Source organism: Cutibacterium acnes, assembly GCF_003030305.1.
Taxonomy (GTDB): Bacteria; Actinomycetota; Actinomycetes; order Propionibacteriales; family Propionibacteriaceae; genus Cutibacterium; species Cutibacterium acnes.
On sequence record NZ_CP023676.1, the window covers coordinates 2,124,215 to 2,237,840 of the forward strand.

Annotated in this window: 112 protein-coding genes, 1 tRNA gene, 7 pseudogenes and 1 riboswitch (2 of these 121 cut by a window edge); of the genes and pseudogenes, 51 read left to right on the plus strand and 69 right to left on the minus strand. The window is 61.5% G+C overall.

Going from position 1 to position 113,626, the window contains the following annotated elements; genetic code table 11:
- The 4 genes from CPA42_RS10635 to CPA42_RS10650 all read right to left on the minus strand — a co-directional run.
- On the minus strand, positions 1-652 hold the 5' portion of the coding sequence (locus CPA42_RS10635; protein WP_002516222.1) for a dihydrodipicolinate synthase family protein. It extends 320 nt beyond the left edge of the window; 652 of the gene's 972 nt are visible here — the first part of the coding sequence; the start codon lies at positions 650-652; its stop codon lies beyond the left edge, outside the window.
- Positions 649-1,551: a DUF4862 family protein gene (locus CPA42_RS10640; protein ID WP_002516203.1), complete on the minus strand. Its 903-nt coding sequence runs from the start codon at positions 1,549-1,551 to the stop codon at positions 649-651. The genes CPA42_RS10635 and CPA42_RS10640 overlap by 4 nt, the downstream gene beginning before the upstream one ends.
- A gap of 24 nt (positions 1,552-1,575) precedes the next feature.
- Positions 1,576-3,180 (minus strand): MFS transporter, encoded by a 1,605-nt coding sequence (locus CPA42_RS10645; RefSeq protein ID WP_002516296.1) that lies wholly within the window; start codon positions 3,178-3,180, stop codon positions 1,576-1,578.
- A gap of 127 nt (positions 3,181-3,307) precedes the next feature.
- Positions 3,308-3,835 (minus strand): DUF3151 family protein, encoded by a 528-nt coding sequence (locus CPA42_RS10650; protein WP_002516361.1) that lies wholly within the window; start codon positions 3,833-3,835, stop codon positions 3,308-3,310.
- Positions 3,836-4,232: 397 nt separating this feature from the next.
- On the opposite strand from CPA42_RS10650, the gene typA reads away from it, so the two are divergent.
- Entirely contained in the window at positions 4,233-6,095 is a 1,863-nt protein-coding gene (typA, locus tag CPA42_RS10655; RefSeq protein WP_002516314.1) for a translational GTPase TypA, read from the plus strand.
- Between the two features lie 357 nt (positions 6,096-6,452).
- Positions 6,453-6,806, plus strand: a complete 354-nt coding sequence (locus CPA42_RS10665; RefSeq protein ID WP_002519467.1) for a L,D-transpeptidase — start codon at positions 6,453-6,455, stop codon at positions 6,804-6,806.
- Between the two features lie 156 nt (positions 6,807-6,962).
- Here the strand turns inward: CPA42_RS10665 and CPA42_RS10675 are convergent, their stop codons facing one another.
- From CPA42_RS10675 to CPA42_RS10695, 5 genes are all read right to left on the minus strand, one after another.
- On the minus strand, positions 6,963-7,325 hold the full coding sequence (locus tag CPA42_RS10675) for a biotin/lipoyl-containing protein (RefSeq protein WP_002516357.1): 363 nt from the start codon (positions 7,323-7,325) through the stop codon (positions 6,963-6,965).
- Between the two features lie 15 nt (positions 7,326-7,340).
- Positions 7,341-7,583: a hypothetical protein gene (locus tag CPA42_RS10680; protein WP_002516246.1), complete on the minus strand. Its 243-nt coding sequence runs from the start codon at positions 7,581-7,583 to the stop codon at positions 7,341-7,343.
- 26 nt (positions 7,584-7,609) lie between these two features.
- A complete protein-coding gene (locus CPA42_RS10685; protein WP_002516292.1) occupies positions 7,610-9,184 on the minus strand; it encodes an acyl-CoA carboxylase subunit beta in 1,575 nt (524 codons plus the stop codon).
- 15 nt (positions 9,185-9,199) lie between these two features.
- Positions 9,200-10,693 carry a methylmalonyl-CoA carboxytransferase subunit 5S gene (locus CPA42_RS10690; protein WP_002514451.1) on the minus strand — a complete coding sequence of 498 codons (1,494 nt, stop codon included), beginning with the start codon at positions 10,691-10,693 and terminating at the stop codon, positions 9,200-9,202.
- A 320-nt stretch (positions 10,694-11,013) separates the two neighbouring features.
- Complete coding sequence (locus CPA42_RS10695) at positions 11,014-12,372, minus strand: PAS domain-containing protein (protein ID WP_002516271.1); 1,359 nt, start codon at positions 12,370-12,372, stop codon at positions 11,014-11,016.
- 426 nt (positions 12,373-12,798) lie between these two features.
- Here CPA42_RS10695 and CPA42_RS10705 point away from each other — a divergent pair, with 426 nt between their 5' ends.
- A complete protein-coding gene (locus tag CPA42_RS10705) occupies positions 12,799-13,125 on the plus strand; it encodes a hypothetical protein (RefSeq protein ID WP_002519468.1) in 327 nt (108 codons plus the stop codon).
- A 59-nt stretch (positions 13,126-13,184) separates the two neighbouring features.
- On the opposite strand, the gene fbaA is transcribed toward CPA42_RS10705, so the two are convergent.
- The 3 genes from fbaA to CPA42_RS10720 form a co-directional block, all read right to left on the minus strand.
- The gene (gene fbaA / locus CPA42_RS10710; protein ID WP_002516196.1) at positions 13,185-14,210 is read right to left on the minus strand and encodes a class II fructose-bisphosphate aldolase; all 1,026 of its coding nucleotides are present in this window, start codon (positions 14,208-14,210) and stop codon (positions 13,185-13,187) included.
- Positions 14,211-14,320: 110 nt separating this feature from the next.
- Entirely contained in the window at positions 14,321-14,803 is a 483-nt protein-coding gene (locus tag CPA42_RS10715; protein ID WP_002516285.1) for a hypothetical protein, read from the minus strand.
- Between the two features lie 141 nt (positions 14,804-14,944).
- The gene (locus CPA42_RS10720) at positions 14,945-15,535 is read right to left on the minus strand and encodes a TrmH family RNA methyltransferase (RefSeq protein ID WP_002526164.1); all 591 of its coding nucleotides are present in this window, start codon (positions 15,533-15,535) and stop codon (positions 14,945-14,947) included.
- Positions 15,536-15,648: 113 nt separating this feature from the next.
- Between CPA42_RS10720 and CPA42_RS10725 the strand changes: the two genes are divergently transcribed.
- Positions 15,649-16,377, plus strand: a complete 729-nt coding sequence (locus CPA42_RS10725) for a DedA family protein (protein WP_002519470.1) — start codon at positions 15,649-15,651, stop codon at positions 16,375-16,377.
- Between the two features lie 37 nt (positions 16,378-16,414).
- Here CPA42_RS10725 and CPA42_RS10730 read toward each other — a convergent pair whose 3' ends face one another.
- The 3 genes from CPA42_RS10730 to CPA42_RS10740 all read right to left on the minus strand — a co-directional run bounded on the left by CPA42_RS10730 (position 16,415) and on the right by CPA42_RS10740 (position 18,921).
- Entirely contained in the window at positions 16,415-16,900 is a 486-nt protein-coding gene (locus CPA42_RS10730; RefSeq protein ID WP_002519471.1) for a hypothetical protein, read from the minus strand.
- A 162-nt stretch (positions 16,901-17,062) separates the two neighbouring features.
- Positions 17,063-17,866 carry a spermidine synthase gene (locus CPA42_RS10735; RefSeq protein ID WP_002519472.1) on the minus strand — a complete coding sequence of 268 codons (804 nt, stop codon included), beginning with the start codon at positions 17,864-17,866 and terminating at the stop codon, positions 17,063-17,065.
- Positions 17,863-18,921 (minus strand): glycine betaine ABC transporter substrate-binding protein, encoded by a 1,059-nt coding sequence (locus tag CPA42_RS10740; RefSeq protein ID WP_002519473.1) that lies wholly within the window; start codon positions 18,919-18,921, stop codon positions 17,863-17,865. The genes CPA42_RS10735 and CPA42_RS10740 overlap by 4 nt, the downstream gene beginning before the upstream one ends.
- 98 nt (positions 18,922-19,019) lie before the next feature.
- Here CPA42_RS10740 and CPA42_RS10745 point away from each other — a divergent pair, with 98 nt between their 5' ends.
- Positions 19,020-19,397: a YchJ family protein gene (locus tag CPA42_RS10745; RefSeq protein WP_002516315.1), complete on the plus strand. Its 378-nt coding sequence runs from the start codon at positions 19,020-19,022 to the stop codon at positions 19,395-19,397.
- A gap of 185 nt (positions 19,398-19,582) precedes the next feature.
- Here CPA42_RS10745 and CPA42_RS10750 read toward each other — a convergent pair whose 3' ends face one another.
- Positions 19,583-21,166 carry an MFS transporter gene (locus tag CPA42_RS10750; RefSeq protein ID WP_002519475.1) on the minus strand — a complete coding sequence of 528 codons (1,584 nt, stop codon included), beginning with the start codon at positions 21,164-21,166 and terminating at the stop codon, positions 19,583-19,585.
- 78 nt (positions 21,167-21,244) lie between these two features.
- Positions 21,245-23,818 carry an ATP-dependent chaperone ClpB gene (clpB, locus tag CPA42_RS10755; protein WP_002516349.1) on the minus strand — a complete coding sequence of 858 codons (2,574 nt, stop codon included), beginning with the start codon at positions 23,816-23,818 and terminating at the stop codon, positions 21,245-21,247.
- Between the two features lie 289 nt (positions 23,819-24,107).
- On the opposite strand from clpB, the gene brnQ reads away from it, so the two are divergent.
- On the plus strand, positions 24,108-25,466 hold the full coding sequence (brnQ, locus tag CPA42_RS10765) for a branched-chain amino acid transport system II carrier protein (protein WP_002516201.1): 1,359 nt from the start codon (positions 24,108-24,110) through the stop codon (positions 25,464-25,466).
- Positions 25,467-25,472: 6 nt separating this feature from the next.
- On the opposite strand, the gene CPA42_RS10770 is transcribed toward brnQ, so the two are convergent.
- From CPA42_RS10770 to CPA42_RS10785, 4 genes are all read right to left on the minus strand, one after another.
- Positions 25,473-26,219: an HAD-IIB family hydrolase gene (locus CPA42_RS10770; protein ID WP_002516323.1), complete on the minus strand. Its 747-nt coding sequence runs from the start codon at positions 26,217-26,219 to the stop codon at positions 25,473-25,475.
- An 81-nt stretch (positions 26,220-26,300) separates the two neighbouring features.
- On the minus strand, positions 26,301-27,245 hold the full coding sequence (locus CPA42_RS10775; protein ID WP_002516319.1) for a fructose bisphosphate aldolase: 945 nt from the start codon (positions 27,243-27,245) through the stop codon (positions 26,301-26,303).
- Between the two features lie 29 nt (positions 27,246-27,274).
- Complete coding sequence (locus CPA42_RS10780; RefSeq protein ID WP_002516174.1) at positions 27,275-27,844, minus strand: flavin reductase; 570 nt, start codon at positions 27,842-27,844, stop codon at positions 27,275-27,277.
- A complete protein-coding gene (locus tag CPA42_RS10785) occupies positions 27,841-29,028 on the minus strand; it encodes an Nramp family divalent metal transporter (RefSeq protein ID WP_002519476.1) in 1,188 nt (395 codons plus the stop codon). Before CPA42_RS10785 ends, CPA42_RS10780 begins: the two co-directional genes overlap by 4 nt.
- A gap of 236 nt (positions 29,029-29,264) precedes the next feature.
- On the opposite strand from CPA42_RS10785, the pseudogene CPA42_RS10790 reads away from it, so the two are divergent.
- The 4 genes and pseudogenes from CPA42_RS10790 to CPA42_RS10805 all read left to right on the plus strand — a co-directional run bounded on the left by CPA42_RS10790 (position 29,265) and on the right by CPA42_RS10805 (position 34,469).
- A pseudogene (locus CPA42_RS10790) lies at positions 29,265-30,465 on the plus strand (sensor histidine kinase).
- A gap of 30 nt (positions 30,466-30,495) precedes the next feature.
- A complete protein-coding gene (locus CPA42_RS10795; protein WP_002516256.1) occupies positions 30,496-31,170 on the plus strand; it encodes a response regulator transcription factor in 675 nt (224 codons plus the stop codon).
- Positions 31,171-31,314: 144 nt separating this feature from the next.
- Positions 31,315-32,049: an ABC transporter ATP-binding protein gene (locus CPA42_RS10800; protein WP_002516354.1), complete on the plus strand. Its 735-nt coding sequence runs from the start codon at positions 31,315-31,317 to the stop codon at positions 32,047-32,049.
- Positions 32,046-34,469, plus strand: coding sequence for an ABC transporter permease (locus CPA42_RS10805; protein WP_002516281.1), 2,424 nt, complete (start codon positions 32,046-32,048; stop codon positions 34,467-34,469). Before CPA42_RS10800 ends, CPA42_RS10805 begins: the two co-directional genes overlap by 4 nt.
- A gap of 35 nt (positions 34,470-34,504) precedes the next feature.
- On the opposite strand, the gene CPA42_RS10810 is transcribed toward CPA42_RS10805, so the two are convergent.
- Positions 34,505-34,885 carry an NUDIX hydrolase gene (locus tag CPA42_RS10810; protein ID WP_002519479.1) on the minus strand — a complete coding sequence of 127 codons (381 nt, stop codon included), beginning with the start codon at positions 34,883-34,885 and terminating at the stop codon, positions 34,505-34,507.
- A gap of 155 nt (positions 34,886-35,040) precedes the next feature.
- Here CPA42_RS10810 and CPA42_RS10815 point away from each other — a divergent pair, with 155 nt between their 5' ends.
- Positions 35,041-36,399 carry an amino acid permease gene (locus CPA42_RS10815; RefSeq protein ID WP_002516284.1) on the plus strand — a complete coding sequence of 453 codons (1,359 nt, stop codon included), beginning with the start codon at positions 35,041-35,043 and terminating at the stop codon, positions 36,397-36,399.
- A 42-nt stretch (positions 36,400-36,441) separates the two neighbouring features.
- On the opposite strand, the gene CPA42_RS10820 is transcribed toward CPA42_RS10815, so the two are convergent.
- The 9 genes from CPA42_RS10820 to CPA42_RS10860 all read right to left on the minus strand — a co-directional run bounded on the left by CPA42_RS10820 (position 36,442) and on the right by CPA42_RS10860 (position 46,295).
- Complete coding sequence (locus CPA42_RS10820; protein ID WP_002516194.1) at positions 36,442-38,019, minus strand: aspartate:alanine exchanger family transporter; 1,578 nt, start codon at positions 38,017-38,019, stop codon at positions 36,442-36,444.
- A gap of 199 nt (positions 38,020-38,218) precedes the next feature.
- Complete coding sequence (locus tag CPA42_RS10825) at positions 38,219-39,262, minus strand: zinc-binding dehydrogenase (protein ID WP_002516239.1); 1,044 nt, start codon at positions 39,260-39,262, stop codon at positions 38,219-38,221.
- A 103-nt stretch (positions 39,263-39,365) separates the two neighbouring features.
- On the minus strand, positions 39,366-40,274 hold the full coding sequence (locus tag CPA42_RS10830; RefSeq protein ID WP_002516231.1) for an SGNH/GDSL hydrolase family protein: 909 nt from the start codon (positions 40,272-40,274) through the stop codon (positions 39,366-39,368).
- 103 nt (positions 40,275-40,377) lie between these two features.
- Entirely contained in the window at positions 40,378-40,839 is a 462-nt protein-coding gene (locus tag CPA42_RS10835) for a heat shock protein transcriptional repressor HspR (RefSeq protein WP_002514480.1), read from the minus strand.
- Between the two features lies 1 nt (position 40,840).
- Entirely contained in the window at positions 40,841-41,983 is a 1,143-nt protein-coding gene (gene dnaJ, locus CPA42_RS10840; protein ID WP_002516350.1) for a molecular chaperone DnaJ, read from the minus strand.
- Positions 41,984-42,056: 73 nt separating this feature from the next.
- Positions 42,057-42,722 carry a nucleotide exchange factor GrpE gene (gene grpE, locus CPA42_RS10845; protein WP_002516191.1) on the minus strand — a complete coding sequence of 222 codons (666 nt, stop codon included), beginning with the start codon at positions 42,720-42,722 and terminating at the stop codon, positions 42,057-42,059.
- A gap of 84 nt (positions 42,723-42,806) precedes the next feature.
- Entirely contained in the window at positions 42,807-44,660 is a 1,854-nt protein-coding gene (gene dnaK, locus CPA42_RS10850) for a molecular chaperone DnaK (RefSeq protein ID WP_002514483.1), read from the minus strand.
- 259 nt (positions 44,661-44,919) lie between these two features.
- Entirely contained in the window at positions 44,920-45,153 is a 234-nt protein-coding gene (locus CPA42_RS10855; protein WP_002514484.1) for a hypothetical protein, read from the minus strand.
- Positions 45,150-46,295, minus strand: a complete 1,146-nt coding sequence (locus CPA42_RS10860; protein WP_002514485.1) for an inorganic phosphate transporter — start codon at positions 46,293-46,295, stop codon at positions 45,150-45,152. Before CPA42_RS10860 ends, CPA42_RS10855 begins: the two co-directional genes overlap by 4 nt.
- A gap of 423 nt (positions 46,296-46,718) precedes the next feature.
- Here CPA42_RS10860 and CPA42_RS10865 point away from each other — a divergent pair, with 423 nt between their 5' ends.
- Positions 46,719-47,450, plus strand: a complete 732-nt coding sequence (locus CPA42_RS10865) for a response regulator transcription factor (protein ID WP_002516358.1) — start codon at positions 46,719-46,721, stop codon at positions 47,448-47,450.
- 200 nt (positions 47,451-47,650) lie between these two features.
- On the plus strand, positions 47,651-47,833 hold the full coding sequence (locus CPA42_RS13635; RefSeq protein WP_002519483.1) for a hypothetical protein: 183 nt from the start codon (positions 47,651-47,653) through the stop codon (positions 47,831-47,833).
- Between the two features lie 124 nt (positions 47,834-47,957).
- Here CPA42_RS13635 and CPA42_RS10875 read toward each other — a convergent pair whose 3' ends face one another.
- Positions 47,958-48,167 (minus strand): hypothetical protein, encoded by a 210-nt coding sequence (locus tag CPA42_RS10875; protein WP_002519484.1) that lies wholly within the window; start codon positions 48,165-48,167, stop codon positions 47,958-47,960.
- Positions 48,168-48,189: 22 nt separating this feature from the next.
- Here CPA42_RS10875 and deoC point away from each other — a divergent pair, with 22 nt between their 5' ends.
- The gene (gene deoC / locus CPA42_RS10880; protein ID WP_002516188.1) at positions 48,190-48,864 is read left to right on the plus strand and encodes a deoxyribose-phosphate aldolase; all 675 of its coding nucleotides are present in this window, start codon (positions 48,190-48,192) and stop codon (positions 48,862-48,864) included.
- Positions 48,865-48,887: 23 nt separating this feature from the next.
- Here the strand turns inward: deoC and CPA42_RS10885 are convergent, their stop codons facing one another.
- The 4 genes from CPA42_RS10885 to CPA42_RS10900 all read right to left on the minus strand — a co-directional run bounded on the left by CPA42_RS10885 (position 48,888) and on the right by CPA42_RS10900 (position 54,985).
- Positions 48,888-49,616, minus strand: coding sequence for a ThuA domain-containing protein (locus CPA42_RS10885; RefSeq protein ID WP_002516291.1), 729 nt, complete (start codon positions 49,614-49,616; stop codon positions 48,888-48,890).
- A 146-nt stretch (positions 49,617-49,762) separates the two neighbouring features.
- Entirely contained in the window at positions 49,763-50,938 is a 1,176-nt protein-coding gene (locus CPA42_RS10890; RefSeq protein WP_002516272.1) for an FHA domain-containing protein, read from the minus strand.
- A 172-nt stretch (positions 50,939-51,110) separates the two neighbouring features.
- Positions 51,111-53,762, minus strand: a complete 2,652-nt coding sequence (ppdK, locus tag CPA42_RS10895) for a pyruvate, phosphate dikinase (protein WP_002516208.1) — start codon at positions 53,760-53,762, stop codon at positions 51,111-51,113.
- Positions 53,763-54,100: 338 nt separating this feature from the next.
- Complete coding sequence (locus CPA42_RS10900) at positions 54,101-54,985, minus strand: pyruvate, water dikinase regulatory protein (protein ID WP_002516217.1); 885 nt, start codon at positions 54,983-54,985, stop codon at positions 54,101-54,103.
- Positions 54,986-55,077: 92 nt separating this feature from the next.
- Here CPA42_RS10900 and CPA42_RS10905 point away from each other — a divergent pair, with 92 nt between their 5' ends.
- The 4 genes from CPA42_RS10905 (at position 55,078) to CPA42_RS10920 (ending at position 59,707) form a co-directional block, all read left to right on the plus strand.
- Positions 55,078-56,166, plus strand: a complete 1,089-nt coding sequence (locus tag CPA42_RS10905; protein ID WP_002519485.1) for a class I SAM-dependent methyltransferase — start codon at positions 55,078-55,080, stop codon at positions 56,164-56,166.
- Between the two features lie 79 nt (positions 56,167-56,245).
- The gene (gene serB / locus CPA42_RS10910; RefSeq protein ID WP_024513517.1) at positions 56,246-57,103 is read left to right on the plus strand and encodes a phosphoserine phosphatase SerB; all 858 of its coding nucleotides are present in this window, start codon (positions 56,246-56,248) and stop codon (positions 57,101-57,103) included.
- Positions 57,104-57,105: 2 nt separating this feature from the next.
- Entirely contained in the window at positions 57,106-57,915 is an 810-nt protein-coding gene (locus tag CPA42_RS10915) for an aldose epimerase family protein (RefSeq protein ID WP_002519486.1), read from the plus strand.
- Between the two features lie 277 nt (positions 57,916-58,192).
- Positions 58,193-59,707 carry an acetyl-CoA hydrolase/transferase family protein gene (locus CPA42_RS10920; RefSeq protein ID WP_002516227.1) on the plus strand — a complete coding sequence of 505 codons (1,515 nt, stop codon included), beginning with the start codon at positions 58,193-58,195 and terminating at the stop codon, positions 59,705-59,707.
- 214 nt (positions 59,708-59,921) lie between these two features.
- On the opposite strand, the gene CPA42_RS12960 is transcribed toward CPA42_RS10920, so the two are convergent.
- Positions 59,922-60,383: an amidase family protein gene (locus tag CPA42_RS12960; RefSeq protein WP_002519488.1), complete on the minus strand. Its 462-nt coding sequence runs from the start codon at positions 60,381-60,383 to the stop codon at positions 59,922-59,924.
- A 92-nt stretch (positions 60,384-60,475) separates the two neighbouring features.
- Positions 60,476-61,327: pseudogene (locus CPA42_RS13295) on the minus strand (amidase); the annotation flags it as partial.
- A 168-nt stretch (positions 61,328-61,495) separates the two neighbouring features.
- On the opposite strand from CPA42_RS13295, the gene CPA42_RS10930 reads away from it, so the two are divergent.
- Both CPA42_RS10930 and CPA42_RS10935 read left to right on the plus strand, forming a co-directional pair.
- Complete coding sequence (locus tag CPA42_RS10930) at positions 61,496-62,107, plus strand: hypothetical protein (RefSeq protein WP_002516359.1); 612 nt, start codon at positions 61,496-61,498, stop codon at positions 62,105-62,107.
- Positions 62,108-62,168: 61 nt separating this feature from the next.
- Positions 62,169-62,242, plus strand: a tRNA-Gly gene (locus CPA42_RS10935).
- 108 nt (positions 62,243-62,350) lie between these two features.
- Here CPA42_RS10935 and CPA42_RS13710 read toward each other — a convergent pair.
- From CPA42_RS13710 to CPA42_RS10955, 4 genes and pseudogenes are all read right to left on the minus strand, one after another.
- Positions 62,351-62,461 (minus strand): annotated as a pseudogene (locus tag CPA42_RS13710) (globin); the annotation flags it as partial.
- An 83-nt stretch (positions 62,462-62,544) separates the two neighbouring features.
- Entirely contained in the window at positions 62,545-62,934 is a 390-nt protein-coding gene (locus CPA42_RS10940) for a type II toxin-antitoxin system VapC family toxin (protein WP_002516267.1), read from the minus strand.
- On the minus strand, positions 62,931-63,158 hold the full coding sequence (locus CPA42_RS10945; RefSeq protein ID WP_002514501.1) for a FitA-like ribbon-helix-helix domain-containing protein: 228 nt from the start codon (positions 63,156-63,158) through the stop codon (positions 62,931-62,933). The genes CPA42_RS10940 and CPA42_RS10945 overlap by 4 nt, the downstream gene beginning before the upstream one ends.
- Before the next feature lie 444 nt (positions 63,159-63,602).
- Positions 63,603-64,673, minus strand: a complete 1,071-nt coding sequence (locus CPA42_RS10955) for a nucleoside hydrolase (protein ID WP_002516308.1) — start codon at positions 64,671-64,673, stop codon at positions 63,603-63,605.
- Between the two features lie 313 nt (positions 64,674-64,986).
- On the opposite strand from CPA42_RS10955, the gene CPA42_RS10960 reads away from it, so the two are divergent.
- Positions 64,987-65,436 (plus strand): hypothetical protein, encoded by a 450-nt coding sequence (locus CPA42_RS10960; RefSeq protein ID WP_002516190.1) that lies wholly within the window; start codon positions 64,987-64,989, stop codon positions 65,434-65,436.
- On the opposite strand, the gene CPA42_RS10965 is transcribed toward CPA42_RS10960, so the two are convergent.
- Positions 65,433-65,576, minus strand: coding sequence for a hypothetical protein (locus CPA42_RS10965; RefSeq protein WP_002519491.1), 144 nt, complete (start codon positions 65,574-65,576; stop codon positions 65,433-65,435). The two genes, CPA42_RS10960 and CPA42_RS10965, sit on opposite strands and share 4 nt — an antisense overlap.
- A gap of 226 nt (positions 65,577-65,802) precedes the next feature.
- On the opposite strand from CPA42_RS10965, the gene CPA42_RS10970 reads away from it, so the two are divergent.
- On the plus strand, positions 65,803-66,279 hold the full coding sequence (locus CPA42_RS10970; RefSeq protein ID WP_002516275.1) for a cupin domain-containing protein: 477 nt from the start codon (positions 65,803-65,805) through the stop codon (positions 66,277-66,279).
- Positions 66,280-66,590: 311 nt separating this feature from the next.
- On the opposite strand, the gene CPA42_RS10980 is transcribed toward CPA42_RS10970, so the two are convergent.
- The 4 genes from CPA42_RS10980 to CPA42_RS10995 are packed head-to-tail and all read right to left on the minus strand — an operon-like array spanning position 66,591 to position 71,027.
- The gene (locus tag CPA42_RS10980) at positions 66,591-67,235 is read right to left on the minus strand and encodes a TetR/AcrR family transcriptional regulator (protein ID WP_002519493.1); all 645 of its coding nucleotides are present in this window, start codon (positions 67,233-67,235) and stop codon (positions 66,591-66,593) included.
- Positions 67,232-69,025 carry an ABC transporter ATP-binding protein gene (locus CPA42_RS10985; RefSeq protein ID WP_002516295.1) on the minus strand — a complete coding sequence of 598 codons (1,794 nt, stop codon included), beginning with the start codon at positions 69,023-69,025 and terminating at the stop codon, positions 67,232-67,234. Before CPA42_RS10985 ends, CPA42_RS10980 begins: the two co-directional genes overlap by 4 nt.
- Complete coding sequence (locus tag CPA42_RS10990) at positions 69,022-70,842, minus strand: ABC transporter ATP-binding protein (RefSeq protein WP_002516232.1); 1,821 nt, start codon at positions 70,840-70,842, stop codon at positions 69,022-69,024. The genes CPA42_RS10985 and CPA42_RS10990 overlap by 4 nt, the downstream gene beginning before the upstream one ends.
- Positions 70,839-71,027, minus strand: a complete 189-nt coding sequence (locus CPA42_RS10995; RefSeq protein WP_002519494.1) for a hypothetical protein — start codon at positions 71,025-71,027, stop codon at positions 70,839-70,841. The genes CPA42_RS10990 and CPA42_RS10995 overlap by 4 nt, the downstream gene beginning before the upstream one ends.
- 309 nt (positions 71,028-71,336) lie before the next feature.
- On the opposite strand from CPA42_RS10995, the gene CPA42_RS11000 reads away from it, so the two are divergent.
- Entirely contained in the window at positions 71,337-72,020 is a 684-nt protein-coding gene (locus CPA42_RS11000) for an EcsC family protein (protein ID WP_002514512.1), read from the plus strand.
- 30 nt (positions 72,021-72,050) lie between these two features.
- Here the strand turns inward: CPA42_RS11000 and CPA42_RS11005 are convergent, their stop codons facing one another.
- The 8 genes from CPA42_RS11005 to pdhA all read right to left on the minus strand — a co-directional run bounded on the left by CPA42_RS11005 (position 72,051) and on the right by pdhA (position 80,313).
- Complete coding sequence (locus tag CPA42_RS11005) at positions 72,051-73,322, minus strand: threonine/serine exporter family protein (RefSeq protein ID WP_002519495.1); 1,272 nt, start codon at positions 73,320-73,322, stop codon at positions 72,051-72,053.
- A gap of 78 nt (positions 73,323-73,400) precedes the next feature.
- Positions 73,401-74,105: a hypothetical protein gene (locus CPA42_RS11010; RefSeq protein ID WP_002514514.1), complete on the minus strand. Its 705-nt coding sequence runs from the start codon at positions 74,103-74,105 to the stop codon at positions 73,401-73,403.
- Positions 74,102-75,454 carry a hypothetical protein gene (locus CPA42_RS11015; protein WP_002519496.1) on the minus strand — a complete coding sequence of 451 codons (1,353 nt, stop codon included), beginning with the start codon at positions 75,452-75,454 and terminating at the stop codon, positions 74,102-74,104. The genes CPA42_RS11010 and CPA42_RS11015 overlap by 4 nt, the downstream gene beginning before the upstream one ends.
- Positions 75,454-76,188, minus strand: a complete 735-nt coding sequence (locus CPA42_RS11020; protein WP_002516364.1) for an ABC transporter ATP-binding protein — start codon at positions 76,186-76,188, stop codon at positions 75,454-75,456. Before CPA42_RS11020 ends, CPA42_RS11015 begins: the two co-directional genes overlap by 1 nt.
- Entirely contained in the window at positions 76,189-76,578 is a 390-nt protein-coding gene (locus CPA42_RS11025; protein WP_002519497.1) for a hypothetical protein, read from the minus strand.
- Between the two features lie 233 nt (positions 76,579-76,811).
- Positions 76,812-78,221, minus strand: coding sequence for a dihydrolipoamide acetyltransferase family protein (locus CPA42_RS11030; protein WP_002519498.1), 1,410 nt, complete (start codon positions 78,219-78,221; stop codon positions 76,812-76,814).
- A gap of 32 nt (positions 78,222-78,253) precedes the next feature.
- Positions 78,254-79,258: an alpha-ketoacid dehydrogenase subunit beta gene (locus tag CPA42_RS11035; RefSeq protein WP_002519499.1), complete on the minus strand. Its 1,005-nt coding sequence runs from the start codon at positions 79,256-79,258 to the stop codon at positions 78,254-78,256.
- Positions 79,258-80,313, minus strand: coding sequence for a pyruvate dehydrogenase (acetyl-transferring) E1 component subunit alpha (gene pdhA, locus CPA42_RS11040; RefSeq protein WP_002519500.1), 1,056 nt, complete (start codon positions 80,311-80,313; stop codon positions 79,258-79,260). The genes CPA42_RS11035 and pdhA overlap by 1 nt, the downstream gene beginning before the upstream one ends.
- Positions 80,314-80,612: 299 nt before the next feature.
- Between pdhA and hemG the strand changes: the two genes are divergently transcribed.
- The 5 genes from hemG to CPA42_RS11070 all read left to right on the plus strand — a co-directional run bounded on the left by hemG (position 80,613) and on the right by CPA42_RS11070 (position 85,624).
- Positions 80,613-81,962: a protoporphyrinogen oxidase gene (hemG, locus tag CPA42_RS11050; protein WP_002519689.1), complete on the plus strand. Its 1,350-nt coding sequence runs from the start codon at positions 80,613-80,615 to the stop codon at positions 81,960-81,962.
- Entirely contained in the window at positions 81,962-83,242 is a 1,281-nt protein-coding gene (locus CPA42_RS11055; RefSeq protein ID WP_002516333.1) for a TIGR04053 family radical SAM/SPASM domain-containing protein, read from the plus strand. The genes hemG and CPA42_RS11055 overlap by 1 nt, the downstream gene beginning before the upstream one ends.
- A 313-nt stretch (positions 83,243-83,555) precedes the next feature.
- A complete protein-coding gene (locus CPA42_RS11060) occupies positions 83,556-84,596 on the plus strand; it encodes a bifunctional metallophosphatase/5'-nucleotidase (protein ID WP_002519504.1) in 1,041 nt (346 codons plus the stop codon).
- 33 nt (positions 84,597-84,629) lie between these two features.
- Complete coding sequence (locus tag CPA42_RS11065; RefSeq protein WP_002516250.1) at positions 84,630-84,965, plus strand: 5'-nucleotidase C-terminal domain-containing protein; 336 nt, start codon at positions 84,630-84,632, stop codon at positions 84,963-84,965.
- The gene (locus tag CPA42_RS11070; RefSeq protein WP_073842109.1) at positions 84,893-85,624 is read left to right on the plus strand and encodes a 5'-nucleotidase C-terminal domain-containing protein; all 732 of its coding nucleotides are present in this window, start codon (positions 84,893-84,895) and stop codon (positions 85,622-85,624) included. The genes CPA42_RS11065 and CPA42_RS11070 overlap by 73 nt, the downstream gene beginning before the upstream one ends.
- Before the next feature lie 213 nt (positions 85,625-85,837).
- Here CPA42_RS11070 and CPA42_RS11075 read toward each other — a convergent pair whose 3' ends face one another.
- Positions 85,838-86,086, minus strand: a complete 249-nt coding sequence (locus CPA42_RS11075) for an ABC transporter ATP-binding protein (protein ID WP_002516278.1) — start codon at positions 86,084-86,086, stop codon at positions 85,838-85,840.
- A 243-nt stretch (positions 86,087-86,329) separates the two neighbouring features.
- Positions 86,330-86,605, minus strand: coding sequence for a 6TM ABC transporter family protein (locus tag CPA42_RS12625; RefSeq protein ID WP_002514526.1), 276 nt, complete (start codon positions 86,603-86,605; stop codon positions 86,330-86,332).
- Here CPA42_RS12625 and CPA42_RS13640 point away from each other — a divergent pair.
- Positions 86,587-86,835: a hypothetical protein gene (locus CPA42_RS13640; RefSeq protein WP_002524180.1), complete on the plus strand. Its 249-nt coding sequence runs from the start codon at positions 86,587-86,589 to the stop codon at positions 86,833-86,835. The two genes, CPA42_RS12625 and CPA42_RS13640, sit on opposite strands and share 19 nt — an antisense overlap.
- A gap of 46 nt (positions 86,836-86,881) precedes the next feature.
- On the opposite strand, the gene CPA42_RS13435 is transcribed toward CPA42_RS13640, so the two are convergent.
- From CPA42_RS13435 to CPA42_RS11100, 3 genes are read right to left on the minus strand one after another with little or no spacing between them, the layout of a single operon-like run.
- Entirely contained in the window at positions 86,882-87,178 is a 297-nt protein-coding gene (locus CPA42_RS13435) for a WCX domain-containing protein (RefSeq protein WP_002514528.1), read from the minus strand.
- Positions 87,175-87,615, minus strand: a complete 441-nt coding sequence (locus CPA42_RS13440; RefSeq protein ID WP_253940544.1) for a WYL domain-containing protein — start codon at positions 87,613-87,615, stop codon at positions 87,175-87,177. The genes CPA42_RS13435 and CPA42_RS13440 overlap by 4 nt, the downstream gene beginning before the upstream one ends.
- Positions 87,531-87,860, minus strand: a complete 330-nt coding sequence (locus tag CPA42_RS11100; protein WP_002525303.1) for an HTH domain-containing protein — start codon at positions 87,858-87,860, stop codon at positions 87,531-87,533. The genes CPA42_RS13440 and CPA42_RS11100 overlap by 85 nt, the downstream gene beginning before the upstream one ends.
- Positions 87,861-87,925: 65 nt before the next feature.
- Between CPA42_RS11100 and CPA42_RS11105 the strand changes: the two genes are divergently transcribed.
- The 3 genes and pseudogenes from CPA42_RS11105 to CPA42_RS11110 form a co-directional block, all read left to right on the plus strand.
- Entirely contained in the window at positions 87,926-88,162 is a 237-nt protein-coding gene (locus CPA42_RS11105) for a VOC family protein (RefSeq protein WP_002519509.1), read from the plus strand.
- On the plus strand, positions 88,131-88,289 hold the full coding sequence (locus CPA42_RS12780; RefSeq protein ID WP_002519510.1) for a VOC family protein: 159 nt from the start codon (positions 88,131-88,133) through the stop codon (positions 88,287-88,289). The genes CPA42_RS11105 and CPA42_RS12780 overlap by 32 nt, the downstream gene beginning before the upstream one ends.
- A gap of 36 nt (positions 88,290-88,325) precedes the next feature.
- Positions 88,326-88,646: pseudogene (locus CPA42_RS11110) on the plus strand (integrase core domain-containing protein); the annotation flags it as partial.
- Between the two features lie 177 nt (positions 88,647-88,823).
- Here the strand turns inward: CPA42_RS11110 and CPA42_RS11120 are convergent.
- Complete coding sequence (locus CPA42_RS11120; RefSeq protein WP_002516320.1) at positions 88,824-89,843, minus strand: esterase/lipase family protein; 1,020 nt, start codon at positions 89,841-89,843, stop codon at positions 88,824-88,826.
- A gap of 593 nt (positions 89,844-90,436) precedes the next feature.
- On the opposite strand from CPA42_RS11120, the gene CPA42_RS11125 reads away from it, so the two are divergent.
- A complete protein-coding gene (locus CPA42_RS11125; RefSeq protein WP_002516234.1) occupies positions 90,437-91,939 on the plus strand; it encodes a cellulase family glycosylhydrolase in 1,503 nt (500 codons plus the stop codon).
- Between the two features lie 367 nt (positions 91,940-92,306).
- On the opposite strand, the gene CPA42_RS11130 is transcribed toward CPA42_RS11125, so the two are convergent.
- Together CPA42_RS11130 and CPA42_RS13715 are read right to left on the minus strand one after the other, a co-directional pair.
- The gene (locus CPA42_RS11130; RefSeq protein ID WP_370530981.1) at positions 92,307-92,675 is read right to left on the minus strand and encodes a hypothetical protein; all 369 of its coding nucleotides are present in this window, start codon (positions 92,673-92,675) and stop codon (positions 92,307-92,309) included.
- Positions 92,649-92,843: pseudogene (locus CPA42_RS13715) on the minus strand (cellulase family glycosylhydrolase); the annotation flags it as partial. The gene CPA42_RS11130 and the pseudogene CPA42_RS13715, both read right to left, overlap by 27 nt.
- A 170-nt stretch (positions 92,844-93,013) precedes the next feature.
- On the opposite strand from CPA42_RS13715, the gene CPA42_RS11135 reads away from it, so the two are divergent.
- The gene (locus CPA42_RS11135) at positions 93,014-93,829 is read left to right on the plus strand and encodes a CAMP factor family pore-forming toxin (RefSeq protein WP_002516212.1); all 816 of its coding nucleotides are present in this window, start codon (positions 93,014-93,016) and stop codon (positions 93,827-93,829) included.
- A 156-nt stretch (positions 93,830-93,985) separates the two neighbouring features.
- On the opposite strand, the gene CPA42_RS11140 is transcribed toward CPA42_RS11135, so the two are convergent.
- Both CPA42_RS11140 and CPA42_RS11145 read right to left on the minus strand, forming a co-directional pair.
- Complete coding sequence (locus CPA42_RS11140; protein WP_002514536.1) at positions 93,986-94,279, minus strand: hypothetical protein; 294 nt, start codon at positions 94,277-94,279, stop codon at positions 93,986-93,988.
- Between the two features lie 36 nt (positions 94,280-94,315).
- Positions 94,316-94,522 (minus strand): hypothetical protein, encoded by a 207-nt coding sequence (locus CPA42_RS11145; protein WP_002519513.1) that lies wholly within the window; start codon positions 94,520-94,522, stop codon positions 94,316-94,318.
- A gap of 13 nt (positions 94,523-94,535) precedes the next feature.
- Between CPA42_RS11145 and CPA42_RS11150 the strand changes: the two genes are divergently transcribed.
- The 5 genes and pseudogenes from CPA42_RS11150 to CPA42_RS13305 all read left to right on the plus strand — a co-directional run bounded on the left by CPA42_RS11150 (position 94,536) and on the right by CPA42_RS13305 (position 99,358).
- The gene (locus tag CPA42_RS11150) at positions 94,536-95,012 is read left to right on the plus strand and encodes a low molecular weight protein-tyrosine-phosphatase (RefSeq protein WP_002514537.1); all 477 of its coding nucleotides are present in this window, start codon (positions 94,536-94,538) and stop codon (positions 95,010-95,012) included.
- A gap of 63 nt (positions 95,013-95,075) precedes the next feature.
- On the plus strand, positions 95,076-96,170 hold the full coding sequence (locus CPA42_RS11155; protein WP_002516199.1) for a cyanophycinase: 1,095 nt from the start codon (positions 95,076-95,078) through the stop codon (positions 96,168-96,170).
- Positions 96,171-96,172: 2 nt separating this feature from the next.
- Positions 96,173-96,865, plus strand: coding sequence for a response regulator transcription factor (locus tag CPA42_RS11160; protein ID WP_269146799.1), 693 nt, complete (start codon positions 96,173-96,175; stop codon positions 96,863-96,865).
- Between the two features lie 50 nt (positions 96,866-96,915).
- On the plus strand, positions 96,916-98,292 hold the full coding sequence (locus CPA42_RS11165) for a sensor histidine kinase (RefSeq protein ID WP_002519694.1): 1,377 nt from the start codon (positions 96,916-96,918) through the stop codon (positions 98,290-98,292).
- Between the two features lie 152 nt (positions 98,293-98,444).
- Positions 98,445-99,358, plus strand: a pseudogene (locus tag CPA42_RS13305) (isoaspartyl peptidase/L-asparaginase family protein).
- A 6-nt stretch (positions 99,359-99,364) separates the two neighbouring features.
- Here the strand turns inward: CPA42_RS13305 and idi are convergent.
- Positions 99,365-99,964 (minus strand): isopentenyl-diphosphate Delta-isomerase, encoded by a 600-nt coding sequence (idi, locus tag CPA42_RS11180; RefSeq protein WP_002516279.1) that lies wholly within the window; start codon positions 99,962-99,964, stop codon positions 99,365-99,367.
- Positions 99,965-100,097: 133 nt separating this feature from the next.
- Here idi and CPA42_RS11185 point away from each other — a divergent pair, with 133 nt between their 5' ends.
- From CPA42_RS11185 to CPA42_RS11220, 7 genes are all read left to right on the plus strand, one after another.
- On the plus strand, positions 100,098-101,291 hold the full coding sequence (locus tag CPA42_RS11185; protein WP_002516302.1) for a MarP family serine protease: 1,194 nt from the start codon (positions 100,098-100,100) through the stop codon (positions 101,289-101,291).
- Between the two features lie 213 nt (positions 101,292-101,504).
- Positions 101,505-101,783 carry a YciI family protein gene (locus tag CPA42_RS11195; protein ID WP_002535539.1) on the plus strand — a complete coding sequence of 93 codons (279 nt, stop codon included), beginning with the start codon at positions 101,505-101,507 and terminating at the stop codon, positions 101,781-101,783.
- A gap of 52 nt (positions 101,784-101,835) precedes the next feature.
- Positions 101,836-102,936 carry an NADH:flavin oxidoreductase/NADH oxidase gene (locus CPA42_RS11200; RefSeq protein ID WP_002516312.1) on the plus strand — a complete coding sequence of 367 codons (1,101 nt, stop codon included), beginning with the start codon at positions 101,836-101,838 and terminating at the stop codon, positions 102,934-102,936.
- Positions 102,937-103,011: 75 nt separating this feature from the next.
- Positions 103,012-103,236: a hypothetical protein gene (locus tag CPA42_RS11205; protein WP_002514547.1), complete on the plus strand. Its 225-nt coding sequence runs from the start codon at positions 103,012-103,014 to the stop codon at positions 103,234-103,236.
- Positions 103,237-103,242: 6 nt separating this feature from the next.
- A complete protein-coding gene (locus tag CPA42_RS11210) occupies positions 103,243-104,475 on the plus strand; it encodes an MFS transporter (RefSeq protein ID WP_002516210.1) in 1,233 nt (410 codons plus the stop codon).
- A 137-nt stretch (positions 104,476-104,612) separates the two neighbouring features.
- A riboswitch (cobalamin riboswitch) is annotated at positions 104,613-104,812 on the plus strand.
- Between the two features lie 112 nt (positions 104,813-104,924).
- A complete protein-coding gene (locus tag CPA42_RS11215; protein ID WP_002516206.1) occupies positions 104,925-107,495 on the plus strand; it encodes a ribonucleoside-diphosphate reductase subunit alpha in 2,571 nt (856 codons plus the stop codon).
- A gap of 34 nt (positions 107,496-107,529) precedes the next feature.
- Positions 107,530-108,516, plus strand: a complete 987-nt coding sequence (locus CPA42_RS11220) for a ribonucleotide-diphosphate reductase subunit beta (protein ID WP_024513519.1) — start codon at positions 107,530-107,532, stop codon at positions 108,514-108,516.
- 187 nt (positions 108,517-108,703) lie between these two features.
- On the opposite strand, the gene CPA42_RS11225 is transcribed toward CPA42_RS11220, so the two are convergent.
- Complete coding sequence (locus CPA42_RS11225; RefSeq protein ID WP_002518199.1) at positions 108,704-108,976, minus strand: hypothetical protein; 273 nt, start codon at positions 108,974-108,976, stop codon at positions 108,704-108,706.
- A 64-nt stretch (positions 108,977-109,040) separates the two neighbouring features.
- On the opposite strand from CPA42_RS11225, the pseudogene CPA42_RS12965 reads away from it, so the two are divergent.
- From CPA42_RS12965 to CPA42_RS11240, 3 genes and pseudogenes are all read left to right on the plus strand, one after another.
- Positions 109,041-109,236, plus strand: a pseudogene (locus tag CPA42_RS12965) (hypothetical protein).
- Between the two features lie 50 nt (positions 109,237-109,286).
- A complete protein-coding gene (ppgK, locus tag CPA42_RS11235) occupies positions 109,287-110,369 on the plus strand; it encodes a polyphosphate--glucose phosphotransferase (protein WP_002516244.1) in 1,083 nt (360 codons plus the stop codon).
- A 173-nt stretch (positions 110,370-110,542) separates the two neighbouring features.
- Positions 110,543-111,154 (plus strand): membrane protein, encoded by a 612-nt coding sequence (locus CPA42_RS11240; protein WP_002516377.1) that lies wholly within the window; start codon positions 110,543-110,545, stop codon positions 111,152-111,154.
- A gap of 50 nt (positions 111,155-111,204) precedes the next feature.
- Here the strand turns inward: CPA42_RS11240 and ykgO are convergent, their stop codons facing one another.
- Together ykgO and CPA42_RS12630 are read right to left on the minus strand one after the other, a co-directional pair.
- Positions 111,205-111,327, minus strand: a complete 123-nt coding sequence (gene ykgO / locus CPA42_RS11245; protein ID WP_002516195.1) for a type B 50S ribosomal protein L36 — start codon at positions 111,325-111,327, stop codon at positions 111,205-111,207.
- 227 nt (positions 111,328-111,554) lie between these two features.
- Positions 111,555-111,668, minus strand: a complete 114-nt coding sequence (locus CPA42_RS12630) for a hypothetical protein (RefSeq protein ID WP_002516207.1) — start codon at positions 111,666-111,668, stop codon at positions 111,555-111,557.
- A gap of 114 nt (positions 111,669-111,782) precedes the next feature.
- On the opposite strand from CPA42_RS12630, the gene CPA42_RS13310 reads away from it, so the two are divergent.
- Entirely contained in the window at positions 111,783-112,016 is a 234-nt protein-coding gene (locus CPA42_RS13310; RefSeq protein WP_002519520.1) for a hypothetical protein, read from the plus strand.
- A 324-nt stretch (positions 112,017-112,340) separates the two neighbouring features.
- A protein-coding gene (locus CPA42_RS11255; protein ID WP_002516326.1) for a hypothetical protein crosses the window boundary here: on the plus strand, positions 112,341-113,626 show its 5' portion. The gene runs 13 nt beyond the window's last position; 1,286 of the gene's 1,299 nt are visible here — the first part of the coding sequence; its start codon is at positions 112,341-112,343; the stop codon falls past the right edge of the window.

Below are 113,626 nucleotides of genomic sequence, written 5' to 3' on the forward strand. Positions count from 1 at the left end.
AGGCCCCGTCGACGACAACCTCGTGGCCGGTGAACAGGGACAGCGGGGAGCCGGCAGCACGGTTTGCCAAGGCGAGACGGCGGAAGGACACGTCGTCAGCCGAGGAGTCCTTGCAGCCTGCGATGACCCCCTCGCGCCCCAACTTCATCATGAGGTCGACGGGCACCTTGACGTGCACACACACCGGGATGTCGTAGACGAACAACGGCAGATCGGTGGCCTCGTGCAAAGCGCGGAAGTGGTTCTCGATCTCGGTCGGCCCGGTGATGGCGTAGAACGGCGCGGTGGCGACAACGGCGTCCACCCCAATCTCCTCGGCCTGACCGATGTGACGGATGACGCGCAAGGTCTCTGTGTCAATGACGCCAGCCAGCAGCGGAACCCGACCGTCGATGATCCGCTTGGCCTCGGACAGGACACGTCCACGCATCTCGTCGTCGAAGAAGGCCACCTCGGACGTGGAACCGAGGACGAACAGACCGTCCACCCCTTGCCCGATGAGGCGGTTGATGAGCTTTTCGTAGGAGGCGACGTCCAGGTCACCGTTGGGGGTTAGTGGGGTGACGACCGGGGGAATGACGCCGTGGAACTTCGTGGTCATGGTGTTGTCCTTCGTGTTGTTCGTGGATGTCGTGTCGTTGATGGGTGTCATGCCGTCGCCATGACGTCATGAATGGAGGTGATCATGGCCAACCGCCGCTCGACGGTGGCATCAGCGGGGGTCTGGATCTTGATGCCTTGGTAGGCCTGAAGGCCTCGGGCCGCATCCAGGAAGGAGCCGACGAGATCCGTAGTCAGGAGGCTGGTGGGTTCGTCGTTTCGCAGCGGAAGGTGAGCGTCTCCCCAGGCCGGGCCATATTGGGTGGCGTCCGGACCAGCACCCGAGAGCATCACCCCGCCGAGCACACCGGCATCAGCCAGCCGGGCGACCTGACGCGCAGGGAGCTCGGGGTCATGGGACTCGACAACGCTGCGGCCCCAGTTGATCGTCAGGTGCACCCTCGTACCGACCACCGCGGTGATCTCGTCGTCCAGACTGAGGAACTCCTTCTCGCCCGGTCCGACGCCACCAGCCGCGTCACAGTGCTCGACGACGATGGCAAGTCCAGCGTCCTCGAAGAGACCGGAGAGCTCAACCAGCGAAGAAGCAAATGCTTTCGCGTCGGCCTTACGACTCGGGGCGGAATGGACCTCGACCCACCTGACGACGGGGTGTCCGACCATCTCGTGCAGGGTTCGCACGTCGTCAACGAGGTTGGTGAACCACTTGAGTGCTCGTTGACGCCCCTGCTCGTCGGAGGACGCCAGACCGAAGTCCGGATCACCGGCCAGCTGACCCATGGTTCCCGGAATGGCCGTCACGACGCAGTGGGCGAACCGGTCGCGCAGTTGATCGGCGAGCCATCGGGGATCGGCGTCGAGGCCGTCCCGGTACGGGATCTCGATACCGTCGACCCAACCGGTCTCGGCCAGGCTCCGGTACAAGCACTCCCGCTCAGCGATGGCCCGTGGCATCGCGGCGTATGCGCCAACGATGGTCGGAGCAGTCATGATACGTCCTCCTTCTCGCTCGCATCACGAGGCGACGATAGTGTCAGGGTTCCGGGAAACAGCAAGCTCTTCATCGACGTGATCCATCCGGTCAGCGGGACGCACGTGGTCGGGGCGCAACAGCTTCTGCATCCGGAGCGGGAAATTGATGGCGATAAGAACGATGATCACCGCGGTGAATACGAAGGACAAGATGAACAGGGTCCATCCGAGGCCCCAGCTGGAGGGCAGCACACCGCCAACACCGGTAGCTGGATCACCTGCCAGGGCAATGCCGAGGACCGGGGCGATAGCCCCACCAAGAGCTCCGACGTTATAAGAGAAACCCAAACCAGCAGCGCGCTTCTCGACCGGAAAGTAGTTCGAAATGAACTTCGGTAGCAGACCAGAGATACCTTGTCCGAACATCTGCTGGACAAAGATGAAAACTCCAAGAAGCACGACCCATATCACCGAGGAATGCACCATGCCTCGGCTGACGAGGAAGACCGGCAGGACGAGGAACTCCGAGATGAGCAGGGAGACCCAATAGGCCTTGCGGGTTCCGAATCTGTCACCGATAAATCCGGCCATGATGCAGCCCGCTGCCGCGCCAAAAGAAGTGGCGGTCACGAGATTGGAAGCGGTGTCGCTCGCCAGGCCCAGGGTTTGGCGATAGTAGGTAGGCAACAGAGCCTGCAAAGGCCAGGAGTAGAGGAAGGCGACAAACACCGTGATCATAACGGCCACACCTGTCGGCCAACGCGGTCCCTCGAACTGGACCATGAAGCTCACCATGACGGCCGCGACAACGACCCACAGCAATGCCAACACGAGCCCCGGGACGCCGCTCTTGAACAGGTAAATGACGATTAGGCATCCGAAAGTTGTGAGGGCCAGAACAATGTTAATGATGCTTCGCTTCGGGTTACGTGCGAAGAGCATGGTGAACATGTCAGTCTTCTTGACAGTCTCGCCGACAGCGGCGCGAGCGGCCTCCTCCTCGCGCATTTTTACAAAGTCGGCGGCCTCAGGAAGGGCACGACGCAGCCACAGGGCCAAGGCGATCGGAATAATGCCAAGCGCGAAGAGTATTCGCCAGGTATGAGGCTCAGCGGAGGTACCACGGGTAAGGTACTCGATGAGGGCATACACCTGAGCCGTCACACCGGCGCCAAGGGAAAATCCGGAAATAAGGAACCCGGAGGCCTTATTCCGCAGACGCACTGGCCAGGACTCAATGACGTAGGTGGCTGAAGAGCCGTACTCACCGGCCATACCCATGCCGATGCAGACACGGGCGACGAAGATAACCCAGAAAGCCGGGGCAATGGCACAGACGACCGATCCACCCGCATAAAGCAGAATTGAGATGACCATAGCCTCCTTGCGGCCGATCCGGTCACCGATAGCTCCCAGCAGCAGTCCGCCGAACCATCGCGCAATAAAAGCAGCGGACACCAAGGTCGCAGTCGCCGCTGGTCCGACGTGAAAGGTCCTGCCGATCTCGGTGAGGACCAGCGTGATCATGACGAAGTCGAATCCGTCCAGCAGATAACCGATCCATGCTGCCCAGAAGGATTTCCACTGCGTGCCAGTCAACTCGTCACGCCATGATTTCCTGGCTGCTATGGCCTCGACGTTGCTCATACGCCCATCTCCATTGATTGGTCGGGTTAACCCGTCGCATTACATTGGACCTTGGATGTCCTATCTCAAGGATGAATCACCAGAATCATGTTGTCAACCTGCCGACGTCTACGTGACGATAACCCCATCACTCCTGATGATCGGACTCCTGCTCATCAGCGAGCTCTTCATCCACGTCGACGTCTACAGCATTATCAGACGGCACATCATCTCCACGCAATGCCTGCCAGGCCTCGTTGCTCAACTCCCGCAAAAGGGTGTCGGCATCGTCGGACTCATCCCCAAATCCAAGCCGCTCGGCCGCCATGGCCAACGCATGGAGGCAACGAAACACACCTTGGTTAGGCAGATAGCCCCAATCCACTGGCCCTTCGCCGTCCCACCCAGCGTCCCGGAGCTGCTCAAGGCCAAGGTCACGACCCGTACGGGCATAGGCGTACGCGGCGACATCAGCGGCATCTGTATCGCTCAACAGCGACCCTTCAGCCAGGAGGGCCCAGCACAGGGATGAGGAAGGGTGCTCCTTGACGACCGTCATGAACTCCCCACGTCCACGCTTAGCAAGTTTGCGAATGGCCGGGTCGGGCGGCAACCGCACGCCGTGATCCTGTCCCTCGATCTCAGTGGTCAGATCGGTGTTTTGCTCCTCAGCCATGATCCCAAGCCTAGGGCGAAATGCGCCGCGGCGCTTATTCGGGCCGCCAATAAAGCCCTACGACAATAAACTTGTTTCAGCCAAGGAGAGGATTATCACCATGTGCCGACCCGTCAGATGTGGCATTTGTGGCAAGACGACTTGGGCCGGATGTGGCGAGCACATCGCCCACGTCAAGGCCCAGGTGCCACCCTCGCAGTGGTGCGATGGAACCCACACGACTGCTGAGAAAACTGCGGCCCAGTCACCACATTCGCGCTCCTGAAGGTGGCGCTGACTCGCTCATTCGTGGCGCAACCCTGCCCTGACCTACACTTCACTGTGGTGTGTTTGCACCCACCAACCACCCGCGGCCCCGTCGCGGTATCTCCATCCTCGATCTGAACCGGAGTTCTGCATGCCCGTACGCAAGGATCTGCGCAACATTGCCATCGTGGCCCACGTTGACCACGGAAAGACCACTTTGGTCGACGCTATGTTGTGGCAGTCGGGAGCCTTCCGCGAGGGTGCCGAAGTCGAGAAACGCGTTATGGACTCGATGGATCTTGAGCGCGAGAAGGGGATCACGATCCTCGCCAAGAACACCGCCGTCAAGCACGTCATGAGTGACGGCGAGGAAATCACCCTCAACATTATCGACACCCCCGGCCACGCCGACTTTGGCGGCGAGGTGGAACGCGGCCTAGAGATGGTCGATGGCGTCATTCTGCTCGTCGACGCCTCCGAGGGGCCACTGCCGCAGACCCGCTTCGTGCTGCGCAAAGCACTAGCCAAGAAGCTGCCTCTCATCTTGGTGCTCAACAAGGTTGACCGTTCCGACGCCCGTATCGACGAGGTTGTCGAAGAAACCTACGACCTCTTCATGGACCTTTCCGACGACGACGATGCCTCCCTGCTTGACGTCCCGGTGGTCTATGCCTCCGCGAAAGCCGGACGCGCATCCCTCAACAAACCCGGGGATGGCGAGTTACCCGATTCCCCCGACCTACAGCCGCTGTTCGATTGCATCCTCGAGAACATCCCAGCCCCCACCTACGACGAGGGCGGGGTGCTACAGGCTCACGTCACCAACCTCGACGCCTCCCCCTATCTTGGCCGTCTAGCCCTGTGCCGTGTCGTCTCCGGTGAACTCACCAAGGGACAGACGGTGGCCTGGTGCAAGCGCGACGGCTCGGTCCAAAACGTCAAGCTCTCCGAACTACTCATGACCGAGGCCCTGGAACGCGTCCCCGCTGAGAAAGCTGGCCCCGGTGACATCGTCGCTATCGCTGGTATCCCCGAGATCACCATCGGCGAGACCCTCTCAGATCCCGAGAACCCGGTCCCTTTGCCGCTCATCCACGTCGATGAACCGTCGATGTCGATGACGATCGGTATCAATACCTCACCGCTGTCAGGTCGGTCCGGTGACAAGCTCACCGCTCGTCTTCTCAAGGCTCGTCTCGATCAAGAACTCATCGGAAACGTGTCGATCAAAGTGGCTGACACCGACCGCCCCGACATGTGGGAAGTGCAAGGCCGCGGCGAATTGCAGCTGGCCGTCCTCGTCGAGCAGATGCGCCGCGAGGGATTCGAACTCACCGTTGGCAAACCGCAGGTCGTCACCAAAACCATTGACGGCAAGCTGCACGAACCTTTCGAGCGCGTCACCATTGATGCCCCAGAAGAGTTCATGGGCCCCGTCACCCAGATGATGGGCCTACGCAAGGGCCAGATGATGCACATGGTCAACCACGGCTCCGGCTGGGTGCGCATGGAGTTCGTCGTCCCAGCCCGTGGCCTTATCGGCTTCCGCACCGAGTTCCTCACCCAGACCCGCGGTCAGGGCATCATGAACCAGATCTTCGAGAACTTCCAGCCCTGGGTAGGCGAATTGCGCACCCGTCAGAGTGGCTCGATGGTCGCCGACCGTCAGGGGGTCGTCACCTCCTACGCCTTGTTCAACTTGCAGGAGCGCGGCACGATGTTCGTCTCGCCGGGCGAGGACACCTACGAGGGCATGGTCGTCGGCGAAAACTCGCGCCCCGACGACATGGACGTCAACCCCACCAAAGAAAAGCACCTCACCAACGTGCGCTCTTCCACCGGCGACGAGTTGGAGCGCCTGATCCCGGCGACGAAGCTCTCGATGGAGCAGCAGCTTGAGTTCTGCCGCGAAGACGAGTGCCTGGAGGTCACCCCAGACGTTGTGCGCATCCGCAAGACCGAACTCAATGCCCACGAGCGGGCCAAAGCCCGCACCCGCGCAAAACATAGCTGATAGACGCCTCAGTGCTGCAGCTCCCCCTAACTAGGGGTGCTGCAGCATCATCGTCATATCACGGCGAAACACCCTGCCACCGCGGGCCCGGGGGGAGAGAGCAGAAACCAGGTCAAAAAATGCGAGCTACCAGGCGTAGCATTTTCATGTCCACGTCCCGAAAGGTTGTGATCAATGCGATCCCCCCGCGCTGCCAGTCTGGCTGCCGCGCTGGTGATGTCACTGTCTGCTGGGGTCGTCGGCGTCGCGAACGCAGAACCAACGGCTTCGCCCGAACCAAGACAGTCTTCGCCCGCTGTCGCTTCTCCAGCCACCCTGCCAATCTCGAATACCGGTGCTCACCTAGACCGTCGCTGCATGAAGGGAACCGTTATCTGCGCCTCCAAGAAGCAGCGCAAGCTCTGGATGGTGCACAACGGGCGCATCCTCATCACCCTTGACGCCCGCTTCGGTCGGGCCAGTGAGCCCACTGCCGAGGGCGTCCATACCATCTACTGGAAAGATAAGAACCACGTCTCCAGTGTCTACGGCTCCCCGATGCCATACTCGATGTTCTTTTACAGGGGCCAGGCCATTCATTACTCTTCGGACTTCTCCCGTCGTGGCTGGAATGGGGCCTCCCATGGCTGCATCAACATCCGCAATATGTCTGGTCTGAAGTGGCTGTGGAACCGCACTCCAACTGGCCGCAAGGTCATCGTATTCAAGTGATGTGACGACGCATGGCCCGGCTCCCATCAGGGAAGCGGACCATCTCGTCTCCTAGGCCACGACCGACAATGTCACAGGGGGGACTCGTAGCCCCTAGACATGGCACCGGCGCCCCACCACCACGGTGAGACGCCGGTGTGTTTCTTGGTTCGAGGATCAGCCCAGAGCCACCAGGCCCTGACCACCCTGGACGGCGTCACCGACAGCCACCAGGATCCCCTTGACGGTTCCGTCCGCCGGGGCATTGATCTCGGTCTCCATCTTCATGGCCTCGAGGGTCAGGAGCACCTGACCGGCCTTGACGGCATCTCCTTCGGCCACCAGGATCTTGGCAACAGTCCCAGCTAGCGGTGCGGGAACCTCGCCCTCACCGGCCTTACCGGCGCCGCCACCGGATGCCTTCATCGGGCCGCCGGCGCCGCCACCAAAGAGGATCGGCGCCATCGGCGCATTGGCGGTCTTATCAACGTCAACGTCAACGTCGTATGCGACGTCATTGACGGTCACCTTGAGCTTCATGTCAGTTTCTCCAGGTCAACGAATCGAATGGTTCTGCTGAGCCCTGCGGCCCTGACGGACCCAGGTCTCACTCGGGGCGAAACGGACGGCCTGAACCTTTCCGTCGTTGCCCAGGTAAGCCGAAACGGCGGCGCAGATGGCGGCGAGCACGTCCTCAGGAACGCCCTTGCTCGTCTTCTTGAGCCGGGAAACCTCGGCTTCCAGCGCCGCGAGTCGCTTGTTCAGCGTCTCGATGACGAGTTCATTGTTCTCACTCATCTTGTCCTCCCATCAGCCTTCTTCGCTCAGCAAGGCATGACGCCGTGCTTCTTGGCCGGACGGGACTGACGCTTAGTGGCGTAGGTCTCCAGAGCGGCGGTGATCTTGCGACGGGTGTCCGCGGGATCGATCACGTCGTCAACCTGTCCACGGGCGGCAGCCACGTAAGGCGTGTTGAAGGCGTTGCGGTACTCCTCGATCTTCGCGGCACGGGTGGCTGCGGGATCCTCAGAGTCCTTGATCTGGCGACGGAAAATGACGTTGGCAGCGCCATCGGCACCCATCACCGCAATCTCCGCGCTCGGCCAGGCATAGACGGCGTCAGCACCCAGGTCACGGTTGCACATGGCCAGGTAGGAGCCGCCGTAAGCCTTACGCAGCACCACGGTGATCTTCGGGACGGTGGCCTCGGAGTAGGCATACAGCATCTTCGCGCCGTGGCGGATGATGCCGCCGTACTCCTGCTGGACACCAGGCAGGAAGCCAGGAACGTCAACCAACTGCACCAACGGAATATTGAACGAGTCGCAGAAGGTAATGAACTCGGCAGCCTTGTCCGAAGCATTGATGTCAAGGCAACCCGACATCACCTTCGGCTGGTTGGCCACGATGCCGACGGTACGACCATTGACCCGGGCAAAGGCGGTGACGATGTTGGTCGCCCAACCGGCCTTGACCTCTAGGTAGTCGCCCCAGTCGACGATCTTGGAGATGACGTCGCGGACGTCGTAGCCCTTCTTACCATCCAGCGGAACGATGTCGCGCAGCTCAGGCTGCGGGGAGACATCGTCATTGGGGTTGGAGATCTGGGCGTCCTCAGTGTTGTTTTGCGGCAGGAAGCTCAGCAACTTCTGCGCGATGAGCACTGCGGCGTCGTCATCTTCGGCCACGAAGTGGATATTGCCCGAGGTGGACATGTGTGCATCCGCACCACCCAGGTCGTCAGCAGTCACCTCCTCACCGGTAACCGACTTGATGACTCCGGGGCCCGTAATGAACATGTGGGCCTTCTTCGTCATGATGATGAAGTCGGTCAGGGCCGGGGAATAGGAGGCGCCGCCGGCGCAGGGGCCAGCAATGATGGCGATCTGCGGCACGACGCCCGACAGCTTGACGTTCGCGTAGAACATCTTGCCGTACCCGGACAGCGAGTCGATGCCTTCTTGAATTCGGGCGCCGCCCGAGTCATAGAAGAACAGAAACGGAGTGCCGGTCAGCAGGGACTGTTCCATCGTCTCGACGACCTTCGTCGACTGGGTCTCGCCAGCCGACCCACCCATGACGGTGAAGTCCTGAGACGCGATGTGGACCGGGCGACCATGGATGGTCGCACGACCGGTGACTACGCCGTCGGCGGGAACTTCGGCCTTGTCCATGCCGAAAAGGGTGGTGCGGTGCTTACGGAACGCACCCACCTCATCGAAGGAATAAGCATCAACGAGGTTGTCGATCCGTTCACGGGCTGTCTGCTTGCCCCTGTCACGCTGCTTTTGCAGGCGATCCTCGCCCCCGCCAAGCTCCACAGCGTGGCGCTCGTCGGCGAGCTGCTCGATCCGGCCGGCCATGGTATCGGCCAGCTTGATTGGTTTCTTCTCAGCCATAGTTGGCGATCATCCTCACGCAGGCTCGACGGTCACCTGGTGGCTGTTGCCACCGACCGTCACGTTGTAGTTGACCGGTCCGGCGATGCCGGCAGCGCCGGTGCCTTCCTTCTCGGCCTTCAGCTGTGCCTCGGTCATCGCGACGCTCTTCGGGCCCTGTGCGCGTTCCTTGAGGAACTTCGGGGCAACTCCCGGGAACAGGGCGTTGGTAAGAACGTCCTCGTCGGAGCCGTCGAAGCCCTCAAGACTCTTGGCCTGCTCGACCAGCTGGTCCCACTCAGGCTCGAGCAGGTCGGCGGGACGGCAGTCGATCGGCTCCTTGCCGGTCTGCTTCTTGGCCATCTCAACGATCTCGGGATTGAGCTCGCCAATGGGCTTGCCGTAGTAGCCAAGCATGAGGTCGGCAAACTCGGCAGTGAGGTTCTTGTACGAACCATTGCCCATCAGGACGTTGAACACCGCCTGGGTTCCCACGATCTGGGAGGACGGGGTGACCAGCGGCGGGTAGCCGGCATCCTTACGAACGCGCGGCACCTCCTTCATGACCTCATCCATGCGGTCTCCAGCACCCTGGGCCTCGAGCTGGGACTCCATGTTGGAGAGCATTCCGCCCGGGATCTGGGACTGGAAGATGTTGGTGTTGACCAGCGTCTTCGACTCGAACTTCTTGTACTTCGGACGCACCTTCTTGAAGTGGTCGCGGATCTTGAGCAGGCGATCCATGTCGAGGCCGGTGGTGTACTCGGTGCCCTCGAGCATCTCGACCAAAGACTCGGTTGGGTTGTGCCCCGGGCCGAGCGACATCGACGAGATAGCGGTGTCGACGACGTCGACACCAGCCTCGATGGCCTTCTGCAGGGTGACCAGGGTGACGCCCGTGGTGGAGTGGCAGTGCAGGTTGATCTGCACGTCCGGATGGTTCTCCTTAATGCCCTTGATGATGTCGTAGGCAGGCTGCGGCTTGAGCAAAGCAGCCATGTCCTTGAAGGCGATCGAGTCGGCACCCATGTCGATGAGACGATCGGCCTGCTTGACGAAGCTCTCTGGGGTGTGAATCGGGGAAGTGGTGTAGCAGATGGTGCCCTGGGCGTGCTTGCCGGTCTTCTTGACGGCTGCCATCGCGTGCTCAAGGTTGCGAGGATCGTTCAGAGCATCGAACACCCGGAACACGTCCATGCCGTTCTCGGCCGACTTCTCGACAAACTTGTCGACGACCTCGTCGTTGTAGTGGCGGTAGCCCAGAAGGTTTTGGCCACGCAGCAGCATCTGCAACCGGGAGTTCGGCAGCAGCTTGCGGAAAGTACGCAGACGCTCCCATGGGTCTTCGTTGAGGAATCGGATGCAAGAATCGAAGGTAGCTCCGCCCCAGCATTCAACGGACCAGAAGCCTGCCGCATCAATGTCGGCACAGGCATCAACCATGTCCTCCATGGCCATGCGAGTGGCAAGCAGGCTCTGATGCGCGTCGCGGAGCACGAGCTCGGTAACGCCAATCTTTCGTGGACTCATGAATCTAATCTTTGCACCTTCCCCGAAGCTTTCACCGACTTGGGGTCAAAGTTCCACACCCTAACAGTGTTCAGCCACGAAGGCGTTCACCTGAGGACACCGAGAAGAGGTACCCGGACGGCGCCACGAGCCTGCCGCCACGGGATCGCCTACGCGGATTCACTGACGCCATTTCCCGTCGGAGCCCGACTCCTTCAAGGCGGCCCGAATCGGCACTTTCGCACCGAACGGGACCGCCGTTTTATCCGAGGAAAAACGCATATGTCGAGAGCGTTGCTGCTGATAGTCCGACCCAACCATGGGCCGGACTCCGGCGTGGTTCAGCGTCCGGCCGCCACCTCGGCCCCGAGACGACGGATCTCAGCCAGCACCGAGACGTCCAATTCCTCGTTCGAGGCGTCTGCGAGTTTGTGCAGCCCAGCAACGACGTCGGTCAGCTCAGCGGCCATCGCCTGGCTGGCGCCGATCTGCTCCTCCACCCGCGGAACGAGATCAGCCACCCCGGCCGATAGCTCCCGTTGGCTGGCCATCTGCTGCCAACTGGTGAGCAGGGCGGTCGGCATAGCCATCAGATCAGCTAGCTCCTGGGTGCAGGACGCGGCGCGATCGGCCAAGTCGCGCACCTCGTCGAGGCGACGGTTCGCCTCCGACATGGCTTCCTCCACAGCCCGAGAAAGGTCATCGATGGCGGGGAGGGCACGTTGCCAACCGTCCACCTCGGCCCACAGCTCGGAAACAAAGCTGCGGGTCGACTCGACCTGGATGTGGGCCACCGCCAGGCCGAAACTCGTGAGATCCGCGCTGGTAGCCATGGCGTCGAGGTCGGCGACTACCCCGTTGACCAGCGGCGCTATCTCGGCGTCCATCCGGCTCCACAGGGTGAGGACAGTCACCAAGGGCCGCAACGACGCCTCAGTAGCTTCACGGGAATCAGTAATGACGTCAGCAGTGCGCTGCGATTCGGTCATCGCCTTACTCAGGGTGCGCGCGGTCCGACCGGCTTTGGACGAGAGGTCGCTTAGCCCGTCGAAGGTCTCCAGCCAGGTCTCGACCAACTGTCGAGCCCGGTTGACCTGGCTCGACAGCTGTCCCAAAGTCGTCTCGTCAACCATGCCACGGCAGGCACGGTGCTGCCGCCGACGTACCGACACCTCCTGAACCAACGCCTTGCGCATGAACGTCCCGTAGTCGGGGTATCCGGCCTGTTCGAGGGCCGTCTTGACGGCATCAAGACCACGGCGGGCTCGTTCAGGAGCACCGCATCCCTGTTCACCGGCAATCCACTCGGCGTCACGACCCGCCTGGTAGACGGTCTCGGCCGCCTGAAGCATCTCGGGCACCTGCGGGGTGACGCGCACCGACAGGTAGCCCTCCCCCAACGGCACGACGGTGGCCAGCACCGTGTAGGTGGCACCATCAGCAGCGAGGTTGTGGACGTAGGCGCAAAAAGGTTCCCCGGTTTTGATTGTCGTCCACATGGCGAGGAATGCCGCACCGGGCATCATCGGGTGACGAATAATGTTATGAGGCGCTCCGATGAGGTCATCCCAGGAGTACCGGGAGATGTCTACGAAAACCGAGTTGGCTTTCTCTATGACCCCTTTGGCATCGGTAGTCGAGAAGAAGATCTCTTCCGGCTCGACGATACGGTTCTCTCCGGTCGGTTCAGGTCGAGACATGGCCCTCCTTGGTCAGTATGTGTATGTGTGGTTCAAGGAAGTCCTCGTCATCTCACCATGTACATAGTCGCCGCCGCCACCGCCCAACGGCCAGAGGATTTCCCCGTCAGGCGCATAGTGGTCTAAACGGAACCTGCGGTCAACTCCAACCCATTAACACGTCGACCGCAACGAATCTCTCCTGCACGATGGCGGTGTCGGCCGCGAGCGCAAGGCCAGCCGCAAGCGATATGGAAGGCGTAGCACCCCTCGACGCTCCCCGGCCCTTCTTCCGCGCCCCCGAGTCACAGGCAAAGAGCGTGAATTCAATAGGGTAGAGCGAAGCACTTGGGACGAACTACATGGGCACTTCACTTGACATGAAACCGATTACCACCAAGGAACAGCAATCAGAACCAAAATGACTATAAAATACCCGTATGCGTCATGCTATCCGCTGCTGTCGGAATTGGCGGCACACTCCTAGTACAGCACCGTGATGACGAACTCCAGGTAAGCACTGTCGGCATGGCGACCTATTTCGCCGAAGCCTGGGGCCACGCCATTTTCAAGGCCTACAACGACGACAAAACCGGACTGAACGAAGGAATCCTTATTTCCGATGGACCCCTTCCTACGCGATCGTCCCGTTCGACCGGAGAACCGATCATGACGGTCGTCATGGTCCCCGTCAACGGAAAATTGCTCGTCGACTGGAACGCCACGGTGCGAGCCAACAATTCCCCGCTCCCACCACTACCATCACACCGATGACGTGAAAAATCCCAGCCAATCCTCACAACAGAACTGGCCGGGATTCTTCACAAAACAACTCAGGCGCTGACCGAAGTACCCTTCGAACCCAGCTGCTCACAAGCCTCAACAATCCGGGCGGCCATACCAGCCCCAGCCTTCTTGCCCCACGAACGCGGGTCGTACATCTTCTTGTTGCCGACCTCACCGTCAATCTTGAGCATGCCGTCGTAGTTCTTGAACATGTGCTCAACAACCGGACGCGAGAACGCGTACTGAGTATCGGTATCGATGTTCATCTTGATAACGCCATAGGACACCGCGTCGGCGATCTCCTGGGCAGTCGATCCCGACCCACCATGGAAGACCAGATCGAACGGCTTCTCCTTGCCGTACTTCTTGCCGCACTCGTCCTGGATCTCCTTGAGGATTCCCGGGCGCAGCTTGACGTAACCCGGCTTGTACGCACCATGGACGTTCCCGAAGGTCAGAGCGGTGGTGTAGCGACCCTTCTCACCCAGGCCCAGCACCTCGAGGGTACGCATGCCGTCAGCAACGGTGGTGTACAACTTCTCGTTGATCTCGCCGGTCACACCGTCTTCCTCGCCACCAACAGCGCCGACCTCGATCTCGAGGATGAGCTTGGCCTTCGCGGTGCGCGACAGTAGCTCCTCGGCAATCTGCAGGTTCTCCTCAACCTCGATGGCCGAGCCGTCCCACATATGAGAGTTGAATAGCGGGTCCTGGCCCTTGTCGACGCGCTCCTGCGAGATGGCAATAAGCGGGTTGACGTACTTATCTAGCTTCTCCTTCTGGCAGTGGTCAGTGTGCAAGGCCACGTTGATCGGATAATTCTTAGCAACGACGTGGGCGTACTCCGCGAGAGCAACCGCACCGGTCACCATGTCCTTCACCGTCTGGCCGGAGGCGTACTCGGCGCCACCGGTGGAGATCTGGACGATGCCGTCGGAACCGGCCTCAGTGAACCCCTGCAGAGCAGCATTGAGGGTCTGGGAGGAGGTCACGTTGATGGCCGGGTACGCGAAGCCCTGTTCCTTCGCGCGGTCAATCATCTCGCCGTAGACCTCAGGTGTTGCGATGGGCATGTTAGGCCTTTCCTATATGAACTCGCGTTGACAAGAGCTATTCTTCCGCAGGCACCCTCCCGATGTCAGTTCCGACACCCGGCACGCTCATAGGTGCTGCGCAGCGCACATTAGTCGGCGATGCCGGCACCATCCTGTTCCACCCGAATGTGACCACCTGAGGCCGTGGAAATCGCCGCATCAATGTCAGCTAGCTGACTATCAAGCCAGGACAGTGGAACCTCCCACTGCCTGCCGTCATCGGCATAGACAACCAGACCGGGACCAGAACCAATCGACGAGCCCCCCACCTTGACCGCAGATACATCATCCCAGCGAACCTCGTCCATAGACGTCGCCACAGGCCCTTCAGACTCGCAGCGCAATGCTCGTCGCAAGAGCAAGCCACGCGAACAGACGATGAGCGCGGGCCCCTCCCCGACGTCGAGAAGATCCTTGCGAGCGGCGTGCAGCCGCAGATTCTGGATGACGAAAAGCACGAGGAATAGCACCACCCATGCCCCGAGCATCCACATCACCGTCGATAACTGGAAGGCGTCGGCCGTCAACGCCCACAACAAACCACCAATGACGACGACAATGAAGGCCTGCACCGCCAGGCGAAATCTCGTCGCATGATGATGAGCAACCCGGGAGGCACTAGGCACTGGATTGAATGCCACAACTAGTCGGAGTGGTTCCTCGGTGGGTTGCGTGCTCATGACACGAGCCTAGAGGGTGACGGTTCTCCCCGATCAGCTAGTGCGTGGCTTTGGACACCACTGCGTCGTCCAGGCGTACATAGCAATCGCGGCAGCCGCACCAGCATTCATGGAACGCGTTGACCCGTACTGGGTGATAGCCACCAACTGCTCGCATCCTTTGACGACCTCGTCGGTCAACCCGGGACCTTCCGATCCAAAGACCAAGCAACAGTCCTGCGGCAGCTGGACCGTCTCCAGTGGCACCGATCCAGGCAGATTATCCACTCCGACGGGAGTGACGCCGTGCTCGTCAAGCCAGTGTAGGAAGGAGGGGACGTCAGAGTGATGGTAAACGTGCAAATACCGGTCAGTCACCATTGCGCCACGTCTATTCCAACGACGCCGCCCCAAGATATGAACGGCCGCGACATTAAAAGCGTTGGCGGTACGCACCACCGACCCGATATTGAAATCGTGTTCCCAGTTCTGAATAGCCACATGCAACGGGGAGCGCTGGGCGTCAAGGTCGGCGACGATGGCCTCCATCGTCCAGTAGCGGTACCGATCAATAACATTGCGTCGATCGCCTGAGGCCAACAGCTCAGGATCGAGTCTCGGGTCATCAGGCCACGGTTTGGGCATCGGCCCAACACCTACGACTGTAGTCCCTAACTGGCTGGGAGTCTGCAGTGAAGGGGCATCAGCGAGTTCATCAGCGGACGAGGCACACACGGACCAAAGATAGTCTTGACCCTATGTCGAGTCTCCTCATGACCCTCCCAGCCCTGCTCACCCCAACCTGGATGGACCCTCAGACCATCATCCAGGGTACCGGTGCTGCTGCTCTGTGGATCGTCGCGCTGATCGCCTTCGCCGAATGCGGCCTTGCGGTGTTCTTCATGCCCGGAGACTCTTTGCTTTTTGCTCTGGGAATGTTTGCCGCCGTGGGCGTTAACTCAACCGTCCCTTTGGTCCATTACGGATCTGTGACGACGACCCTCATCATCGTCAACGTGGTCCTCATCATCTGCGCTATCGCAGGAAATATCTGCGGTTACTGGATCGGCTACCTGGTTGGCCCGAAGCTTTTCCGAGAGCGAGAAGGATTCATGGGTAAGGTGTTCTCCCCCAAACATGTGGACACCACCCATGAGTTCTTCCGCAAGCATGGTTCCGTAGCGCTCATCCTGGCCCGTTTCGTACCGATCGTGCGCACCTTCGTCACCATGATTGCCGGCGTGGGACGGATGACGTTTCAGAAATTCATCACCTATACCGCTATCGGCGGCATACTCTGGGTACTCATCGCTGTCCAGGCTGGTTATTTCCTCGGCCAAATCCCCGTCGTTCGGAACAATTTCGAGGCGGCTCTACTCCTCATCATCGTGGTGTCAGTGCTGCCGATGGGTGTCGAATGGCTCAAGGCCCGACGCAAGGGTCAGGTCAGCCAGCCACAATCAGCTCGGCGGTCCCGCGTCGAGTGAAGGCCGAGCTGAACGTGCCGTAGGTGAGGGAATCGACTCACCTACGACGGGAGTTCGCTTGCCACGGCTGGACCTGCCCCGGCGCTAGCCATCCTTCCTCTGGCGGATTTGCGATCACCTTGTCGCGTTCGGCGACAGCCTTAATCCACGTGTTAACTGGTGCGCTCCAAACGATAACCAACACCACCGCGACGACCATGACCCCGATGACGTCAAACCCTCCTATAAACTCTGCGCCACGAGAAAGCCACCACATCCAACCCAGCGAGAGCACCGTGAAGAGATAGCGGTCGATGGCGTGGCCTCGACCCATCGTCACCATCAAGACGCAACCCGCCAGTGGAATGAGCAGATAACCAGCCCAGCCTCCCGAGTCCATGCCCAAGGCGAACGACGTCAGGATCGGGCCGAGGGCCGATTGGCTCTCGCTACGCCCAGCCACCCACAACTCACAGATGATGAGGGCCCACATGGTCGACAAACCGATCACAATGACCCGTGCCACAACGATCAGTTTGGGCATCCCTGGCAACGACGGCAGATAGCCATACCTGACTGTTCCCTCAGAGGTCGTATGGGTCATGGTGACATCATGTCACTTAGCGACAACCCGAACGAGAACCGTCATCGCCGCGATGTCTCACCAGGTCACTACCCAGGACAACACCGCTGACCAGACGAGCAGTCAGGAGAAGAAGGTCGCTCCGCCAGGCGGCCCCGGCGAGGATTCGGTGTCGCCATCGTGGAAAGGACGAGCATCTGCCAACAGCTTCGCCAGTGCATCACCAGCGATAAACCGGAACGGGACAGCCGCGCCGCTACAGCGTCGAGTCAGGTCCTCCTCGTGCAGCGGTCCGTTCGAGGCGGCCAGGACAATATTTCCGTAGCGACGCCCCTTGAGGGTCGCTGGCTCCGCCGCCATACAGACGTTGGAAAACACTTCTTTAACGGACCTCACGACTCGCTTAGTCCACACAAGGGGTGCGGAGTCAGCTAAGTTCGCTACCCCGATACCGTCGGAGTGCAGGATGCGGGATACATCGGCAAAGAACTCGACAGTGACGAGGTCGCCAGGAACCCGAGCGCCGTCGAAGGCATCGAGGATGACGACGTCGGCGAAATCCTCCCGCATGGCCGCGACCCCCGATCGTCCGTCTACCGGACGCACCTTGATCCCTGAACGCACCGGTAGCGGAGCCTTGAGACGGACCTCAGCCGTCAACTCGGCGTCGGGCTCACAGACGATCTGCGGGCTGGTCGGACGGGTCGCCGCGACATACCGCGCGAGGCACATCCCTGCCCCACCGAGATGGATGACGCGCATCCTCTCCCCCGCTGGACGGTGAACATCGAGATGATCGGCGATGCGTTGCATATAGTCGAACTCCAGACGGGTGGGATCGTCGGGATCGATCCACGACTGATCCGCGTCACCGACGCGCACCATCCACGCTCCCGCCACGTCCGGGTCGGGCAGAAGTCGGCTCATCGAGACCCCAGCCTTCCGGCCAGCCAATCGTGCACCCAGTCCGAATTATCGGCCATCCACCTCGAGATCGCAGTGTCCTCCTGGCCACCACGCTTAGTGGTATCGACCATGAGGTGCTCCAGACTAGACAGGTGGGCGTCGTCGATTGCGAGGTTCCGGATGAGCTGAGCGGCCTTGGGATGGTCCTTCTCAAATCCGGGGCGACCGAAACTGTAAATGAGCTCCGCGTTGGAGATGGCGTTCTTGGGATCATCGAGATCGCGTACCGGGTAAGCATCATAAGCCCAGTGCGGCCGCCAGAGAGTGACCGCGACGTTATTCCCTGCCTTGGTGGCTTTCTGGAGCTGGGCCAGCATCGCCGGCGTCGACGAGGTCTTGAGGGTAATGTTCGACAACCCGTACATCGGCAACGTCTGATGAGCGATGGTCTTCGTCATCTCGGCACCCGGTTCAATGCTGTAAATGACGTTCCCGTAAGCGCTACCAGTTTTCTTGAGATCGGCGATGGAATGTGCCGGTGAGTTTTTATTCACGGCAATAGTGAGTTTCGCATTGTCGTACCAGCACCCGAGATTCTCCAACTTCGGGCCGTACTTGCGGATGTAGCCAGCCTGGGTCACCGGAAGCCAGGAATCAGTGATGATGTCGATGTCACCGCCAGCAGTCGCCTGATACCCGACCCCGGCGTCAAATCCTTTAATGGTGACGGTGTAGCCGTCCTTCTTGAGGACTTGCTTGATGAGACCAGCTGTCGCCCAGGACTCATCCCATCCGTTGAACGCACCGATCGTCAGGGAGGTGTTGGTATCGGGCTTCATTGCGGTGATGTCCTTGGAACGAGCTCCTGGGGTGTAATGGGTCCACTTCTGGTCAGGCGTAGCACCTGCATGGGCCTCGGGGGTCGCCTCAACTCCCGAACGTGATCCGTTGGCCGCCTCGTCACCACTGTTGTAGACCCCGGCTGTCCCGGAACACCCCGCAAGTCCCAACCCGATCAGGCCTGCCAAGAACGCCATGGCTGCCACACCGTGCGACATCATCCATCTCCCATCCATCCAGCGCCCGATGTGGCGCAAGCCTTCAGAATCTCGTCGGAGGGCCGGTGCCGACTGTAGTCCGCGCCGGGCGACACCCAGCCTGGGATGCTTAAACCATGACCTTATTGTGTCCCTGCGGATCAGGACGGAACCTCGACCAGTGCTGCGGACCAATCCTCGACGACCCGCGTCACGCCGAAACCGCCGAAGCACTCATGCGGTCGCGCTACACCGCGAACACCCTGGGACGGTGGAATCACCTGTGGGCAACCTGGCACCCCCGTACCCGTCCCGATGTTGTCGATTCGCAGGGCGTGGAATGGACGGGTTTACAGATCCTTGCCACCAAGGATGGCCAACCGGGCGACATCACGGGAATGGTGGAATTTCGCGCCTCGTACCGGGCCGGGAAGCGCCACAACGTCCTCCATGTGGTGTCCCGTTTCCAGCGTCGCGCAGGCCGGTGGATGTATGTCGACGGGGACGTCGACTAAGCACTTAGTTCTTGCCAGACTCCGCCGCGGCCGAAGAGACGACGCTATCGAGCCATGTGCCGTGCGCACCGGACGTGGCATGACAACCACCGGGCACTGCGCGTTGCGTCTGATGTCTCAGATCCCAACACCGCACAACGGAGTGGGCTTGATAGTGCTGGCCGTCGTAGTCGTCTCCTCCTGGCTCACTCCGCTTGACGGGCGGCGGACTTCTTGGCACGGTCACGGCTGAGCGGATCAGTGATGGCCTCCAGACCCTTGCCCTCGGCGTCAACGCCCATGAACAAAGCGACGAGACCACCGGTAAGCATGATGCCGGCACCGATGAAGTAACCGCCGACAAGGGGGCCGCGCGAGGAACCGTCACCGATGAGGTTACCGAAGATGAATGGAGCGATAGCACCGGCAATCTGGGCGATCGAGAAAAAGTAGCTAATAGCCTGGCCACGAACTTCCAGCGGGAAAATCTCAGACACTGTCAGATAGGCCGAGGAAGCTCCGGCACTAGCAAAAAAGAAAGCGACGCACCAGAAGATAGTGTGGGTGGTCGGCGTCAGGGCGTCACGCTGGAACAGTATCGCACTGATAGCCAGCACTAGAGCAGCTATTCCGTAGGTGGCGAAAATCATCTTACGTCGACCAACAGTGTCGAAGAATCGTCCCAGTAGAATTGGGCCGAGTAGGTTTCCGACCGCGAATGGGATCATATATAAGCCGACGTCAGATTTAGACACTGAATAGAACTGCGACAGCACGATCTCATAGGTGAAAAAGATGGCGTTGTACAGGAAGGACTGGGTCACCATAAGGGTGACACCCAGCACAGTGCGCTTCCAATAGCGACGCAGGAACACCTCGACCAGCTCAGCACCAGACTCCTTAAACTCTACCCAACGCTGGGAGAAGTTGCGGCGACCTTGACGCCTCACCTCGGGTTCCAAGGTGATGGCCTGGTCGTCGCTAACCGGCTCAAGTTCATGCCCCGACTCCCGAACATCCTGCTCGATCCCGGCAACGATCTCTTCGGCCTGCTCACCGTAACCGTGCGTTAGCATCCACCGAGGCGACTCCGGAATGTGCTTACGAATAAGGATGACAACAATGCCGAGAACCGGACCAATAAAGAAGCCAATACGCCAGCCCCAAAACTCCGCGACCTTCGTCGGGTCAAGGAGGTAAATAGTGGCGACCGAACCGAGCATGACGCCAGCCCAGTAGGTGCCATTGACAGACAAGTCCACCCGACCGCGATACTGGGCTGGAATGAGCTCATCGATGGCCGAGTTGATCGCTGAATATTCACCACCAATACCAGATCCAGCAATAAACCGGCACACATAGAGGAACCACGTCGAGAAGGACAAACCTGCAATACCCGAACCAAGAAGGTAAACCAGGAGAGTCAGAGTGAAGAGTTTCTTTCGACCAATACGGTCGGTAAGTTTGCCGAAGAAGAGAGCACCAAGTACTTGGCCAAGCAGGTAGAAGGTTGCTGCCGCGGTAACCTCGGTGGTGGACATGTGCAGCGGTTTTGCAAAGCCATTTGCTGCGACGATCTGCACCTCAATACCGTCGAGGATCCACGCTGTTCCTAGACCGACGATAACCATGGTGTGAAATGTCGACCACGGCAGCCGGTCGATACGGGCCGGTATCAGTGATGTGATCGTTCGCTCAGTGGCTTGGGCGTCTGACACAGCGGTCCTCCTCCATGTGGGGATGGCGTGAGCAGGGTATACCCACACACTCCACCAAATAGTGAGAAACATCACAGCAGGGGCGTTGGTTCAACTGCCCCAACGCCCCTACGAACTGTCACAACGCCGTCACACGGCAAGCGTTCGCCATCAGAGAATCACCAAACCGTCACCGGCCTCGTTGATGTCAAAGGTCGCCGTATCGCCCTCCTGCACTTGCCCAGACAACACCTTGCGAGCCAGCTGATCATCGATGGTGGTCTGCATCAGGCGACGCAGTGGTCGGGCACCGTAGATCGGGTCGAAACCCGCCATGGCCAGCCAGTCCTTACCGGCGTCGGTCACGGCAATGGTGATGCGCCGCTCGGCCAGCCGTGAATTGAGCTTAGCCAGGTTCGTCTCGACGATCCGTCCCAGATCGGCCATCGACAACGGGTCGAACATGACCACATCGTCGAGTCGATTCAGGAACTCGGGTCGAAACGCCTGACGCACCGCCCCCATGACGGCCTCACGCTTAGCATGGTCATCAAGGCTCGCGTCTGACAGGAATTGGCTACCCAGATTGCTCGTCAAGACCAAAATGGTGTTGCGGAAATCCACCGTGCGTCCTTGGCCGTCAGTCAGACGACCGTCGTCGAGCACCTGCAACAAAATGTTAAAGACGTCGGAATGAGCCTTTTCCACCTCGTCGAGCAAGATAACCGAGTAGGGGCGACGCCGCACAGCTTCGGTAAGCTGACCGCCCTCTTCGTAACCGATGTAACCCGGAGGGGCACCGACCAGACGTGAGACGGAGTGCTTCTCCATGTACTCACTCATGTCAATACGCACCAGAGCGGTCTCGTCGTCGAAGAGGAACTCCGCCAGGGACTTGGCCAACTCGGTCTTGCCGACGCCCGTGGGGCCCAGGAAGAGGAACGAGCCAGTCGGACGGTTCGGGTCGCTGATTCCGGCCCGGGAGCGACGCACCGCATCCGAGACGGTCTTGACAGCTCGATCCTGACCAATAAGACGTTCGTGCAGCCGCTCCTCCATATGGAGCAGCTTCTCCTGCTCGCCTTGCATCATCCGCCCCACGGGGATGCCGGTCCACGAGGAAACAACCTCGGCAATGTCGGAGGTACCGACCTCCTCGGACACCATCCGTGGGGTCTCCTCCTCAGCCTTGGCAGCAGCCTCCATCTCCTTCTCAAGGCCGGGAATCTGACCGTAGAGGATCTCGGACGCTCGCCCGAAGTCGCCCTCGCGCTGGTACTTGTCGGCCGCAGTCCGCAACTCGTCAATCCTTGTCTTGAGCTCACCGACCTTGTTGAGACCAGCCTTCTCAGCCTCCCAGCGCGACTCCAGGCCGCGCAGGGTCTCCTCCTTGTCAGCCATGTCAGCGCGCAACCTCGTTAGGCGCTGCTGGCTGGCCGGGTCGTCCTCCTTCTCGACGGCGAAGATCTCCATCTTCATGCGGTCGACTTCACGGCGCAGGGTGTCGATCTCCTCCGGAGAGGAGTCAATCTCCATGCGCAGCCGAGACGCAGCCTCGTCGATAAGGTCAATGGCCTTGTCAGGAAGCTGACGGGCGGTGATGCACCGGTGAGACAAGCTGGCGGCCGCGACAAGGGCTCCGTCAGTAATACGCACCTTGTGGTGGGCCTCGTAGCGCTCTCGCAAGCCGCGCAGGATGGCAATAGTGTCCTCAACCGACGGTTCACCGACAAAGACCTGCTGGAAACGACGCTCCAGAGCTGGGTCCTTCTCAATATGCTCGCGGTACTCGTCGAGGGTAGTGGCACCGATCATTCGCAGCTCGCCACGGGCCAGCATCGGCTTGAGCATATTGCCAGCGTCCATTGCTCCCTCTCCGGAAGCCCCGGCGCCGACGACGGTGTGCAGCTCATCGATAAAGGTAATGATCTGCCCCTCGGCCTCCTTGATCTCGTTGAGGACGGCCTTGAGGCGCTCCTCAAACTCGCCGCGGTATTTAGCCCCGGCAACCATGGAGGACAGATCCAAAGAGACGACGCGACGCCCTTTGAGAGAGTCGGGAACGTCCCCGGCGACGACGCGCTGAGCCAACCCCTCGACGACGGCAGTCTTGCCGACCCCCGGTTCACCGATAAGGACCGGGTTGTTCTTAGTGCGTCGCGCCAACACCTGGACGACGCGGCGAATCTCCTGGTCACGACCAATGACGGGGTCGAGCTTGCCGGCACGGGCGCGCTCGGTGAGATCGACGGAGTACTTGGCGAGAGCCGATTCGCCTCCCTCGGACTCCTCGGAGGTGACACGACGGTCTCCACGACCTTCATTGAAGGCCGCCGCGAGGGAGTCGGGCTTGAGGCCGAGCCCTGCCAGGCCGTTCTGGACGTCGGAGGGAACCGCCGTCAGCGAAATAAGAAGATGCTCGGTAGCGACGAAGGAATCGCCCATGGCCTCGGCACGGTTCTGCGCGTCGGCGATGACTCGGGCGAAGGCCCCGGACAGCTGCGGCTGAGCTATTGAGGCGCCGGTACTTGACGGAAGGGAGCGCATCGCTGCGGTAGCGACGGCGTCGACCTGCTGAGGATCAATCCCCAAGCCAGCTACCAACGGACTGACAGTGTTGTCTGGGATCGTGAACAGTGCGTGAAGAAGATGCGAGGGCTCCACGGATGGGTTCCCGTGGGCCAACGCATGCCGAGTAGCGGCGGTGACCGCGTCACGGCTCATCGTGGTGAGATTGGTGTCCATTACGTGCCTCACTGAAGTTGAGTTGCTATGACTCAAGTATGACTCCTGACGGGACACAATCAAGTGAAGTTGAGCGTATATGACTCAACTAGCCCAAGGGAGTCGCTCCCCTACCACCTCGGAACCACTGTGAGGTCCAGCCGCTCCGCGTCGTCACGGTCAGAATGACTGGAAGAGGACGGCCTCCCGTCCCAATTGTCAGATGACACGAACGACCCTCAGATGAACGCTCGTTCTCACCTATAGGAAAAGCGGAAGCTACCGCCACCACCCTGGCAAGATATTCCCCATGTCCGATCTGCGAACCGTCCCCAAGCACACCGCCCTCCTCATCGGGCTCATGATATTTGGGCTATTTTTCGGCGCCGGAAACCTCATCTTCCCGGTCGAGCTAGGGCGCCTCGCCGGCCACAGCGCCCCCGTAACCGCCGCAGGATTTCTCGTCACCGCAGTCGGGATCCCCATCGTGGCCATCATCTCTTCCGCCGTGTCGGGATGCTCCAGCGTCCACGGCATGACCTCGCGGGTGTCCTCTCAATACGCCACGATCTTCACCTGCCTGCTGTACCTGACCATCGGCCCAGCCTTCGCCATCCCGAGAACGGCGACCGTCTCCTACGAAGTCGGCGTGGCGCCCTTTATCCAAGGCCACGGCCCGGCACTGCCGATCTTCACCATCGTGTTCTTCGCGATGACTCTGGTCGCAGCCCTCAAACCCGGAAAGCTCATGGACTGGGTAGGGCGATATCTGACCCCACTGTTCCTTGCCCTGCTAGCCATCCTCATCGTGGCACCCCTCATCCATCCCATGCCCACCGTCGCGAATCGTCCCCCGCAGCCCCCGTACGATCACCAGCCCTTCATGCACGGCTTCCTCGACGGCTACAACACCATGGACGCGCTGGCGTCCCTCGCCTTCGCCATCGTCATCATTGAAGCAATCAATCAACGCGGCTCGACGGGCCGTCGCGATGTCACCCATATCACAATCCGCGCCGGGCTGGTTGCCACCATCCCGCTGACCCTCGTCTACGTATCCCTGGCATGGCTCGGGCGCACGTCCACCCTCGTCGTCCCTAACGCTGCCAATGGCGGCGTCGTCCTGGCTGGGGTTTCACGCCACTACTACGGCACGGCCGGTCAGGTGTTGATAGCCGCCATCGTGCTGGTAGCCTGCCTCAAAACAGCGATCGGTTTGGTCGTGGCCTGTGCCGAGATCTTTCGTCGCATGTTCCCGGCGGGGCCGTCAGTGCGAAGCTGGGTCGTCATCTTCAGCGTGGCGTCAGCCATCATCGCCAACGCCGGTCTGACGACGATCATCGCCTGGTCGACCCCCGTCCTCATGTTCCTCTACCCGTTGGCAATCACGGCGATCATTTTGGGGCTGCTTGACCCGTGGCTGGGTGCCAGCCGCCTCCCCCACCGCATCATGACCGGATGCGTCGTCCTGGCTGCCCTGCCAGACCTGGTGCGCGCCCTGCCGATCCAAGGGTCAGGAACCCGCGCTATCACCCACGTGGCCGACATGGTCCTACCCTGGGCGTCCGACGGTCTCGGTTGGGGGCTTCCCGCCATTATCGGTCTGGCCGCCGGTTGGGGAGCCAGTCTCATCTTGGGTCGCCCCCGTCGTTGGGGCACGAGTAGCTGAGTGGCTTTACGCTTGCGAGAGCAAGTCTTCGAGCTTGACCAGGGTGTCGTGCCAGTCGTCGACCGCGACGCACGGAATACCCATCGCCTTGACAGGATAGTCGTTGCCGTGTTCGTCAAGACGATCACCGTAAAACAGCACATCCGCCTTGGATAGGCCCGTCATCTCAAGCAACTTGGCTATACCGAAGGACTTGTCTCGACCAACTCGAGTGATATCCACGGAGGTAGACCCCCCAGCGCGCACCTCAAGATCAAGGAGCTTCCCAGCAACCGCCTCACGCAGTTTAAGCTTCTTGTCGCCGCTGGGATCCCACGCTTTCTTCGCGTCGACGGGGGCCCGCTGACCCAGTGCGGAAAAAGTGATCTGCGACTCGCGGTCTTCCAGTACCGGACCCCAGGTGTGTTCCTCCCACAGCCCGAGGTCACGGGCGCAGGTTTCGACAGCTTCCATAGCACGGGACTTCTCGTCGTCGGTCAAAGCCTCGACGTAAATACGCTGCCACTCACCGTCAACACAGCGGTAGTACTGAGTACCGCAGGCGGGCAGCAGGTGGAGCCGATCCAGCCGGGGTGCGTCGACGAGAGCCTCGACGACCTGAGTCCGGAACTGACCGAACTGGCCACCAGAGATGACGCATACACTCGTGCGATCAAGCAAACGAACAATGATGCGGGCCATCTCCTGGGGAAGGCGAGTTTTCGAGGGGGCCAACGTGTCGTCTAGATCAAACGCGACAAGTTCAGGAATCACCCTCGAACTGTACAAGGCCGACGAATGCTCACGCACGACAACGGGCCCGCACGTTTCCCAGCGGGCCCGTCTGTCGAAGGGTCAGGACACCGATGCGGCGTAAATCGAGTCGATAGAGGCACGCAGAGTCTGATCGAACTCCTGCTGCGACTGTGCGACGTTTAGCCCCTCGGCCAAAGCACGAGAGAAGCTCGCGATGAGTCCCCTGTTGCGGGCCAGCTTCTTGTTGGCCTCCTCACGGGAGTACCCACCAGACAGGGCGACAACGCGCAGGACCTTCGGATCCGCAATGAGGTCGGCATACAGGTCTTCGGAACTCGGGATCGTCAGCTTCAACATGATTTTGGCATCGAGCGGCAGAGAGTCGATGTGGGCGCGGATGAGGTTGTGCAGCCTTTCCTCAGCCTTCTCCTTATGTAGAGCGTGGATGTCGACCTCGGGTTCGAGGATCGGCACAAGACCCGCAGCGCGCACCTGTTCGGCCAGTTCGAACTGCTGGTCGACAATCTTTTCAATGCCAGCTTTGTCATCATCCAGGATAACAGAGCGCTCTTTGGTACCGAAGATGTGCTTGTCCTCGACGGCGCGATGCAGCAACTCGTCGAGGCCGGGAATCGGCTTCATGAGACGAACGTGGCGGTCTTCGTCAGCCAGGCCCTTATCAATCTTGAGAATGGGAACAATGCCCTTCTTCTCCCACAGGTAATCACCGGTGGGGATTCCCTCGATCTTGCGATCCATCGTCATCTCGAACAGGATCGCCGCGAGAATATGGTCGCTAGTAAAAGACGGGCTGGTGATGATCCTGGTCCGCATCTCGTGGACGAGATCGAACATCTTGTCCTGATCGTCTCCATAAACCTCAGGTTCTACCCCATATGCCTTGAGGGCCTTCGGGGTAGAACCGCCGGACTGGTCCAAGGCCGCAATGAATCCGGGCGCAGTACCCATGCGTTCAGTCTGCTGAGCGCGCGCATTAGTGGCTGTCATGGCGACATCTCCTTCGACTTCGATGACGTCTTCCAACGTACCCGAAAACGTGGGTCACGAAAGGTTTAGCGAGGGATCTCGTGCCACTCCCGAGCCATCCTCACCAACCCCGGGGCATGACAATTCCCAGCTTCGATCCGATCAATCGTTACCGCGATGAGTGTGGCCGATCCGGTATCAGTCATTGACTGAACGAAACCATGCAAAATGGGCCCCTGCATCTCTAACCGGGGTGCTCCCTCAGCGCTCGGCGCCCACTCGGTGCCGGCAAAGTGATCGGCCCCTGGCACAGCGAAGTCATCAGCGAGGTCCGCGCGATCTGCATCAAGCATGTGGACGATGACGCGGGACTCCTCCGTCAGGGTGGCCAGGGTCGTCGAACCATTACCCAACGACACCGACACAACAGCCGGGACGACTGACACCGACGCCAGGGAGGAGACCGTCAAGCCCTCGGGCCCAGCCGCTCCCATCGTCGTGAGGATCGCCACTCCAGCAGGGTACCCGCGAAATGCAGTGGCCAAATCGTTGGCTAGCTCGTGGGCAGAGGTCGGTGCGGGGTTCGGCGTCGTCACCCGCTTGAGTTTGTCACTCATTTTCACGATTGTCGCCAGAAAACTGCCCTCAAGGATCATGCACCCATGACCGTCTCGACGACGAGAACCACGTTGAGAGCCGAGACTGCTGCCACGACGATCCACGCGATGGCGGCCATGACACGGCCATTCGTCCATTGGCCCATCAGCCGCCGATCGCCGGTGAACCGAGCCAACGGCACCAACACGAGCGGCAACCCCATGCTCAACAGCACCTGGCTCCAGACGAGGGCCTGAGTCGGATTGGCTCCGGATGCCAGAATGATTAGCGCCGGGATGATCGTCACAAGTCGCCGGACCAGCATCGGCACCCTCATATGGAGAAGCCCGGCCATGATCTCAGCTCCGGCATACGCGCCAACGGAGGTTGAAGCCAGACCTGACGCGAACAGCCCCACCGCGAAAATAAGCCCCACTACCGGCCCCATTGAGTTACTCATGGCTGCATGAGCCTCAGCTATGCCGTCGATACCCTTAACACCTTGCAGGCTCGCCGCAGCCAACAGCAGCATCGCAATATTCACCGATCCTGCCAGCACCAGAGAGACCGCGACATCCCATCGGGTTGCTCGCAACAGCGTGGTGATCCGTTTTGGCCTGTCGTCGGTCCCGTGGCGATCACGCACCAGGGAAGAGTGCATGTATACCGCGTGAGGCATGACTGTAGCGCCCAGCATCGACGTGGCGAGCATGACGGTTTCAGTACCTTCAAACCGGGGCACTAGGCCTGACGCGACCCCACCCCATGACAGCGGGGAAAAAGCAAGACCGGCGGTGAACCCGATGGCGATGACGACGAGCATCCCGATAATGACGATCTCGAAGGTGCGCTGGCCATGACGCGACGGGATCGCCAAAATCGCCAGCGACAACGCCCCGGTCATAAGTCCACCTACGATCAGTGGGAGCCCGAACAGAAGCTGCAGGGCCACCGCCCCACCGATGACCTCCGCCAGATCAGTGGCGGCAGCGACAAGCTCGGCCTGAAACCAATAGGCCAGACGACTACCACGACGCGGCAGTGCCCCTCCGACAAGTTCGGGCAAGGAATGTCCGGTAACCAATCCGAGCTTGGCGGACAAATACTGCACCAACATCGCTACGACGTTGGCGACGACGAGCACCCATACCAGCAAGTAGCCGTAGCCGGCTCCGGCTGCCAGGTTCGCGGCGACGTTTCCCGGGTCGACGTACGCCACGGCGGCGACGAAAGCTGGCCCCATAAGGCGTATCACTCGGTTGCTCACATCGCCATCATGTCCCCTCAGGCAAGGAGCCCCAAAACGCCACAACTGTCACCCGTCAGGCGGCGAGCTGAATCGTCATGAAATCCACCGACGGAAGGATGTCACACGCGTCTTGTAGCCGTAGGGTCAGGAAAGTGAGCAGCGCTTCGATACCCCCACGACGCCCCCCGGGACGTTTGCGTCGTCGTTACCGATGGCTGCACGCCCACCCCATGATCCTCGATTCAGTAATGGCCTTCCTCGTCCTCATCGCCGCATTCGCGACGTGGGGACACGACACCAACCACAACACCGCTTACCGCGCATGGATGGCGCTGTGGGTACTGACTGTCTGTGCGTCCTGGGTGTGGGCCCGCACCAAGCCGGAAGTGACCGCTTCGGTGCTAGTCGCCTCACACATCCTTCAGCTAGCGGTCTACCCGTTCCCGTCACCGCAAAACACCCTAGTCCCCCTCATCCTCTATCAGGTGTCACTGAAGACCGACCCGCCCCGGCGCAGATTCTGGCTGGCCATGTGCGTCGTCGGCCCGGTTTCCGCCGGGGTGAGCTGGGGATTCGCCCCGACGACCTCCGAACCCATCAGCTATAACACTCACCTCATCCGCTTCTCCGTCATCATCATCGCGTGCATGGCCAGTTGTTTGGCAGCGTGGTTTGCCGGCAGCGCCACGAGTAGACCGACGTCAAACCATGGCAGCGTTGCGCCAACGTGCCATCGACCTGGAGCGCGAGCGCGACCAAAGCATCAGGCTAGCCACCCAGGAGGAGCGGGCCAAGATCGCCCGGGACATACACGACATTGTCGCCCACTCCTTGTCGGTCATCGTGGTGCAGGCAGACGGTGGCGCCTACCTGGCTCACCATGAAGAGGCCGGCGATATCGAGACCCGACTGTCAGCCAGTGGGCAGGCCCTCGACACGATCGCTACGACGGCCCGTCACGCCCTTGACGGGACTCGACGTCTCGTCGGTGTGCTGCGTGACAACGATGCTGGCCCGCAGCTGTCCCCCACTCAGGGCCTTGACGACATCCCCAACCTCATCAGGGAGATGAAGGGAGCTCTCGCCATCACTCTGACGATCAAAGGCCGCTCGGAATGTCACGAACCGTTGTCCCAAGGCGCCGAACTCGCCTGCTACCGCGTCGTCCAAGAAGCCCTCACCAATGTCCTTAAACACGGCGGCCCGACGGCAACCGCCCGCGTCACCATCAGCCACCACCCCGATGATGTCACCTTGGACATTCTCGACGATGGCCGCGGTACTAGCGTCACGGGTATCGAGCGCGCCGACGGGGCCGGACATGGCCTGGTGGGGATGCGAGAACGAATGTCCGCTTGGGGTGGCACCCTTGAGGTAGGGAGTCGCCCGGGCCACGGGTTCCGAGTCCGTGCCGTCATCCCTACCCGTTGATCGTCAGTTTGAGCCCCGAAGGACCACGCCATGACCGACCCGATCCGACTCCTCCTGGCCGACGACCAGCAGATGGTGCGCGCCGGGTTCCGCCTAGTCCTTGACGCCCAGCCGGATATGTCCGTCGTCGGGGAGGCTAATGACGGAGCTGAGGCCTTACAGCTCGTCGACGAGTTGGCCCCCGATGTTGTCCTTATGGATATCCGGATGCCTGTCCTTGATGGTTTGGGCGCCACCGAGAAGATCATGACAAGCCACCCTGAGGCCAAGATCCTCGTGCTGACGACCTTCGACCTTGACGAGTACGTCCACTCTGCGCTGCGAGCAGGGGCGTCCGGATTCATGCTCAAAGACGCTGGGCCCACCGAACTACTAGCCGCCATCCGCGCTGTCCGCGACGGTGACTCTGTCGTCGCCCCGTCGGCCACTCGCCGCCTCATAGAGAGGTTCATCCCCCGTCAGGGCGAAGGGGCTGCGACCATAACCGACCCGAAGCTCGTCGAGACTCTCTCAGACCGGGAGCGCGAGGTGCTTACCTGCGTCGGCGAAGGACTCACGAACGCCGAGATCGCCGAACGGCTCTACCTGGCCGAGACGACCGTCAAAACCCACATTGGCCACATCCTGTCAAAGCTGGGGCTGCGCGACCGCGTCTCCATGGTCATCACGGCCTATGATGCCGGTCTGGTGCGTCCGGGTCGCTGACCTTTCAGTTGACTACGGCGCTGCCGAAAATGGGCACATCCTCCTGCGGTAGGAGAGCCGAAACCACTCCCGGGACCGATGTGTGACGAGGGAAAACACCCTTAGCGTCAAAGGTGTTGTTAAACCTCTGACACAGGAGTTTCCATGTCTGCCTCAGTGACGGCCGCAACCACCATGACGTCTCGCACGGCCTCAGCGGTCCGCACTCTCGACCTCACTAAAACATACGGGTCCGGGACGACCCTTGTGAGAGCCCTGCGGTCGGTGACCCTCGACATACCTTCCGGACGGTTCACCGCAATCATGGGAGCGTCAGGTTCGGGCAAGTCGACCCTGCTGCACTGCATCACCGGGCTCGACTCCCCTACTTCGGGCCGGGTGTGGATTGGCGATACCGAGATCACCCATCTCGACGACGACGCCCTCACCAAGCTACGTCGCCAGCACGTCGGGTTCGTGTTTCAATCTTTCAACCTCATGCCCACTCTCAGCGCTGCTGACAACATCACCCTGCCGCTGCGTCTGTCGCACACCAAGGTCGACAAGGAATGGTTTGACCACATCACCGGAATGCTCGGCATTACCGAGCGTCTTGGCCATAAGCCGTCGCAGATGTCTGGCGGACAGCAGCAGCGCGTCGCCGTCGCCCGCGCCCTGGTGACCCGCCCCGACGTCATCGTCGCCGACGAGCCGACCGGCGCCCTCGATTCGGAGGCCAGCGGCGATCTGCTCACCTTCCTGCGTCACTGCGTCGACGATCTTGGTCAGACCGTCGTCATGGTCACCCATGATCACGACGCCGCTGCCAGGGCCGACGACATCGTCACCGTAACCGACGGCCAGGTCTCGACCGCTCGCAGCCAGGAGGCCCTGGCATGATCCACGAACGTCGTCGTCTTATACCCACGATGATCGCCGTCATCATTGGTGTGGCCTTCGTAGCCAGCACGCTGATGTTGATGGACTCGATCAAGGCCTACACGCTACGTATCCAGGCAGCAGCTGTCGGGGACGCCACCGCAGTGGTGACCGCTAAGGAGCCCTCGAAGCCTATGTCCTCGATAACTGTCGACAAGGTTGCCGCAGTGCCCGGCGTGACCTCAGTGGAGCAGACCCGTAACGCCTTCCTCCAGCGCACCGACAACGGGCAGGCCTCCTTCGTCAACGGTCACCTGGTCCCGGCCCATCCCCACTTGGTCAAGGGCCGAGCACCAGCCAAGCTGGACGAGGTAGCCGTCAACCAATCCACTGCCGGCAACAACGCCGGGATCGGATCGAAGATCATCGTCAACGACCCCTCCCGAAACGGTGCGAAGCCCATTACCCTCACCGTGGTTGGTGTGCTCGACCCGGACGCCCGCACCACGACCACACCGACTTCCCCGGAAATTTACCTATCGGCCGCCAATCTGGGACGCATCAGCGGTCATTCCGGTGCCAATACCGTGTACGTAAACTCTGACCGCCCTGCCTCGCAGATCGCGCAGGAGGTTTCGAAGGTTGTCGGCACCACAGCAACGGTCCGCACCGCCGACGACGAGCGAGCCTATGAGGCCAACCAAGCCTCCCAGGGATTCGCCGCCATGACGACCTTCATGGGAGCCTTTGCCGTGATCGCCCTGGTTGTAGCCGCGATCGTTATCGTCAACACCTTTACGATCCTCGTCGTACAACGCACTCGCACCCTCGCCCTGGCGCGCTGCATCGGTGCCACCCGAAAACAGGTGCGACGCTCGGTTCTCGGGGAAGCGCTCATCGCCGGTCTCATCGGGTCGGTTGTCGGAACTGCCCTGGGTATCGGCGTCACCCAGCTCATGCTTATGGGCCTCAAGGCTGCTGGATCCCCGATCGACACCTCAGTGAGCGTCACCGTGACGTCCTGCATCATCCCAATCCTTGTAGGTGTGGTCGTCACAACTCTGGCTGCCTTGCCTCCGGCACGACGCGCCACCAAGGTCACTCCAGTGGTGGCACTCCAGCCGGTGACTGAGACGCCCACTCGCAAGATTGGACGGGTCCGCGTCGGGTTCGGAACGCTGCTCTTCCTCGCTGGTACTGCCCTTGTCATCACCTGCGCAACGAGCGATATGGAGACGAAGAACGCCGTGATGTGCGGGGTCGCCGGCGGGTTCATCAGCTTTGCCGGAGTGCTCGTGTTAGCTCCTGTCCTCATCGGAAGCCTAGGCCGAGCCATCGGTGTCGCTCGTCCTGGCGGGATTCCCGGGGAGCTGGCTATCGAGAACACCCAGCGCAACCCACGCCGCACTGCCACAACGGCGTCGGCTTTGCTTATCGGCGTCACCCTCATCGCCACCGTTGCGACGGGTGCCGCCACCGGTCGGGCCTCCATTGGCAACATGATGAACGGGCATTTCCCCGTTGACGCTACTGTGAGAGCCCAGGGCCCGCTCAACAACGCCACCATTGGCGACGTCAAGAGGTCCGACGGTGTCTGTCAGGTCGCCACTGTGACGACGGTCCCCGGCACGGTTGAGGCCGGTGGCAAGGCCACAAAGGTCGCTGTCCAGGCAGCGTCTCCGGAGTTCCCCAAGGTCGTCCGTGACGAGTCCGCTGCCAAGGGACTCGACGACAGCCACGCTGTGGGAGCGCTGCCTGGGGCCGCCGATGGCAGCAAGATCACCGTCACCGTTAATGGGAAGAAAGCCAATCTGACCCTGGTACGACATGGCAAGGACAACGAGGGACTCATCGTCACCCAAGGCATCCTCACCAAGCTGGCGCCTCATGCCCAACCCACTGAAATCCAGGTGCGTTATCAGGACGGCACCGATCAGTCCAAGGCCACCCAAGCCCTGTCCAAGTCGATGTCGACCCACCCAGGGGTGACGGTAACGTCATCGGCCGATCAGAAAGCCCAGATGGACAAGATCATCAACATCATGCTTGGGATGGTCGTCGGGTTGCTGGTGATTTCGGTCATCATTGCCATAGTCGGCGTCGCGAACACCTTGGGTCTATCGGTGGTAGAGCGCACCCGTGAGATCGGACTGTTACGCGCCCTCGGCCTGACTCGCGCACAGGTCCGATCGATGTTCGGCAAAGAAGCGCTCATGCTCTCGGGCATCGCAGCGATCCTGGGCATTGCCCTGGGGATCGGGTACGGCATCGCCGGATCCCACGCCCTTTTTGGCTCCCTCATGACCGTCGAGACATCCGTGCCATGGTTGCAGCTGCTCATCGTCGCCCTCGTTGCCGTGCTGGCCGGATGGCTGGCATCGGTGATCCCAGGCCGTCGAGGAGCCACGATCAAGCCGGCCGTCGCACTAGCTGAGGAGTGAGCAGACCTAGCGCCCTCGTGGTGACTGAGTGAGGTTTACAGCAAGCCCTGCTGCTGTAAAGCCGGGATAACCCGGTCACACAGCAGCGGGGCCTGACGCACGTCGTCATAGCAGTGGTCGAGGTCAGTCCACTCGTACTCGACGATCTCGGAGTCTGGGACGGGCTCAGGCCAGATCTCACGCCAGTTGCACACGTAGACCACACACCGGATGCCGTCAGCGTCATGGTTAGCTGCGGGGGCGTCAAAGGTGCCGAGGTGCTTGAGGTCGTCCGGATCAAGAACCAGACGGGTTTCTTCTCGGGCCTCGCGAATGGCGGCCTCCAGCGGGGTCTCCCCCAGCTCAATCTTGCCTCCCGGCAAGATGACGTGATCGGCCCCCTTCTTGCGGACGTTGAGGCAAGTCCGGCCTCGCATCAGGCACACGGCGGCTAAGCTGAATATCACGCGGTCAGGGTATCGGCCGGAACCATCCCGCCAGGTCACCACACACTGGACGGACGGCGCCACGTCGCGCCCACCCTTCGATCAACACCGGTTCCCATCGACACCCGCCTCTAAACTCACAGACCGTGACCGAACCCGACCAGCAACTGCATCGCAGTCTGCGCAACCGACACATCCAACTCATCGCCTTGGGTGGCGCAATCGGAACCGGTCTGTTCTACGGAGCAGCCGACTCTATCGCGGCCGCCGGACCGGCGGTCATCGTCAGTTACCTCGTTGGTGGCGTAGTGATCTATCTCATCATGCGAGCTCTTGGCGAAATGAGCGTCCACAACCCGACTTCGGGTGCCTTCAGTGAGTACGCGCACCAGTGGTGGGGAGATCTCCCCGGGTTCATCTCCGGCTGGAACTACTGGTTCAACTACATCTTCGTGTCGATGGCCGAGCTCTCGGTGGTCGGGATCTACATCAACTATTGGTTCCCTGTCGTCCCCCGGTGGGTGTCAGCGGCGGTACTGCTTGCCATCGTCACAACCGTCAATCTCCTCCACGTCCGCGCCTACGGAGAAGTGGAGTTCTGGTTCGCCATCATCAAGGTCGTCGCGATTATTGCCATGATCGTCCTGGGCCTGTGGATTATATTCTTCGGCACCGGCTCCACCCCGGCGACTGGCATCGGCAATCTGTGGCGCAATGGCGGATTTTTGCCTCACGGCGTCACCGGGATGCTCGCCGGGATCATCGTCGTCATGTTCTCCTTTGGCGGCACCGAGCTCATCGGCATCACCGCCGGTGAGGCCGAAGATCCGCAGCGCTCCATCCCCAGGGCCATTAACCGAGTCGTCGGGCGCATCCTGCTGTTCTACGTCGGTGCGCTCATCGTCATGGTGGCGATTGTCCCGTGGACGAAGATCGACGGAAACGCCAGCCCCTTCGTCCAGATTTTCGACCTCGTCGGGATCCCGGGAGCGGCAGCCATCCTCAACCTCGTCGTTCTCACCGCAGCGATCTCGGCGTATAACTCTGGTCTGTACGCCAATGGACGCATGCTCCACGCCCTGGCCCATCAAGGGGATGCCCCCGCCTTCCTCGGCAAGGTAAATAAGGCCGGGTCGCCGTGGGCCGGGGTACTTCTGTCTAGCGCCGTAACAGCTATTGCAGTGGTCGTCGTCGGGCTGCTACCGGAACAGGCGTTCGTGTACATCATGTCGATCGCCATGATCGCCGCAATCATCAACTGGGCGACGATCATCATCACCCAGATGCTCTTTCGTCGCCGTCTCGACCCTGAATCCCGCTCCGAGCTGCGTTTCACGATGCCGGGAGCCCCCGTCACCAACTGGATCGTGCTGGCCTTCCTGGTACTCATGGTCGTCGTCATGACAACCATGCCGCCCTACCGGATCGCGGTGGCTATCGGCCCCATCTGGCTGGCTGTCCTGGGCCTGGGGTGGCAGCTGTCACGGCGCCGTCAGACTTTGTAAACGATCGGGTAAAACGACCGATAGGCGGTGACCCGAGGCTGTTTAGACCAGCACAATCACCTGTACTAGTAGGATTTTGACGACGGTTCCTAACGCGAAAAGGGCACCGTAGGCCGACTCGATCCGTTCGTCATTAACGAGAGAGTTGGCGTAGCTAAGGATGGCGGGCTGACCAACGAAGCCTGCAAAAGCACCCGTAGCGCGCTGGGCCGAAAGCTTCATACACCAGGCTGCTGCGATGACGATCGCACCACCAAGGACCAGGGTCACAGCCGAGACGGCAATAACCGCCAGACCCGTCCCGCTCACCGCCTGGGACAAGAATGCTGGCCCGGACGCCAGCCCGACGCAGGCCAGGAAGATCATGAGCCCGAGCTGACGCAGAATCGCGTTCGTCGCGTGCGGCAATTGCCACCGCAGCGGCCCCGTACGGTGAATCGATCCTAAGATCATGCCCATGACCAGCGGCCCAGCAGCGGTTCCCAGCTCGAACTGCAACCCCCTGGGCAGGGCCACCATGAGGGCACCGAGCAATAAGCCAAGAGCGGCACCCAATCCCAAAGACAGAGCATCCACTTGGGAGACGCGAGCCTCAGAGTCGCCAAAGAGGTCCGCAGCGTCGGAAAGGCGATGAGCTGGCACAACACACAGCACCCGATCTCCTGGCTGCAGGACGATATCGCTGCGAGCCAACATATCGAGGTCACCGCGACGTACTCGCGTCACCTTGCCACTGGTACGTCCGCGCACATCGATGCTGCCTAAGGTGCGGCCCACCAAGGCCGGGTTGGACACCACAAAGCGCCGGAAATCGAGCTCGTTGCGCTCGTTGGTGAGGGTGCGCTCGGAGACGTGCCCGAGGTGCTCGACAGCACGATTGACGTCGTCAGGGTTTCCGACCACCAGCACCTGATCACCGACGTGGAGATCGTCGTCGGGGGTGGCCAATCGCATCTCGCCATCGCGCAGCAGATAGGACATCCGAACCTGGTCGTCATTAAAGCCAGGGGTCTGCCGGATCGATGTCTCCCGGTCGACGACTGTCGACACCGCGGTAAGCCCAGCCTCAGCCATTGAGGTGTTGTCTTTGCTGGCCGGCCAGCATCTCTTAGCAATGATTGCGACCATAATGAGCCCGACGACGACGCCCACGGGATAGGACAGCGCATACCCCACAAGAGTATCTGCGGCTCCATGGGTAGCCATCGATGCGGCGTCAATGGCTGGTGAGGTGAGGACACCGGCGTACAGACCCGCAACGTGAGCCGGGGTTAAACCGAAGAGTCGCCCCAGGCCGAGTCCAGCTGCGGCCATCACTGCCAACCCGACGACACCGGCGAGCATGAGGCCCCACTGACGTTTGAGGTCAGATAAGAAGGTCGATCCAGCAGCCAGGCCCACGGTGTAGCAGAACAGCACGACGCCTAGGCCTTTGATCATCCCCAGGTTTTGACCGAAGCGAGGATCAAGGGCCCCGACGACCAGCCCCATAAACAGGGCTCCAGCGGCACCAAATCTCAACGGGCCAAACTTGATTTGGCCTAGCAAGGCGCCGGAGGCCAGGACGATCAGGATCGTCAGCAGTTGATGCGTGGCAAGAAAGTCGGTCAGTACTGTCATGAAGCTCCTGGCATCGTGCCGACGTTCCCGCCGCGACGGCAGGATGCGCGTCGCAGCAATCCCGGTCGATCCGGGACTTAACCCTTGAATTGTAGGCCTTCGCTCAGACACAGAGGTTGCACACAGCTGCATGGATTGATGCCGCCCAACGCGAAGGTGCCGCCACAACGAATCGCGACGGCACCCGTGATGCGCTCCATCAGGGCTTGACCAGGATACGGATCGGGTTGCCCTGGTGGGACTCGAGCTCCGCGATGCCGCTCTCGACATCCTTCAACGGGATGACCTTTGAGATGGACTCCGTGAGGTCCAGGCGGTGATAGGACAACATCTCGGCGAGCAGGGCGATGTCCTGAGACTTGTAACCAAGGTGGCCAAGGACCTGCTTGCGTTGCAGGTTGAAGTTGAGGAATGGACCAGCGTCGATGTCCTGGGCGGACAGCCCAACCGAAACCGCCTTGCCATCAACGTCGAGGGAGTCGACGCAGGCACGCAGCGTCGGCTTGATGCCGACGGCGTCGAAGGCAACGTCGATCATGCGGCCATGAGTGATGTCCTCGATTTTCTGCATGAGCTCGGGGTCGTCGCTACGCAGAGTGTGGTCGGCGCCGACTCGCTTAGCGCGCTCGAGGACAGCGTCATTGAGATCAATAGCAATGACGGGGACGCCGCCGGCAAGCTTGGCTAGTTGGACGAGGTGGGTTCCGACACCGCCGACGCCCCACACGGCCACGGCATTGCCCATGTGGACCTTGCCGGTACGCACGACGGCAGCATACGGGGTAGATACGGCGTCTGCGAGCAGAGCGGCCTGGTCCAGTGGGACGTTGTCAGGGATCTTCGTCATACCGGAGGCCTGCGCAATGTGGTACTCAGCCCATGCGCCGTCGTAGGCAAAAGCCATGAGGTTCAGATCCAGACAGTCCGTGAAGGCACCGCGGCGGCACTTGCGACACTTGAGACAAGGGCGACCGGCGGATGGGATGACGCGGTCACCCTCCTTCCAACCGATGACGCCCGCACCGAGCTCGACGATGGTTCCGGATGCCTCATGGCCCTGAGTCACTACTGGCAGAGCTGCAGGGAACGCACCGCTAATGAGACTCAGGTCAGAATGGCAAATACCGCAGTAAGCGACCTTGACAAGCACCTCACCGGGTCCCGGGTGCGGGATCGGGATATCTTCGAGGGTGATAGACCGATCTGCGGCGTGGAAACGTTCAGCAAGCATGGTTTCTGTCATCGTTGATCCCCTCTGTGAGCGCGCCGACCCCATTGCCAACTGCCAACGCTATTGATGCCGAGGTTAATACGCCATCCTGCGGTTTGCTCGCTACTTCAGCCGATCAGGACAGTGCGGCCTCGACAGCCTCCGCTAGCACCTTGTGCCCTTGCTCGGATGGATGATCCCCGTCGTCAGTGAGCAGTGCTGTGTCATCACGCGTGCCATCTGCTCCCCTAAACGGGGTACGGAAGTCGACGTAGACCGCTCCGACCTCGTGGGCGATCTTCTTGACGTTGGCGTTGAAGGCCTCGGTGATCATATCGGTCACCTTGACGTAGTCGGGCCCGTTCTCGCGGCCCGCCTTGCCGTCCAGCCCCACGTCCCAATACCCGGTGACGACAACAGTCGCTCTCGGCGTCTTCATCGCGGCCTTGACGCGTTCCAGGATCGTCCGCACTCGATCAGTCACACCGTTAACATCATCAGCTATACATGACGCATCAGAATGAGCACACTGACCCACCATTGTGTCGAGGTCGAAGTCGTTCGCACCGATCGTCACTATCGCTAGATCAGACGTTGCCAGCAGAGCCTTCGCGTTATTGGACTCAAGCTGGGTCAATAGGTCAGCGGTCTTGTATCCCGATACCGACTCGTTATGCACAGCAGCCTTCACCCCGGCTTTACGTGCCATATCGGTGCCGACTCTCTCGATGAACGTCGTGCAGCCGGTACATGTGCCGCCCTGCGGCACCGAATCACCCAGGCCGAGGGTCGCCAAAGTTCCGCCATGCTCTGTCACCTGCCCAGCTGCGTACGCCGCAGGTGTTGGAGCTTGTAACGGCGTGACCGTCGACGAGACAGCAGAGAACGCGCTCGTTGCCGGGCCCGGCGCGCTCGCGGCGCTAGACCTGTAGCGATTCTGAAACACCGACCCGAAGGCATGGGTATAAGGTCGCAACCCGATCGCTATTCCCGCCACGATGACCACAGCGACCACAACACTGAGAATCTTAAGAATTCTCTTCATACTCTCATCCTGCCTTACCAAGCCTCACCTGCATACCTCTCGCAGCAGGAGTCCAATCTGCATTCAGCAGATTCACAGCAGGCCACACCATCGTGGTCTGAAGTCAACCACGATGAGAAGGCAGTGCCAACTGGGCATGAACGACCGTCCGACCCATATGCACCCGGCCGGTCGACTCAGCAGTAAAGACTCTCGGATCTTCACTGCCCTGGTAACGCGCCACTTGCATCCCACGCACGGTGTCGGTGAGCTCGTCCACCTGCTCCGACAACTGTTCGATCCTACGTTCCATCTGAAGGATCCTTCGGATGCCGTTGAGGTTAATCCCCTCTTCCTGGGACAGATGCTGGACCATCCGCAACGCAGCAACGTCACGCATCGAGTAGCGACGCCCCCGCCCCCGAGTGCGTTCGGGCACTACAAGCCCGAGCCGATCGTAAGTGCGCAGGGTCTGAGGGTGCATTCCGGCGAGCTCTGCCGCCACTGAGATGGCGAAGATGGCAGCGTCCTTGTCGATCACCGCAAGATCAACAGCGTCGGATAGATTCCTGCTGCGCCTCACCATCTCACTTCACCTCCCATGGTCGCGGAGTGGCCTGGGGGAGGGAGTCACGAAGTCTCTCCACGACATGCCGGGCGTCGTCGTCAAGACTCTCCGGGACAGCAATCTCAACGGTGGCGAGTAGATCCCCCCTGCTGCCGTCGGAACGCGGCACTCCACGCCCCCGCACCCGGAAGGTACGGCCATTCGGTGTCCCAGCCGGAATACGCAGTCGAACGGTCGTTCCCGCTAGAGTCGGCACCTCCACCTCGGCGCCCAGAGTGGCCTCTGGAAAGGTCACTGGCACGGTGACGGTGAGGTTGTGGCCGTCACGACCAAAGATCTCGTGTGGACGCACCGTCACCTTGACGTAAAGGTCACCCGCTTTCCCGCCATTCTCGCCAGGAGACCCCTTGCCCTTAATGCGAATGCGCTGACCATCCTCCACCCCGGCAGGGATGCGGATCTGCATAGACTTGGTGGACTTAGCCCGACCCGATCCGTGGCAGACCTGACAGGGGTCCTCAACGATCATGCCTCGACCGTGACAATCCGGGCAGGGCTCGGTCATCTCGAACACCCCACCAGCCGAGCTAGCATGCATACCCGACCCTTGACAGGTCGAGCACACTCGCGGAACGGTACCAGCCCGAGCTCCAGTCCCCCGACATGCCTGGCAGGGTGCCTGAGAGACCATGTCCATAGTGACGGTGGTCCCAGACACGGCATCGTCGAAGGAAATCGTCGTCTCCCCCTCAACGTCAGCTCCCCGACGTGGCGACCGGGACGCTGTGCGACGTCCCCCGCTAGCCCCAAAGAGATTGCCGAACAGGTCACCGAACCCGTCCCCGTTGGAGGCAGTACGTAGAAAATCCTCCACGTTGACGCTGGTCTGCGCTCCACCACGCGGGAACCGGAATCCACCTGCTGATCCGAACAGGCTACGAGCCTGGTCGTACTCCTTGCGCTTCTTGACGTTCGACAGCACGTCGTTGGCCTCCGAGGCCTCCTTGAAACGAGCCTCAGCGGCTTTATCACCAGGGTGGGAGTCGGGATGGTTGTCCCGGGCGATCTTGCGGAACGCCTTCTTAATTTCTTCGGGCTTCGCGTCCTTGGAGACACCGAGGATCTTGTAGTAATCCTTCTCAGCCCAGTCCTTGGTACTCATCTAATTCCTCCCTCCCTGGCCATCGTCGGATTTGCGGTCATGGTGGCCTCATCGTAGTCGGCCAAGATCGCCGTCACTCGTTACGCGGCGTCTCGTCATCCTCGTCAGCCTGAGCGGACTCGCCATCAGCCTGGCTGGATTCATCGGCTGAGGTCGCGTTGGGATCCGGGTCCGAGACGGCCACACGTGCCGGACGCAGGACGCGATCGCCAAGCTTGTAGCCGGGCTGCATTACCTGGCTGACGGAGGTGACGGAGACCCCCTCCATCGGCATCTGCATGAGTGCCTCGTGGAGGTTCGGGTCAAAGACGTCACCCACCTCGCCGAAACTGGTCAGGCCGTGATTATTGGCGACCTTCTCCAGCTCGTCGACGACGAGCTTGAAACCGCCCTCAACCTCACCGTGCTGACGAGCCATGGCGATTGAGTCGAGCACCGGCATAAGGTCGGTGATGACCTTGTCCACACCGGACTGACGCGACAGCGCGCGGTCACGGTCAACACGCCTCTTGTAGTTGACGTATTCGGCCTGTAGACGCTGCAGGTCCTCGGTACGCTCGGCCAGCAGAGCCTCGAGTTGGGACTCACGGGACAGTTCCTCCGGAGCCGGCGAGTCAGTGGCCGACTGATCAGCGTCGATGTCGACGTCACCAACAATGTCGGCAAAACGCTCGTCGACGTTGTCGTCGCGGTTCTCGTCGGCCTGGTCGTCGTCGGGATTGACGTTCTTATCAGTCATCTGTGTTCCTTCACGTGAGTGCCGGCCGCCGGGCCATCGCGATGGCGACCCGGCGGCGGGGCTGGGGTCAGGCCGTGGCCCCGGTCACTTTTTCTCGTCCTCGTCGTCGACGATTTCCGCATCCACGACGGTGTCATCACCAGACTCCGAGCTGGCCGACTCTGCGTCTTGGCCCTGCGGGTTCTCGGCCTGAGCCTGCTGAGCGGCAGCGTAGATCGCCTGGCCCATGGCGGACGCCTTCTGGTTGAGGTCGTCCATGGCGGCCTTAACCTCGTCGTCGTTGTCGGTGCCCTTCAGGGTCTCCTTCAATGTGGCGATGGCCTCAGTCACCGGAGTCTTGGTGTCCTCGGGGATCTTGTCGGAGTTCTCGTCGAGCAGCTTCTCGGTACGGAACGCCAGGGCATCGGCCTCGTTACGCATCTCAACGGCCTCGCGACGCTTCTTGTCAGCCTCGGCGTTGGCCTCAGCCTCCTTGACCATGCGGTCGATCTCGTCCTTGCCCAGGGCGGATCCGCCGGTGACAGTCATGGACTGCTCCTTCCCGGTGGCCATGTCCTTGGCGTGGACGTGGACGATGCCATTGGCGTCGATGTCGAAAGACACCTCGATCTGCGGGATGCCGCGCGGGGCCGGCATAAGACCGGTCAGCTCAAAGTTGCCCAGCGACTTGTTATCGCGGACGAACTCACGCTCACCCTGGAACACCTGGATCATCACCGACGGCTGATTGTCCTCAGCAGTAGTGAACACCTCCGAACGCTTGGTCGGGATGGTGGTGTTGCGCTCGATGATCTTGGTCATCACGCCGCCCTTGGTCTCAATGCCGAGGCTCAGCGGGGTGACGTCGAGGAGCAGTACATCTTTGACCTCACCCTTCAGCACACCGGCTTGCAGGGAGGCGCCGAGGGCCACAACCTCATCGGGGTTGACGCCCTTGTGCGGATCCTTACCAGCGAGTTCCTTGACGAGCTCGGCGACAGCGGGCATACGGGTCGAACCACCAACGAGGATGACCTCGTCGATCTGCGAGACGTTGAGTCCGGCATCCTTCATGACGGCGTTGAACGGGGTGCGGCAGCGCTCGAGGAGGTCGGAGGTCATGCGCTGGAACTCAGCGCGGGTCAGCTTCTCGTCAAGGTGGAGAGGCCCAGCAGCACCAGCGGTGATGTACGGCAGATTGATATGGGTTTCAGAAGCCTGCGACAACTCAATCTTGGCGCGCTCGGCGGCCTCCTGCAGACGCTGCTTGGCCATCTTGTCGGCAGCCAGGTCAATGCCGTTAGCGTTCTTGAACTGGGTGACGAGCCAGTCGACGATGCGCTGGTCCCAGTCGTCACCGCCGAGGTGGTTATCGCCGTTGGTGGCCTTCACCTCGAAAACGCCGTCGGAGATGTCGAGCAGGGAGACGTCGAAGGTGCCACCACCGAGGTCAAAGACCAGGACGGTCTGGTCCTTGTCGGTCTTGTCGAGGCCATATGCCAAGGCGGCTGCGGTGGGCTCGTTGACGATACGGTCGACGGCCAGACCGGCGATCTCACCGGCCTCCTTGGTGGCCTGACGCTGGGCGTCAGAGAAGTAAGCCGGGACGGTGATGACGGCGTTCGTCACCGGCTCACCGAGGTAAGCCTCGGCATCCCTCTTGAGTTTCTGCAGGATGAACGCACTGATCTGCTGAGGCTTGTAAGTCTTGTCGTCAACACCCATGGTCCACGCTTCACCCATATGGCGCTTGACGGAGCGGACAGTGCGGTCAACGTTGGTGACGGCCTGGCGCTTGGCGACTTCGCCGACGAGGGTCTCGCCGGAGTTAGTGAATGCGACCACCGACGGGGTGGTACGAGCACCCTCAGCGTTCGGGATGACAGTGGGCTCGCCGCCCTCAAGGACGGCGACGCACGAGTTGGTGGTTCCGAGGTCGATACCGACTGAACGGGCCATAGTTGGTTTCCTCCTGATGGACGAATGTTCTGGGACTACATCCCCTTGAGCGACTTCGACTCAACTCTAGCCTCTGAGTCACGAGCACTCAAGTTGACGTTGGCTGATTTTTCATGAAGTTGAGTTCGCTACACTCAACCGACGATCCGGCGGGAGTATTCCCACCCACCGAAAGTCTCGTCAGGACATCCTCAGACGGCCCCTTCCGACCATGAAAAATGCCGGACGGCGAACCGTCCGGCAGCTTCCGCACTTCACGTCAGTGAAAATACGGGATAAGCAGGTATAACCCATACAAGACGATGAGGCCTGCGACGCCAATCGCCGTCCAGCCCAGAGCCACCAACCCGGCGGCACCGTCGCTGCCAGCCTCCGCGCGCGCATGCGCCCGATCGAGCATTAGTGCCCCACCCGAAACGACGGAGACAATGAGAACGGTGGCCACGACGGTGACGACGGACACCAGCCCTAGCGAAGTCCAATCAATATTCATGCTGCAGTCCCTCCGGCTACGGCGGAGCCCTTACGGACGCCCACCTGGGTGGAGTCATTAACGTTCCTATGGTCAACCTTGTGCTGGTTGGCCTGACGGACAATCAGTGCGGCCATGACAGCCAGCAAGCCGAGGTCGACAATGACGCCCCAAGTGCCGGCACCGGCGACGGCTGAGGTGACGGCACCAACGAGAGCGGCCGCCGGCAGCGTGACGAGCCACGCGATAACCATCTTTCCAGCGGTGGCCCAGCGAACCTCAGTGTGACGGCCGATACCCGAGCCCAGAATCGATCCCGAACAGACATGGGTGGTCGACAGGGCGAAGCCCAGGTGCGAAGAGGCCAGAATCGCGGCAGTGGAGGCCGTCTCAGCCGCAAAACCCTGCGGAGACTCGATATCACATAGACCTTTGCCCATGGTCCGCATGATGCGCCAACCACCCGAGTAGGTACCTAGACCGATGGCGCACCCCGCAGCCAGGATGACCCACCACTCTGGGCCAGTGCCGGAGGCCTGGTATCCAGCGGAAATGAGGACCAGGGTAATGATGCCCATCGTCTTTTGACCATCAGAGGTGCCATGCGCGAGAGCGACCATGGAAGCTGAGACTCGCTGGCCGTTAAGGAACATCCGCGAAGAGTGGTGGGCAGTGTGGTTGGTGATGCGGTAAGCCAGCCACGTGGCCACTAAGGCCGCGATACCCGCAACAAAAGGGGCAACCAAGGCCGGTAGAACGATCTTGCTCATGATCTTGCCAGCGTCGATGCCACTCATACCAGCCTCAACCAACACAGCACCGATAAGGCCACCAAAGAGAGCATGGGAGGAGCTGGATGGCAGACCGAACAGCCACGTTGCCAGATTCCAAATGATGGCACCGATAAGTCCAGCAAAGACCATGGGAGCAGTCACCAGGTGATCGTTGACGATACCGCCCGAGATCGTCTTGGCGACCTCAGTCGACAGGCACGCGCCAATGACGTTGAGCACAGCCGCGATGATGACGGCCACCTTGGGCTTGAGTGCCCCGGTTGCCACCGACGTTGCCATAGCATTGGCTGAGTCGTGGAAGCCGTTAGTGAAGTCGAATGCCAACGCCGTCACAACGACGATGACCACGATTAACAGAGTCGAACTCATGCAAGATCCTTCGTGCGGGCCGTAACGCCCCCGGACGGCAAGCTGGGATCCCCCGCCCCTTACCGGAGCGGGGAGGACGGTCAGCCAGAACCCGGGAGCAGCTCCAGCCGGCTGACACGTTACGCCCAGTTGGCCTATCTTCGCGCGGCGGGATCACCTCAGATGACATCAAGGTAAACGATTTTCACCCGACACGCTGCCGTCCGACACAAAACTCCGTCGTGTAAACCCGACTTCACGCGGTGTTTGACAGCGCAGCTCCAACTATCGCACCGCTCCGCTAGCGCTGTTGTTAGCCAAGAGTTCACCATGACTTCACATCAGCCCCGGCCGCAGCAGGCGTTACACCGTTGCCCATCTTCACAGGAATATAACAGGAGACCCATAAGGCAAAACGGACTTTCCACGTGAAACCCTTAATCCATGGCATTCCCCACGCAACCTTCCAGATTCACCCGCGCTGACGGGTCCCCCATCCGCGTCCTGGTCGTTGAGGACGAACCGAGCCTCACTGGGTTGCTCTCCATGGCCATGCGTTACGAGGGATGGGACGTCACCACCGCTAATTCCGGTGCTCATGCCGTCCACGAAGCACAGGCCACCCGCCCTGACGTCATCGTCCTCGACATGAGGCTGTCTGATTTCGACGGTCTCGAAGTCATGAGGCAGATCCGAATAAACCAGCCCACTGTTCGGGCGGTTTTCCTTACTGCCAAAGACGCCGCTAGTGGCCGTATCGCTGGCCTCACCGCCGGCGGGGATGACTACGTCACCAAACCTTTCTCCCTCGAAGAGGTCATCGCCCGGTTACGCGCCCTCCTGCGCCGTTCGGGGGCCACCGAACCCAAGCCCGACTCCATGTTGACGGTTGGAGACCTCACCCTTGACGAGGACTCCCGGGAGGTACGCCGAGCAGGCGAAGAAATCCACCTGACGACCACCGAGTTCGAGCTGCTGCGCTACTTCATGCGCAACCCCAAGCGAGTGCTCTCCAAAGCCCAGATCCTTGACCGAGTGTGGAATTACGATTTCAGAGGTCAAGCCAATGTCGTCGAGTTGTACATCTCTTACCTGCGCAAGAAGATCGACAGGGGACACAAACCGATGATCCACACCATGCGTGGGGCAGGTTACGTTCTCAAACCTGCAGAATGAGAGCGTCCAAGCGATTTCTCTCCTAGCCCGCCTATAGGCGATCACCCGCTCGCCTCGCGCTGGAACGAATCCCCCCAAAGCACAGGTCTGCATGACATCTGGATCTATGACCTCTCGAGTCCTCCCCAATGACCTCAAGTTAGCATCACGTCTATAAAGCTTCTATCCCCTTCGTGAGGCAATATGCCCCCAAGATTGGGATGACGATAAGACGAATAAATGTAATAACGGTACACGCTGTCGTCATTAATGACAGCGTATACATTAACCCCGAAGACCTCAAAGACTGGAACAGTCTCACAGGGCAAGAGAGAATCTTGCCGGTGAGACGCCGTGGTGAGCGCAAGAATACTATGACAGAAAGCCACTTGACTACCATCTAGCTATTAGCATGGGTCTTGCAGGGGCATGAATTACCTCCATGAAGGATAATGCCGTATGTGTCAAAAGGATGCCCACGAGCTGATTGACATGGCCACCGACTTCATGAATCGGCGTCCCCAGCTTTCACGTGGCGGCCATTTTGAAATCCTTGAACATGATGGCATTAGCCGCCTTTTCTATCACAGGGCTTCCTGCTGCCACTGGTATGATGTTCCTCATTCGGGGAAGCATTGCACGTGGTGTAGCAGGCTCAGCGTCGAAGAGCGCAGACGCCGCCTGATGGGACTGCTGGAACAGGAGACCACTAACGACAAGCCAGTAGGCTGGAGGCACTTACCCAAGACAAGGAGCTGGCATGTCCTCTGCCCCACTGTCTGCCACCGAGTTGGCCGGCATGATCGATCACACCCTGCTGACCCCTGAGGCCACCCACAACGACGTCGCCAAGCTGGTCGCCGATGCCAAAAAATATGGGACGTGGTCGGTGTGCGTATCGCCATCGATGCTGCCGTTGAACCTCGACATGGGTGACGTGCATCTGGCCGTCGTGTGCGGGTTTCCGTCAGGCAAGCACACCAGCGCAGTAAAGGCTGCTGAGGCTCGTGAGGCCATCGCCGCAGGGGCCGAGGAGGTCGACATGGTGATCAACCTTGGTCTGGTAAAGGAGGGACGCTGGGAGGACGTCACCGCCGATATCGCTGCCGTCAAGCAGGCCGTCCCGGATCCGAAGATCCTTAAGGTCATTATCGAGTCGGCGGTGCTGACCGACGACGAGATCGTGCGGGCATGCCAGGCTGCCGAGAAGGCCGGCGCCGACTTCGTCAAGACGTCGACGGGATTCCACCCACGTGGCGGCGCAAGCGTCGAGGCCGTCAAGGTCATGGCTGACACTGTTGGTGGACGTCTGGGCGTCAAAGCGTCCGGCGGCATCCGCGACTACCAGACGGCATGCGCGATGGTCGAGGCCGGGGCGACGCGTCTAGGAGTTTCCTCGACCGCCAAGATCCTTGCCGGAGCTCCCACGGAGTGACGCCGTGCGTAGCGTTGACGCTGTCAAAGCACGGGCTGAGTCAACGACGGATTAACCTCAGCCGCGCCCTTGGCGGCAGCCTCGCGACGTTTCCAGTTAAGCAGCCACGAGACCTCGTTGCACAATAGCTGGCGTCGCGACGCCGAGTAGTACGAGCGCGGCGAATGGCCCAGACCGTCATATACGACGCTATTGCCCATCACCCAGCACATCGGGTGGAATTCCTCTCCGGTCTCGTGGAACAGCAGCGGGGTCGCGAGCGGGTTGATGTCCAGGTCGGAGTAGCGCTCGTCATAGACCACTACCTGCTCAACACCACGCAGAATCGGGTGATCTGCCGCTTCCGGCATGGGCTCAAAGACGGCGTAGGACCTCTCAGGATGTCCGCTCACTCCTAGCACCCACTTACCGCCAAGAATGGACGACCACAGGTCCCAGTCACAGAAGGTGTTGCACGCAGTGTGTAGTCCGAGGATTGGCTTGCCAGCCTCGTGATGTTCCAGGATCTTGCTGTGGGCGCGCGACCACTCCGGGATGTAGTCCCACTCTTCCTCCGGGTCGCCACCCCCGGTATTAACGATGAGCAGATCCGCGCCGGCGAGGTGATCCAAGGCCTCCGGATACGATCGCCTCACCTCCACCTGATGGCCCCGCTCAGTCAAGACCTGGGAGACAGCCTCGGAGGTTGCGTCAAAATCGTGGATGTTGTCCGCATAACGCCCAGCTCCCGACAACACGAGAATGTGTCCCATCGGACTTCCTTCCTGATTCTGGGTAAACCCAAGGAATCACACTAGGAGACTAACTCGCAAAGGGCGAACCGGTGACGTTACAGCTTGGTGTCGAAATCTCCTCCCGAAACGAGGGCAGCGTCGTTCCAGGACATCCACGCCCAGAGTCAGCCTTGATAAGCCTCGATAGTGATGACAACTCCGTCACCTAGATCGACCGAATCACCGATGGACAGGTCGACCGTCTGGCCGCTCTCCAACTGCAACGGCTCCTGGCCGATGCGGCAAACGACGGTGCCGTTCGTCGAATGCATGTCAGTGACCTCGATCCCCCACTGGCCAGGAGCGACCTTGACGTGGGTACGGCTAATGTCCTGCCCCGGCGACGGCACCCGCATGATGTCCTCGCCATTATCGCCTCGCGGAGCCCGCCCAATAAGAACAGGACCGTAGAGGTGGGTCACCTCTCCGGTGCTCGAGACGAGGGTGGCAGCCGCAGCGTCCGACTGCGAAGACAGACGGTCGCTCGTCGAGATCGACGCAAAGCGCCAGTCGCCATGGGAATCATCCTGAGAGCGAACTGGGGCAACAGCATCCTCACCGTCAGACTCCCGGGCCTCGTCACTTGTGGCGGACTCGGTGACAGACGCAGGCCCGACGGCGGTCTCAGGAACCTCGCCCGGGGCCGGAACCTCCACGAATCCGGGAGCGCGGTCCTCATCATCGGGTGCCTCGCCTGACCCGGCGTCCTCACCCGTCTCATCAGAGCCCTCAGACTCGTCAGCCTTGTGAGCCTCGTCCGACTCTGATGTCCACGGCTTGAGCGCATCGTCACCTAACACGCGTGGACGATGGACTTCGTCGGTCTGCGGTACGATGAAGGGCTCAACATTGCCGGTGGCATCGATGATGAGTTTGCTCGCCTGGGCAACACCTAGCAGCAATGGCATCGATAGTCCCTGCCCAGCCTGCTCCATTTCGACGACGATGGTCGCCGGGTTCAGTTTCTTCTCGCTCCACGTCAACAGACCGTCACCGTGGTTGACGATCTCGCCGGTGGAGGCGTCCTTGACGACGATCTGGCCACGCGCCAGGGAATACATCTCCCCATCCACCCAAAAGAACGCCCCCAAGCTGGGCATCTTGGCCAGCCCGATGATCGAGAGGGTTTCAACAAGCGACTCGGGATCCTTGGCCTCGGCTACGTGCCGCCAGATGGACGACACCAGGCCGGAGTGGCGCGGGGCAGCTGGCTGCATGACGACGAGACTGCTCGGCCCAGTCAGCACCACCCAGGAACCAGGGATGTAGGTGGCACGCCAAGCACCGAAAGTCTGGGACATTGATCCTCCAGAAGTCGAGGCACGATTAATGCCATTATTCCGCGACTATGGACCCGAGTCGACGAACCCCCTCCAATCGGATGCGAAGTAGCCGGTACATACCGGCGTGTATGCGGCCTCTCCACCACGATGGAGAGGCCGCAGAATCACACATCAATAATGCGATGGCAGATCACTTCTCCTGCTGGGAGATGACTGCCTGGGCCGCAGCGAACCGCGCGATCGGTACACGGAACGGCGAGCAGGACACGTAATCGAGCCCAGTCTTGTTGAAGAAGTGGATCGAGTCCGGATCGCCACCGTGCTCACCGCAGACCCCGACAGACAGCTCTGGATTAGTCTTGCGGCCCTTTTCAACGGCTCCGGCAACGAGCTGGCCGACGCCCTCTTGGTCGATCGAGGCGAACGGGTTGTCCTTGAGGACCTTAGTGCGCAGGTACTCAGTGAGGAAGCCATTCTCGGCGTCGTCACGGCTGATGCCCAGCGTGGTCTGGGTCAGGTCGTTGGTACCGAAGCTGAAGAAGTCAGCAACTTCGGCAATCTTGTCGGCAACCAGGGCGGCACGCGGCAACTCGATCATGGTTCCGATCTTGACGTCGACCTTGGTACCGGCAGACTCGAACTCTTCATCGATGGCCTGCTGAACGATCCGACGATGGGTCTCAAGCTCGATTGGGGTGAAGACCAACGGGATCATGATGTGGATCTGGACGGTCTCACCCTCCTTCTTGAGCACCGACAGGACAGCGCGAATAATCGCGCGGGCCTGCATGTCAGGAATCTCCGGGTAGAGCATGCCAAGACGGCAACCACGGGTACCGAGCATCGGGTTCTGCTCGTGCAGCTTCTTCACCTGGGCCAACAGACGACGTTCCTTGTCGAGCTCACCAGCGTCAGCACCCTGGTTCTCCATCTTCTGAACCTTGAGGGACTGCTCAACGAGGTTCGGCAGGAACTCGTGAAGAGGCGGGTCAAGCAACCGGACAGTGACGGGCAGGCCCTTCATCGCGGTGAAGATACCCTCAAAGTCATCCTGCTGCATAGGCAGGATCTTGTCGACGGCTGCCTGACGCTCCTCCGGAGTGTCCGCGGTGATCATCTCGTGCATGGCCGGCAGACGATCAGCACCGAAGAACATGTGCTCGGTGCGGCACAACCCGATGCCCTCGGCACCCAGCTCGCGAGCCTTGGCAGCGTCGGTGGCATTGTCGGCGTTGGCCTCAACACCTAGGCGACGGATCTCGTCGGCCCAGGAGAGCACCTCCTGGAAGTCCGCGTTGATCTGCGGTGGAATGAGCTTGAGGCCGCTGGCGAAGACCTCACCAGTGGATCCGTCAAGGGTGATCATGTCCCCCTCGTGGATGACGGTGTCACCAATGGTCAGGGTGGCGGCCTTAGCGTCAATCTTGATGCCACGAGCGCCGGCAACGCAGGGCTTGCCCATGCCACGGGCGACAACGGCCGCGTGGGAAGTCATGCCACCGTGGGCAGTCAGAACGCCCTGGCTGACGATGACGCCGTGAATGTCGTCAGGGGTGGTCTCAAAGCGAATGAGGACAACCTTCTCGCCCTTAGCGCCACGCTCAGCAGCAACGTCAGCGTCGAAGACAGCCTCACCAACAGCAGCACCCGGGGAGGCCGGCAAGCCCTCGGCAACTGGCTGCTCGCTGTGGTCCGGGTCGATCGCCTCGTGCAAGAGCTGATCAAGCTGAGCCGGCTCGATCCGCATGAGGGCTTCTTCCTTGGTGATGACCCCCTCGTCAACGAGGTCGCGAGCCACCTTGAGGGCCGCAGCAGCAGTACGCTTACCGTTACGGGTCTGCAGCAGGTAGAGCTTGCCATTCTCGACGGTGAACTCCATGTCCTGCATATCGCGGTAGTGCGACTCCATCTTCTTCATGGTGTCGATGAGGTCGTGGTAGGCCTCCGGAAGCACTTCCTCCATCTCGGCGAGGGAACGCGGGGTGCGGATACCAGCAACGACGTCCTCGCCCTGAGCATTAACGAGGAACTCACCATAGAGCTCCTTCTCACCGGTGGCAGGGTTACGGGTGAAGCAGACACCGGTAGCGGACGTGTCGCCACGGTTGCCGAAGACCATCTGCATGACATTGACGGCGGTACCCAAGTCGTCGGGAATCTTGTTGGCTTTGCGGTAGACGAAGGCACGCGGGTTGAGCCAGGAACGGAAAACGGCGTCAACGGCACGCATCAGTTGCTCACGCGGATCGGTTGTCCAGTTCCCACCGAGCTGCTCGTTCGACAGCTTCTTGAAGGTGTCAACGAGACCCTTGAGGTCATCGGCACTCAGATCGGTGTCGGACTCGACGCCTTTCTTCTCTTTAAGGGCGGTCAGGGCATCCTCGTAAATGTGAGCGTCGATACCCTCGACGACCTCGCCGTACATTTGGATGAAGCGGCGGTAGCAGTCCCACGCAAACCGCTCATTGCCAGCTTCCTTAGCGATGGCCTCAACGGTGTCGTCAGAGATGCCGAGGTTGAGGATGGTGTCCATCATGCCGGGCATCGAGATCACGGCGCCAGATCGCACGGAGACCAGCAGCGGCTTCTTGTCGTCACCGAGGACGCGACCGGTGCGCTCCTCAAGTCGCTTAAGGCCGTCCCATACTTGGGACTCCAGATCTTCGGGCCACTCACCCTTCCTCGTCATGGTGTCCACGCAGGCTTCGGTGGTGACGGTAAACCCGTCGGGCACCGGGACGCCGAGACGCTTCATCTCGGCAACTCCTGCGCCCTTGCCGCCGAGCAGCGGTTTCATTTCCGCACTGCCCTCGGACAAGTCATACACGTAACGGTCAGTCATGACTGATCTCCTTCGATCTGTGTCAGCCTGTTCAGCAAATCACGGCGATCGGGCCCGTGCGACTGCGTAGCGGACCCGAGGCCCAGCCCTCAGTTGGGCCGGATATGGTCATTCTTTCACGCTCGTGGGGCATTTTCACTAGCAGCAACCACCGAGAATGACGAATATCACCAAGTCATCGTCATATCGCGCGGTCTCCGGCAGCGGTGAGTACAGCGGCGGTCCCTGATGCGCAGCTCTCATTCTTCCTCACAGCGCGTGAAAGCACGGACCACAGAATTACGACGAGCGCAAGCTCCGCCGCCATCACGCCTTCCGACCTCTGTGACTCTTCGCAGTCAGGGGCGCATGCGATACGACCCCGCAGGCTTGCGCAACCGGGTACCCGCCGTCTTGGCTCGCTGATCAACGACGTCAATGACCTTCGTCGCCGACTCCTCCAAGGCCAGGCCGGTCGTGTCAATGATGGGGCACCCCAGCCGACGCTGAATCTTGCCACCCTCGTCCAGCTCCTCGTAAATCGCGGCGAGGTCCGCGTACCCGTCCTCATTACCAAAACCGCCCAATCCACGCACTCGGCGACCACGGATTTCCAGCAGACGCTGAGCGTCAATCGTCAACCCAACAATGCGCCATCGGTCCACCGCAGCGAGCTCGGTCGGCGGAGCGATGCCAGGAACCAGCGGGACGTTAACCGTCTTGTAGCCTAAGTACCCCAGGTAGATCGATAACGGCGTCTTTCCTGATCGGCTCACACCTACCAGGCAAATATCAGCCTCGGTCAGGCGGTCGGGAATAGCGCCATCGTCGTTACGGACTGCGAATTCCATCGCGGAGATCCGGGTGAAATAGTCGGCCTCAACACCCACCGGACGGCGCGGTACCGCGTCGGCATCTAGGCCAGAGGCCTCCTCCATCGCCTCGAGCATCGGACCCATAAGGTCGAGCTCACGAATGCCCATCTCTTCACACGCATCGGAGACCATTCGGCGCATATCGGGCAGCACCAAGGTATGCACAACGCACACCCACTGCCCAGCCTCGTGAGCCTCTGAGACAGCCTCAAGGGCCGAAACCATTTCCGGGACGGTGCCGATCATGGGGTGGCGCACGATGTGCCAATGGGCCCCCTCGAACTGACTGCGGGCGGCCCGAGCCAGACGAACGGCGGTCTCACCCGTCGAATCAGCGATGACGTGTATTTCCAGGGGCGACTCTGCCATGTCGCCATCTTAGGACTGCCACACCCTGACTCTATGCCGCCACTACCGCGCAACGACTATCCATAGCTGCGGAGAAACATCCCAACAAGACAATGTTAACGTTACCATCAGCGCTTACTGACAGCTCCGAACAGCATCGCCAAGTCGGCGCCCTCCCGATCTGGGAGACTGCCACCATGGATGCTGCCACCCGGGACCCCGTTGACGAGCTCATCGCCGCCGAATCACCGCACGCCGACTCAGTGTGGGTGTTGGGGCGTCCTTCCTTGATGCATATGGCCGAGGGACGGGTTGCGGCGTGGGCTGATGACTGCCGCGATCTCGCCGACATCCCTGAAGCCATCCGCCTCAACCCCTTAACCGCAGGCGACGTTTCAGACAGCCCCGTGGTGTGGATGGGCCTGCCAGCCAGCCTCGACGAACTCGACGAACTGTTAGGAACGCTGTGGCGCATCCTTGGCCCCGATGCCCATGTCGTCGCCGGTGGGCGCATCAAGCACATGAGCCGGTCGATGAATGACGTCGCCGCCCGCTGGTTTAACGAGGTCCACGCCAGCCTCGGGGTGCGCAAAGCCCGTGTGCTGCACTTCTCGTCACCTCGGCAGCGCCCCGCCATCACCGGTACATGGCCGCGCACCAACACCGTCAACGGATTGACGATCCGAGCCCACGGAGGTGTCTTCCACACCGCCGGAGTCGACGCCGGAACCTCCCTGCTACTCGACTACCTCGACGCCATCGCAGCCGACGTCCACTCCGACGCCGTCGATCTGGGGTGCGGGAATGGTGTCATCTCCGCCCATTTGGCGCGACTGCTCCCCCAGGCCACGATTCACGCTACCGACGTGTCATGGCAAGCCATTGATTCCACCCATCTCACCGCTCAGGCGAACCAGCTCGACATCGTCACTCATTGGTGCGATGGTCTAGTCGATATACCCAATGAGAGCGTCGACGTCGTTGTCACCAATCCGCCCTTCCACCGTGGCACCGCCCAGGATCACGCCCCGACCCTGGCCATGCTGGCTGACGCCGCACGCGTGCTACGCCCCGGCGGGACTCTGTGGTGTGTATACAACAACCACCTGCCGTGGGCGTCTCATGTCCAGCGCACTGTTGGGCCGACCCACCAAGTCGTGCGGAATCGTCGATACACCGTCATCCGAACAGTGCGTCGATAAGCCGAAAGCCCTCAAGCCCGCACCGCGCCAAAGGCCGTGACCTCGACCAAACCCGCCCAAACGCACCTACCGTAGTCTCATGAATTCTCGCGTCATCCTCGTCAGCGACGATCGCTCCAGCCTTCGCTCCCCCGACACCCTGCTATGGCCCGATGCGGCCTGTATGCGCGGCATTCACACCGGTGAGTGGACCGCCCATATTTTCGAATACGCCATGTCCTTCGAGGGCAATATGACGCAAGTGCGTGAGCTCGCTGCCGCCAACGGTGTCGGTGTGCTGCATCCCCACGGCGCCCTGGCCACCGATCCGCCTAGTCTCATCGTCTGCGACGTTGACTCGACCGTCACACGCACCGAGGCCATCGATCTACTCGCCGAGTGCGCCGGGAATGCCGATGAGGTCCGCGAGATCACCGCCCGCGCCATGGTCGGAGAACTGGACTTCACACAGTCCCTGTACGCCCGAGTCAGGTGTCTGGAAGGGTTGCATATCGGGGCCCTCGAAGAGGCGTGGAAAGCCACCGTCATCGCCCCTGGGACAGCCGAGCTAGTGGCCGCTGCACATGACGTTGGGGCTGCCGTCGGATTGGTATCTGGCGGGTTCACGGCCATAGTCGATCCGTTGGCCGAACAGATCAGGGCTGATTTCGCAGCGTCCAATGAGCTCGAGATCGTCGATAATCACCTCACCGGACGAGTGGTTGGTGACATCATCGACCGGGCTGCAAAGGCAACCTGGCTACGTCGCTGGGCCTCGGAACGTGGGGTCGCTCTTGAGCGAACAATCGCCCTAGGGGATGGAGCTAACGATCTTGACATGTTCGCTATCGCTGGGCTGCCGATTGCCTTCTGCGCTAAGCCGGTCGCCGTCGAGGCTGCACGAAACACCATCAGGTGTGAGCGGATAGACACAGTCCGCGCCGTGTGGGCCCACTGACCATGATCATAAAGAGCATGAGTACCCTTCCTGGAACCCTTCATTCGGCCCATAATGGCACTTGGCAGGTAGCAGAGCATGGCTGCCAAGTGTTGGCCTGGCAAGCCGACGACAAGCCCGTCATCTGGTTCGACGCCGAGCATGCTGACGAGTCCGAGGCCGTGATCCGGGGAGGAATCCCGCTGTGTGCCCCGTGGTTTGGTCACGGCCCCAACAATGATCAGGACCCCCAGCATGGTCTAGCCCGTCGCACCGACTTCGAAGTAACGGTCGCTGATCCCTTCCGCGTTGTCGGGGTTGCTGAGACCGCGTCCATCGGAATCCGTCACGAGGTTGTCATGACGAACACAGCCTTAGAAATGACGCTTACTCTCACCAACCATGATCAGAAACCACGCGTCGTCGAGGGGATGTGGCACACCTACCTGCGCGTCGCAGATGCCGCACAGGCACGGGTCAGGGGCGTTCGCGGCGCCAGCTGGCACAACTTCGCGACCGGCGACAAGGGGTCCTTCGACGCCAACGAGCTTGCCGTAGCTCCTGATACTGACACCGTCATCCAGGGAGTCGGGCCCGCCCTAGCCCTCCTCGATTCAGCGTGGGGACGCCAGATCCACGTGGAGACAACAGGGTGTCCCAGTGCCGTGGTCTGGAATCCACGCTCCTCGTCGACACATGCCGATAACCCGACAGCCCAGGCATGGCGCGATTTCGTATGCGTCGAGACCGGGGCCTGCAAGGACAATGCGGTCATTGTTGCCCCACACAGCGACCTCACCATGTCCACACGGATCAGCGTCGAAACGTTGTGATCATGGCCAAGATCGGACGCCGCGGAGGCCACACTCGACCAGACATGTGGGGCAGTGTCACGAACATCCGTGCAAACACTTCACCTGTCCACGAGCAACAGTGCTCACCCGACTCCAAATAGCAGGGGTAGCTCATCCCGTTCTAAAGAACGCCATATACAGTGATGTCACGGTTTCGGACCGCCTTCACCGGGAACGAAACAGTGTTTCTTCGACGGTTCACAGGTAGTGCTGTGTGCCGTCACCGACAACCAGCCGCACGGCGGCAGGAGGACAGATGTCAGAGCGGATTGCCAACGCAGCCCTGCGTCAGAAAGTGATGAGCGCGGACGACGCGGCTGCCCTCATCCATGACGGCGACCAGATCGGATTCGGTGGATTCACTGGGTCGGGCTACCCCAAGGAACTTCCAGGCGCACTGACCAAGCGCATCCAAGAGTCCCACGGCCGTGGTGAGAAGTTCACCGTCAACGTCTTCACCGGAGCCTCGACCGCTCCTGAACTCGACGGCGCCCTCGCCTCTGTCGACGGCATCGGCTGGCGTATGCCGTACCAGTCCGATCCCCAGATGCGAAGCAAGATCAACGACGGCACCTCCTTCTATACCGACATCCATCTGTCGGAGTCGGGCATGATGGTGCGTCAGGGCTTCTTCGGCAAGGTCGACTTCGCCGTCATCGAGGCCACACGAATCACCGCGGACGGGGATGTCGTCCTCACCTCGTCGGTTGGCAACAACGCGGTCTACTGTGACACCGCCGAGAAAGTCATCATCGAGGTAAATTCGTGGCAGTCCGAGGACCTCGAAGGAATGCACGACATCTACGGTGGTTTTGCGCTTCCTCCGAACCGGGTGCCGATCCCGATTACCCATCCCGGTGACCGGATCGGTGACAAGTTCCTCCACATCCCCCAGAACAAGATTGTGGCGATCATCGAGACCGCAGGCCCCGACCGCAACACCCCGTTCAAGCCGATCGACGACGACTCTCGCAAGATCGCCGGATTCCTGCTCGACTTTTATGACAACGAGGTCAAGCAGGGACGCATCCCCAAGAACCTGCTGCCGCTCCAGTCCGGCGTCGGCAACATCCCGAACGCCGTTCTTGACGGCCTGCTTCACTCCGACCTGGAGCATCTGACCTCGTACACCGAGGTGATCCAGGACGGCATGATCGACCTCATCGACGCCGGCAAGCTTGACGTCGCCTCCGCTACCGCCTTCTCGCTGTCGCCTGACTATGCGCACAAGATGAACGAGAATGCAGCCTTCTACCGCGATCACATCATTTTGCGCCCGCAGGAAATTTCGAACCACCCCGAGGTCATTCGCCGCCTCGGCGTCATCGGCGCTAACGGCATGATCGAGGCCGACATCTATGGCAATGTCAACTCGACCCATGTCATGGGCTCGCGGATGATGAACGGCATCGGTGGATCCGGCGACTTCACCCGCAATGCCTACATTTCGGCCTTCGTGTCCCCATCGACAGCCAAGGGTGGCGCCATCTCGGCGATCGTCCCGATGGTCTCCCACGTCGACCACACCGAGCACGACGGCATGGTTATCATCACCGAGCAAGGCATCGCTGATCTGCGTGGCCTGGCCCCACGCCAGCGCGCCCCGAAGATCATCGAGAACTGTGCCCACCCGGACTACCGTCCGATGCTGCTCGACTACTACGAGCGTGCGCTGCGCGACTGCAAGTTCAAGCACACCCCGCACCTGCTGGGTGAGGCGTACTCATGGCACACCCGGTTCCTCGAGACCGGCACCATGAAGAAGGACTGAGGTCTGACTTACAACCCTGACCCACATTCGCCCCAGGACCGTTTCGGTTCTGGGGCGATCATTATGTGCGGCAGTCGCGGCAAGTGACGATTTTCGTCACGTCACGTCATTGTGCGCGGCCGTGGCTGCGCACAGGTCGACATGCAAAAACTCCCGCCCGGGCCCGTGGGCAGGCATGTCAGTGCTGCCACCGCAGGTAAGGCGGGAGTTTTGATCATCGGCAGCTGCGTTCGCAGTCCCGAGTATTTTCTAGGGCACATCCGAGTGCCAGCAGGGTGGCCTCGTCGTACAGCCGACCGCCAATCATGATGCCGATCGGCAGCTCGACACCATCGATCCTCGTGTTGTGCAGCGGCAGGCTCATTGCCGGGCGCCCGGTGATATTCCACAAGCTGGTCCACGGTGTGAAGCGACACTGGGCGTCAAAATCGGCCGCCGGATCCTCATCGTCCCGCAAAGCCCCAACTGGCAAAGGAGGCTGGGCCAAGGTCGGGCTAACAATGACGTCGAACCGCTGCCAATGCTGCCCGACTTGACGGGCCACCATCTGGATACCGGCCAACGCCTCGGCCAGCTCGACTCCGCTGCGACGTCGGCCCCCGGCCCGCAGCCAACGAGACATGGGTGTGAAGAGCTCCTCACGTTCGGACAGGACCGGTATCGCCGCCGCCCCCACTCCCACACGCACCGAAAAGAGTCCCACTCACGCGGGCCGAACGGGGCACTCGTCTGCTCGACGACGTGGCCCATGGACTCCAAGGTGGCGGCCGTCCGGTCCAATGCGGCCAGGATGTCCGGATGGACCTGGACGTCAGCGATAACCGGTTCGCGCAGAATTCCGATGCGCAGCCGTCCCGGATCACGGCCACAGGCCGACAAGAAGGTCTCGGTCGGGGTCGGGGCGTAGAAGGGGTCCCCCGGCCACGGCCCGGACAGCACGTCAAGAGCGGCTGCGGTGTCGCGCACCGTGCGGGTCAGCACCCCACCGCAGACCAGCCCGGGACCGTCGATCCCGTAAGGACCGGCCGAAACTCGCCCACGGCTGGGTTTGAGGCCGACGACACCGCAACATGACGCCGGGATGCGTATCGACCCGCCGCCGTCGGAGCCTTGAGCGATCGGCACCTGACCAGCCCCGACTGCGGCCGCAGCACCACCAGAGGACCCTCCCGCCATTCGGGTGTGGTCCCACGGAGTGACGGTCGCCGCCCGACCATCCGGCTCGGTGTAACAAGGAAGCCCAAACTCGGGAGCGGCCGTCGTACCGATCGGGATGGCACCGGCGGCCTTGAGCCGAGTGACGATGCCGTCGTCGTGGTCCGAAGGCGTCCCGCCGACAGCTCGGCTACCGACGGCTCGGGGCGCCCCGGCTAAGGCGTTGAGGTCCTTGACCGGGCAGGGAACACCGAACAGCGGGCCGGGACGGGCTTGTCCGGCATCGAGTTGACGCTGGAGTTTTCGGGCGGTGTTCCGAGCCCCGGTGTCATCGATCCAGGTCCAAGCGTGACATTCGTCGGCATGTGCCGCCTCGAGGGCGGCGTCGACAATGTCAAGGATCCCGACGTCACCAGCGGCGATACGGGTGGAGGTTTCCAGGGCGGTCAGTGGATCCATAGTCATGGTCCTACCACGTTCGGTGTCTTTTCCTTCGAGGCCCAGTCATTACGCCCGCATATCCGTATAAAAAATGGACTCTGGCGCAGCAAGCTAACCCGCTAGCCATGCCAACTCATATTCACGAGATTGGCCACTACGTCTAGGCTGGAATAACCCGTCACCAGGAGGATCGTGACCGAGCAGTCCACGCACCCAAAGCCCCGCCATGCCGAGCCAGAGGACGTCTCCCCGAGCGCACCGCCACGTGCCAGCGCCGAGACGATTGCCACCCTTCCCCCACCCGAAGTCCCCGAAGCCCAAGCCGCGTCGTCGGCAAAGGTGGGACGGATCGCCGCCGGGCTCTACCTCGCCGCAGCAGTCGCTGCCGCCGCTGCGCTTTTAATCGCGTGGTGGCAGTCCATCCATATGCAGACCTTCATCCAGGCCACAAACCTCATGACGTGGACCCACTCTCGTCCCGGATCCCTAGCATCAGTGCTCCTGGCCACCGCCATGATGTCCATCGCCGCCGCGATGGTGGCCATGCCCGGGATCCTGGCCGTCAATACCTGGCTGGGACGCCGGTGGGTACGTTGGGGTGCCATCGGCGGCGTTGCCGTCGGGTGCGCGGCAGTGACCCTCAACTGGGTGTCATGGATCGGGATGCCGTTCCTCATAGCCGCCGGCGTCATGGTCTGGCTGCCGCCGGTGAGACGCTGGATGGACTCGCTGCGACCAGTCACCCACGAAGCCGAACGTCCGACCTTTCCAATGAGGTACGGCAGGGTTCCCCAACACTACTGAGGTATGCGGGTTCGCACAGCTCTGACGTGGTGCGCTAGGCTATCTCAAGTCTTCAGACATTGCGGGCGTAGCTCAATGGTAGAGCGCCAGCTTCCCAAGCTGGATACGCGGGTTCGATTCCCGTCGCCCGCTCCATAGCCAGCAACGCAGACGGGCTCGACGACGTGAAGACGTTGCTGGACTAACGAGCAGCCCCGATGCTGGCCAAGAAAGTGGCTGAGCCACGATGCCCTCTTCGAGATCGTCCGGGCCATACATCGGCCACAGCACCTCATCGCACCGAACCCCCTCGTAGAAAAGGCGCACCAAGGTTTCAAAGGCGTCCATGCCTCCCACCCCGTCGTAGAAAGTCAGGAGTGCAGCGGGGCCTTCCTACCGTGGTGCGAACCATACGTCACTGGATGGCCGGATCCTACGCATGTGCGACAGCCACATGGTCATGTTGTGGGCACCACAGCGACATCGGGGGCTGCCACAGCCAGACGACGGTCACACGTCAACAGACACGCACCCAACAGACGCGCCAGCACCACGTACAGCGCGTCATAAGCAGACACGTTGTGCCGCATCTCCCACGCATCCACCATCAGTGGTTCCACCGGATACAACTCCACCTTGAATGCTCGGAAGTCCGACAATATCCGCATTGCCTCCGCATCGGTGATGAGATGCCCCAAGGAAAGGTTTCGTACGACATGGGCAATCTCTGCAGGCAGATGTTGGGGAGCAATGAACTCCTCGCCGCCCCATTGCTGCCATGCCGCATGCCCAACCGTGCTACCAACGAGCATTTCGGCGAGCACGGACGCATCGACGACGAGTGTCATCGTCCTTCCCGGCCTTCTTGCAACACCTCGACCATCGGTGGCAAATCCGTCCTAGCAGTCTGCGCCATGATGCGCTGCATCAACTGCTCGCGTGAGGGATTCTTGAGCGTGTTCTGTAGCACTTCCAGGGTGTATTCACTCAACGACTTGCCTTGCAAAGCCGCTCGCGCCTTGAGTTCCCTGCTGGTCTCCTCCGGGACGTTGCGAATCTGAATGGTCGCCATGCACTAAGCATAGCTGCCATGCACAGCGCATGCATATGGTTCTGTCGGCCTCGGCTACGACTGGCTCGGGTGTCCAGGACACCGGCATCAAGTTCAGACGATTCAACCCCAGCACTGAGATGCTTCAGTCACATAAGCTTGGACAGGAACTAGTTATTAAGTATCAGCTTTTGATGACGATCCTGGGATTCTGAGACGGATCAAGCCACCACAACGTGGCCTCCCACTCCGAATGAGAATTCACCCGCACACATCCGCCCGCGTGACTCCCAGCCGCACGAGGTTGAACAGCATGAGCTTGGTTGGCATGAGACCGAACTGGATGACCCGGCCGTGGCGCTGCCGCCACCGCGTCAACCGGAACCGCTAATTGCTTCTCGTCCCTGGTACATCCGGTCGCAGCTACGGCTGTCGCTGCCGCAAGAACGCAGGCAACTCCACGTCTCAGCCCAACCCCGTCCGCAACGTTGTCAAAAGATGCTCAATGAACCCCTCAGCATCAACTTCGCACAACAGGTCGACGTTGGGCTCTTTGCCCCAGCGCCCCAACTCGTCACCGACGGTCTGGCCACGGGTGAGCGTCCCGGTCAGCTCGACGTCGACGGCCAGTGGCCGCGTCGTCGCAAATCTCCCGGTCACCGCGTTGGCGACGACGAGCGGGTCGTGCAAGTACGCACACCATCCCAACCCGTCAGCCTCGTGGAACTCGAAGTAGAACCTCAGCGCGTCGGCCAAGACTTTCACAACCGGATGTTCCCCTAGCTCCTTCACAGCCCGACGATCCCTCTCGTCCAGCCTGATGACCTCAGTGGCCTGCAACGCCCCAAGCACGACCCGTTTGGACGCCTTCCCCCATGCCTCGAACACCTCATGGCCGGCCTCCGGGTCCACCGCGATGTTCCACTCGCTCGTCGGGCCGGTGTTGCCACGGTGGTTGATCGCTCCACCCATGACGTGCAGCCCCCGCAACAACTGCGGCAAGTCCGGTTCTTCCCGCAGCGCCAGCGCGAGGTTCGTCAGCGGCCCGGTGACGATGCCGACCAGCTCGCCGGGGTATTTCCGGGCAAGATCCACCCACAGTTGCGCACCGCTGCGCCCATCGGGGTGACGTCCGCAGTCCCCCAGCTGGGCATGCCCCAAACCGTGGGGTCCATGGGTCTCCTCGGCGGTCATCACCGGCTCGACGAGGGGCGCGTCCGCCCCACGCGCCACCGGGGCATCCATCCCGAGCAGCTCGGTCAGCCCCAGGGCATTGCGCAGCACGTCGTCCTGACCGACATTGCCAGCTGTCGTCACCACCCCGACGGTCTCGACATCGTCGCGGCTCGCCAGGTAGGCCAGCGCGAACGCGTCGTCAATCCCAGGGTCGCAATCGAGCAGAACCGGCAAGAAACGTGTGGGCATGGCGTCAGAATAGAGGCCCTCCACCGCACCACCGATCGTTGAGTCGTCCCACCTCACCTTCTGCTGAGGCTGTTCGGGCTGGTCAGAGCGCCTTTGCTCCAGGACTCGCACATCCGCGTGTCCTGCCCCCTCATTGTCCAACGGGTATGTGCCACACATTTCACTGTCCCCTGGTGCCGCCCTGCCCGAATCTTGGAAGGAATCATGCTCGACTGGGTGGACCTCATCATTCGTATCGGAGTCGGCGTCGGCCCCGGAACCCTCATCGAGATAGGAGCCGACGGATTCGGTGCAACTGATCCCCCATACCCTCCATACGGACACGTCTCGTAGCATCCCCAGTCCGGCCTGGAGCCCCTCGGTTTGGTCGTGAGCCTTCCTGGAGGACACTTGGCCTTGTCAGAGCAGGTCGTCAGCCACGTGCGTGACGACGCTGGCGAGCGAGTGTGAGGAAGTCATGACCATCGAGGAGAAGGAACCGTCCCGCGCTGAGAGGATCCTTGCGGGCACCGTCGCGTTTACGATCTGCATGGCCGTGGTGTTCGTGATCGTGGCGATCTTCATCGGTTGGCGCTGGTCGCTGAGGATGTTCGTCGGAGTCCTGCTCATCGGAATCCCCGGCGAGATCCTGCTGGAACTGGTTGGCGAGAACCGAATGTTCCCCCGCGGCGGAGGCAAACCGGGCCAGACACGAGCTGCACGTTTGCTCATCCTGACGCTCATCCTCGCCGCGTGGGCTCTCATCGTCCTCGCCCTCACCGCCCTCATCCAACCGTGGTACGGCGCCGTCGGGGAAATAGCGTGGGTCATGGTGATCGGGATCCTCGCGATCCTCATCCAGGGGATCCGGGACACCCGGAAGAAGAAGTCCTAGCCCCTCGCCATGATCACAGCGCCGAGACTCCTCCCTGGCGGCCTTTTGTACCTCTCACGCCAGGTGCTCAGGACGTCGGAGACCGTCGGCTGCTTGTCCGCGGGAACGCCGGACTGGAACTCGTCGTCGTGGATCTCCATGTCGAAGTGGGCCGACACAGCACGTACTCTCCTCTAGAGAGGCCTAGACCCCTTGGAATTGTCGAACATGTCGTCAAGGTGGGTGGGCAGGATAGTCTGGCCACACTGGCTGGATCCATCGAGATTGTGGGGCAATGGCTGCCTTGCAGATACCAATCCGATCGGCGCGACCGGTCACTGGCCCACACCCGCAGCACGAATCTCACCAGGAAAGGAAGCGTTGACCATGAAGATCAACGACAACGGCCCCAAACCGAACGCCTTCGACATCGAGACCGCAACGAAGGAGAACACGAACTACCGCACCACCGCCTGGACCGGTAAGTACCTGCAGGTGACGCTCATGTCCATCCCGGTGGGAGAGTCCATCGGCCTGGAGGCCCACCCCGACACCGATCAGTTCCTGCGCCTGGACTCCGGCAAGGGGCGCTGCGTCATGGGACCGGCTGAGGATCAGCTCGACTTCCAGCAGGACGTCAGCGACGGCTGGTCCGCCCAGGTCCCGGCCGGCACCTGGCACGACGTCATCAACACCGGTGACGAGCCGATGCAGGTCTACGCCATCTACGCCCCGGTCCACCACACCCCGGGCATCGTCCAGGAGACCGCTGCCAAGGCTGAGGAGGACGAAAAGTCCGGAGCCGACGTCCCACCGGAGTGGAGCGTCCAACCCGACAAGACCGCTGACGATCTGCACGCCTGAGGAATACCATCCGTCAGAGACCAGGCCGTCGCCAACGAGGGCGACGGCCTGGTCTCTGACGGAACGGCGTCATCACCGGTGTCACCGCCCCGACACATGGATCTCCCTCATCGACCGCGCGATCCTCGGATTCGCCGGGGCCTGCCTGGCCATGGCGTCGATCGGTGCCGTCACTGTCGTACTGACCGGCCGAGACCGTCAGCTCACCCTGGCCTTCAACTCCGCAAGCTGGGCCGTCGTCGCCCTCGACTTGTGGAGGCGGGATCGCGGGATGGGGATGCTGCAGGAGGATTCGCGGTCTGGGAATGCGATCACTTCTGTGCGACCGAGCCGGGAAACAGCCCGAGCTCCATGCCGGCGATGATGAACTCAACCTTGAGATCGAGGTTGCCGCGCTCACCCATCGACTGCACCCCGAACACATCCGGATGCCCTGCCGTCATCTCCCCGATCCTCTCAACGCCGGTCCGTCCTCCTTCATCAGCGGTCAGATAAGGCTGGATCGACACAAAGGTCTCCAAGGTGGTGTCCCCGACAAAGTCGAAGGCGAAAGCAGCCCCCTCGACCCCTCCGGGGACACCAAGCTCTGCCAGTCTCTGCACGATCGCCGCGATACGAGGCATCGCTGCCCCGAAGGCCTCTGGCTGAGCCATGAGCACCAGCGGAGCCTCTGGATACCGCTCGCACAACGCCCACTGGCGGTCGACAACCTGGCGCAGGGCGTCCTGCCAATTGGAGAAGTCGGGATCCGGCTCGATGTCCACCGCGATCTCCGCAATTGCGGCCAACTGCAATTCCTGACGAGAACTGAACTCCCGGTACAGGGCGGTGGCCTTCACCCCGAGACGATCAGCAACAGCCCTCAGGGTGAAAGTCTCGATGCCCTCGGCCAGGGCCGCGTCAATCGCCTGACGTCGCGTGAACGCAGGCTTGCGCCCTGGCCGTTTGCTGATCATTCGCGGCCCACGAGCGACCACCCCTCGGCCCGCTCCCGGGCATGCCACAGATCGGCGTAGACACCGCCGCTGGCAATGAGGTCGTCATGGGTTCCCACCTGGCAAACCCTACCGTTGCGGTCGATGACGACGATGCGATCCGCCGAACGGATGGTGTCGAGCTTGTGGGCGATGACGAGGATTGTCGAGGACTCGCGCAGCTGGGCCAGGGCGGCCTCGACGTGGGCCTCGTCCTCGGGATCGAGTGCGGAGGTGGCCTCGTCGAACAGCAGGATCGGGGCGCGTTTCAGCAAGGCGCGAGCCACCGGAACCCGTTGCCGTTCACCGCCAGACAGACGACGACCACCCTCACCGACGCTGGCATCCCATCCACCGGGCAGGCGAGCTGCGATCTCGTCGACCCCGGCCAGGGATCCTGCCTTCCATACCTGCTCGTCAGTGGCATCCGGGGCACCGATGCGAATGTTCTCCGCCAGGGTGGAGTCGTAGAGGTAGACGTCCTGGAAGACCATGGCGAGCTGACTCATGAGCTGCTCGGTCGTCTGGTCGCGCACGTCCAGTCCCCCGACACGCACCGTCCCCAAGTCGACGCCCCAGAACCGCGCCATGAGCCGGAACAGGGTCGTCTTGCCAGTCCCCGAGGGGCCGACAATGGCCGTCAAACCCCCCGCTGGAGCAGTGAACGTGACGTCATGGACGACCGGGTGCTCCTTGTCATAACCGAAGGAGACGTCCTCGAGGGACACCTCACCGGGAGCTGTCATGTCGCTCGGGGCCTCGGGCTCGGGCAGCACCTCCGCCGAGAGGATCTCGTCGACCTCACTGACCGGCTTGCGCGCGGTCTCGACGGACAGAGCAGCCGAGACGACGTCCTCCAACACCTTGGCGTAGCGCAGCGAGACGCCGACGAAAGCGACCGTCGCGACCGGGGCGAGGGTGCCGTTGCTGCCCATGCGCGCGGCCAGCACGATGAGGACGACCGCGACCGCCTGGGCACCCAGACCCGAGAGGAAGTTCGCCGTCACGCCCAGCCCCAGACACTTACGAGCGGCGCGTTCATTGGCCCGGCGTGCATTCCGAAGCGGCTCGTAGCCCTCGGCTCGTCCGGCGGCCCTCAGCACTGGTTGGGTCTCACAGAACTCGACGATGCGGGCAGCCAGTTCCTGCTCGGTCGGCTGGACCACCGACTCACCGCGAAGCCACAAGGCCCGCGAGGCGATCATAATCAGACACATCGCAGGCATCGAGATGAGCAGGGACAACCCCAACTGCCACGACCAGAACCACGAGAGCACCATCATGACGACGGTGGTCGCGGCACCGCGCACGAGTGGGGCGGTGAAATGTGCCAACCCCTCGCCCAGGTGCATGAGTCCCTGAATGAGAAGGCGGGACAGGCGGCCGAGGAAACTCGAGCGGAACCATCCCAGTGGCAGGCTCGCCACCTGGTCGCCGATGCGCACGCTGAGTTTTCCCATGACATCCATCGCGGCGAGATAGCCGATCGTCGACTGGAAGTACGTCACGACGGCCCCGGCAACGGCCAAGGCGGCGAGCACCCACACCCAGCCCTGCCAGGTCAGTCCCATCGAGGATCCACCCTCGACGAATGCCGTGATCGTCGGGATGACGGCAAACAGGCCAACCCCCTCGAGGGTTCCCTGAAGACCTGCCAGCCACAGGGAGCGACGGAACTTGGCAGCCCCTTCCTCGGTGAGAAGGGGCCTGAAGGTGTTCAGGAGCAGGATGTCGCCCGCCCAGGAAAGGCGGGAGTTCATGGTCGTGGTCATCGGGTGGCTCCTTCCATCGCTCGCCCTGCCGACAGACGCGCCCAATAGGGCTGATCGGCCAATTCCTCGGACGAACCGCAAGCTGCGATGCCACCGTTCTCCATGACGCAGATGACGTCGGCTCCGGCCACCGACTCGGCGTGGTGACCGATGGCGAGCACGGTTCGGCCTCGGGCCAGTGCGGCCAGGGCCTGCTGGATCTCCGCCTCGCAGTCCGGATCGGTGGCGGCCGTCGCCTCGTCGAGCACGAGGATCGGGGCGTCGGCGAGCACGGCGCGAGCAATGGACAACCGCTGTTTCTGACCACCCGAGAAATCAGTGTCATCCCCCAAGACGGTGTCGAAACCCTTCGGCAGGGCGTCGATGTCGTCAAGGATGTGGGCGGCACGAGCAGCCTCGCGCACCTGATCGTCGGTGGCGTCGGGACGAGCCAAGGTGATGACGTCACGAATGGACCGACGCTGCATGTACGGATCCTGGAGGACGAAGGACACCAACCGGTAGAGGTCATTCTGGGCAACGTCCTTGAGGTCGACCCCACCGATGCGCACCACCCCGGAATCCGGGTCGCGAAAGCGAGCGAGCATCGTCGCCAAGGTCGACTTGCCCGACCCCGACGGCCGGACCAGAGCCGTGACAGTTCCTGGACGCAGTGTCAGGTTGACATGACTCAGCGCCGGAATGACGCCGTCAGGGGTGAGGTAGGAGGAGCTGACGTCGTCGAAGGTGACCGTCATGTCGTCAGGAATCCGCACGCTGACCTGTGGATGGCTGATCTGCTCGATGGACAGCACGTCCTGCAGACGCAGAGCCGCGTTGCCGGCCTGTTGGTAACCCCATGCCATGTTGCCCAGTACCTCGATGGTGCGCGGCAGGACCAGGGCGATGAGTGAACAGGTGAGGACGTCGGTGACGCCCACCCAGCCGGCCTTGGCCATGAGTAGACCGAATCTTAGATTGATCGCCATGAGAGCTGCCACCGAGATCACCGACAGAGACAGGGCCGACGCCTTGATGAGCGGGCCACACCAGTCCCAGTAGAACCGGGCGAACTCCTCGCACGCACGGGTGAAGCGACGATGGGCCTTGCCGGTCTGTCCGACGTTCTTGACGACGTGGATCCCCTCCGTCAGCTCGATCGACGAGGACGAGATGTCGGCGAGCTTGTCGTCCATCTCGGCGGTCTTGGTGGCCATGTCTCGCATCGTCACCCACTGCAGCAGGGCGTAGATTGGGAAGGTGGCGATGGAGAGAAATCCCAGCCGCCAGTCCACCACGAAGGCATAGACGAGCAGTACGAGCGGAACTCCCACGGCTGCGGTTTGCTCAACGGGCGCATGGGCGACGAGCATGTGGATCTGGACGGTGTCGTCCTGGATGGCCTTGCGCACCCGACCGGTTGACGACGAGCTGAACCAGGCCAGTGGGGCCTTCGAGATGCGGTCGATGATGCGGTCCTGGAGTATGTTGCGCAGCTTGATGTCGGCGATGTGAGTGATGACGAGGGCCAACACGTAGAGCAGGGCCTGGAGGCAGAAGGCCATCCACAGCACATTGGCGGTCCGGGTGAGCGCCTCGTGGTCGACGTGGTCACCTAGCAGGATCGCGCCGAGTCTCGTCAGGGCGACGTACGGGGCAAGGGCGACGATGCAGGACGCAATGACGAGGATCCGCGCGATCAGGACGTACTCGCGGATAGGTTTCATGATCGACGACAGGGCCTTGCCACCGGCACGGTGCTTGGTCTGGTAGTCGCGAATATCTTCCGGTGCGGCAGCGCCGGGGCACACCTGCGGGGACGTGGAGGTCTTGCTCACTTCGTCAGTCCTGCCCGCTGGAAGTGCTTGCGACCCACCTTGATGCCCAACCAGCCACCGGCCAGCCCCAGCAGGAAGACGATGACATAGAGGAACAGGGTGCGTGGGTCCACAGCGCCGTGGAACCCCCGAGTGCGGGGCCGATGGGTGGCGGTCAGCGCGCTTCCAGCCATGGCGCGGGCCATCGGGAGCGGGTGGATGTCACCTTGTCGGGCCACGGTCACCTCGTCACAATTCGTAAGGCAACCCTAACTCATTAGTTATCCTCGTTAATAAATAGGAGTCATTCACGTCCTGGCAAGGAGATACACTCACAGGCCAGACAGGCGGTCCTACTGGTGACGCCGGAGGGCACACCACGTTCGGAGGAATCGCGGCCTCGTGCAGGCGCGATCACCACGGGCATTGCCCGTCACCACCTCAACGCGAACACCACAGGACTCGCCCTGCCCCCACGGCTACCCTTGAAGTGAGTTGATCGAGAGGAGACCCTCGTGGGAATCGGAAGCAACATCGGCAAGGCCCTGCTGGCTCAGGCACCCGACATGGCACCCGGCGCGGCCGTCTCGATGCTGCGCAGCATCCTGGGATTCGCCATCGACGGTGCCTCGTCGCTGCCAGGAGCGCGTCAGGCCGCTGGCAAGACCCTCACCAAGCACGACGGTGACGTCGAACAGGCCATCAGCTCCCTCGTCAACCAGCACATCGCCATGGCCGGTGCACAGGGATTCGTCTCCAACCTCGGTGGCGTCGTCACCTTGGCCGTGACCATCCCCGCCAATATCTCGGGCGTCGCGATCGTCCAGGCCCGCATGGTGGCTGCCATCGCCCACCTGCGCGGCTACGACCTTGACGACCAGCGCGTCCGGACCGCCATCCTCGCCACCCTCATGGGTCAGCGTGAGGTCGACAGCCTCATTCACGAGGAGAAGCTTCCGACGACCCCGATGGGCATCGCCACCGCCCCGGTGGGGGACGCCGATCTGGAGAAGGTTGTCGCCCGTAACCTCGTCAACGTCCTCATGGGCCAGGTTGCGGGCAAGAAACTGCCGGTCTTCGTCTCCAAGCGCGTGCCCGTGTTAGGTGGTGGAGTCGGAGCCACCACCGACGGGTTCACCACCTGGAGCGTCGCTCGTTACGCCCGCAAGCAGTTCCCGACCCGCCGCCCGCGCGGCTGAGGCCAGGATCTGTGTTCGGCCCGGGAGGCGTCAGAAGGTTTGCCGACGGCGTGCCCCGGGCCGACGTGTGCGGCTGCGACGAAGCAGTCCGACAGCCCGCGCAGCCGTCGTGCCGATGAGCAGACCCAGCGCGATCGAGCCAATGATTCCCGTGGACTCCAACGCCGTCGCGCCAGCCACGGGGGTGCCCGCGCCCAGTTGGGTCAGGGACACCAGGCCCAGGGATCCCGGGACCAACAACCAGAAGCTCGGCAGGAAGAGCACCAGACGCGGTAGTCGCGGGCGATGCATCTCGATCACCGATGATCCGAAACTCGCCACGGTCGCTCCCAGCAGGCCGCCGCCCCAGGTGGCCCCGGCAACCGTCTGGCCGATGATCTGGAAGGTCAGGGTGGTGGCCAACATGAGGGCCACCCACGGGACGAGGTATCTGGGTATCGACTCCATGAGACTCATCCCGGCGGTCAGGAGCAGGACGCCGAGGAATGGCACCCACAACCCTCGCCAGGGAATGATCTGGTTGTTGAGCTGGTCGACGGGGACCTTTGTCAGCCACGCCGCACCGAGAACACCCGCTGTGAACATGGCCAACTGGGCGGTCCCGAACCCCAGACGCGACGCGCCCGCCATCATCGCCCCTGCCGCCAGTTCAGCCACCCCGGTAACGATGAGGGCACCGGGAAGCAGCACCGCGATGGGCGGCAGCAGGCTTCGCAGCGGCCCCTCGATGAGTCCGAGTCGCGCGACCCAGAAGGCACACAGTGCGACGACAAACGCGGCCAGGAACGGGGTGAGGACGGCCAGGGCCTTCCTCTTGCCGGACAACCATATGAATCCGGCGGTGACCTGACCGGCCAGCACGGAGAACAGCACGCTGGGCCACAACGGCTGCAGTACCAGGGCGATGCCCGAGGCGACGCACACCATGCCACCATGCAGACCCAGGCGCGGGTAACGTGGCGGGATGGAACGCAAGTCCCGCAGTTGCTCGAGGGCCTCGACCGGGCCGATGGTGCCGTCGAGGAGCTGCTGACGGATACGAGCTGTGGTGGCGCTCTGGTCCAGACGGATGGTTCCTTCCACCGATTCGAAGGTTGCGGGGGTGCCACCTCCCAGGCTCACCACGACCCCGGTGGGCCAACCCTGTACCTGGACGTCGGGGCATCCCAGGTACCGACCGACGCTGCGGGTGTCGGCCTCCACCTCGTGCACCGGCTGACCACCGGCGATACCGGCTGCGGCAACGTAAGCCAGCAGTCGGCGGACGCCATTTTCGTCGAGCTCGTCCACTCCAGGCCCCATCGTCGATACCGTCGCCAGGATCAATCGTCGCGCACCTTGGGCCCTTCGGCACGCCAGTGGCCGAAATCAATATACGGGTCAGGGACGTAGGGATTTCACTCCGCCCAGCCCTCGTGCATACCCGACAACCCCGAGGAGGGCACAGACGGCAGCACACACCACAGCCACAACAGACACCCCCCGCACACTTCCCTCGACGGCAGCTGTTTGTCCTAGATAGCCGCCGGGGAGAAATCGCAGGAAGGTGTTTGACTGCGCGACGACCATGATCAGGTAGGCAAGGGGGCCGCACAATGGCCCACTTTTGCGCGACAGCACCCCCGTGGCAAACAATGCGACACCGGTGCACAGCAGGCAGGTGACCGAGAACCCGATGAATGGAGACCACGGCAGCTGAAACCGCGCGGGCATTTCCGGTACTAACACGGAATCACCATCGGGTATTAATTCGACGGGAAGCGACCGCAGTATCCACCCCGTGAGCAGTGGAAGAGCAGCGGCGCACAAGCATATCCACAGCCCCATTGACCCATACCCAATTTCCAGGGAGCGAATCGAAGCTCTCTCGACCCACCCCATGCCCGACGAGACGCACCACATGATGGTGGCGCAACCGACCAGACTGGTCAGCTCGAGACCTGTCACAGGGCGATCCCACACGTCCCCCGATGCCACCGACAGACGCGTCTTCCACAGGAAAAAGGCCACGACAACGGCCGCAACCGGCACGGCAACAAGGGCTACGGCATGGCGCCCTTTCAAGAAAGTCACGATGCTCATCATCGGTGCAGATCGCTGGAGGTCAACGAGCACCCCTCGATCGCCTGACGATGGTGCGTGTACCACTGGCGAAATGCGGTGACATCCATGCCGTCAAGGTCATTTCGTTCCGAACTTGGCGCATCATCATACTGGAATCCAGCCAGCCGAAGAATGGTGCGTTCCACGGAATTAACGCCGTCGAAGGCCTCGATCTGCTGGGGTGTCATCTCTGTAGAGAAAGTACATGCGTCTTGACCGGAAAAAGACTGAGCCAGACCCTGAGCCGTCATATCCGATAATTGTTGCGCAGAATCATATACGGTCGCATGTCCGAGATCCATGACGAACTGCTTGCTGCGTGCGTGGTATCCAGGCTCAGCAAGTAGGACGTCGTGAGGTACCGCCGTAGGCGGCATGACGGACACGACGCGCTGAGCGGGTTGCGCGTAGGACAAGGCGAGACTGCGATGTGCCGGCATGACGCACACCCGTACGTCTTCGTGTGACGAACACCCGAAGGCCAGTGGCGCATCGCGGAACAACGGCACTGGCATGACGACCCCCAGGGCAGCGATGATGAGCGGTGGGGCGACCAGGGCCACACATGGCACCACCCGACGCCACGTAAAACCGCCGGAGCGAACCGTGGACCAACGGCTGGCAGCCAGGATGCACGAGACGGAGACGATGCAAAAGAAGATGGTGCGCATGGTCACGGCCGAGGCCGTGGCGGTGTGGTTGCCACTCGGCTCTGCCATGTCCATGGACCACGCGAAGACCACCGAGCCATACCCGGTGTTGGCAAAGAGATTCTCGTTGACAAGGACCGGTATTCCGACCACAGCGATGCACACAACCGGCGCCACCACCCACACGATGGGGTGGGACACCATCGCGGCTACCAGGTGAGCAACGGCCACCAGAGCCGGGAAGGACAGCAGAACGACGATAAGGTCTGCGACCTCGGGGGCAGTCGGGGATGCGTTGATCCAGGCCTTGACGACCAGGGGCGCCGCAACGACAACGGTCCCGATGAGCAGGGCAGCCGCCTGACGCCAGAACCAGTGCCAGTGGATGCTGAGAATGGACCTTGCCGGAGCAACCCCGACAATCATGTCCGACGGTGCCATGCGGGCCGCCGATCCTGCCCCGATGAGGCCGGCCACGATGGCCCACAACATACTGGACTCCCGGATGGTGACGGTGACGTCCTGCACCTGCCACACTCCCCAGGACCATGATCCTCGCAGCGCAATGAGACTGCAGACGGCACCGCTGGCCGTTACGAGAATCGCATACCATGATGGGAAGGGGAATGCCACGCGGTGGAGACCACGCAACGGGCGTATATCCCGGGGCGACACGGACATCAGGCTGCCTCCCCGAGGAGGGTGAGGTACCCAGCCTCAGCATCGTTGGCGTTACGGACTGGATGCTTTTGACCAACAGATTCCAGGTCAGAGTACGAGCCCTCGAAGATCAACTCTCCCTCGGAAAGGACGGCAAGCTGCGACACGAATTCCTGGAGGTCCTCAAGCAGGTGCGTCGAAACGATGACCGTCCGATCCTCGGCAAGTTCACCGAGGAGGGATCGCACCCCGATCCTGGATGCCGGGTCGAGGCCGACTGTCGGCTCATCGAGCAGCAGCACAGCCGGATCTCCGACAATTGCACACGCGATTCCAAGCCGCTGGCGCATTCCACCCGAAAGAGACTGGACGCGATCATCGGCGCGGTCGACAAGCCCCACACGATCAAGGGCCGCACCTGCCCGTACACAGCACTCCCTCGATTCAACTCCTCGCGCCCATGCCGCATATTCCACGGCCCTCCGGATGCGAAAATGCAACGGGAGGGAAAACCGCTGGGGCAAGAATCCGACCATACTACGAATGGTATTGACGTCATCGCTGACATCGACACCATTCACCCGAAAATGACCGGACTCCGGTTCCCGTAGTGTTGCGAGAATACTGAGAAGTGTCGACTTTCCAGCCCCATTCGGGCCGAGCAACCCCCACAACCCAGAGTCAAACTCACAGGAAATATCGACGAGGCTACGCCGACGACGATACCGGTGCGATATGTGCTCGAGTTCGATCATTCATCCGACCCGAGTGTAACCCGATTTCGTCTGGGCTCCAGTCGAACTATCAACCCTGGTATAGACATCCCAGCCGTGCTTACCATGACCAGTAACGGTCAGGGATGCATTCTTTACATTAGTCCTGCGTGCGGATGCCATACGACTATCCGGCCAATGCGAGATCTGGTGATACTCAGCGACTGCCACGGATCCTACGGTGTCGGCGCAGCTCTGACGCCCACCAGTCCCGGACATCGTCGTGCCATGCTGGACAGGCTTATTTGCAAACAAAGAACAATGGCTTGCGTTAGCCTGCCCGGCGATCATCGTCATCCCAGCGCTCACCGTCATAACACCTAATACGATAGTAGAAACCAGCTCCTTGCGAGATCTCATCTCCATCACCATTTTCTCAACTAAAGATGCCACGCGGCTACATAGCCATAATCCATACCTTCAAGGCAGCGGTCATAATATCACGTATCCACCCCTGTGGCCAGTTAACCCGCTGCGACCTGTCGTACCAGTGAAGACACGAGGGCACAGCAGTAGCGCCATGGCGCGTGACGATCACACGCTAAAACAACCTCGTCCGCGGTGAAAACACCGCACTGACATCCTCGACCAGCGGCCAAGGTCGATCAGTACAGCATTGCCGAGGCCGGGTCCGAGAGAATCTCCGCAACGTCATGGAGGAAGGTCGAGCCCTCCTCGCCGTCAATGAGGCGATGGTCGAAGCCGAGGCTCATCGTCGTCACCCACCTGGGCACGACCTCCTCATCGTCACCGGTCCCGACGACCCACGGACGTCGAGCGATCGTCCCGAGAACGAGGATCGCCGATTCGGTGCGGTTGACGACCGGAGTCCCTGCGTCAAGGCCAAACACCCCAACATTGGTGATCGAGAAGGTGCCGTCGGTGTAGTCGGTGGGCTGGAGCTTTCCCTCCTTGGCGATGGCGACGATGCGGGTGATCTCCTCGGCCAGCTCGAGCATCGTCATGTCCTGGGCGTTGCGCACCACGGGCACCATGAGGCCGCGCGGGGTGGCCGCGGCGATGCCGAGGTTGATCTGGTCGCGGAAGACGATCTGGTCGGCGGCGTCGTCCCAGCGGGCGTTGACGACCGGGGTGCGTCCCATCGCCAGGCACACCGCCTTGCACCAGATGGTCAGCGGGGAGACGCGCAGTCCCTTGAACCTGCGGTCGGCACGCAGCCGGGCGACGAGGTCCATCGTCGGGGTGACGTCGCAGGTGAGGAAGGCCGTCACGAGGGCCTTGGTGTCCAGGGAATCCTTCATCGCCTTGGCAGTCACTTTGCGGACGCCGCGCACCGGGACCCTGCGAGTGTGGCCGTCAGGCTCGGTCGGGGCACCGCCGAGGAGACGACGAGACATCACCGACAGGGTCGCGAACTCAGCGTCGCCAGCAGAGGCACCGACGACAGGTGGTTCAGGCGCGGCTTGACGACCGGCCTCCGCTGCCGCCTTGACGTCGCTCCTCGTCACCGCCCCCTGCGGGCCGGTGCCCGTCACCGTCGAGAGGTCGATGCCGAGGTCGGCAGCCAGACGTCGGGCCGGGGGCTTGGCGAGGACATGCCCGGCGCGGTCCATGCGCGGCGGATCCTGGCGCCTGGGCTGTGTCGGCTGCACAGGTTCGGGAACGGGCTCGACATCAGTCTCTGGACCGGTCTTGAGGGTCGGCGTCTGGGGGGCCTTCTCGGGTGCCCTTTCAGCCGACACCGCAGCTCCCCTGCGACGACGGCGTCGACGTCCGGACTCCGCGGTCAGGTGACCGACGAGGAACTCCGGCTCCTCCTCGGGTTGGTCGTCGGAACCGTCGTCAATGGTCACCAGTGGCTCTCCCACAGCCACCGTCTCGCCGGGCTCGGCACACAGCTTCGCCACGGTCCCGGCGAAAGGGCTGGGGAGTTCGACGATCGACTTGGCCGTCTCGACCTCGCACAGCACGTCGTTGATCTTGACGGTGTCACCGGGAGACACCCGCCAGGAGACGACCTCTCCCTCGGTGAGCCCTTCGCCCGGGTCGGGCATGCAGTAGTTCTTCACGTGAATGCCTCTCAGAATCAGAAGGCCAGGGAGCGGTCTACGGCGTCGAGAATGCGGTCGACGTCCGGGATGTGTTCCCCCTCGGCCTTGGCCGGCGGGTAGGGGGTCGACCAGCCGGTGACTCGCAGTACCGGGGCCTCCATAACGTAATAAAGCTCCTCACCCAGCCGAGCCGCGATCTCCGCGCCGACACCCTGGGTGCGTGGCGCCTCCTGGACGACGATGGCCCTTGTCGTACGGCGCACCGATTCGTAGACAGTCGCCATGTCGAGCGGGGAGAGGCTACGCACGTCAATAACCTCGAGTTTTCGCCCCTCCTGGGACGCCTCCTTCGCCGCCTCCAAGCAGGTATCGACCATCGGGCCGTAGCAGATCAGGGTGACCTCCTCGCCGGAGCGCGCGATTCGGGCCTGGTGCAACCCCAGCGTCGGTGTCTGCGCAACGTGGCCACGGGTGTAGTACCGACGTTTCGGCTCAAAGAAGATCACCGGGTCGGGGCTGTCAATGGACTGACGCAGCATCCAGTAGGCGTCGTCAGGGTTGGAGCAGGTAACCACCTTGAGACCAGGCGTATTCGCATAGAAGCCTTCCGGCGACTCGGAGTGGTGTTCTGGCGAGCCGACACCGCCTCCGAAGGGGATGCGGATCGTCACCGGCAGGGACCACCGGCCACCGACGCGAGCCCGGTATCGGGCCAGCTGGGAAACGATCTGGTCAAAGGCTGGGGCACTGAAGCCGTCAAACTGGATTTCCACACACGGGCGGTACCCGCGCATGGCCATACCAATCGCTGTTCCGACGATGCCTGACTCTGCCAACGGCGTATCGATGACTCGACGGCCACCAAACTGGGCTTTGAGGCCGTCCGTGATGCGGAAGACACCACCGAGGGTCCCGACGTCCTCCCCCATGAGGACAACACGATCGTCGGCTGCCAGAGCATCGGATAAGCCAGCGTTAAGGGCCTTGGCAAGGGTGGTCTCCCCCTGCGGACGCGCACTGCGCAATACTTCCTCGCTCATCACTTATCCTCCTCCCACGACGCGATTTCCTCGGCGTCAGCCAGGACGTCGGGGGTCGGCTCGGCGTACACGTCCGCCATAAGGTCAGCCATCACAGGCGTGGCATTCTCGTGAACAGCAGCGCGAACCTCAGCACCGAAGGCGTCCTCACGCTCAGCGAGGCCGTCAAGCCACACCTGGTTGATAATCCCGCGGTTCTGCAAATACGTGCGCAGCCGGACGATGGGGTCGGTCTTACCCCACGTCGACTCCTCTTCTGCGGTGCGGTAGCGGGTGGGGTCGTCGGTGGTGGTGTGAGCACCCATCCGGTAGGTCCACGCCTCGACGAACACCGGCCCCTTTCCGCTACGGGCATATTCGAGGGCCGATCGCAGCACGGCCATCATGGCGATGACGTCGTTGCCGTCGACTTGCACGGCAGGGATGCCGAACCCGGTGGCGCGGCGGAAAAGAGACGTGGGCGACTGCACCGTGGTCGGCTCTGAAATCGCCCACTGGTTATTGACGCATACGAATACCACGGGGGCGTTCATCGAAGCCGCAAAAACATAAGCCTCGTTCGTGTCCCCCTCGCTCATCGCGCCGTCACCGTGGAAATCCAGCACGGCAGCCGGATCACCTCCAGCCTCGACGTCACGCTGGACACCCATGGCATAGCCGACGGCATGCAGGGTTCCCGACCCGATCATCACTGGATATGCGCTGAAGTGGGTCGCGACGGTATCCCAGCCGCAGTGAGAGGTCCCGTCCCAAGCTCCAAGGATGTCAGCCAGACTGACGCCCATGGCGTGGGCCAGGCCCTGCTCGCGGTAGGTGGGAAACACCTGGTCTCCCTCTCTCAGTGCCAACCAAGCGCCAGCCTGGGTGGCCTCCTGTCCCAATAGCGGCGGCCACAAACCCAATTCGCCGTGGCGCTGCAGGGCGGTAGCCTCGACGTCGAAGCGTCGCGTCATGACCATCATCTCGAGAGCCTTGACGAGGTCGTCGTCGACCAGGTCAACAGGAAAGTCGGGGTGTGTGGTGAGGCGTCCCTGCTCGTCGAGGATCCGCACCATTGCAGGATCAGGACGATTAACGGGGTGTTGCCGCGCCGGAAGGACGAACGGATCCGTGCCGCCTTCGTCGGCACAAATGGTCTCGGTCACATCTTCCTCCTGGTTAAGTGTTCCGTAACTCAATTCTGAACGCCAACAAGTCCCGTTTCCAAGCGAAACCTACCGTTCCGTAAAGAGACACCAAAGATGAGGTTACCGTTGCGTAGGTTGTTCCTGGTTCCTACCCCGGACTTCGATTGGTGCCAGAACGTGCGTACCCTCAAACGGTGAGCAAAACAGTGGCAGTCATCGGTGCCGGAATGACGGGCCTGGCAGCCGCACACCACCTACACAGCCACGGCTGTCGTCCCGTCGTCCTCGAAGCGGGGCAGGGCGTTGGCGGCCAGGTCAGGTCCCGTCGTCTTGGTTCTGATGTGGTCGACATGGGACCTGAAGCCGTGCCTCTTCGCGCCCCGGGCGTCGCCGCACTCGTTGCGGAGCTGGGACTAACGGACTCCATGCGTCATCCCGTTCCTGGGCGCGTCTTATTGTCGAGCCGGCGTGGAGTCGTCGAGATGCCGTCCGGCGTAACACCAGTAGGGCCCACGAAGTTCCTCCCCACTATTGCCTCGCGCATCCTCTCCCCTGCCGGACTGTTACGGGCCGGGCTCGAACCTTTCAACGCTCACCCGCACCTTGACGACGTCAGCGTCGGCCAATTCATCGCCGAAAGATTTGGTGACGAGGTGAGCCGCGCCGTCGTCGACCCGCTACTGGGGGGTATTCACGCCGCCGACCTCAACACGTTCTCGCTAGCAGTTGCCGCCCCCGCTTTGGAGCAGACGGTCAGGAACGGCGACTCCATCGTCGCCGGAACTCTCAAACGCAATGCTGCCGGACGGTGGTCGCAGCTCCGCCATCATTCACAGCGATCCGGTCCGCGCACCCCCGCCACCGCCACCTGGAAACACGGCCTGATGATGTTGCCGGAAGCATTGGCTAGGGAGCTCACCATTCATACGAATACCCGTGCCAGGGGAATCCGTCAGGTCGGCCACGAATGGGTAGTCGATGTCACTGGTCCGCATGGCGTTGGATCGGTTGCTGTTGATGACGTCATCATTGCCACCCCCGCCAGGGTTGCGGGTGCCCTGCTTGCTACCGCATGCCCGCGAGCTTCCGAGCTGCTGTCGCAGTGTGAAAGCACTACCGTTGCCACGCTGGTTATGCAGGCTGACCTTACTGACCACCCGATCGCTACGGCCCAAACGTGGTTCATTGGTTCGGCATGGTCTGCCCTGGTGCGTCAGGTGACCAATCTCTCGACGACGTGGCACCTCGCCAAACCCACCTTTCGGATCGCCATGGGTCGGCAGCGTGGAACCCCCATCGACGATCTATCTGACGACGACCTCGTCGCCATGAGCGTGGCAGAGTTGAGACGTCTCGGACTGGCTCTTGACCCCCACGACTACGTCATTGAGCGACACCGCGGCGCCATGCCGCAACCAGCTCCTGGCCACCGGGAGCGCATGGCCCAGCTCGCCGCGACCCTCAACGGCACCGGTCTCCATGTGGGAGGGGCCGGTATCGACGGTGCCGGAGTTGGCACCGCAATTGCTGCTGGACGCCGTCTCGCACGCCACATCACCTCGAAGGAGGAGAATTAGTGACCATCACTGAGCACCCTGACCACCTGACCCGGCCCGGCAGTGCGCCCACAGGACACCCCGGTGGCCATCCGGGAGGTCATCCAGGCCACAGCCCGCTCGTCCGCGAGATCAAGCACGACCTCAACAACAAGCCTTTCATCGTCATCTGGGAGGTTACCCGCGCCTGCGCCCTGGTCTGCCAGCATTGCCGCGCCGAGGCCCAGCACCATGCCGCCCCTGGCCAGCTCACCAACGCCCAAGGCCACGAACTCATCGATCAGCTGACCAGCTACGAGCGTCCCTACCCGATGCTCATCCTCACCGGCGGTGACTGTTTCGAGCGCCCTGACCTCGTCGACCTCATCGAGTACGCCGTCAGCAAGGGCCTGCACGTGTCGATCTCGCCATCAGTGACCCCGCTATTTACCCGCGACAGGGTCAGGGCGGTGCAGGAAGCTGGGGTGTCGATGATGTCGATGTCCTTGGATGGCGGCTCAGCCACGACCCACGACGCCTTCCGGGGTTTCCCTGGCACTTTCGACCACACCGTCGAGGCCTGCCACATGCTTCGCGAGCTAGGGATGAAGTTCCAGCTCAATACGGTGTTCACGGCTAAGAACATCCACGAGGCGCCACAGATGCTTAAGAACGCCATCGACCTCGGGGCGATGATGTTCTACACATTCATGTTGGTGCCGACCGGGCGTGGCGCCCAGCTCGATATGCTCTCGCCCCTGGAGCGCGAGGACGTCCTGTATTGGCTGCACGACAACTCCACCCGCATTGCCATCAAGACGACCGAAGCCCCTCAGTATCGGCGCATCGCTTTCCAGCGCGACGCCGTCCGCCAAGGCAAGGAGCGGCCGGTTCGCCACGGCGAGCTCTACGAGTGGCTGACCCGCGAAACCAACGAGCTGCTGGGCGAAACCATTACAGAACCGCGCCCGCCACGCACCCCACTGGCGATCAACTCTGGATCTGGGTTCGCGTTCATCGACCACACCGGTGATGTCTACCCGTCAGGGTTCCTACCGATCCACTGTGGGTCGATCAAGGAGACGCCCTTCCCTGAGATCTATTGCGGATCGCCGGTTTTCCAGGGGTTGCGCAATCCGAATGGGTTCTCCGGCAAGTGCGGAGCATGCAATTTCAACCACTTCTGCGGTGGGTCTCGTTCGACCGCCTACGCCTTGACCGGGGATTATCTCGCCTCTGATCCTTCGTGCGCCTATGTGCCGCCGGGGTATGACGGTGAACTACCCGAAGGGGTTCCTGCCGAGGGGATGCCGCAGATCTGAAACCTGGACGCCGTGACGGATTCGTCACGGCGTCTGCCGTATTCCGGGCATGGTCGACCAGTGCACATTGATCAGGGGCAGCGTCGGTCGTGGCTGAACGAAAGCAGATTTGCCTCAACTTTGGCCGCTTTCAGGTCAAGGTGCCGACACAGCGAATTCCTGGCGGTGAAGTTCGCCAGAACCATTGCCAGGACGGCCAAAAATAGGCGAAGCTAGCCTTGTACGCTTTTGGGCACACAGCATCATTCGGACGAATCCAGGGGGAGCCCATGAATCACCGACGCAGGGCTCGCATTATCGGCCTATCGGTACTGTGTATGGCCGCGGGCAGCTTCGTTGCCAAGCCTGCTTTCGCAGCACCGAGCACGAGTGGCACCTCGTCCGCGCCGGTCGCGTCGTGCAATGGCGACAAGAACGTCGACATTTTCAACTTCAACGACTTTCACGGCCGTATCGCTACCGGAGCCCCAACCTCTTCACCCCTGTCGTCGAGGCCCGCAACGCCAACGGAGCCGACAAGGTCCTGCTGCTCGACGCTGGCGACAATGTTGGTGGATCGACCTTCGAGTCTGGCTCCCTCAACGACGAGCCCACCATCGACGTGCTCAACGCCGCTGGTGTCGACGCCAATGCCGTCGGCAACCACGAGTTCGACAAGGGCTGGAAGGACCTAGCCGAGCGCATCGTGCCTCATCTCAACAGCCCCTACCTCGGCGCCAACGTCTACGAAAAGGGCACCACGAAAGTGGCGGCTCCCCTCAAAGCGTCGACGATCATCGTCAAGGATGGGGTGCGCATCGGTGTCGTCGGCGCTGTCACCCACGACCTGCCCTCCTTGGTCTCCCCTGCCGGCATTTCCAACCTCACCATTGGTGATCCGGTTAAGGCTGTGAATGCCGAGGCCAAGCGTCTCAAGAGCGAGGGCCTGGCCGACGTCGTCGTTGCCGAATACCACGAAGGCGCTGCCGACGGTTCCGGGGATGCCGCCAGCCAGGGCGGCAACTTCGCACCGGTCTACGCTGACACGTCCACCGATGTTGACGTCGTCTTCAACGGCCACACTCACCAGGTGTACTCGTGGAAGGACAAGGCCGGCGCCCCGCTCCTGCAGGCCGGCTCCTACGGCCAGCACCTGGCCAAGGTGAACGTGGCGTGGAATTCACAGCAGAAGAAACTGTGCTCTACCGGCGCCTCATTCATTGACCCGGCCACAACCCCGGCTGACGACCCAACGATCGCCAAGATTTCTTCGATCTACGACGACGCCAAGGCCAAGTCGGACAAGGCTGGCACTACCGTCATTGGGCATGAAACCGCACCGATCACCACGCCGTCGAACACATCCGATCAGTAGTTCGGCGCCGAGGTCCGCGACCGTGAATCGACGATGACCAATATGGTCGCCGACATGTTCAAGGACACCTTGGGCAAAGACGACCCGAACTTCATCGGCCTACAAAACCCCGGTGGAACCCGCGCCTCTCTGCTCGACAAGGACATCACCTACAAGCAGGCAGCCCAGGTACTCCCCTTCGCTAACACGTTGACGACCACCAGAATCACCGGCGCCCAGTTCAAGAAGGTGCTTGAGCAGCAGTGGCAACGCGCCGGGACGGCGAGGTCCCGTCACGTCCATACCTGCAGCTCGGCGTGTCCTCGAACGTCACCTACACCTACGATGAGTCCCGCAAGGAGGGCGAACGCATCACCTCCGTGTGGGTGAACGACAAGCCGATCGACCCCAAAGGCACTTACTCCGTGGGTTCCGGTTCCTTCCTAATCGCCGGTAGAGACAATTTCACGGAGCTAGCCAAGGGTTCTAAACCCGTCGATAGCGGCAAGATTAACCTATCCGCTTGGGTGGATTGGATCAAGGCCCGCAAGACCCTTAAGCCAGACTTCGCCAAACGCGCTGTCTCCCTGACAACCTCGCTCCACGAGGGCACGTCCAGGGACACCACCTTCACCCTCGGTAAACCTGCCGATAAGGCTGTTGCCCCCGACACCGTGGATTTCACCTCCAAGGATGCTGTAGTCAACACGATCATGAAGGCCCAGATCGTCCAGGACGACAAGACCGTCGACGTCGCCACCACTCCGGTTAAGGACGGCTGGTCCTCCGTGTCCGTCAAAGTACCGACCGCCAAGGGGCTGGTCAGCGGTGAGGCCACCACCGTTTTCACCTTCCCGGATTCCGGCACCACGGTGCGCTTCGCCGCCAAGCTGTCAGTACCGTCCGGCGATCATCCTGGTGGCGCTGTGATCCCGGCCCCGAAACCGGGCCAGTCTGGCACCCCGGGCCACGACGTCAATCTAGGAACCCCCGGATCTGACAAAGGCTCCAGCAACGGCAAACCCGGCCTGCCGAAAACTGGTGTCTGATCCGAGGATCGACACAACCTCATACTGAAAAACTCTGGCCTGAGGGGGTCCCGGGCCAGGGTTCTTGTGTGTCTGAGTTGGGGCAGCAAAGAGATGAAGTCTGCCGACGTGGTGGAAATGCCGGTCATGACCGTGAGTGCTGCCACTTGTCGCAGCAACAACCACCATTAGAATCGCGATTACCGCACCACGTGATGGTGGCGAGGACGGTATTCAATCCCGCCTCCGGGATTCAGGGTGTGCCTCGGATACGTCGCCGTCAGGCAGGTGACTCCTACCAGGCTTGTGAAGCCCGACATAGCGTCCTCCCTGGGCCTCCAGCTCGGCCGGGGATCCGTTCTCCAGGATCTGGCTGTGTTCCAGCACGAGCACCCAATCGGCAATCTCCACCGTCGACAGACGATGGGTAATGATGACGGCGGTCCGGTCGGCAGGGATCGTCCCCAAAGCCCGCTGCACCAAACGCTCCGAGGGAGCGTACAGGGACGAGGATGCCGACTGGAAGGTGTGTAGCTCGAAGAACTGACGAGGGTACAGCAGGAAGGTCGTCAGGACACCGACCGTCGTTCATCTGCGCAAGGCGAAGTAGCCGCCGGTGAGCAGCATGAGGCCGACGGTGATGTTGCCGATCAAGGTGATGCCCGGCATGAAGATCACGAAGAGCCGCATCGCCCGGACACTGATGCCGCGACACCGGTCAGCCAGCTAGGTGAAGATCTCCTGATTACGCGGCTCGCGATAGTAGGCCTGGACCGCCTCGATGCCGGTCATCGTCTCGGAGAGCTGGATGATGACCTGGGCCGAGGCGTTGCGGACCTTGCGGAATGTGCGGCTCGACTCCGCCGAAAACCACTTCACCAGCGGTGAGACGAAGAACAGCGACGCCAGCAGATGAGGCCCAGTCGCCAGTCCATGACAAGCAGCAGCATGGCACCGGTGGCGATGGGGTGAGGACGGCGGACATGCGGCCGTCGGACCCATGCCCCATAAGCTCGGCGATGCGCTGGTCCTCTGCTGCGCGCTTCTCCTCGGCGGTGGACATCTCGAAAGTGCTGTCGCGTTCAGCCTTCCCGTCGGTCGCGATCAACCTCCTCTCCCGGATTCTCCACGGACTCGCCGGACATCCCCCTGCTCAGCGTCGTAGGCGCTCAGCAGCTCTCGGTACTCCGGGACTGTCGCCAAGAGCTCCGAGTGCGTGCCGACGCGGATGATCGTCCCTTCCTGCGGCAAGGCGACCAACGAGGCGCCTGAGATGTACTAACCGGAGACGTTAGTTGAGCTGTTTGTCGAGTGAGCTCGCATGATCTGGGCGGCGAGGTCGTGGAACTGTTCGACCGCTTCAGCTGGGTTCAGAATGCGGATGTGGTCGCCGAGATAGAGGAGCTGTCGCACCGATTCGACATCGGGGTAGCGGACAGTGATCAGAGTCCACGCATCCTCGGTATAGGTGACGTTGGCCATGCGGGTTCCGAGAATTCGTTGGGCCAGGTCCAGGCGGGTTGAGCGCAGCAGCGCATGCACCTCGACGCCGGGGGTCGGCTCGAAGCTGGTCACCAGGTCGTGCCATACCGACCGCAGGTCTTAGTCTGGTCGGAGCACCGCGACATCCGTGAGGGGATCGCGCTCTTCGATACGGCTGGTGTTGAACATGCGGGGGGGTGCCCATCGACGTCGGCCACGAGATACCAGGAGCCAGCCTTGTTCACGAGCCCGTACGGGTCCGCGGTGAGCCATTGCCCGCTGGTTTCTCCGCTCCGTCGGTAGCACAGGCGGATGCGACGTCGCTCTCTCGCTGCGGTCAGCAGGCCGAGTTCCTTTCCGGTCGTGAACCACCCTGATGGGTCGATGAGGAGTACCTCGGACAGGGGCGGGGTACCAAGCACCTGTCCTCGCGTGGCGACGGCCGTCATTTTCTCCTGGGCGCTGGCGTGGACTGCCTGCAGCCCGACCTGCTCAAGAAGGTCGGCGTCCAGCCCCGCGACAGTGAGCAGCTGAAGCTCTCCCGGATCGAGACGAGCGACGTCCAGCCGAGCCCGGCCGTCCAGCACGATCGCGCCACCGTGTGAATCGGAACGCCCGCAACTGGCAATGCTTCGACGTCACGCAGGATCGTGCGCGGTGAAATCTCGAATCGTCGGGTCAATTCTTGGCTCGTCATCCGCTCATGGGTCTGTAGGAGCAGCAGGATCGACAACAGCCTCGAGGACTTCATGGCCCCGATCCTCGCAGAAAGCATGACATGAGTTGTCCTGTTTTGGTGATCGGCTAGTGCCAAATGATCCACTGACCCGAGAGACACCCATGTCGGCACCCAACCTGTTCCTGACCTACGTCAGCGACGCCAAACGGTCCACCGCCTTCTACAGCGACTTGTTCGACATCGAGCCCAACTTCACCAGCCCGCGCTACGTCGCCTTCGAGGTGACACCCGGGGTGCTGTTCGCCATCTGGACCGGGCAAAGGGGACACCACCCGCGACACGCCCCGCACGAGCGAGATCGGACTCATGGTCCCCCGGTCGTCCGCGGCGGTCGATGACGCCTACCGAGAGGGGGTCGCGAAGGGCGTACACGTCATCGAGGAACCGCACGACGACGTGTTCGGCCGCACCTTCGTGATCGCCAACCCCGACGGCAACCTCATCCGGGTCAGCCCCGTCGACTGACCCGACAACCGATCCCCACGTGGCGGCGAGCACCAGCGCGGCGTCACCGTGGAGCGGGTCCTGTCCGACAACGGCGGCGTCTACCGCTCACACCTGTGGCGCAACACCTGCAACGAGCTCGGCATCAAGCACAAGCGCACCCGCCCGTACCGGCCGCAGACCAACAGCAAGATCGAACTGTTCCACCGCACCCTGGCCGACGGCTGGGCCTACGCCCGCTGCTACATCTCCGAGGCGGAGCGCCGTGGCAAGCTCGGCGACTGGCTGCACTACTACAACCACCACCGGCCCCACCCGGCCTGCGGGAACCAGCCGCCCTTCTCACGATTGACCAACATCCCCGGTCAGTTCACTTAGAGGTGAACGTACAGGTAGTCACCCACGCAGACGACGTGCCCACCACGACCTAACCCTGATGGACGACATGGCAGCGCCGCCCGGCACAAGGCAGGGACCGAGCTACTGTTCGTTGTCACCACAGTCGTGGTTGGTGGCCACGCCGCACGGCGCTGGAGAACCCTGACCTGCCACAGTTCATGCAGCATCCGTGGTGGATACGGGCAGAACCCGGGGCCGCCACGTGCAGGAGATCTCTCGTGGGTGCTTCGGATCGAGGGCGTTGAGCACCATCTGGTAGGCGACGGGATCATAGGGTAGGCGGCCGTGGCCATAGGCATCCAGAGGGCAGGCGTCCTGCACGGTCATGTTCTTGGCGCCCTTGAGAAAGGCTTGCGTGTAGGGCGTGACCGTCGTGTCGAGCCGGGTGGAGATGACGGTGTAGGCGATACCCGGGACGGTGTCGCCGTCACGGTAAACCTGTTGCATCAACGCTGATCCCTTGAGCTGCTGGCCGTAGGCCTCCATGTTGTGGTCGTAGCTCCACGTGCTAAGGAAATCCTTCACAGCCTCGGGCAGGCCGTCGACAAGCTTGTAGAGACCGACGGCGGTGGTGCCGTGGTTGGCGGCCACCAGTCCGATCAGCTTGTCGACCTTGGACGCTCCGCCATACATCTTGATGTAGGCGTTCGGCAGGATGCCGCCACCCTGCGAATGTCCGACGACGTCGACCTTCTCAGAGCCCGTCGCTTTCCGGACCCGATCCACAAAGGCACCCAGCGCCTGCGCGGAGGCGCGCACGTCACCGGTGAAGCCCCAGCCCTCGTCGAGGATCCCCACGGGGACATTGGTGGTGAAGGTGTAGACACAGTACCCCTCATGGGCCAGATGGGGTCCGTAGAAGGACCATGTGGCGAACGCATTGCCGCCAGTACCGGGAATCAGGATGACCGGTCGGTCGCCGGGCTTGACCTTGCAGGAGAAGTCGTTCACACCCCGCGGCGCCACACCCAGGTGCTTCTCGCTGTAGGAACGCGCCATCGACGACGTATGGAATTCCGGCCCGACGCCGTTACCGGGAATACCGTCGGGGCTGTGGGCTGCCTGGACCAAGGGATGGATATCCCCCGGCGAAGTAACAGCCTGCGCAGTCGGCGCGGCAGCCATCAGGACGGCCACACTCGCGGCCATGACGGCGAATCGTGCGTTGATCTTCATCAGTGACTCCTCAGCGGAACACGGGGCGAATTTCGTGAATCATATTGATTCAATTCGAAAAGGGTAGCCTACAAAAATTTCATCTCAAGGGGTAGCCTAAACGATACATCACATTGAGAATTCTCCTAACTCGGTCAGTGAGGTCAACGCCCCTAAGGTAACCCCCGAGAGATTCCATACGACTTGGCGGTGGGGATCAGCGGGGGCGCAACTCCCCGTAGGGTGTCCTGCTGCTTGCCCTCGGCGTTCCACGATATGACCTGCGGCAAGCCCCTTGGCCTTCTAGCCAGACAGGCGCCATACTAAGGCCAACTGAAGCTATCCACACAACCCAACCCCAGCTTAAGGCTCCATGCAAGAAATAATAACCGCACAACTGTGAACGAAAGTTATCTGATATGACCGAACGCTATACTTTCGTGAGCCCGCCGGTCATGCTAATTTCGCGGCTACTTGGCGCGCTATAGCTCCGTGTATCACGCTCGTCACCCCACCGAAGAGCCCTCTTCATATATGCTGGTACCTCGCCAGTCATCTCCAGCCCGATTCATCCTGGCGGCTGTTGGTAGTTGACATTAGAAGAAGGAATTGCCATGCGTCGAAAGTCTGCCCTCGGATTTGTAGCTTTGTCCCTGTTCGCCACAGGGATGGGCGTTGCCACAGCAGTGCCGGCAACTGCCTCGCCGGAGGATACGGCAGCGCCAGTTCGCGTCGACGCTTCACGGTGGACCACCCAGGGGCGTTGGGTGACCGACGCCCAGCACCGCGTGGTCATCACGCAGGGGATCAACGAGGTCGCCAAGAGCGCCCCCTACGCCCCCGATGCCGTCGGTTTCGGTGAAGACGACGCAGCCTTCCTCGAGGCGCAGGGGTTCACCAGCGTCCGGCTGGGGGTGCTGTGGGCCGGCGTCGAGCCTCGGCCGGGCGTCTACGACGACGCTTACCTGGCCCGGGTCGAACGCACCGTGCGGATCCTCAACGCCCACGGCATCGCCAGTGTCCTCGACTTCCATCAGGACATGGTCAACGAGAAGTATCAGGGGGAGGGGTGGCCTGCCTGGGCCGCGCTCGACCACGGCATGCCCAACATCGTCAAGACGGGCTTCCCCGGCAACTATTTCCTCAACGAGGCCGTCAAATACTCCTTCGACTCCTTCTACGACAACGCCAAGGCCTCCGACGGCATCGGTGTTGCCGACCACTACGCCAGCGCCTGGCGACATGTGGCCGAGCATTTCCGAAACGTGCCCGGCGTGCAGGGCTACGACCTGTTCAACGAGCCGTTCCCGGGCCACCGCTACACGCGGTGCCTCACGCAGCTCGGTTGCCGCGCTGCTGACGCGCGACTGTCGGCCGTCCAGCAGAAGACTGTCGACGCGATCCGCTCGGTCGACAAGGCCACCACTGTCTGGTACGAGCCGATGCAGTTCTTCAACATAGGTGTCGGGACCAACGTCCGGCTCACGGGATCCAACCTGGGGTTGAGCTTCCACGACTACTGCACCAGCCAGGCCACCCTCCACTCCTATGTCGGATGCACTGCGCCCGACAACCGGGTCTTCACTAACGCAGAGAAGCATTCACGTCAGACCGGGTCGGGGCTGATGCTCACCGAGTTCGGCGCCATCACGACCCCCGCGGTGATCACGTCCCAGATGGACCTGGCAGCTCGCAACCGGGTCGGCGTCCAGTGGTGGGCCTACACTGCCGGTGATCCCACCACAGCCGGCCCGGGCACCGAGCAAGCCCTCGTCGACGACCCAGCTCGGCCACCCCAGGGGACCAACGTCGAAAGCGCCAAGCTGGCGCTGATCGCCGTTCCCCACCCGGACCGTGTCGCGGGCACCCCATCCGCGTACCACCACGACCGGTCCCGACGCGTGTTCACCATGACCTGGACCGCCCAGCGGCCCGACGGGTCGAGCGCGGAGGAGTCGGACGAGACGACTGTGGTGGTCCCTGCCATCTCAGCGCCCCACGGGTACGACGTGCAGGCGTCCGGCGCCCACGTCACCTCCCACCCAGGCGACCGGGTGGCGCGGTTGCACCTCAACCAAGGCAGTACCACGGCGAAGGTCACGATCACCCTGCGCTAACCCTTCAAGCGTCTTCAGCACCGACCTATAAGTCTCCCAGACACTTTTACGACCGGCCCTCCCCCTTGGGGTGGGCCCGTCCTTTTCGTGTCGTGGGATGCACCTGGCAGCACCACCTCCGGCCCCCATGGAGAACAGTAGGTATCCTCGCAGGGTACTACGGCCAAGGCATATTTGACGTTCCACGCTTGCCACTGCCGTCTTAGGGCCATACTGCCGCCACGCAGCTGAGACGGTGACCAATCGGGTAAGGTGACTGGTTGCCGTAGCCCATGTGAGGCCGGTGATAGTTGTAGTGGCGTGCTCAGCCCCCTGAACTCACCCCGCCGTTCAGCCTCAGAGGTGTAGCAAGCGGACGTAAGCTCAGCTAATCGGTCAAGGCGTGGTGGAATCTCTCGGTCTTCCCATTGACATATACGCGATATATCCGAGTCCACTGGCGTGTGATACCCAGTATCAGCGCCACGAGGACGGTCAGCCACTCCAACGTCACCTGCAGCGCGTGGGCATGGGGAGTGAGCAGGGCGTTGAAACGCACGACCACCACAGCGAGGGAAACTGCCAGAATGAGGAATAGGCACGACGCCGCTACCCCGCCGACGAGAGTCAGCACGTTTGAGGCAGTGAGCAGGTATAACCCCATGGCAGATACAACTCCCGCAGTCGGCAGGTTCGTGACCGTGGGAGGTTTCGCGGACGGGGTGCCCGCGACACGGTCCGGGCGGGGAACGGCGATCAGCGCCAGCTTGACGCCTTCGACGTTAATCCCCTCTGTGATGACCACGCGGCGCTGTACGTCGGTCACCCAGCGTCACTGAGTGGTCCACCGTGAAGCGACAACGCAAACCGGCGCTGCCGTATCCGCCGGCGAGGCAGTTGCCGGTGTTGCTGCGGCAATGCCCATACCTGTGGCGAACAACAAATCCGAGGAATGAGTAGAGCTTCCGGTCAGATTGAATAACTTTCGTTCACAATCGTGGCGGGGAGGTTAGTAAGGGGTTCTGACGAGAGAAGGACTTTGATAGTCACTGATCGGCCCCAATGGCTGTTCCACATCCCTCGAGGAGGATTCCCATGAAGCGTTCGGCTCTTATCATCCCGATTTTGACCGGGGCAGTGCTTGCACCGGTGGCGCCCGCGGTCGCCGTGGCGGCGCCAGCTCCGGTGAGCCAGTCTGCTGCGCGCCAGCATGCCCAGGTCGACGCCGAGCAGGCACTCGCGCAGGTCAATGCCCGCATCGCCGAGCTGCATAAGATGCCCCAGGCGCAGGTTCCCGCAAGCGAGGCTCCGAAGGTCAACTACGGCGAGGAGATCCGCAAGCTCCTCGACACGGCCTTCGAACTGCGCACCGCGATCGAGTCGATCATTGCCGGCAAGGTGCCGCCGGTGGATCTGTCCACCATCCCGGCTCGTGTCGACCTGCTGACCACCAGCGTGAAGACCATCCAGCAGGCCAACCATAACCTGGTCAACAAGGTGGAGGCTGCTCACGTCGAGCTGGGCTTCTCAATCACACGCGCCCTGATCCGCACGATCAACCCAACCAGCACCGCAGCGCAGTTGGCCGAGAGCAAGGCCGACGTGCTGTCCACGTACGCGAAGGTCGCGGCCTACCGCGACCTCAAGCCCACCGACGCGGCGACCGTGTACGTCAAGAACGGCCTCAACACGAAGATCTGGCAGACACGGATCAACCGTGACAAGTACCTCCTCGGCAAGAACGCAGAGGGGTACAAAGCGATCAACAAGGCACTCACCCACGCAACCGGTGTGTGGTTCAATCCCGCCACCACCGTCAAGCAGGTCGACGACGAGGTGAAGGCTCTGGACCTCGCTTTCCAGGCCACTCTGGACCGGGGGCCGGCTGATGGGAAGCTGCGTACCAACTGACCCACCCTCCCGGGACTTCCGTAGAAGGAGACTGGCTCGCCTTGCCCGTGAGCCCGGTCTTCTTCTCCCCTATTGACGTGTCGTCCAGGGCTTGGTCCGCGACGGATTCGCCCCACGGGTCGTCCACTTGGTGGATCATTTGTGGCACACGAGAGTTCACAGCCGTGACCGTTCAGGAACGGTCACGGCTGTGAACGCGTCCAATCGGTGCAGCGTCGAGAGGCGTTCGGCGTCGTTGCCCAGAAGGGTTCGGGCGGTATTGGTTGTCGTGGTGGAGCCAGAGTCCAGCACGCTGCGTCGTTCGGTTTCCGAGGTGTAGCAGCGGGCGTTGACGAAGTGGCCACTGGCAGTGGCTTGGCGGGTGACGTCGAGTGCTCCGGTGCGCCAGGGTGCCGCGGTGTCTAAGCCAAGTTGCGTGGCCCAGTCCTGGGAGGTGACCCCAACGGGCATGGCCAGCTGAACCCCTCGTTCGCGGTCGGTCGTGACTCAGGATCTCGTGGTTTGAGGATATTGCAGGTGGGAGTATATCGGTCTGGGATTCAAGTCTCCGTCATCCAAAGCTGCCCAAAAATCTCGCTGTTGACGTTCGCATCGCCGAATCGGGGCATCTCCTGGCAGCTCCGTGTAGTTCGCCGCGAGTATGAACCCCGGCAAGAGCCTCCCCACACCAGGCAGACTGGACCCACCGACCATGGAAGGAACCCCTGTGAGCAACCAGAACACATCCTCCGTCATCTTCGTGTGCTGGGGAAACATCTGTCGTTCCCCGATGGCTGAATTCGTCGCCAGGAAGGTCTTCGCCAACGAAGGCCTGGACGCTCGCATCACCAGCGCCGGTGTCAGCGATGAGGAACACGGCGGCCCGATGGATTCGCGAGCCAGGTCCGTCCTGAAGTCCCACGGATACCCCTGCTCGGGCCACAATGCTCACCAGATCGACGGGTCCGAGATCATGTCCGCCGACCTCGTCATAGCCGCCGAGCCACGCCACATCCAGATGATGAAGCGAATGGCCCCCGACGCCGACAACCTCCGTCTCATCCGCGACTACGACCCCAACTGCACCCCTGGCACCTCCCTGCCGGACCCCTGGTATGGCTCGGCCGACGGGTTCGAGGACACCCTCGACGCCATCGAGGCCGCAATGCCCGGAATCGTTGACGAGGTCCGCTCACTGGCCTGACCAGTTCCCCGCCATGGCGCTGGTCCCCCGAGACCAATCGTTGCGGCACTATAGGCTGTTCCCATGAGCTTGTTCTTGGTCGGCGGAGGATACGACGACTCACTGGTGGAGGTCTATGACGAGTTCGTCTCCCAGGCCCGCCATCACAATGCTGATGCTCCGATTGCGGTGGTCGTGGCCGGTCCGCCCTCCGAGTCCGCCGACCACGCCGCCGAACTGACGCGGATCGTCACCTCCCGGTGGGTTGACGCGAACATCCTCACCATCCACCTCGACGGCCCGGGTACCGCCCCGACGGTGGGCGACCCGGCCACCCCGCTGTGGGCCGAGGACGAGTCCTTCCAGCTCCCCGACAATCTCGACGCCCTTGCCGGCATCATCGTCGACGGCGGTGCCGTCCCCAGTTACATCAACGGTCTTGCACCGGCCGCCGAGCAGCTCTCGATGCTGGTGCGCGGCGGTGCTCCCTGGCTCGGCTTCTCGGCCGGTGCGATGGCCCCGTGCGTCACCGCTCTGGCAGGGGGCTGGAAATTGCAGGGACGCCAGGTCGGCCAGCAGACAGGTGCTGAGGGCTTCGACGAGGTCACCTTCGTCGAGGGCCTTGGCCTGGTCAGCCTGACCATCTCCACCCACAACGACACCCTTTCCGGCGACGGCCTCATCATCTCGAACGTCGAGTCCGGCCTGCTTTCCAGTGCCGTTGCCGTCGACGAGGCCACCTGCCTGCGCATCGACGCCTCGACCGGCCACACCGAGGTGATGGGACGTGGCCTGGTTCGCTGGTTCACCCGCGAGGTCAACGGAGTTCTCGTCCGCTCCCAGCGCTCCGTCACCCCGGAAACGGCTCCAGCCCCGCACAAGCCCCGCTTCGACGGTCTGGCAAAGGTGGCGGCGGCGACCCGTGCCGCCCACGACAAGGAGGAGCGCGCGAAGGCAGCCCGGCAGCGTGCCGAGGAGAGACGTCGCGCGCGGAAGTCCAAGTCTGCTGATGACGAGACCAAGACCTCCGAGGGCTCCGCCACCCCCGAGGACGCACCTGCCTCCGCAGCCAACCCCCAGGCTGCCGCGGATCCGACCCCGACGGCAGGCCCCGAACCCGATCCCCTCTCGGATGCCGATCCCACCGCACAGCCCCCGACGGAGGACGTCAAGCCATGAGCATGCACATTCTTGTCGTTGACGATGATCGCGCGGTACGAGAATCCCTCGCCCGATCCCTGCAGTACAGCGGCTACGAGGTCGATAGCGCAGCCGACGGCGTCGAGGCTCTCGCCCATCTATCCGGAACTCACCCCGACGCCGTCATTATGGACGTCATGATGCCGCGTCTAGATGGCTTGGAAGCCACCCGGATGCTGCGCAGCAATGGCAACGACGTCCCGATCCTCGTCCTCACCGCCCGCGATGCTGTCGACGATCGCGTTGACGGCCTCGACGCTGGCGCCGATGACTACATGGTCAAGCCCTTCGCCCTCGACGAACTCCTCGCTCGCCTACGCGCCCTCACTCGTCGTTCCCGTCCCGAGCCAGAGCAAAACGAGGCCCCTGAACAACTCTCCTTCGCTGACCTCACCCTTGATCCAGGCACCCGCGAGATCACCCGCGGGAACCGTCGCATCAGTTTGACGCGTACCGAATTCGCCCTACTAGCCGTTTTCCTACAAAACCCAGAAAAAGTGCTGGAGCGATGGTGGCTGCTACATGAGGTGTGGGGATTCGACTTCCCGACCACCGCGAATTCCCTTGAGGTGTACATCGGATATTTGCGCCGCAAGACCGAGCACGATGGTGAGCCGCGTCTCATCCACACCGTTCGCGGCGTCGGGTACGTGCTGCGGGAAGCAAATTCGTGATCCGTCGCTGGTGGCGGAGGCTGCTCGATTGGCGTCCGCGCCCCCTGCGTATGACCATGGGACGCCGGGTCAGCCTCCTAGTATCGACGTCCGTTGTCGTCGCGGTCGCTTTGACCTCCTTGTCGGCGCGGCTCATGACTCGCATCTCGCTGTATAGCGAGCTGGACGAACAGCTCACCCGAATGGCGACCACCATCTCGCCAAGTGTCGCCGCCGATCCTCAAAACCTCGGTGGTTTGGAAGCCAGCTCGTTGGCAGCCACCAACACCACCCTCATCCTGGTACGCGCCGACGGCCAAGTCACCACAGCCCCTGGAACTGAGGTCACCGTCACCGCGGGACCTCAAGAGCTAGCAGTCGCCCGCACCGGGATCGGGGTTAAAGCACACACCGTCATTGACTCCCGCGGTGTTCCGGTGCGTATCGTCGCGGTCCCCTTCACCTCAGATGGCGTCCACTACGCTCTCGTCACAGGCCAAGACCTCACCGGGACCAGGGCCACCCTAGGGTCACTATGGATCGTCCTCGTAGGCACCGGATTCGTCGGCATCGTGCTCACCGCCATCGCTGGATACGTGGCAGGCAACTCTGCGACTAGCCCTTTGCGCGACCTCTCGCGAGCTGTTCATCACGTCACCACCACCGAAGACCTGACACCCATCCAGGTCCACTCCCATGATGAGCTAGGCGATCTTGCCGTGTCGTTCAACCACATGCTGTCCTCGTTGTCGAACTCCCGGGAGCGTCAGAAGCAGCTCATCGCTGACGCCTCCCACGAACTACGAACCCCACTGACCTCGATGCGCACCAACGTCGAGCTGCTGATGGCCGATCAGAAGAGCCACATGCTCCCGGAGGAAGCACGCGGAGAGATCCTTGACGACGTCGCCGCCCAGCTCGGTGAGTTCTCCAGCCTCATTGGCGACCTCGTCCAGCTCTCGCGCGAGGACGCCCCTCCCCCGCGCCCGGAGTACTTCGACTTGTCAGATGCGGTATCCAAAGCGGTCGAGAGGGGACGACGACGCGGCCCGAACCTGGAATTCGACGTCCACCTGGAGTCCCATTTGGTGCTTGGTGACGAGGCCACCCTGGAGCGGGCTGTCACCAACCTGCTCGATAATGCGGTGAAGTTCTCCCCCGCCGGTGGAACTGTAACGGTGTCTATGGAGGGCGACACCGTCGTCGTCAGTGACGAAGGACCTGGCATCGCGGAGGCCGATCTGCCTTATATCTTCGATCGGTTTTACCGCTCTGATCGCGCCCGCAACACCCCCGGAACCGGCCTCGGCCTGTCAATTGTGGCTCATACCGTCACTAGCCATCAGGGTTGGATCAAAGCGTCGCGGGCCCCAAGCGGTGGCGCCATGTTCACGATATACTTGCCGCGAGCAGAACCTCCGGTTGAGGAACCCACGGTATCCTCATGATTGCGACCGCAGTTAGCGAGTTATCCACAGGAGACCGGTGGAAAACCGGCCCCGCTGGGGAAAACACATCAATGTCGTTCCCACAGGCGGGGTAAGAACCAATGGACAAACCCTTAATGACATCAACCCGTAACCAGCCTTACGATCCTGTTATGACCAGTCACGTCGTCGATCAGCCCGGCCCTACCCTCGTCATTCACGGTGGGGCCGGAAACGTCCCGTCACGTACTGGAGAGGAAGCCGAGAAGTTTCGTCGCTCCTTGCGTCAGGCCTTTGCAGCCGGGCAGCGAGCCCTCGACGTAAGTGCTTGTGACGCCGTCATCGCAGCTGTTACGGCGATGGAGGACGATCCACTGTTCAACGCCGGGCGAGGTGGGGTTCTCACCGCAAACGGAACCGTCGAAACCGACGCCGCCGTCATGACTGGAGACGGACACGCCGGGGCGGTGTGCTGCTCACGTCACGCCCGCAACCCGATTCAACTGGCGCATAAAGCTCTGAGGATTCACCCCATGTGCTGCTGTGTGACCCGCCCGAACGGGTCTGTCAAGACTGGGGTCTTGAGATCGCGCCGCCGGAGTACTTCGTCACCCAAGCGCGCCGCGAGCAGTTAGAGCAGGTGCTAGCCAGACGACAGCACGCCCCGAAACACGGCACCGTCGGGGCGGTTGCCCGAGATCGTTATGGACACCTAGCTGCGGCCACCTCAACCGGTGGGATCGTCGCTTCGTCGCAGGGACGCATCGGGGACTCTCCGGTCATCGGGGCCGGCACTTTCGCGCGCGACGGAGTCGTGGCAGTCTCCTGCACCGGCGATGGTGAGGCCTTCCTCCAAGGGGTAGTAGCTCATGAGGTTGACGCGCAGATGAGACTGGCAGGACAACCCGTCGACCGGGCAGCTCTGGGAGCCCTCACCGACGAGGTCTCATCGCGCCTCACTGGCCACGCCCCAGCAACCGATGGCCTCATCGCCGTCGACTCTTGTGAACAATTGGTAATCTGCCACATGTCAGCGTCGATGCTGGCTGCATGGCCAGACCACGGCGAGGTTCTCACCTCGGTGTAGTGAAGGTCAGCGCACCACGGGAAGATCGGGCCCAAACTCCAGCATCTGTTCGACGGCCCAGGGACTCAGCAGGGCCGGCATTGACCGGGCCAAGCCATACATGTCCTGCCAACCAACCCAGGCTACCTCCTCCACCTCGTCAGGGTCTGGGTTAAGTTCGACGAGCTCCTCTGGCAGGGACAATCGGGCAACAACAACCGGACAGAACTCGTCCTCCACGATGCCCCCGGAGTCGGTGGCGCGATAGGAGAAATCTGGTAGCACGACGCGCATCCGACGCGGATCAAGGTCGAGTCCGAGTTCCTGGTGAGTACGACGCACGGCGGCGTCAATAATCGTCTCCCCTACACGTGGATGCCCACAACAGGTGTTGGTCCACACCCCTGGCCACGCCACCTTCGTCAAAGCGCGCCGGGTCACAAGTACCCGACCGCCTACGTCAAGAACGTGACACGAGAAGGCGAGATGCCTAGGGGTATGTTGACTGTGGACGGTCGCCCGGGGAGCGGTTCCAATGTGGTTGCCGTCATCGTCAAGCAGGATAACGAAATCGTCATAACCGGAATCCGCGCTCGTCCCCACGTTCTCGCCATCATGATGACTCATGACGTCAAGTTACCAATAACCGCGAGTCCCGCGAAGTCGAATACGCTGTAGCTTGACGATATTGGCCCAATGTCGCCTCCTAGGCACGATTGAGACGCTGCTGATCCGTCCACCCACCCCTGATGGGAGAGCCATGGCGCACATCCTCGACATCACCCTCGCGGTGATCCTCATCCTCCGCGCCCTGCGCGGATGGACCCGAGGAGCAATTTCTGGGATCGCCAGCCTCATCGGCTTGATTGGCGGAGTCTGGGTAGGGCTGTGGGCGTCGGGAGACATCGTGTCCCGGATCACCAACAACTCATCGTCCTGGCTTGCTACCGGACCACTACGCTTTGGCGTCGTCCTCGTCATCGTCGAAGTCATCCATGGCCTCTGTAATGGGCTCGCCCGCCGCATATGCCACGCCTCTGAGACAGCAGGGTTAGGGGCCCTTGACCGGATTGGCGGCGCATTGCTGTCTGCGACCGCCACGGCCTTGGTAGTGGCGGTGGGGGCAACGGCGTTGGCCCCACTTCTGCCTCCCCAATGGACTCAGGCTATTGACGAATCAGCCGTCATCAACACCACCAACCGCGCAATTCCACCCCAAATCAATCACGAAGCGGCACGGCTTATCGGCCAGATGGCCGATACCTTCCCGAAGGTCTTTACCGGTCAGGACCCTCGTCTGCCCGGAGATGCCCCCGACGACTCCGCCGCCAATAGCCCTGGAGTACGACAAGCGGCGAGATCCATCGTCAAAGTGAGATCACTGTCGCATCAATGTGACCGGGCCTCGGAGGGCACCGGATGGGTCAGCTCACCGCACCGCGTCGTCACCAACGCCCATGTGGTCGCCGGATCTGACACAGTGACGGTGCAGGTTGGAGGCCAAGGCGCCCGCCTGCGAGCGCGTGTCGTCGCCTACGACCCCGACCTCGACCTTGCCGTGCTCGCTGTTCCTAAACTTAAGGCTCCTGCCCTAACAATGACCTCATCGGTAGACGCCGGGGACTCGACGGTCATCGCCGGATTCCCGCTGGACGGACCGTACACAGTCAACGCTGCGCGAGTGCGCGGGGCAATAACGGCTCGTGGCGAGAACATTTACGGTGACGACGATGTCGTCCGCGAGATCCTGTCTTTGCGCGGCACCGTGCAACCGGGCAACTCAGGCGGTCCATTACTGACCACCGACGGAAAGGTAGCGGGCACGATCTTCGCCAGGTCCACCTCGCAACCGCAAGCCGGCTACGCCCTCACCAACCGAGAAACCCGGCAGCTCATCAGGTCTGGTACGTATGGCTCCACCCCGGCATCGACCGGACGTTGCAGTGTCGCCTGAATCCGGAAAACCTTGGCCACCCAACCAACCAGGCGCCCCTTAGCGCTGCGCACATTTGCGGCTATCATCAACCCAAAACAACTCTGACAAGGTCTTTCGCACGTGTGGCAATCGGGTTCACGACTGCTGGCCATGCGGCACGCGATGGCAACCCATTTCAGAGGCAACATGTCCGCCACGACATGGTCCTCGGACGCGATTAAGATGCCCCGCATGGCTGTTTTCATTGTCGAAACCCATTACGATCCCGCCCATTCCGAGGAGCGCATGGCTGCGCGCCCGGCCCATCTGGAGAACCTTGACGTCATGCGCGAGCGTGGCCAGCTCGCCAATGCCGGCCCGTTAGCCGACGGAAGCGGGGCGGTGCTCATCTATACCGTGCCTGACCGTGACGTCCTCAACCACTTACTGGAGGCCGACCCCTATCCCAAGACGGCCGTCCAAGTGACCTCCGTTCGCGAGTGGAAGCCGAATTACCACCATCACGTCTGAGGCCGGCGGCAGCAGAGGGCTCGGGGGTTGAAACACGTGATGTTATGGAGTCATGACGTCACCGCTCCTGTTCCAACCCCTCACCCTTCGTGGATTGACGGTTCGCAACCGCGCCTGGCTGCCGCCGATGTGCCAATATGCCGTGGATTCTCAAGACGGAATTCCCAGCACCTGGCACCTCATCCACTATGGATCTTTCGCTGTGGGAGGCTTCGGCCTCATCGTCGCAGAGGCCACTGCGGTCAGCCCTGAAGGCCGCATCAGCCCTTGTGACACCGGGTTGTGGAATGACGCCCAGGTGGCAGCGTGGCGCACCATCACTGACGCTGTCCACGAGCTTGGCGGCACGATTGCTGTCCAGTTGGGCCACGCCGGCCGGAAAGCCTCCACAGAGAAATGGTGGCCGGGTTTCCATGGCGGGGTGGTTCCTCCCGAAAAGGGCGGCTGGATTCCTGTCGGTCCAACTGCCGCACCCGCCGATGGCAAGCAGTACGCCGGGTCGCCCGTCACCGCCCTTAACGAGGACGGCATCTCGAAGATTATTGACGACTTCCGGACTGCGGCATCGCGTGCCGTGGTAGCCGGATTCGACGCTGTCGAGATTCATAGCGCCCACGGCTACTTGCTACATCAGTTTTATTCGCCGCTGTCCAACACCCGCACTGACGGTTGGGGAAGCGATTATGACGGACGAGTCCGTCTGCCGTTGGCGGTCGCTGACGCGGTGCGTGGGGCTATTCCCGACGACATGCCTCTGCTGGCCCGCCTCTCGGTCACTGACTGGCGTGACGATGGCTGGTCAGTCGAGGACTCGATCGAGCTGTCGCGTCGATTCGCCTTGGCTGGCGTCGACCTTGTGGATGCCTCCTCAGGTGGTAATTCGTCAGCCCCCATCCCGGTAGCCCCGGGATACCAGGCCGATTTAGCGGCTCGGGTGCGCGCCGAGGCGGATGTTCCCACCGCCACGGTCGGGATGATCTGGACCGGCGAATTAGCCGAGGATCTACTCAACAAGGGGTGTGCCGACGCCGTCATGGTTGGCCGGGCAGCCCTGCGTGACACCAACTGGCCACTGCGCGCCGCCCACGAACTTGGCGTCCCCAACGAGGAGGCCCCGTGGCACCCGGCGCGATTCCGCGGCGCCTGGCGGTGACAGTCGGTTTCACCACCACGGTCGGCCGCGCGTGGCTGAGAATTAGTTCGTCACGTGACCCCAGGCACACGTACAGTGCTCGAATCGGCGATGTCGATGACGACTCCACGCCGATTGGCCGTGTCCGTCGGGACCTACCGCAATCGCCACGCCCGACGAGTTGATGCGGTCCCGCCAATGCCGGGGGACGAGATGTCAGACGCACAGAGCACCAGGTCAGCATCAGTACGCAGCGAATCGGACGTGTACCGCGCAGTATGGAACACCGTCAAGGGGTCGATGGGCAACCTCGTCGAGTAGTTCGACGTGTACACGTACACGACGTTCGCAGCCTATTTCGAGGACCAGTTCTTCTCGCCTGACGACCCGCACAAGAGCATCTACATCTACGCGATTTTCTGGGCGACCTTCATCATGAGGCCGTTCGGATCGTGGTTCTTCGGTCGCTGGGCCGACCGTCACGGACGTCGGTCCGCCCTCATCATGGCAGTGACAATCATGGCCGTCGGCTCCCTCGTCATCTCCGTGTTGCCCACCCGAGGCACCATCGGAGTGGGGGCCCCGATCCTGTTGCTCATCTGTCGTATCGTGCAAGGATTCGCCACAGGAGGTGAGTACGGCACCTCGGCCACCTACATGTCAGAAGCCTCCACCAAGGGACACCGCGGTTTCTTCTCCTCGTTCCAGTACTTCACCCTCGTGGGTGGTTTAGTGACAGCCCAGGCCGTCCTACTCCTGCTGTCCTCCCTCATGAGTGAGGCCACGATCCATGCCTGGGGATGGCGCATCCCATTCTTCATCGGTGGCGTCGCAGCGCTCATCGTTTTCTTCATGCAGAAGACGATGGATAAATCGCTGAGTACCGAACATCTTAAATCCGTGCGGTCGGGTGAGGACAGCTCGTCAGGAAGTCTGAAAGAGCTCTTTGGAAACCATCTCGGTAACTTCCTCCTGGCTTTTACCATCGCCAGCGGCGGTACCCTGTGCTTCTACGTCTACACCGTCAATGCACCGAATATCGTCCATTCGACTTTCAGCAGCACTCCGATGGCGGCAACCGCGGTCAACCTCATCGCCCTATTCATCCTCATGCTCGGGCAACCGCTGGGAGGCCTCATCGGTGACCGGATCGGACGCAAACCGGTGTTGCTCTTCTTTGCCGCCGGTGGAGTCGTTTATACCTGGGTTCTCGTGACCTGTCTGTCGCATGCCCGCAAGCCCGTAACTGCATTCCTCATGCTGCTCATGGGCTATATCTTCCTTACCGGATATACCTCGATCTCCACAGTTGTGAAGTCCGACCTTTTCCCAACCGATGTCAGGGCGCTGGGTGTTGGGATGGCCCATGGTTTCGCGAATTCCCTGTTCGGCGGCACGGCTCCACTCATTTACGTGTGGGCGAAACAGGGTGACGCGATCCCCGCCTTCATCGGGTATGTGACGGCGCTGTCCGCGGTCACCTTACTTACGATCCTCTTCGGGCTGACCACACGGACTGCGTCACACCTGGATGCGCCGACGAAGGGTGGGCACGACTAACAAAGCGGCAGTTACTCGCCCCGGTACGCGGTGATTTCTCCAACGTTTCAGGCGGTCGAACACGATGCTACGAAGCCAAACTGCCGACGGCGAGGCCCGGGAATATCCTCCGTTGACTCCCCTTGCTCGCCCTTCATATAGTGACGAATGCACGTGGTTCCCGTGTTCGCACGGGCCAAGAGGGAATCCGGTGTGAATCCGGAGCTGCCCCGCAGCGGTATATGAGAACGACCGCCGTCATGACGCACTGTGCTTTGGCATGGGAAGCGACGGCTAGTAGGAGTCCGATCAGGACGAGCTCATGAGCCCGAAGACCTGCCAGGTGTGGTCCCGCAACCGCGGGGCCCGGTTCGCGATCTCGCGGGAAGTATCGCAGCGTTCAGGGGGACCACTGTCCCTGCCGCATTCCGCCCGGTCGCGTGCCCACGGCATCGCACGGAGGAATTGCAATGAGCGCCGACCCCATTTCGACCATCCGCGTCCGCAAGCGTGACGGGTCTTTAGCCCCCTACGACGGTAACGAAGTCGCTGCCTCGATCATGGACTCGGCCCGCGGCCTTGACGACGCCGTCGCCCGGGCAACCCTGCTGCAGGCAGAGGTGGAGATCACCCTCTTTGACGGGATGACCACCGACGCCCTCGACGAAGCCGTCATTCAGGTGGCCCTAGGCAACGCTAAGGACGATCCAGCCTTTGACACTATCGCCAGCCGGATCGCCGTCAAGAAGCTCTACAAAGAGGTCTTTGGCGACACCCATGACGATCTAGGTGACGTCGACCCCGAGAGGGTGCAGGATCTGCACCGCAACTATTTCCCGCGCACGATCGCCAAGCTTGTCGCCGATGGTCACCTTGACGAGCGTCTGGGACGAGATTTCGACCTCGAGACGCTTGCAGCTGCCCTCGACCCCACTCGTGACGACCTCATCGGGTTCATGGGCGTGCGCACCATGATCAACCGTTATCTCTTGCGCACTCCCGATAAGCAGGCTTTGGAGGTACCGCAGTACTTCTGGATGCGCGTCGCGATGGGGCTGAGCCTCACTGAGGACGATCCCACTTCCTCGGCGCTGGCCCTTTACGACTCCATGAGCAACCTGCGCCACCTGGCCGCTGGATCCACCCTTGTCAATGCGGGGACGCCATCGGCTCAGCTATCTAACTGCTTCGTCATGCGCACTGAGGACAATCTGGAGCACATCGCCCAGACGATCCGCGACGTCATGTGGATCACCAAGGGCACCGGCGGCATTGGGTTGTCGATGTCGGATCTTCGCTGCGAGGGATCCCCGATCCGCTCAGATAACACTGCATCAACTGGGCCGATCCCCTTCATACACACCTTTGACTCCACACTGCGTGCGGTCTCTCGGGGAGGCAAGAAGCTCGGCGCCTTGTGCTTCTACCTGGAGAACTGGCACATGGACTTCCCGCAGTTCCTCGACCTGCGGCAGAACTCCGGTGACCCGTACCGACGCACCCGCACCGCCGACACTGCGGTGTGGATCTCCGACGAGTTCATGAAGCGTGTCGCCAAAGACGAGGACTGGTACCTCTTCGATCCCGCCGAAACCCAGGATCTCACCGAGCTTACCGGATCGGACTTCTCCAAGCGTTACGCCCAGTATGTCGAGCAGGCGGAAGCTGGCAAGATCAAGCGCTTTCGGCGCACTACTGCCCGCGAGCAATTCCGAGCCATCTTGGTGAGCCTACAGACGACGTCGCACCCATGGCTGACGTGGAAAGATAGCATCAATACTCGCGCGTTGAACAGCAATACCGGGACGATCCACTCGTCAAACCTATGCACCGAAATCTGCCTGCCACAGGACCGCGACCACACCGCGGTGTGCAACCTCGCCTCGGTGAACTTGGCGGCGCACCTCGCCGGCCCGCGTGGCAAGCGTCGTCTGGATTGGGACCAGTTGGCCGCCACCACCCGGCTGGCGGTACGTCATCTCGACAACCTTGTCGACATCACCGCCTCTGCAGTACCACAGGCTCAGCGCTCCAACGAGGAAAACCGCGCAATTGGTCTAGGCGTCATGGGTCTGACGGATATGCTCGAGCAGATTCGAGTCCCCTACGACTCCCCGGATGCGTGCGAGATCGTCGACCGGGTCGTTGAGTTCATCAGTTGGCACGCTATCGACACCTCGGCCGACCTGGCCGCCGAACGTGGGGCGTACCCAATGTTCGAAGGGTCGGGGTGGTCACGCGGGATGGTTCCCGTGGACACTTTGGCCGTCCTCGAGCGCGACCGTGGCATCCCTGTCGACGTCGACCGGACGACGCGGATGGACTGGGACGCGCTGCGCGCCAAGGTGCGCACTGGGATGCGCAATGCCACCTTGATGGCGATCGCTCCGACGGCGTCAATCGGCCTCATCGCGGGCACAACGCCCGGCCTGGATCCGCAGTTCTCCCAGATGTTCTCCCGAACCACCTCGGCCGGGAAGTTCCTCGAGGTTAATCGCAATCTCGTGGCGGACCTCAAGGATCTGGGCCTGTGGGAGACGATCCGCGAGGAATTGCTGCGTCGTCAGGGTGATCCCAGCGAGATTGAGGCAATTCCGGCGCCCTTGCGTCGTCTTTACCGCACCTCCTTCACCCTGGACCCGATGGCCTACCTCAACGTGGCCGCTCGGGCGCAGAAGTGGGTGGATCAGGCCATTAGCCGCAACATCTACCTGGCCTCGCGGTCGGTCGGTGACATGGAGGACCTCTACACCGCAGCTTGGCGAATGGGTGTCAAAACGACGTACTACCTGCACATGCTGCCTCGCCACACCGCCGAGCAGTCGACGGTGGCCGTTAACAAGGCCGCCGGGCGTCGGAACGGCCCACGTCGCGGATTCGCCACTGCGGTGCGTCGGGCCTCAGGTGCCGCGACTATCAGGAAACCGGTTACCGAAACGCTCAATGCGAGCGTGGAGCCCGTCGTCTCCCTCGACCTTATCGACGGCGCCTCCTGCCCTGTTGACCCCCAGGAGCGCCAACAGTGCGAGTCCTGCCAGTGATTGACCATACTGCCCGCTGAAAGCGAGAACACCGATGATCCTTGGTTCTGGAATCCAAGAGGGGCTGCTACTCAAGCCCGTCACCTACTCCTGGGCGTACGACCTCTACAACCAGGCTGTGGCAAACACGTGGTTTCCCAACGAGATTCAGCTCGATGAGGACCTTGCCGACTTTGCCCGGATGACCCCAGACGAGCACCATGCCTTGACCAACCTCATGAGCTACTTCAACCCCAATGAGCTGCTCGTCAACAAAGCGCTGGCTTTTGGGGTCTACCCCTATGTCAACGCTGCCGAGTGCCACCTATACCTGGCCAAGCAGATGTGGGAGGAGGCCAACCACTGTATGGCCTTCGAGTATGTCCTCGAAACCTTCCCGATTGACCGCGACGAGGCCTACCGATCCCACATCCACGTCCCCTCAATGGCTCGCAAGGAAGCTTTCGAGGTGGCGTTCATCAAGCGGATGACCGAGCAGACTCTTGATATCACCACCGTCGAGGGTAAGCAGGACTTCGTGCGCAACCTGATTGCCTACAACATTATCCTCGAGGGGATTTGGTTCTACTCCGGCTTTATGGTCGCATTGTCGTTCCGTCAGCGGAACCTCCTTCGCAACTTCGGTTCCCTCATCGACTGGGTGGTCCGTGACGAATCCTTACACCTGAAATTCGGGATGAACCTCATTCTGACGGTGCTGGAGGAAAACCCCGAAATCGCCACCGACGAGTTCGCGGCCGAGATCCACGATATGATCGTTCAGGGAGTCGAGATGGAGGAGCAGTATAACCGTGACATGCTCCCGCGGGGGATCCTCGGAATGAACGCTGATTACGTTAATGACTATGTCAAATACCTGGCAGATCGTCGTCTCGAAGAACTCGGATTCGAGCCAGAATACCGCGTAGTTAACCCTGCCAAGTGGATGGCCACGGCCAATGACACCTTGCAGGTTGTGAACTTCTTCGAGGCCACCAATACCTCTTATGAGGTCAATGCCCACGCCACCGGCAGTCGGTGACGCGCGCCGCGACGAGTCGAACATTCGCTGCGGCGCGCGGTGAGCGTGCATGAAGTCGCCACAGCATGCACGCTGACGTGTCGGCCCCAAGTATGGTCTTGGGGCCGGCATCGTCCCTTGTTAGAGCCCACTAACGTGGACGAACTTTTAGCCCACCGGAGGCGTAATGGCATCCGGTCTCCAAAAACTACGTGACCGTCAAAAGGCTCATGGTCTGTCTGACCTGGAGCGCCCTCACGGTCGTCCTCGCCGTCGTGCTGGGAGTTTTCGTCACTTGATGGGCGGGGGTCGTCGCCATCACAGCCACCGGCGCCTCCATTGACGGGCTGCCATCCGAGGAGGCTCGTGCGTTACGCGACCGCATGACGGAACTGGCCGAAGGCAAGGACGCGGCGCTGTGATCGAACAGAGGGCCAGCGAAGCGCGGGGCGGCGAAGAGGTTGTTGAGCAACGTCCCCACTGGGCGACTCCACTCGTGCGAGGCTGGATGATTATTGCAGCCGCTGCTGTGGCGGCCGCTTGGGATGTCACGTATCAAGATGACGGTACTTGGCGGAATCAATGTTGTCCGAAGTCGAACAATCAACGGTACTGTTGCCGATCGGCGATGATGAGCAGGTACGCGCCGCCCTTGACACCCTGTGGCCTAGGTTCCGACTAGACGCAGTGCCCCTCCATGGGATTCCGAAACGAGCGCGGTGGTTCCGGTGGTTTGATTAGAGAATCGTCGGCTGGGGGTTCAACGAGGAGGTCGTCGTGACGCGCAGGGGTTGTTTACCTGGACCGTCAGCGTCGTTCCTCATGCTCGGTCGCAGTCGGTAAGACTGTCCCAGGGGCCGATACAACGCAAACTCGGCTTGGCTGATATCGACGTGCATACCTCGTCTGGCCCAGTGACGGTTTCCTGTCCCCACCTCGACGCCATGGACGCCCAGGTCTTCGCCGTCGGTCAGATGGATCCGCCCGTGCCGCCCGTGGCCGGGAACTGTCACCCGAGTCTCCCCCGCACCAACCATCTACCGTTACGCTTGTCCACCATGAACAAGGTGCTGGGAATTGACGTTGGTGGTTCCGGGATCAAGGGAGCCCCGGTTGACCTCGAGGTCGGAGACTTTGCCGAACCGAGGCTTCGCATTCCCACCCCGGAGAAGTCGTCCCCCGAGAACATCGTTACCGTGCTGCGTGAGATCGTCGACAATTTCGCCCCCACCATCGGTGACGGGCCGGTTGGCATCTCTTTCCCCGCCCCGGCACGCCACGGCGTCATTCCCTTCATCGCTAACCTCGATCAGGGTTGGGCCGGCCTGCACGCCGAGAAATATATTAGTGACGCTCTCGGCCGCCCAGTGACCGTTCTTAACGACGCCGACGCCGCAGGTGTGGGCGAGGTCCACTACGGCGCTGCGAGGGGAGTACCTGGCGTTGTCGTTCTCACCACTCTGGGCACCGGCATCGGCTCTGCCGTCATCAATAACGGCATCCTGCTGCCGAACACCGAGCTTGGGCACCTCGAGATTGATGGTCACGACGCCGAGAAGCGCGCTGCCTCCTCGGTTAAGGATCGCAAGCACATGTCTTACAAGGACTGGGCAACCAAGCGTCTGCAGCGTTACTACGAGGTCGTCGAGATGCTCTTTTCCCCCGATCTCTTTGTCGTCGGTGGCGGTATCTCTAAGGACCATAAGAAGTTCTTCAAGTACCTCAAGCTCGAGACGCCGATGGTGCCCGCCCAGTTGTTGAATCGAGCTGGCATCATCGGTGCGGCCTGGCAGGCCCAGTGGCGTCTAGAGCATCCTGACGCCACCGAGGAAGAGGTCGTCAAAGCTGCCAAGAAGGCGAAGGACGCTGACTGAGGCCACGTGAGAACTAGGGATCGTTCGTCGGAGTAGAGGGGCGAATATCTGCGGGGTCCTGGTCAGTCACGCACTCAACCCCACGTATCACTCGGTTTTCGTGCCGCGGAACGATGCGCGACGACCTTCCGCCACGGCATGGTGGATGCCATGACCACGGATGAAAGGAACTCATGACCAAGCAAGAATTCATCCTTACCTTCATTTCGGTTGCGATCTTCTTAGTTCTTCTTGTTCCTACGCTTATCTACAAGATTCGCAGGGAGCGGAAACTCCCCACCGGCGAGCCGGTACCCGTGACTCAGGGGCAACGTTTCATGGCCTTGCTGGGTGATGCCATGTGGGTAGGCCTGCTTACGCTGGCAGGATGGGGCTTGTTCAGCGGCGCCACACTCGGGTATGAGTTCAACCACGTCGACCAAAAATCAGCCATCGAGCAGGCCATTCACCCCGCAGGCAGCGCACTCCTGCTAGGAATTAACGTCGGCTACGTACTGATATCGCTCGTGGGACGCCTTGGCGTCTCCCCTGGAACGAACTCCCGACAGCTTGCCTGGGTAGATTCGACCGGTCGCCCGGCAGGGCGCGGTCACACTTTCGTTATCGGTCTGGCTTTCATCTTGTCCATTCTCGGCAAGACGTCGGTCGGAGTCTTTGCGTCGATCGGTGGCACCATCCTCTTCATCGAGGCAGTCTCCGTACTCACGACTAAACGCGGCATTATCGGCAAACTCATGCATGTGAATCTCGTCGATGCCAGATGCATCACGCCGCAACCATGCTGACTTACGCATCGCCCGCCCAAAGAGGACGGGCGATCGTCACCTTCACCTGTTCAGCCCTGACGGGTCTTCAGCCGCGGGTTCTTCTTATTGATGACGTAGACGCGACCATGACGGCGCACCACCTGGGAGCCGGGCTGGTTCTTCAGAGATCGTAGCGAGTTCCTGACCTTCATAACCTTCTACGTCCTTGACGATACCATCTTATTGGTACTCGTTCTCACTATCAAACCAGCTCCATATCCTGAGACTCAGCCCAGTACATCCAGCGGTAGAGACCCGCCCTGTCAGCCATCGACTGCAAAGCCAACGCCGATTCTCGGCCGTCATCTGTTGACCATATCGCAGCAAGGATCCCCACCCCATCCAGTCAAAATTCTGGTTGCTTACCTCTCAAGATCCCTCAGGTTAGCGACGCAACGAAGACGACCTTGATGATGTGCATACGATTCTCGGCGTGCTCGCGCATCGTCAAAGCATCAGCGCACACCCAAGTCGGATGAAACTCGTCAGTCAAACCATTAAAACCGGAACATCGGCATACTCAGCCAGTCCCTCCACTACCGACCGATGACCCCGGATACTCATATATATGACCCATCATCCGACCCGCATCTTTTACAGACTCCTTATGCCCCATATCGGATCCACTCGTCACATGCTCACCCTATCCGTAAGCCGCCACCTCGAGAGCACACCGAGTACGCGCCGACGCCTTCTTAAAAATCAGGGCATATTCTTCCTCGCAAGCATAGGATGCTCAGTTCCGCAGCACTTAGCATCCTTAAGCTGCGCAGCCAAACCGGCGATGGATTCAATTTCCTCAGCACCACAAGCATGTCAACGACAACGATCTTCACAGTAAAATCCGTGACATGATATTCCTTCTTCGACGTGTCCATCTCTATCCGACTAACACATATTAGCTGTTCTATTTACGAGGCCTATCAATGATCCATTGAATCACGAGCAATCGGGCACGTCATACAATAATTTCCATCAATCATGATGGCATGTAAAACCATCCAAGCCCAGCGAATTAACTACGCTTGCGGCGATAATTCTCTACACGGCATGAGCTGAGGACGTACCCCCCCTTGCCAACGTCACCTCACGGTCGTACCGTGGTGATTAGCAGCTAGCCGAGGCGCTAGCCGCCATATAAGATTCCCAAATAAGAGGAGAAGCAATGCGTCGGTCAAGAATTGCTGTCGCTGCTGCGACGGCTACTGCGCTGGTCGGATCAATCGCAGCAATCACCCCCTCCCCCCAGGCAGAAGCTAGCTCCAATAGGCCACGCTCGGTAGCTCAAGCCGCTATCGCCACGGATGGAAAGGGGATAATCAACAAGGACTGCCGTGATGCAGTCATCAACGATGCAAAGCTGCGTGCCGCGATTGCCGGTGCGTTGGTTAAGGCTGGATTTAGTTCCGCCGACGCGGTGGCTCTAGCGCCGCGTATTGCCAGAGAAATGGCAAAAGAGGGCGTCCTCCTCATCAACCACCACAAGCTAAAGGCTCTCATCGGAGCCCAGGTGGGTCTGCTCACTGATGCGAAGATCCAGCGTGCTGCCGCTGCAGTGGACCTCGGCATCAAAGCCACTCTAGCTGCGACAATCATTCCCAACGCGCTGCATTCAGCGGCATTCAAGGATGCGGTGGTCGCAAATCTTGTCGCCGCCGGCGTTGACAAGAAGTTGGCAAAGGCTACGGCTGTCGCCATTGCCGCAACTGCGCTCAATCCCGCTCTCGGGCCGATCGCAAAGACTGAGGCCATTAAGGCTGAGATCGGTGCCCAGGCAGCTCTCCTAGTGAGCAGGGGTGTGCACCTCAAGAAGGCGGCCATCGAGCATATCATCGGTCGGAGTTTCGACGCTGCCGTTGCCACGGCAATCGTCAGTTCTCCCATCCTAAATGCGCGTATCGTCACCCACTTGGTTAGGGCTGGGATAGACAAGTCCCTTGCAGTCCAGATCGCACCTCGCATTATCGATCGGCTGGCCAAGGAGCCGCTTCTTGCGCTCAACACCGCCAAGCTCATGAAGAACATCACTCGACAGATTGTTGACGTTATCACCGCCGACAAAGCTATCAAGACTGCTGAGCAGCTCGAGAAAGAACTGCCGGCTCTGGACGACCTTGTGAAGAAGGCTTGCTCCTGCCCGAAGCCGACTCCTACTCCCACTCCAACACCAACCCCTACTCCCACTCCAACACCAACCCCTACTCCAACACCAACCCCTACTCCAACACCAAAACCAACCCCTACTCCAACACCAAAACCAACCCCAACTCCCACTCCAACACCAACCCCAACACCGAAACCAAAGCCAACCCCGGCTCCGGCTCCGACTAGTGGGGCGACCTCTGATGAATCGACCAGCCGCTCGGGAGGCCATTCGCAGGGTGGCTCCGGGACTCATTACATCCATCACGGTGTTGCCCCTGTGCTGACCCACTCAAGTGATCTTCCGTC

What these genes read in the sequence shown, in the direction of transcription:
- CPA42_RS10705 (WP_002519468.1), top strand. Translation starts at nt 12,799, where the DNA reads ATGCTATCCGCTGCTGTCGGAATTGGCGGCACACTCCTAGTACAGCAC.
- dnaJ (WP_002516350.1), bottom strand. Translation starts at nt 41,983, where the DNA reads ATGAGTACCAAGGACTGGGCTGAGAAGGATTACTACAAGATCCTCGGT.
- CPA42_RS10680 (WP_002516246.1), bottom strand. Translation starts at nt 7,583, where the DNA reads ATGAGTGAGAACAATGAACTCGTCATCGAGACGCTGAACAAGCGACTC.
- CPA42_RS10940 (WP_002516267.1), bottom strand. Translation starts at nt 62,934, where the DNA reads ATGACACTCGTCGTCGATGCGTCCGTGCTCGCCGAAATGCTCGTTGGT.
- CPA42_RS10780 (WP_002516174.1), bottom strand. Translation starts at nt 27,844, where the DNA reads ATGATCCTTGAGGGCAGTTTTCTGGCGACAATCGTGAAAATGAGTGAC.
- CPA42_RS11030 (WP_002519498.1), bottom strand. Translation starts at nt 78,221, where the DNA reads ATGCCCGACCCGGGCGAAGGGCTCACCGAGGGAGAGGTCGTCTCCTGG.
- CPA42_RS10985 (WP_002516295.1), bottom strand. Translation starts at nt 69,025, where the DNA reads ATGACCACGACCATGAACTCCCGCCTTTCCTGGGCGGGCGACATCCTG.
- CPA42_RS11005 (WP_002519495.1), bottom strand. Translation starts at nt 73,322, where the DNA reads ATGGGGCCTGGAGTGGACGAGCTCGACGAAAATGGCGTCCGCCGACTG.
- CPA42_RS10795 (WP_002516256.1), top strand. Translation starts at nt 30,496, where the DNA reads ATGACCGACCCGATCCGACTCCTCCTGGCCGACGACCAGCAGATGGTG.
- CPA42_RS10735 (WP_002519472.1), bottom strand. Translation starts at nt 17,866, where the DNA reads ATGAGCCGACTTCTGCCCGACCCGGACGTGGCGGGAGCGTGGATGGTG.
- CPA42_RS10915 (WP_002519486.1), top strand. Translation starts at nt 57,106, where the DNA reads ATGATCATAAAGAGCATGAGTACCCTTCCTGGAACCCTTCATTCGGCC.
- CPA42_RS11140 (WP_002514536.1), bottom strand. Translation starts at nt 94,279, where the DNA reads ATGCCCGTTGGGGTCACCTCCCAGGACTGGGCCACGCAACTTGGCTTA.
- CPA42_RS11125 (WP_002516234.1), top strand. Translation starts at nt 90,437, where the DNA reads ATGCGTCGAAAGTCTGCCCTCGGATTTGTAGCTTTGTCCCTGTTCGCC.
- CPA42_RS10820 (WP_002516194.1), bottom strand. Translation starts at nt 38,019, where the DNA reads ATGACAGTACTGACCGACTTTCTTGCCACGCATCAACTGCTGACGATC.
- CPA42_RS10965 (WP_002519491.1), bottom strand. Translation starts at nt 65,576, where the DNA reads ATGGAGATCCACGACGACGAGTTCCAGTCCGGCGTTCCCGCGGACAAG.
- deoC (WP_002516188.1), top strand. Translation starts at nt 48,190, where the DNA reads ATGTCCTCTGCCCCACTGTCTGCCACCGAGTTGGCCGGCATGATCGAT.
- CPA42_RS10645 (WP_002516296.1), bottom strand. Translation starts at nt 3,180, where the DNA reads ATGAGCAACGTCGAGGCCATAGCAGCCAGGAAATCATGGCGTGACGAG.
- CPA42_RS11120 (WP_002516320.1), bottom strand. Translation starts at nt 89,843, where the DNA reads ATGAAGATCAACGCACGATTCGCCGTCATGGCCGCGAGTGTGGCCGTC.
- CPA42_RS11105 (WP_002519509.1), top strand. Translation starts at nt 87,926, where the DNA reads ATGTCGGCACCCAACCTGTTCCTGACCTACGTCAGCGACGCCAAACGG.
- CPA42_RS10695 (WP_002516271.1), bottom strand. Translation starts at nt 12,372, where the DNA reads ATGTCTCGACCTGAACCGACCGGAGAGAACCGTATCGTCGAGCCGGAA.
- CPA42_RS10945 (WP_002514501.1), bottom strand. Translation starts at nt 63,158, where the DNA reads ATGGCGACCATTCAGATTCGCAACGTCCCGGAGGAGACCAGCAGGGAA.
- CPA42_RS10900 (WP_002516217.1), bottom strand. Translation starts at nt 54,985, where the DNA reads ATGGCAGAGTCGCCCCTGGAAATACACGTCATCGCTGATTCGACGGGT.
- CPA42_RS11145 (WP_002519513.1), bottom strand. Translation starts at nt 94,522, where the DNA reads ATGGTCGGTGGGTCCAGTCTGCCTGGTGTGGGGAGGCTCTTGCCGGGG.
- CPA42_RS11240 (WP_002516377.1), top strand. Translation starts at nt 110,543, where the DNA reads ATGACCAAGCAAGAATTCATCCTTACCTTCATTTCGGTTGCGATCTTC.
- ppdK (WP_002516208.1), bottom strand. Translation starts at nt 53,762, where the DNA reads ATGACTGACCGTTACGTGTATGACTTGTCCGAGGGCAGTGCGGAAATG.
- CPA42_RS10905 (WP_002519485.1), top strand. Translation starts at nt 55,078, where the DNA reads ATGTTAACGTTACCATCAGCGCTTACTGACAGCTCCGAACAGCATCGC.
- clpB (WP_002516349.1), bottom strand. Translation starts at nt 23,818, where the DNA reads ATGGACACCAATCTCACCACGATGAGCCGTGACGCGGTCACCGCCGCT.
- CPA42_RS11155 (WP_002516199.1), top strand. Translation starts at nt 95,076, where the DNA reads ATGAGCTTGTTCTTGGTCGGCGGAGGATACGACGACTCACTGGTGGAG.
- grpE (WP_002516191.1), bottom strand. Translation starts at nt 42,722, where the DNA reads ATGACTGATAAGAACGTCAATCCCGACGACGACCAGGCCGACGAGAAC.
- CPA42_RS10720 (WP_002526164.1), bottom strand. Translation starts at nt 15,535, where the DNA reads ATGCCCAAACCGTGGCCTGATGACCCGAGACTCGATCCTGAGCTGTTG.
- CPA42_RS10675 (WP_002516357.1), bottom strand. Translation starts at nt 7,325, where the DNA reads ATGAAGCTCAAGGTGACCGTCAATGACGTCGCATACGACGTTGACGTT.
- CPA42_RS10805 (WP_002516281.1), top strand. Translation starts at nt 32,046, where the DNA reads ATGATCCACGAACGTCGTCGTCTTATACCCACGATGATCGCCGTCATC.
- CPA42_RS11185 (WP_002516302.1), top strand. Translation starts at nt 100,098, where the DNA reads ATGGCGCACATCCTCGACATCACCCTCGCGGTGATCCTCATCCTCCGC.
- CPA42_RS10830 (WP_002516231.1), bottom strand. Translation starts at nt 40,274, where the DNA reads ATGAAGAGAATTCTTAAGATTCTCAGTGTTGTGGTCGCTGTGGTCATC.
- CPA42_RS11165 (WP_002519694.1), top strand. Translation starts at nt 96,916, where the DNA reads ATGACCATGGGACGCCGGGTCAGCCTCCTAGTATCGACGTCCGTTGTC.
- CPA42_RS11200 (WP_002516312.1), top strand. Translation starts at nt 101,836, where the DNA reads ATGACGTCACCGCTCCTGTTCCAACCCCTCACCCTTCGTGGATTGACG.
- CPA42_RS11065 (WP_002516250.1), top strand. Translation starts at nt 84,630, where the DNA reads ATGACCAATATGGTCGCCGACATGTTCAAGGACACCTTGGGCAAAGAC.
- CPA42_RS11135 (WP_002516212.1), top strand. Translation starts at nt 93,014, where the DNA reads ATGAAGCGTTCGGCTCTTATCATCCCGATTTTGACCGGGGCAGTGCTT.
- CPA42_RS10825 (WP_002516239.1), bottom strand. Translation starts at nt 39,262, where the DNA reads ATGACAGAAACCATGCTTGCTGAACGTTTCCACGCCGCAGATCGGTCT.
- pdhA (WP_002519500.1), bottom strand. Translation starts at nt 80,313, where the DNA reads ATGGTGCGGATCCTCGACGAGCAGGGACGCCTCACCACACACCCCGAC.
- CPA42_RS10980 (WP_002519493.1), bottom strand. Translation starts at nt 67,235, where the DNA reads ATGATCAGCAAACGGCCAGGGCGCAAGCCTGCGTTCACGCGACGTCAG.
- serB (WP_024513517.1), top strand. Translation starts at nt 56,246, where the DNA reads ATGAATTCTCGCGTCATCCTCGTCAGCGACGATCGCTCCAGCCTTCGC.
- CPA42_RS10865 (WP_002516358.1), top strand. Translation starts at nt 46,719, where the DNA reads ATGGCATTCCCCACGCAACCTTCCAGATTCACCCGCGCTGACGGGTCC.
- typA (WP_002516314.1), top strand. Translation starts at nt 4,233, where the DNA reads ATGCCCGTACGCAAGGATCTGCGCAACATTGCCATCGTGGCCCACGTT.
- CPA42_RS11220 (WP_024513519.1), top strand. Translation starts at nt 107,530, where the DNA reads ATGATCCTTGGTTCTGGAATCCAAGAGGGGCTGCTACTCAAGCCCGTC.
- CPA42_RS10640 (WP_002516203.1), bottom strand. Translation starts at nt 1,551, where the DNA reads ATGACTGCTCCGACCATCGTTGGCGCATACGCCGCGATGCCACGGGCC.
- CPA42_RS11010 (WP_002514514.1), bottom strand. Translation starts at nt 74,105, where the DNA reads ATGATGAGCATCGTGACTTTCTTGAAAGGGCGCCATGCCGTAGCCCTT.
- CPA42_RS13640 (WP_002524180.1), top strand. Translation starts at nt 86,587, where the DNA reads ATGCGGCCGTCGGACCCATGCCCCATAAGCTCGGCGATGCGCTGGTCC.
- CPA42_RS10740 (WP_002519473.1), bottom strand. Translation starts at nt 18,921, where the DNA reads ATGGATGGGAGATGGATGATGTCGCACGGTGTGGCAGCCATGGCGTTC.
- CPA42_RS13635 (WP_002519483.1), top strand. Translation starts at nt 47,651, where the DNA reads ATGACGATAAGACGAATAAATGTAATAACGGTACACGCTGTCGTCATT.
- idi (WP_002516279.1), bottom strand. Translation starts at nt 99,964, where the DNA reads ATGAGTCATCATGATGGCGAGAACGTGGGGACGAGCGCGGATTCCGGT.
- dnaK (WP_002514483.1), bottom strand. Translation starts at nt 44,660, where the DNA reads ATGGCCCGTTCAGTCGGTATCGACCTCGGAACCACCAACTCGTGCGTC.
- CPA42_RS10920 (WP_002516227.1), top strand. Translation starts at nt 58,193, where the DNA reads ATGTCAGAGCGGATTGCCAACGCAGCCCTGCGTCAGAAAGTGATGAGC.
- CPA42_RS11215 (WP_002516206.1), top strand. Translation starts at nt 104,925, where the DNA reads ATGAGCGCCGACCCCATTTCGACCATCCGCGTCCGCAAGCGTGACGGG.
- CPA42_RS10855 (WP_002514484.1), bottom strand. Translation starts at nt 45,153, where the DNA reads ATGAATATTGATTGGACTTCGCTAGGGCTGGTGTCCGTCGTCACCGTC.
- CPA42_RS10885 (WP_002516291.1), bottom strand. Translation starts at nt 49,616, where the DNA reads ATGGGACACATTCTCGTGTTGTCGGGAGCTGGGCGTTATGCGGACAAC.
- CPA42_RS11025 (WP_002519497.1), bottom strand. Translation starts at nt 76,578, where the DNA reads ATGGTGATGGAGATGAGATCTCGCAAGGAGCTGGTTTCTACTATCGTA.
- fbaA (WP_002516196.1), bottom strand. Translation starts at nt 14,210, where the DNA reads ATGCCCATCGCAACACCTGAGGTCTACGGCGAGATGATTGACCGCGCG.
- CPA42_RS10685 (WP_002516292.1), bottom strand. Translation starts at nt 9,184, where the DNA reads ATGGCTGAGAAGAAACCAATCAAGCTGGCCGATACCATGGCCGGCCGG.
- CPA42_RS13310 (WP_002519520.1), top strand. Translation starts at nt 111,783, where the DNA reads ATGCCCCATATCGGATCCACTCGTCACATGCTCACCCTATCCGTAAGC.
- CPA42_RS11100 (WP_002525303.1), bottom strand. Translation starts at nt 87,860, where the DNA reads ATGCTTTCTGCGAGGATCGGGGCCATGAAGTCCTCGAGGCTGTTGTCG.
- CPA42_RS10725 (WP_002519470.1), top strand. Translation starts at nt 15,649, where the DNA reads ATGTCGAGTCTCCTCATGACCCTCCCAGCCCTGCTCACCCCAACCTGG.
- CPA42_RS10800 (WP_002516354.1), top strand. Translation starts at nt 31,315, where the DNA reads ATGTCTGCCTCAGTGACGGCCGCAACCACCATGACGTCTCGCACGGCC.
- CPA42_RS10835 (WP_002514480.1), bottom strand. Translation starts at nt 40,839, where the DNA reads ATGGTGAGGCGCAGCAGGAATCTATCCGACGCTGTTGATCTTGCGGTG.
- ykgO (WP_002516195.1), bottom strand. Translation starts at nt 111,327, where the DNA reads ATGAAGGTCAGGAACTCGCTACGATCTCTGAAGAACCAGCCCGGCTCC.
- CPA42_RS10810 (WP_002519479.1), bottom strand. Translation starts at nt 34,885, where the DNA reads ATGCGAGGCCGGACTTGCCTCAACGTCCGCAAGAAGGGGGCCGATCAC.
- CPA42_RS10690 (WP_002514451.1), bottom strand. Translation starts at nt 10,693, where the DNA reads ATGAGTCCACGAAAGATTGGCGTTACCGAGCTCGTGCTCCGCGACGCG.
- CPA42_RS10665 (WP_002519467.1), top strand. Translation starts at nt 6,453, where the DNA reads ATGAAGGGAACCGTTATCTGCGCCTCCAAGAAGCAGCGCAAGCTCTGG.
- hemG (WP_002519689.1), top strand. Translation starts at nt 80,613, where the DNA reads ATGACGGGCCTGGCAGCCGCACACCACCTACACAGCCACGGCTGTCGT.
- brnQ (WP_002516201.1), top strand. Translation starts at nt 24,108, where the DNA reads ATGTCCGATCTGCGAACCGTCCCCAAGCACACCGCCCTCCTCATCGGG.
- CPA42_RS10750 (WP_002519475.1), bottom strand. Translation starts at nt 21,166, where the DNA reads ATGTTTCTCACTATTTGGTGGAGTGTGTGGGTATACCCTGCTCACGCC.
- CPA42_RS10970 (WP_002516275.1), top strand. Translation starts at nt 65,803, where the DNA reads ATGAAGATCAACGACAACGGCCCCAAACCGAACGCCTTCGACATCGAG.
- CPA42_RS11160 (WP_269146799.1), top strand. Translation starts at nt 96,173, where the DNA reads ATGCACATTCTTGTCGTTGACGATGATCGCGCGGTACGAGAATCCCTC.
- CPA42_RS11020 (WP_002516364.1), bottom strand. Translation starts at nt 76,188, where the DNA reads ATGATCGAACTCGAGCACATATCGCACCGGTATCGTCGTCGGCGTAGC.
- CPA42_RS10730 (WP_002519471.1), bottom strand. Translation starts at nt 16,900, where the DNA reads ATGCCCAAACTGATCGTTGTGGCACGGGTCATTGTGATCGGTTTGTCG.
- CPA42_RS11035 (WP_002519499.1), bottom strand. Translation starts at nt 79,258, where the DNA reads ATGAGCGAGGAAGTATTGCGCAGTGCGCGTCCGCAGGGGGAGACCACC.
- CPA42_RS10650 (WP_002516361.1), bottom strand. Translation starts at nt 3,835, where the DNA reads ATGGCTGAGGAGCAAAACACCGATCTGACCACTGAGATCGAGGGACAG.
- CPA42_RS12625 (WP_002514526.1), bottom strand. Translation starts at nt 86,605, where the DNA reads ATGGGTCCGACGGCCGCATGTCCGCCGTCCTCACCCCATCGCCACCGG.
- CPA42_RS12780 (WP_002519510.1), top strand. Translation starts at nt 88,131, where the DNA reads ATGGTCCCCCGGTCGTCCGCGGCGGTCGATGACGCCTACCGAGAGGGG.
- CPA42_RS10860 (WP_002514485.1), bottom strand. Translation starts at nt 46,295, where the DNA reads ATGAGTTCGACTCTGTTAATCGTGGTCATCGTCGTTGTGACGGCGTTG.
- CPA42_RS11015 (WP_002519496.1), bottom strand. Translation starts at nt 75,454, where the DNA reads ATGTCCGTGTCGCCCCGGGATATACGCCCGTTGCGTGGTCTCCACCGC.
- CPA42_RS10890 (WP_002516272.1), bottom strand. Translation starts at nt 50,938, where the DNA reads ATGTCCCAGACTTTCGGTGCTTGGCGTGCCACCTACATCCCTGGTTCC.
- CPA42_RS11195 (WP_002535539.1), top strand. Translation starts at nt 101,505, where the DNA reads ATGGCTGTTTTCATTGTCGAAACCCATTACGATCCCGCCCATTCCGAG.
- CPA42_RS10995 (WP_002519494.1), bottom strand. Translation starts at nt 71,027, where the DNA reads ATGGCCCGCGCCATGGCTGGAAGCGCGCTGACCGCCACCCATCGGCCC.
- CPA42_RS10785 (WP_002519476.1), bottom strand. Translation starts at nt 29,028, where the DNA reads ATGGGGCCAGCTTTCGTCGCCGCCGTGGCGTACGTCGACCCGGGAAAC.
- CPA42_RS10745 (WP_002516315.1), top strand. Translation starts at nt 19,020, where the DNA reads ATGACCTTATTGTGTCCCTGCGGATCAGGACGGAACCTCGACCAGTGC.